This window comes from Hohaiivirga grylli (assembly GCF_039655745.1).
Lineage (GTDB): Bacteria > Pseudomonadota > Alphaproteobacteria > Rhizobiales > Beijerinckiaceae > Hohaiivirga > Hohaiivirga grylli.
Window position 1 is genome coordinate 288,358 of the sequence record NZ_JBBYXI010000002.1, and the last position, 115,343, is coordinate 403,700.

Here is a 115,343-nt window from a genome sequence, read left to right on the forward strand (position 1 = left end):
TGACCCGACAAAGGGTTATGACGCTCTGCTTGCCGCCCGCATGGAAGCTGTTTTGAAGCAGTGCCATGAAAAGGGTATAAAGATCATCACCAACATGGGAGCGGCCAATCCACAGGCCGCTGCCCAGAAGGTGATCGACATTGCCAAAGCCAAAGGCATCAAGGGCCTCAAAGTCGCATCCGTTTCCGGTGATGACGTGTTCGAGGAACTGAAGGCTGGCGATTACAAGATTATGGAAACCGGCCGTCCGGTTGCCGAAATCTCCAACTCGTTGGTCTCAGCCAACGCTTACATGGGCGTTGAGGGCATTGTTCAGGCGCTCCGCGATGGTGCAGATGTCATCATCACGGGCCGTGTCTCTGATCCATCCCTGTTCCTGGCACCTCAAATCTTCGAATTCGGCTGGTCTGAATCTGATGTCGAGAAGTACGGTCGTGGCGTTGTCACAGGCCATCTGCTCGAATGCGGTGGTCAGATCACCGGTGGTTATTTCGCTGATCCGGGTAAGAAGGATGTTCCGGATCTGGCACGTCTTGGCTTCCCGATTGCCGAGATTTCCGAAGATGGCACAACCATTATCACCAAGGTTGAAGGCTCTGGCGGTATGGTCACACCTGCCACCTGTAAGGAGCAGATGCTGTACGAAATCCATGATACGTACAACTACCTGACACCTGACGTGACGGCAGACTTCACCAAGGTCACATTCACACAGGACGGCAAAGACCGTGTTCGTGTGGAAGGAGCCACAGGCCGTGCCCGCCCGGATACTTACAAGGTGTCCGTCGGTTACATCGACAGCTATGTCGGTGAAGGCCAGATTTCCTACGCAGGTCCAGGCGCTCTTGCCCGCGCCAAGCTTGCACTGGAAATCGTCAAGGAACGCCTCAAGATCATGAACGTCAAAACCAGCGAACTGCGTTTTGACATGATCGGCGTCAATTCCATCCACGGTGACAAGCTCTCGCAGGCTCCAGAGCCTTATGAGGTTCGCATCCGCGTCACGGGTCGTACAGAAGACATGAAGGAAGCTGTGCGCATCGGTAACGAAGTTGAGACCCTCTACACCAACGGCCCGGCCGGTGGTGGCGGTGCAACCAAATCTGCCCGTCAGATCGTTGCCATGGTGTCAGCCCTGATGCCACGTTCCAAGACAGCTCCTGTCGTTGAATATCTGGAGGTTTGATCATGAAACTACACGATATTGCCCACTCCCGCACAGGGGATAAGGGAAATACCTCAAACATTTCCCTGATCGCTTTCGACGAGAAGCACTACCCGCTGCTCGTGAAATACGTCACCGCTGAAAAGGTTCGCGAGTTCTTCTCCGATATCGTCAAAGGTGAAGTCACCCGCATTGAGGTTCCAAACATCGGTGCCCTCAACTTCATCATGCAGGAAGCCCTCGGCGGTGGCGTCACCCGCTCACTGGCGCTCGATGCTCACGGCAAAAGCCTCGGTTCAGCCTTGATGAATATGGAAATTCCGGACGCGTAATAAGCGTTAGGGTACCTATGGGGTTGAAATGAAAAGGGAGGCGAAAGCCTCCCTTTTTATAGTTCACGTAGCGTTTTCTGAAACTCTTTTAAACCTTTGTATATATCGTCTAAACGAGCCTTTGTTGTTGATGGGGCATCAATTGTACTTTGTCCCGGAGATCCTTGTAAGTATGTATGTGCAAGATTATCTCGTATAAGCTTTAAGTTTTTTAATTGAACTTCTAGATGTGTCTTAACAGTAGAATTAACACGAGATTCGATATTTTCGCAATCAACAATTCCAATTAGACTAATCAACATCTTTCTAAAATGTTTCTCGTATTCGAATCCATATGTTTGTTTAACATTAGTTTCTATAAATTTTGTATTTTTGGGAAATTTTACTTTTTTTCTACCATGGGAAAGAATAATCTTATCCATGGAAACTTCTATCCAGCCACATAATTCAAGTATTGCAAGCTTAGAATAGTAAGTGGCTTTTTTAGGGTCACTTTCCCTTCTATACGCTTGGTCTAGATGATTTAGATTTTCTGAAATATATTTTTTAATAACCATTTTATTCAGAAAAAATATCGATTGAGGCGTTTAATCTGGATGCAACTTTCTCTTTTTTCGAAAGCCCTTCAGCAAGATTGGCTTGTGAAATACTTTCATGAGATCTAAGCTTTGAAAAAAGACTTTTGCAATGGGCTTCTGGTGCTTCTTCTAAGTGCTCAAGATTTGAGGCGATACCAATCATTGTTGTTTCTATAATAGTATTGGGAAACCTTGAAACAGGCCGTTCAGTTAAGATTTTTGTGGAAAGGACCGAAACAACACGATTAAATAAAGAAGTATGTCTGTCTATGCAAGATTGTTCTGCATGCCGGTAATCAGCCATATAGTTGTTTAAGAATTTTGATATCGAACCATTATATTGATCTCGTGTATAGTGAAATGCAAAAAATCTTAGAATGGCTTCTTGTTTTGCAAATCTATAATTTTCTTTTTCTTTTAGATTATTAATAAGTCGCCAATCGGGATTTAAGTCTAAATCCCTTAGCATTTGATTGAAGGTTCCTGAATAAATACAATTTCTTATTTCTTGATTATTAAGTTTTATCCCTCCTGAGTTCAAGCGGTGAAATATTGTAAAAAGATATTCATTATGACTTTTCTTTGTAAAGTCACATCTAAGTACATTTACTGGTATTGTTTGATTTTGAACTTTTTGAAAGACCTTGCGTAATTCTGTTCTAGGATTTGCATTCTTAAATGTAATAGGCTTCTGATTATGTAGTATTTCATCTACATCCATTAATTTTGAAAGTTTCCAATCTTCGCAACCTAAAAAACGAATAATAGTTGATATTCTTTGTAAGCCATCAATCACAATCCATTCGTTGTGTTTTGCATCATAAGCAAAACACATGCTTGGAATCGGTAGTTGCTTTATTAGAGAGTCAATAAAGCGGGTCTGATCATTTGAATTCCAGACAACATCCCTTTGAAAATCTGGTTTTATAACCAGATCTTTTTCTTCATACATTCTAAAAAAATCTGCACCAGATCTTAATTCATTATATGCAACAATATCACTCGGTGGGGACTCGTTAGAGTCCTCCATCTCTTGTTCTTCTTTCTCTTGTTTGGCAATTTCATCGAAAAAATCTTGGGTAGAATATTCTACTTCTGTCATTCTAACCTCTTTATAAAGCCTAATCATTATTTAAATCATAAGTTTGGTTAGGATAACTTTTTTCTACTCGAATTAATAGATTAATTTTTCAAAAATATCTGCTTTTGCTTGTGAATGAAATTATAAATGACCTGCCTTACTTAGTTTAATAAATGCATCGTTAGTGATTGCTTTATATGAAATAAACTCATCATCTTTGAGTATAGGGAGCCCAAGCTCCGCAATTAGGGTACGATCTTTTTTACCCCATAAAATAGCTATCTTTTTGGGATTTAATATATCTCTAGCACCGCCATTTTTTCTAATTCGTTTCATATAATCATTCTGTTGAGCTATATCGTGTATACATTGACGTGAAATCGGTACTCCTTGAATTTTCTCAAAGAAAGTAGCTATGCGAAGTGTTCCCTTTCCAGATGATATTATGAAATTTATTTCACTTTCAGGTATTGTTTCCCAAAAATTTTTAGAATATGGATAATCTTTTAATATCCACCAAATATTATTTTTCCCTGTTATTGAAATGCTACGTTTTGAATCTCTATTTTTGCCTACGTTTAAGTATTCAGGTCTTATGTAAATAACTCCAAAGCTACATATGGCTTTTTTTTCGTCGAATTTTGTAAGAATTGCAGGTCTATTATAGCTTTCTAATGGAATGGTCCAATTCTGACCAATAGTATTTTTAATATCAACCTCAACCCCTTCAATAGAGAGATCAAGTATGTTTCCTTTTGGTAGTTTTAGAAGGTTTCTTAGTAAAATCTCTACTTTCGTTCCTAAGTAGGTTTTTTCTGTTTTCTCAAGCTCATCAATCGTGAAACGGTTGGTTCGTGGTGCATCAATCACTTCATCTACGGCTTGTCTGAATATCGGTGGAATTTTGAGTGAAAGCTGATCAATATTACCTACTCTGCCTATAATATAATTTACGATAGGCGAGATAATTTCATAATCTGAGTGTTCGGTATCTAATGGGATCAAGCTCATAATTTAGTATATTAAGAGCTTGAAATTTATATAGTCAATTAGCTGGCTATTGAGCGAACAGAATAATTTTTTCTTGTGGTGAGTGCTAATTTTAGCTGTTTGCCAACCGCTTGCGCAACAGGTGGGGGGAATGCATTTCCTACTTGTCTATAAGCTGCAGTTTTTTTACCTGAGAACTTCCATGAATCATCAAAGCCTTGAATGCGGGCTGCCATTCGGACAGTAAGATAAGGCATTCCAATAAAGTCTTTTTCAGGAGCTTCATTTGCAATAAGCTTCCCATTAACTCCTAGTGAGGCCCAAGCTTTTTTGGCTCGAGTGGGGCCTAAGTCTGGGCCTCCATGCTTTTTGGAGCCGCCAACTAAAGTAGGCGCAATATCATTTGCTTCTTGAGCCCATTTTTTAGCTCCAATCCAGCCTTTCTCAGACATTAAATCAAGTAAAACTTCACCAACTGTAGGGGGATCAAGAGGATGTAAAGCGGGCCATTCAAAGTGTTCTTTTATATCATTTCGAAGGGCTATTATCACGACACGAGGTCTGAGTTGAGGAACGCCAAAATCGGATGCATTAAGTAGCCGCCAATGAGTTTCATAACCTAGCTTTTTCAGTTGTTTCTTAATGTGTGTTCTATAGTCCTCAAAAACAGCATCAAGAAATCCTCTAACATTTTCAATCATTATGGCTTTAGGGCGAATTTCATCAACAAGTCGAATGGCATCGGGAAATAGATTACGTTCGTCCTTTTTTCCAAGTTGTTTTCCTGCAACAGAAAAAGGAGGGCATGGCAGGCCTCCTGCAAGAAGGTCAATACCTTGATATTTTGTACCTTCAAACAATCCTAAGTCAGTTTCCTGAACATTCCAAAAGGGGCGATTAAGGCGTAATGTTTCACAGCAATGTGGGTCAATTTCTACTATGGCATTGTGAGCAAACCCAGCTTTTTCTAAGCCAAGTGCTTGTCCTCCAGCTCCAGCACATAATTCAATAGATGTCAGAGAGTTTTGCATTGCTATATCTACCATTGTTGTGTGAACATATATAGAACGTCTATCCAGTTCAAATTAAATTTTAGTCAAATCACATCAAAATAAAAGGGAGGCGAAGCCTCCCTTTCTATATGAATTAGTACAAGTGAAGAAGCGTATTTTGCCTCACCACCTAACCACAGCCCCGATGTTCCCGTTCCAAGACTGGCGGCCCTTGTTGTCCAGTGAGCGGTTGTAGGCGCCACTGGCAAAGAGGGAGAAGCGGTCTGAAATCTGGAAGGTCATGCCTGCACCGATTTCACCCCAAGTGCCGCCGAGGTTTGAGGGGACAGTGACGCCGTTCAGGCCATAGAGATTGGTGACGGTTGTTTTGCTATCACCCATAAACTCATGCCAGATATTGGTGCGGGCCCAGAGAGTGACTTTCTGGAGAGTGCTTTCATCGGTGTTCCATGTCTTGGCAAGACGGGCGCCGATGCGGCCACGCAGGCTGTCAGTGTTGCTGAAGTAAAAGCGGCCATAGGCATCCGAAGAATTGTCGAATAATATGGTCTGATAGGCAAGCTGGGCCTGAGGTTCAATGATGAGGCCATTGCCAAGGTCAAAGCTGTAACCGGCTTCCAGAGAGGCAATGAAGCCAAACCCGTCAGGCTTGAGTTTCTGGCCGTAAACTGAACTGGCATTAGCGGAATACCACGTGCCCTGAATAACGGCATCGGTGTACCAGTCCTTCCTTTAGTAAATAAAAGTAATAATTATTTATTTTATTATATATTTATAATGTAAAATAAATAAATTTATAATATTCGTATTTTCATTTAATATTTTTATTTTGTAAAATATTGAGAGTGTATTTTAAAGGCTGAAAAGATATTAAACTGGAACGTAACTGTAGGCCAAAGTGCAAACTACACATTGCGGTTTAGTCAGCTGAATATGAGAAACGCTTGTCAAGCAATTGGCTGGGGAACCTGGACTCGAACCAAGACTAACGGAGTCAGAGTCCGTCGTTCTACCATTAAACTATTCCCCACCAAGGCCTGCGCTCAAATGGTTGAAACCGCAAAATCAAGGAGCGCGCCGAAGCGATTTGGAGGGAATAGGTCAGATTTTTGTTTGGGTCAAGGTGTTTTTGACGTTTCCAATGTGTTTTTGACATTCCTCTCACAATCTTGACGTGATACTGCTGGCAAAATCGTTTTTCTGGTTTGTTTAAGAGTTAGGCGTCAATGGTTTCGGATAATGGCCTGTTGCAGATTGAGGGATTGTGCGTTCCTCTGCCTCACGGGCAGGATCGTCATCTTGCTGTTGATGATGTGTCTCTGACACTGAATGCCGGCGAGATGCTGTGTGTCGTTGGCGAATCCGGCTCTGGCAAATCCATGTTGGCCAATGCCGTGATGGGATTGTTGCCTTATTATATGCAGGCAAGTGCCGGGCGTATTCTTTTTAAAGGGCAAAACCTTCTTGAAATGTCTGAAGCCGTGCTGCGCAATAAGCGCGGACAGGCTGTCTCTATGGTTTTTCAGGAGCCGATGTCAGCGCTGAATCCACTCATGCAGGTTGGTGAACAGATTGCTGAAGTCATGGCAGTACATGGGGTGGGCACGGCTCAGAGCCGTGCGTCACGTGTAGTTGAGCTGCTGGAGTATGTGGGGCTGCCAGAACCGCATCAATTGCAGCATGCCTACCCATTTCGGCTTTCAGGTGGACAACGCCAGCGTGTGATGATCGCGATGGCACTGGCTTTGGAACCAGATATTCTCATTGCCGATGAGCCGACAACCGCGCTTGATGTGACAACGCAGGCCCAGATACTCGATCTGATTTGCCGTATTCGTGCAGAGAAGGGGATGGCGGTTTTGTTCATCACCCATGATTTTGGTGTTGTGGCCGATATTGCTGATCGGGTTATTGTCATGGAAGGCGGGCAGATTGTTGAACAGGGAGCTGCTGCTCAGATTCTTAACAGCCCGCAACATCCTTATACCAAGCAGCTCATTGCTGCTGTTCCTCGCCAGAATGCAAAGGTATCTCAGCCGAAAAATCATGAGAGTATTCTGTTGGACGTCCGGAATTTGCATAAAGTTTACCGTGAGACGGGGCTTTTAGGTACACACACGCGGGAAGTTGTTGCGGTTGATGATGTCTCTCTGACTTTACGGAAGAGTGAAACATTAGGACTGGTTGGCGAATCCGGATCCGGTAAGTCAACTCTTGGACGTTGTATTCTGAAGCTGGCTGAAATTGATTCTGGCGAAATTTTACTTAATGGGCAGGATATCGCCCCGATGACGGAAGAGGTTTTCAGGCCTCTACGTAAAAAAGTGCAGATGATTTTTCAGGATCCGTTTTCATCACTTAATCCCCGTCACACCGTTGGCCGGATTATTATGGATGGGCCTTTGGCTCATGGCGCTTCACGATCATCTGCCGAGAGCAAAGCTCGGGAGTTATTATCTCTTGTGGGTCTGGAGCCTTCATCTTTTGAACGTTACCCGCACGAGTTTTCCGGAGGGCAGAGACAACGGGTAGGGATTGCGCGTGCCTTGGCTTTGGAGCCGGAAATTCTGGTCGCGGATGAGGCAGTATCTGCTCTTGATGTTTCTGTACAGGCACAGGTACTGTCACTTTTGCAGCGCCTCCAGCGTCAGCTTGGCATTGCTGTCCTGTTTATCACTCATGATTTACGCATTGCTGCCGAAATATGTGATCGCGTTGCGGTTATGTATCGCGGAAAAATTGTAGAGCAGGGGCAAACAGCTCAGGTCTTTGGTCAGCCGCAGCATGAATATACGCAACGCTTGATTGCTGCCATTCCCGGTGCTGCTTGGGATAATCTGTGACCAGGGCAATAAAAAACAGCCGGTAAAACCGGCTGTTTCTGAAAAATCTTACAGATAAAGATTAGCGCTCTTTGCCATCATAGAGAGGGCGGCCACCTGCGCCAATAACGGGTGGCAGCGAGCTGTTGTAGAATTTATCTGTGTTGCCATAAGCAGGGGAACCAATCATGCCGTCAACGACATAACCTGGGCTCTTCTGGCCATTGTATGTGCTGCCTGGATTCAGGAAGCTCTTCTCTGTTGGGGTGCGAAGCTTTTCAACGCGCTGCTGGGCAGAAGCCGGCATAACAAGCGCCAGAGCTGTCAGGCTCAGAGAAGTAACAAGAGCAACGCGGCCCGCTTTGAAAGTACCGAACAATGTGGACATGACGCCACTCCTTAAAAACAATAAGCCAATCACTAGCATTTACAGCAGGATTACCGGATTTTCACAAAATATAAAAGTGATTCTCCGATAACGCACCCTGTTTTACAGGACAAAAGCATAATGCGGTTTCAATAAGATTAATAAAACCATACTAAATGTCATTAATACCATTAAATAATTAGCCAGATATCGCTGTGCGTAAAGATACCTGTTCAAGGCCTGTGATTTTTTTTGCCCATTTTATCCTCATTAGCGACTTGTCTTTAGAAAATTTCTAATTTATAAATTTTCTAAAGTAAGAAGTTCAGGGAAATGGTTATGGCTACCACGATCAAACTGCCTCACAGAAACATTCATTGTCTCTTTGCTGACAGTTGCAAAGAGCCGGTTTGTAAAGAAGCCGTACATTGTCAGGCTAAAGAGAATGAGCAGAAGCATCATGTCTTTGAGCCAATAGAGTTTGTACGCGTTGCTGTTTCGGTTGTTGCAGCGGCACTGGTCTGGTTTGGTGTATGGGAACCTTTCCCCCATGTCAGCATTATCGGATGCATTGGTCTGGCGTTTGGTGGCTGGCCGATCTTTAAAGAAGCCGTTGAGAATTTGCTTGAGCGGCGCATGACGATGGAATTGTCAATGACAATTGCCATTATCGCGGCCGCAGCCATTTCAGAGTTCTTTACGGCACTTGTCATCATGACCTTTGTTCTGGTTGCTGAAATGCTTGAGGAAATGACGGTTTCCCGCGGTAAAACAGCGATCAAGGATCTGATGGATGTTATTCCAAACGAAGTGACGGTTCGTCGTGGGCAAATTCTGGATACGATTTCACTGGATGATTTGCGGGCAGGGGATATCGTTGTTGTTGCACCCGGTGGGCAGATACCGGTTGATGGTATTGTACGTGATGGTCATTCTTATGTTGATCAGTCCCGTATTACAGGTGAATCCGAGCCGGATGAAAAGACAATTGGTTCTTCTGTCTTTGCCAGCTCAATTTCGAAAACCGGTGCCTTGGAAATTGAAGTTGAGAAGGTTGGTCGGGATACAAGCTTTGGCCGTATCGTTGCCGTTGTAGAGGAAGCCCAGAATTCATCAGCTCCGGTTCAGCGCCTTGCTGACCAGCTTGCGGGTTACCTTGTGTATTTTGCAATGGCGGCAGCTGTTATTACGTATCTGCTGACATGGGATATTCGCAGTACAATTTCAGTGATTATTGTGGCTGGTGCCTGTGGTGTTGCTGCGGGTACACCACTGGCTATTCTCGGTGGTATTGGCCGTTCAGCACGTCTCGGTGCCATTATTAAAGGTGGTGAACACCTTGAAATGCTTGGTAAGATTGATACCGTTGTCATGGATAAGACAGGTACGGTAACGTTTGGTGAGCCACGTATTCTTGGCTTGAGCCTTGCTGATGGTGTGAGTGAAGAACAGCTGCTGACCGTTGCTTCTGCTGCAGAGGTCTGGTCTGAACATCCGCTGGCTAAAGCCATCATTAAGCGTGCAGAAGAGCTCAATATCGTTGTTCAAAAGCCTGATGAGTTTAATTACCAGCCAGGAATGGGCGTAAGCATCACTCTGGATGGTAGCCGGATACACGTTGGTAATCGGAAACTGCTCGTTGCCCATAATATCGACGATACAGAGGCAGAAGCAGCAGAGGCTGCAAATCCGGCAGCATCCGAAATCCATGTGGCTCAGGATGATCGTTATCTTGGCTCTGTTATTGTTGCTGACGTTCTACGCCCCGAGGCTAAGCATGCCATTAAGGCACTGAATAGCATGGGTATCCAGACAATGATCCTCACTGGCGACAGCAAGCGTATCGCTGACGCTATCGCTGAAGAACTGGGTATCTCGACAGTTATCGCAGAGATGCTGCCTGAAGATAAGCTTGCAAAGATTCGTGGACTTGTTGATGACGGTAAAATAGTTGCGATGCTGGGGGATGGCGTCAATGATGCTCCGGCTTTGACAGCTGCAACTGTTGGCGTCGCCATGGGATCCGGTACGGATGTTGCCAAAGAAAGCGCAGATATTGTGTTGTTGGGTAATGATTTGGCAAAATTTGTTGAAACCGTTGAAGTTTCCCGCAAAACACGCCGTACCATCTGGCAGAATTTTGCCGGAACGATTGGTGTGGATACACTTGGTATTTTGCTCGCCGCATTCGGATTTTTAAATCCATTGCTGGCGGCGTTCATCCACGTTTCATCTGAATTGGTGTTTATTTCCAATTCGGCACGGCTTTTGCCAGCCGCCGACCGTCTGAAAAACAGACGTGATAAATAACCACGGCGGAATAAATGCCCGTGGGGGCATAGAAAAAGGGCCGGAGAAGTTCGCTTCTCCGGCCCAAATTTATTTTTATGAAGCTTCTTTGTTTAATGACGAGAGAGGCTGATCAGCGTGTTGTATTCACTAACAGCACTGCGTGCATGATTGTTGAACCATGTGATGTCATTCTTTTCGAGAGACTCACGCGCAGAACGCAGATAGGACAGAAGAGATGCCGGGCGTGACTTCATAGCACTGGCAAAGGTAGGGATATCATCTGCTCCGGCCATATAATCATCAAATTCTCTGACGCTTGCTGCATACTTCTTGATGGCTTCGCTGAAAGACGGAAGGTCAGACTTTGACGATACATTCTGAAGAGCTTCAACAGCCTTCTGAGAGGCCATCAAAATATTCTTCTTCTGCCATTTATATTTTTTGCCTTCAGTCTTCTCCAGATGATTCAGGAACTGAAGGTCAACGTTATCCTTAATTGCTGTCAGCTCTTTATCGAAGGTTTCGCGAAGCGTAACGGCCTCTGTGAAGGCTGCACTAAGGGCCGGATGCATTTCCTTGCCAAGGGCAAACTTGTCATCGGTATAGTCTTTACGATTATAGTAATCGTAGGCTTTCTTCAGGATTGGATCGAGCTTGATAACGGCTTCGGAAAGCTTGACGGCCGTTGTATCGATTGAGCCCATTTTAGGGTCTTGCTTTGAAGCCTCGATGGCTTTTGGAGCTTCTGTTTTGGCAAGGCTATCGGAAACACTATAGAGACCGTAGACAATTTTTTCTTTGCCGGTTGGGCCATCTTTGGATTTAACCCAACTCTTATAACGGCTCCAGGACTGCGAAACGCGGGAAGTCTCGTTATAGAGTTTTGTATAGGCATTAAGCTTTTCAACCCACTCACCGAGCTGTTCTTCAGTCAGATTATCCGGAACAATGGAATTCGTGGAAGCTGCCTGTGTATTTTCCTGGGAAAATACAGGTGAGGCAAAGGTTAATGGTAGAAGTGATGCGCCTACTAACCAGGCGGTAAGAGTCAGTTTTTTCATAAGCTCAGTAGTCCCCTAAATTTATTCGTAATACGATTAGGGGATAGTTTGCATAAAAAAACTGGCGCGAAAACCGCGCCAGTTAAAATTAAAGGAATGTTCTGGGGATTAGAACTTATAGGTGACACCAACACCGATCAGCCATGGATCGAGTTTGGCCTTTGTCTTAACGAACGTATCTCCAAGCCATGCCTTAGCAGTTGGACGCAGCCAAAGCTTTTTGACGTCGACGTTCAGACCCCAGTGCTTGTCGATCATGAAATCGACACCAGCCTGAAGAGCAACGCCGAACGCGTTATTGACCTTAAAGCCTGTAAAGTCCCCACGGGATTTGTTGTTATAGAAGATTGTATAGTTAACACCTGCACCGACATAAGGCTTGATATTATCGGTCAGGTTGAAGTGGTACTGCAGTGTCAGGGTTGGTGGAAGGAGCCATGTGCGACCAATACGACCGACGCCAGCCAGGCTACCTGCACCCTTAACACTGTGAGGTGTTGTGCCGAGAATCAATTCAACAGCGATGTTCTTCGTGAAGAAGTAACTGATGTCGAGTTCTGGAACGACTGTGTAAGTGGTAGAGATATTGCTGCCTGGCTCCCCAACGCCATCAAGCTTTACACGTGATTTGTCGCTCTTCTGAGGCATAACGCCGAGAGCACGAACACGGATCATCCATGGGTTCCAAAGCTCAATCGGGGCTTCGACACGCTCACGTCTTGGAAGGTCCGCTGCATTTGCTGAAATGGCAGGAACCAGAACTGTAGATGCTAAAAGGGTCGTAAGTAGTAAACGCTTCATTATCAATTTCCCCCTGAGGAATGAGCGAATGCTCGAAGAAAGAATGCAGAATCGGACAATGCCTGTTGCGAGCGTTTTATGTTTTGATCTATTTCAAATTGGAACTCGTTAAAGGGTGAATATTTTCTGATGTTGCTTTTTTGCAACCATATTCTTTGTACTTATCTTTGTTCGTAAGATTATGTTTTTAAATGGAAAAAAATATCTACCTGTAGTTTTGCCTTTTTCTATGTGCTTTCGATGATTTTTTGTTTTTTTATTACAAAAATCTCTTTTTGCTACTTTAGTATATTTAAAATACGAAGATAATTCGTTTTGGAGGCTTCCGGGTTCGAATCAAATCCCAGTTTGACCGTCGTCACTCCGCAAGGTAAACAGGGCGCTGCTTGCAAAGGTTTCTGTGACCAGATGCAGGCAGTCTTCATGATGTAATGATGTCTAAACTTTTTCAGGGTACTAGGCATTCCAGAAGTAATTTTAAGAGATAAGAGCTGATTATGGGATTTATTCCTTCCCAAAAAAACTGGAGGCTGGCCAAGTCGGACCTGGTACGAGGTTTGTGTGCTTGGGAAAGCTGGTATCTGCTTGGTATCAGCGATATTCGCCTTCGCTATAAGCGTTCAAGATTAGGTCAGCTCTGGATCACCATGAGTATGGCGATCTTTATTACCGGCATTGGCTTTGCTTTTTCCTTCCTGTTCAAGCAGGACGTAAAAAACTACATGCCGTATTTTGCCGTTAATTACGTTGTTTGGGGGCTGATCTCAGGTATTGTACTGGATAGTACGACAACTTTTACACAGTCAGCTGTCTATCTGACGCAGGAAGCTTTGCCTCGCTCTATTTTTGCGATGCGGGTTATCGTACGTAATCTGGTGCTCTTTGCTCATAATCTTATTATTATTCCAGTTATTTTTCTGATCTTTAAAGTACCTGTAACCTGGACAATTCTGTTGGCTATTCCCGGACTGATTATACTAATCGTTATCGGGTTTCTGGCGACAATATTGCTTTCAATGATTTGTACGCGTTTTCGCGACATGGCACAGATTTTACAGAACCTGATGCAGATGCTGTACTTCCTGACGCCCGTTATGTGGCGCCCCGAGCAGATGACGGATGCGTGGTACATTGTTATCTTTAACCCGTTTGCAGCCTGCCTTCGTATCGTGTCAGACCCGATCCACGGTATCGTTCCGCTGAACAGTGTCTACTACATGGTCTTTGCAACATTTGCCTTCTTATTGGTAACGACGCTGCTGATATTTGCCCATTTCCGCGCCCGCATTGTTTACTGGCTCTGACAGGGGGAGAAAGAAATGGCGTCTATTACTTTAAAGAATGCTTCTGTCGAGTTTCCGATTTTCAATGCTCGCGGTCGTTCGTTGCGCAATAACCTGATCCGGCGTGTCGGTGGAAATATTTCGCCTGATAACAGTGATGTTGTGACCGTTCAGGCCCTGCGTAATATTTCTATTACCCTTAATCCGGGTGATCGTCTCGCGCTGGTTGGACACAACGGGGCTGGGAAATCGACACTGCTTCGTGTTTTCTCTGGTGCTTATGAACCATCATCAGGTGAAGCGATCATTGATGGCAAGGTTTCATCCTTGCTTGATATCACCATGGGTATGGACCCTGAGCTGACAGGGGCTGAGAATATCATTCTGCGTGGTGTATTTACGGGCATGAAAATGTCTGAAGCCAAGGCGATTATTCCTGAAATTGCTGAGTTCTCAGAACTGGGTGATTATCTCAACCTGCCGATGCGTACCTATTCCAGTGGTATGACATTACGTATTGCTTTTGGTGTTTCAACCGTTCGCCCACCAGATATCCTGCTGCTTGATGAACTGATCAGCGTAGGTGATGCCGAGTTTGCCAAAAAGGCACGTAAACGCATTGAGGATATGATGGAGAAGGCAAGTATTCTTGTTCTGGCTTCGCATGATCCAAAAACCTTGAGACAATATTGTAACCGTGCTGTTCTGATTAGCGAAGGTACGATTGTTGCTGAAGGGGATGTTGATACTGTTCTTGAGGCTTACGGTGTCTCGCGCGGGGTGCAGGAAGAACTGAAATAGGGGGCCTGATGCGCTCGCTTATTACTGTCACAGACAGAATTTATCTGGACCCTGATGAAATTGAAGAGCAATTTATCCGCTCTTCAGGCCCGGGTGGTCAGAATGTCAATAAAGTGGCGACGGCTGTGCAGTTGCGGTTTAACATCCGCAATTCTCCCTCTCTTCCAGATCATATTAAAGAAAAAGCAGAAAAGCTTGCCGGTCAGCGTCTGACGAATGATGGTGCCATTGTCATTACGGCTGCACGCTTTCGTTTACAGGAAAGAAACCGTGAGGATGCTCTGGCGCGGCTTGTCCAGCTTCTGGCGAAAGCAGCAGAGCCTGTAAAACCCAGAAAAGCGACCAAACCAACCTATGCATCACGTGTCCGTCGCCTTGAAAGTAAAGCCAAGCGCTCTGGCGTTAAAAAACTCAGGCAGGGTAAGCCGCAGTTTGATTAGGGCCGGGGAGGGTAATTGTGCCAGTTGCCCTGATAATCCCTGATACGAATACATTCAGGGGCAGTATCGTCGATATAGTCTTTTGTGACGGGAACTTTTCCAAAGCCACCGGGGATATCAATCACATAAGTTGGCTGGCAAAGACCAGAGATATATCCGCGTAGCTGCTCAAAAATCTGCCGGCCTTCTGAAATAGATATGCGGAAGTGTGAGGTTCCGGGAGCAAGATCGGGATGGTGTAAGTAATAAGGGCGAATGCCTAGAGAGACAAAGCCCTGCATCAATTCAGACAACACTTGCGCATCATCATTGATATCCTTGAGAAGGACAGTCTGGCTTAAAAGCTGAATACCGGCCTTTTGCAGACGTTCACAGGCTTCTTTCATCGGCTGTGAGAGTTCTCGTGGATGATTGGAGTGAATGGCAATATAAACTGTTTTGCCTGATGCGGTGAGGGCTGAGACAAAGGCATCATCAATCCGCTCTGGGTTTGCGACAGGAATGCGGGAGTGAAACCGAATAACACGGATATGCTCAATCTTTGATAGGACAGTCATGATATTCCGCAGGCGTCTTTCCGAGAGAATAAGCGGATCTCCACCTGTCAGAATAACTTCCCATATCTGTTTGTTCTTTGTGATGTAGGCGATTGCATTTTCAAGTTCTGTATCTGTTAAAGAGCCATCACCTGCGGGGCCTACCATTTCGCGCCTGAAACAGAAACGACAGTAGACAGGGCAGATATGAACTGCCTTAAGAAGAACTCGGTCAGGATATCGATGAACGATACCCTTTACCGGTGTATGTGCATGATCCCCAATTGGATCTGCGAGTTCTTCATTGGTATGCGTCAGCTCGGAGATGGCAGGGACGAACTGAAGACCTATCGGGTCTTTCGGGTCATCTGGATTGATGAGAGATGCAAGAAGTGGAGAAACTGCAATTGCATAAGTTTTGGCAATTTTCTCCATATCTATGCGCTGATCTTCCGAGACCAGACCGGAAGATATCAGATGATCAACTGTTTTGAGGGTGAGAGTCATTCTGAATGTGCTTCTGCGACAGGTGTCCAGATCACCTGATCAATACGTAAGGCGCCCGTTGCAAGCATTACCAGACGGTCAAATCCTAAAGCAGCACCACTTGCTGGTGGCATGACTGCAAGGGCCTGAAGGAAGTCCTCATCAAGAGGATATGTTTCATTATAAAGGCGCTCTTTCTCTACCATCTCAATCTGGAAGCGTCGCCGCTGCTCCTGGGCATCGGTCAACTCACCAAACGCATTGGCAAGCTCAACACCACAGGCGTAGAGCTCAAAGCGCTCAGCAAAGCGTGGGTCATCTGCACAGGGCTGTGCCAGTGCCGCTTCATGTGTCGGATATTGATCAAGGATTGTTGCCCGGCCTTCGCCAAGGTTGGGTTCTATCTTCTCAACCAGTACCTTGGAGAACATATCAGACCAGGTATCATCTTCTGCAAAGCGGATATTAGCCTGTGATAGGGCTTCCCGCATTTTTTTCAGATCAGGAATACCTTCCGCTGACATTGTTTGCAGAAGATCAATGGCGGCATAGCGCATAAAGGCGTCTGCTACACTGAGGCGCTCAGGCTCAGCGAAGGGATCCATTGTTCGATTGCGGAAGGTAAATGACTTCGTCTGCGCCGTTTCAGCCGCCAGCTGGAGAAGGTGGGTGCAATCTTGCATCAACTGCTCATAGTTCTCGCCAACGCGGTACCATTCCAGCATTGTAAACTCAGGATGATGCAGGACACCGCGTTCTCTATTACGGTAAACCTTGCCAAATGAAACAATGCGTTTTTCTCCCGCTGCCAGAAGTTTCTTACAAGCGAACTCAGGTGAGGTATGCAGATACAAAGGCTGACGATCGCCATTTGAGAGGATAGCTGCTGTCTCAAAAGCATGCAGATGGGCTTCATTACCCGGAGATGTCTGGAGGGCCGCCGTTTCAACCTCCAGAAAATCATGCTCCTCAAAGAAGGTGCGGGTATTTTTCAGAATCCGGTTCCGCCCCAGCAGAAAAGGGCGGCGGTCAAGATGATTGGAGGGAGCCCACCAAGGCGATATTTTAGTCATGTTATTAACGCGTTGCGAGGCTGGCTCTGTTATCAAAATTGGCTTCAGGCATCACCTTACCATGGTTCAATAGCAAGGGGAGCGGAAAAAAATCGCTGAACCTTGGATAGTTTTTAGTCAAATTTGACAAGAAGGCTAGCGATTTCATTCAATATCGGGTAGTCGGTAACAGGATGATTTTTGATGCTGGTGATGCCGTTTCGGTTTCTGGCCAGTACAAACGATAAAATTTAAGGATAAAACCGTGAAAGTCGCAGCTAGCACCCTCAGAAAAGGCAACGTTGTTGAGATTGATGACAAGCTCTATGTCATTATCACAGCTGAAAATATTCACCCGGGTAAGGGCACACCAGTCACTCAGCTTGATATGCGCCGTATCAGTGATGGTGTTAAGGTCTCTGAACGCTACCGTACGACAGAACAGGTTGAGCGCGCATTTGTTGAAGACCGTCCATTCACATTCCTGTACTCGGATGCAGAAGGTCATCATTTCATGAATCCTGAAACCTATGATCAGGTACAGGTGTCTGAAGATGTTCTTGGTGATAGCAAGGTCTATCTGCAGGAAAGCATGTCGGTTATGCTGTCAGTTTACAATGGCGTTCCGATTGCTATTGAACTGCCACAGCGCGTTACCCTTGAGATTGTTGAGACAGAACCAACAGTTAAAGGGCAGACAGCATCTTCATCATATAAGCCTGCAGTGCTTTCAAATGGTCTGCGTACAATGGTTCCTCCGCACATCGCCACGGGTACCCGTGTTGTGATTATGACGGAAGACGGATCCTACGTCGAACGCGCAAAAGACTGATTTTCCCCTGTCACCCCGCGTATTGACCATATGCGGGGCCCCATTTGAACTGTGGGCATGATCGCATGGACGATTGTGTCTTTTGGGCTGTCTGGGTGCTCCAGACGGAATGATATAAGCGTAATGAATTCAAAAGATGCCCTTAAGAAAAGCAGACGGACTGCCGGAAATTTTTCCGACAGACGTGCTGGGCATCCGCGACTTGGACACCGTCGGATTCGTAAGAATTCTGAAAGCGGTAATGTTTACGCTGCCCTTGATCTTGGAACAAATAACTGCCGGTTACTTGTTGCACGCGCTTCCAAGAATGGCTTTCGGATTGTCAACTCTTTCTCTCGTATTGTGAGACTGGGTGAGGGAATGCGTAAAACCCATTATCTGAGCGAAGAAGCGATGGAGAGAACGCTTCAGGCATTACAGATCTGCAAGAGCAAATTGCAGAACAGTAACGTGACCAGATCGCGTCTGATTGCAACAGAGGCCTGCCGCAGTGCCAAGAATGGCCGTGAATTTGCAAAGCGGGTTGAAGAGCTGCTGGGGCTCGAGCTTGAAATTATTGATCATGAAACCGAAGCATACCTTGCCGTTGCTGGATGTGCTTCTCTGATTGATCCACGGGCTGAATCCTGCATCATTTTTGATATTGGAGGTGGGTCAACAGAGATTGCCTGGCTGGAGGGGACGCTTGGCGGGCCTCTTGCTGACCCAAAGGACAACATCAGGGTCTGGGATTCGATACCTGCCGGGGTTGTTTCTCTCGCAGAGGAATATGATGGCCATAATGTAACCCGTGCAAGCTATGAAGCTATGGTTGAGAGTATTACGGAGAAGCTTGCCGGATTTGCTGAAAAGGCAAAAGGAGCGGAGAACGCGCCATACTTTCATCTGCTAGGGACGTCGGGGACAGTGACAACACTCGGTGGTATTTATCTGGGGCTTCCCAAATATGACCGTAGGCGGGTTGATGGTCTCTGGATGACCGAGCAGGATATGACTGATATTATCAACCGTCTCATTCAGATGAGTTATGAAGAACGTGTCGCAAATCCGTGTATCGGAACAGAGAGGGCTGATCTTGTTTTGGCAGGATGTGCTATTCTGGACGCGATACGGCGTACATTCCCTTCACGATTCCTCAGGATTGCCGATAGAGGCTTACGTGAAGGTATCTTGATGACGATGATGCGTGAAGACGGTGTCTGGCATCAGGGAGCCTGATGGTGAGTAAAACAACAGGAACAGGACAAAGATCACTCAAGCAGCGCTTGAAGACAGCGAAGAAAAGAACTCTATCTTCTCAACGCTGGCTTGAGCGGCAACTGAATGATCCATTCGTCGCGAAAGCGAAGAGCGAAGGCTATCGCTCACGTGCAGCTTACAAGCTGCTTGAGATGAACGATAAGTTCAAGTTATTCAAACCCGGGCAGCGGGTGGTTGATTTGGGTGCCGCTCCCGGAGGCTGGTCTCAGATTGCAGCCCGTGAGGTTGGAAGTAAGCAGGGTAAGGGCAGGGTCGTTGGTATCGATCTTCTTGAAATTGAGCCAATGCCAGGTGTTGATTTCATTCAGCTGGACTTTCTGGATGATAAGGCCCCGGATATTCTGATTGAGATGCTGGGCGGGCCTGCTGATGTTGTGATGTCAGATATGGCTGCGAATACAACAGGTCATAAGAAGACAGATCACCTGCGTATTATTGGTCTCGCAGAAACGGCAGTGCATTTTGCCCGTCAAATTCTGGCACCCGGTGGGGCATTTGTTGCCAAGGTTTTTCAGGGCGGAACAGAAAACGACCTGCTGAACGATTTGAAGAGAGACTTCTCGGTTGTTCGCCATGTGAAGCCTGCTGCAAGCCGTGCGGATTCATCAGAACTTTATGTGTTGGCGACAGGGTTTAGGGGCCGCCCGGATAAAGATCAGGATGAGGAATAAGAAAAAGCCCCGGTTTTATTCCGGGGCTTTTTTACTGTTATGGGGCTACAAAAGTATCCGGGTCAGGGCCAAAACGTGTGCCTGCATCCATCGCATCAATCACGTCATGATCATCTGCATCCAGCTTGAAGTCGAATACATTAATGTTTTCCTGTATCCGACTCGGCGTAATAGATTTTGGAATGACGATAAGTCCCTTATCAAGATGCCAACGTAGAATGATCTGAGCGACTGACTTGTTATGCTTTTTTGCAATGGCAACGAGGGTTGAATCTTCAAGCAACCGGCCTGAGCCAAGGGGGCTCCAGCTTTCTGTCAGAATGCCGTGCTTTTCATGGAAAGCTCTCATTTCTCTTTGCTGGAGACGTGGGTGCAACTCAATTTGGTTGAGAACTGGTTTCACACCTGTTTCATCGATTAGGCGTGTCAGATGGGCCGCTGTAAAATTAGAGACACCGATAGAGCGAACGCGTCCTTCTTCCTTAAGACGGATAAAAGCTTTCCAAGTCTCAACATAGAGGTCAGTGGAGGGCACAGGCCAGTGAATGAGCAGGAGATCAAGATACTCCAGTGAAAGACGGTCCATGCTTTCATTAAAAGCTTTTAATGTCTCATCAAAGCCGTGACGGGTATTCCAGATTTTAGTGGTAATGAAGAGCTCATCACGGTTGAGGCCGCTTTTAGCGATACCCTCACCAACACCTTCTTCATTGCCATAAATTGCTGCTGTATCAATCAGACGGTAGTTTGCCTTGATTGCATCCTGAACAGCAGTGCTCGCAACTTCATTTGCGACTTGCCAGACGCCGAGTCCAAGCTGAGGAATGCTGTGACCATCATGGAATTTAAGTGCTGGAATAGGAGACATGGATTTCACCTTTATGTGGTACCGACCAGTGTCAGTGCGCTAAAAAACTGAGGCCTTATATATAGTCAAATGAACACAGGTTTCAGTATGAGCTTTCGCACAACGGGTAAAATTTTAGAAAATTCAATCACTTGCCGATGTCTTCGGAATCAATTTCTCAGCTTTCGAACAGAGACTTGTTCAAGAACACTTGATTTCTCAAAGAGATAACCCATGTCTTTGAATCATTTTCTCGTATTGTGAATGTGTCCGGACATCTCTTCACCTGCATTTGCCGGCAACCGCATAAAGATGAATCCGGAGATTGCCGAGATTGCTGCAACGAAAAGGAAAGCAATCTTGAAGTCCTCTGTCAGGAGTTCCAGATCGCCTCGGATGTGTTGAGCCATTTCAAGGCCAAAGGCCCCCATTGTCACGCCAAGACTGAGAGACAGCTGCTGCATCATTGCCGAGAAGCTGGTGGCATAGCTCATGTCACGTTTTGAAATATCGGCAAAGGCGAGGGCATTGAGACTGGTGAACTGCATTGAGCGGAAACACCCGCCAATAAACAGAACTGTCAGAATAATGGAATGAGATGTTGTTACGGTGAAAAAGCCCTGCGCTGCTAGAAAAGCGGACGCAAGAAACGCATTAATAATCAATAGCCATTTAAAGCCTGTTATGCGCAACACTTTGACGCCAATTGTTTTCGTAAACAGAGCGCCTAATGCGGCGACAAAAGTCAGCATGCCTGATTGAACCGGACTCATTCCAAAACCAATCTGCAACATGAGAGGCAGTAGGAAAGGCACAGAGCCTGTACCGATGCGGAAGAACATGCCACCAATAACGCTGGAACGGAAAGTCTGGACTTTCAGGAGGCTTATCTTCAGAACCGGGTTCAAAATATTACGTGAGTGGATAAAATAACCAATTCCACATGCAAGGCCAATGACAATACAGCTTATTGATATCTCCAGCGGCAACATATGACCGCCGGTGGTTGCAAGGCCAAACATGACAAGTGAGAGTGCAAGGCCAGATAGAATAAAGCCTTTCAGATCAAGAGGCGGTGTGTCGTCTTCCTTGAGATTATCAAAGAAGATGGTTGCCATAACCAGGCCAAGAACGGCAACAGGAATATTGATCAGGAATATCCAGCGCCAATGGAAATAGGTGGTAATGAAGCCACCCAATGGCGGCCCGATGACGGGCCCGACAAGCGCTGGAATGGTGAGCGTTGCAAGAGCTGAAACAACCTCGGCCTTGGGAACGCTGCGCAGCAGAATCAATCTGCCAACTGGCACCATCATGGCTGCTCCCATGCCCTGTACGAAGCGAGCAAATACAAACCATTCAAGAGAGTTTGCGGCAGCGCAGGCGATGGAGCCGAGAATGAAAACGCACAAGGCACTGCGGAAAACAGTTTTTGCCCCAAAGCGATCAGCAACCCATCCGCAAATCGGGATGAAGATGGCAAGACTGATCATGTAGGACATCAAGGCCAGCTTGAGTGATAAGGGCTGAATGCCAAAATCCTGAGCAATGGCTTGAAGGGATGTTGATAGGACTGTCCCATCGACGTTTTCCATGAATAACGCCGTTGCAACAGTCAGGGGAATGATACGCGCTTTACGCATCCCGGAGGCAATCTATATAATGGTAATGAGGCTTGAGAGGTGTAGATGGTGTTTTATCGCCATCGACCAGACAACAGTTTGATATCTAGCTGTTTTTTATGTCATTAGGCAAGAACATAACTGAACGTGATGTGTATTGTGTCGCATTACTGCGATTAATAGGCTGTGACCCCTTGGCTATTTAACAACATCGTGCTACGGACAATCGCCAACTCATACCGTTTCCGGATTGCTTGCCGGAAGATAAAATAATTAGTTTAGGAGTTGGCCATGGCCCGCATTTCAGTTGATAAAATTCCTGAAGGTTTAACCTTCGATGACGTCCTTTTGCGCCCGGGTTTCTCAGAAGTTTTGCCCGCTGATGTGCAGGTTGGAACAACTCTGACAAAATCCATTTCCCTTGCAATGCCTATTCTCGCTTCTGCGATGGATACTGTGACCGAAGCACAGATGGCGATTGCCATGGCTCAGAATGGTGGTTTGGGCGTCATTCACCGTAACTTTGAGCCGGAAGAACAGGCTGAGCAGGTTCGTCAGGTCAAAAAGTACGAATCCGGTATGGTCATGAACCCGATTACCATTCACCCGGATGAAACATTAGCCAGCGCCCTTGCTCTTATGAAGGCAAACAACATCTCCGGTATTCCGGTTGTTGAGCGTGGCCCAAATGACAGCAACGGCAAGCTTGTTGGCATTCTGACAAACCGTGACGTGCGTTTTGCGAAAGATCCGAAGCAGAAGGTCTCGGAGCTGATGACCAAGGATCGTCTGATCACGGTTCGTGAAGGCGTCTCTCAGGATGAAGCCAAGCGTCTGCTGCACCAGTTCCGTATTGAAAAGCTTCTGGTCGTTGATGATCACTACCGTTGCATCGGTCTTATCACTGTCAAGGATATGGAAAAGCAGGTTGCTTACCCGAATGCTTCCAAGGATGGCAAAGGCCGTCTGCTGGCAGCCGCTGCTTCCACGACAGGGCAGATGGGTATTGAGCGCGCGCAGATGCTGATTGACGCCGGTGTTGATATTCTGGTCATCGATACGGCTCACGGGCATTCCGCAGGCGTTTTGAAGTCTGTGACGGCCGTTAAGAAGCTCTCAAGCTCTGTACAGATCGTTGCCGGTAACGTTGCAACACGAGATGGCACGAAAGCCCTGATTGATGCCGGTGCCGATGCTGTTAAGGTTGGTATTGGCCCGGGTTCCATCTGTACAACACGTATTGTTGCCGGTGTTGGCGTTCCGCAGCTGACAGCTATTATGGAAGCCGTTGAGGCGGCAGATGCTGCTGGCGTTAATGTTATCGCTGATGGTGGTATCAAGTTCTCTGGCGATCTGGCAAAGGCACTTGCTGCCGGTGCATCCTGCGCGATGGTTGGCTCGCTGCTCTCCGGTACTGATGAAACACCGGGTGAAACATTCCTCTATCAGGGCCGTTCTTACAAAGCTTACCGTGGTATGGGGTCTGTTGGTGCGATGGCACGTGGCTCTGCTGACCGTTACTTCCAGGCAGAGGTTCGCGATACCCTGAAGCTGGTGCCAGAGGGAATTGAGGGGCAGGTTGCCTATAAGGGCCCTGTGGCCGGTGTTCTGCATCAGCTGGTTGGTGGTCTTCGTGCATCCATGGGTTATGTTGGTGCCAAGAACCTGATTGAATTCAAGGAAAAATCAGAGTTCGTCCGCATTACAAGTGCCGGGCTTCGTGAAAGTCACGTCCACGATGTGACGATCACCCGTGAAAGCCCGAATTACCCAACACGTATGTAAGGGTACTTGAATTAAAAATACCACCGGGGATACTCCGGTGGTATTTATCTTTTCTGAGAGGCTAATATGTCAGTTCCCGCTTTTCTTATTCCGGTTTTCATTCAGGTTGCATTGACGTTCTTTCTGGGAATCTGGCTGGGTAAGGAGCGCGGCGTTGCGATTAAAACCGGCCTCGTTGAATATGATCCGATCTATCCTGTGAGATGGCCGGAAAAGACACAGAAAGTTTCAAACTCTTTCCATAATCAGTTTGAAATTCCACCCTTATTCTATGTGGTCATGATCCTGATTATCATGACGAGCAAGATTGATTATGCCTTTGCTGTTCTGTCATGGATATTTGTGATTTCCCGTATTGTGCACGCGGGTGTCCATACAACCAATAATGAAGTTAAATATCGTGGGCCTGCCTATCTGATCGGGGTGCTAGCTCTGCTTCTGATGTGGATTCACTTAGCGATTGTGCTTTTACTCGCGTGAGAAAGTTTATTTAAATGACTCCAGCCGCTCATATTTCCGCTGCTATTGAAGTGATTGCTGACATTTCAGCAAGACGCCGCCCGGCAACGGATGCCCTGAAAGACTGGGGTTTGTCGCATCGGTTCGCTGGCTCCAAAGACCGCGCTGCGATTGCTAGCCTTGTCTATGATACCCTGAGACGCAAAGCCTCAAGCGCTTGGCTTATGGGCAATGAAGAGCCGCGATCGTTAGTGCTTGGTATGCTGAAACTTCAGAAAAATCTGGATGTTGCAGCAATTGATGACCATTTTTCTGGTGCCCGTTTCGCACCTGAGCCTTTAAGTGCTGAAGAGCGTGAAAACCTTGCAAAAGATGGCTTAAAGGGTGCGCCTTTGCATGTAGCCGGTGACTTCCCGGAATGGATAGAAGCATCGCTTGTTCGTATCTTTGGTGATGAGGTTGAAGCAGAAATGCAGGCGCTAACCCATCGTGCCCCGCTTGATCTGCGGGTGAATACACTCAAAGCCAACCGTGATGATGTGAATGCTGCTCTGGCGCATCTGGCGCTTGAGCCAACATCACATTCCCCTGTTGGTCTGCGGGCAATCCCTGCCGAGAACAGGAGAGGGCCTGCTGTCCAGTCTGAGCCGGAATACATCAAGGGTGAGATTGAGATACAGGATGAAGGCTCGCAGCTTGCGGCCTTGCTAAGTGCTGTGCACGCTGGTGAGCAGGTTGTTGATCTGTGCGCCGGTGGCGGTGGCAAGACATTGGCACTGGCTGCCCAGATGAACAATGGCGGCCAGATCTATGCGTCCGATTCCGATCAGCGTCGCTTAGCACCTATCCATGCGCGTCTTGAGCGGGCAGGGGTACGTAACGTGCAGGTCAGAACGCCGCGCGGTGGTGCTGATGCCGTAACAGACCTTGATGGCAAGATTGATTGCGTGCTTGTTGATGCCCCGTGCACCGGCACCGGCACATGGCGTCGCAACCCGGATGCCAAGTGGCGCTTACGTCCCGGTTCTTTATCGGTTCGTGTCAATGATCAGGCGGTTGTTCTTGACCGTGCAGCCCAGCTGGTCAAGCCGGAAGGTCGTATCGTTTATATTACCTGCTCAGTGCTGCCTGAAGAAAACGACGAGAGCGTTGCTGCATTTCTGGAACGTTCTCCGGAATTTAAAAGCGTCCCGGCTGGTGAGGTGCTGGAGCGAGCGCTTCTGTCACGGCTTGAGCCGGTCTTCCGCAAGACAGAACATGGCCTGCAGATGTCGCCCCTTAAAACGGGCACAGACGGCTTCTATGTGTCTGTGCTTGAGCGCCGGGCGAAGAAGTAATTTCAGCCCATATTCTCTGGTTTAACTGGGGAAGAGGGTGGATAATGCACTTAATTCAGGTGATGACCTCCTGATGCGCGTTAATGCCGGTTGCGCTGGCATTAACATTGTCTTAGAGCGTCGTTGTCTCAGCTATGCCCGCAGAAGTTAAGGAGCCATCATGACTACACAACAGCACGATAAAATTCTCATTATTGATTTTGGCTCCCAGGTTACTCAGCTGATTGCACGCCGCGTTCGTGAAGAAGGCGTTTATTCAGAGATCGTGCCGTTTCAGAGTGCCGCAAAAGCTTTTGCTGAGATGAAGCCAAAGGGTGTTATCCTTTCTGGCTCACCTGCCTCCGTCTCTGATGACAACTCACCACGTGCCCCGCAGGAAATCTTTGATTCCGGCGTTCCGATCTTCGGTATCTGCTATGGGCAGCAGGTGATGGCTGAGCAGAATGGCGGCGCAGTTGAGGGTGGTCATGCGGCTGAATTTGGGCGCGCAGAGGTTAAGGTTCTGCAAGATAGCCCATTGTTTGAAGGCGTCTGGAAGAAGGGCGAAGAATATCCGGTCTGGATGAGCCATGGTGACCGTATCACCAAGCTGCCAGACGGTTTTGAGATTTGTGCGGTTTCCGAGCATGCACCTTTTGCAGTTATCGCTAATGAACAGCGCCGTTATTACGGCACCCAGTTCCACCCGGAAGTGGTGCATACCCCACAGGGTGCAGCCCTTATCCGTAACTTTGTACGCAAGATTTCCGGCTGTCAGGGTGACTGGACAATGAAGGCCTTCCGTGAGGAAGAGATTGAACGCATCCGTGCCAAGGTCGGCAAGGGCAAGGTTATCTGCGGCCTTTCCGGTGGTGTTGATTCATCCGTTGCGGCTATCCTGATTCATGAGGCCATTGGCGACCAGCTGACCTGCGTCTTCGTTGACCACGGCCTGCTGCGTGCCGGTGAAGCTGAGCAGGTCGTGACCCTGTTCCGCGATCACTACAATATTCCGCTCGTCCATGTGCAGGCTCAGGATATGTTCCTTGATGCGCTCGCTGGCGTCTCAGACCCTGAAGTAAAGCGCAAGACCATTGGCCGCCTGTTCATTGAAGTGTTTGAGCAGGAAGCCAAGAAGATCGGTGGTGCTGAGTTCCTTGCACAGGGCACGCTCTACCCAGACGTGATTGAGAGTGTCTCCTTCACAGGTGGCCCATCTGTCACCATCAAGAGCCACCACAATGTTGGTGGTCTGCCAGAGCGCATGAATATGCAGCTGGTTGAGCCACTGCGTGAGCTCTTTAAGGATGAAGTGCGTAAGCTCGGTTATGAGCTCGGCCTGCCAGAAATTTTCGTTGGCCGCCACCCATTCCCGGGACCGGGCCTTGCCATCCGCTGCCCGGGTGAAATCACCCGCGAAAAGCTCGACATTCTGCGCAAAGCCGATGCCGTTTATCTCGATGAAATCCGCAAAGCCGGCCTCTACGACAAAATCTGGCAGGCATTCGCCGTTCTGCTCCCCGTCCGCACCGTCGGTGTCATGGGCGATGGCCGCACCTACGATTACGCCTGCGCCTTGCGCGCAGTAACCTCAACAGACGGCATGACAGCCGACTTCTACCCCTACGACATGGCCTTCCTCGGCCGCGTTGCTACCCGTATTATCAATGAAGTGCGGGGGATTAACCGGGTGACCTACGACATCACCTCCAAGCCTCCCGGGACTATTGAGTGGGAGTGATTGGGCGCCTGGTAAAACGCCAAAGAATAAAAATAAGCCCGTATCATTACGGGCTTTTAACTAGCATGTTTAAATCAGAAAGGCTCTCTGAGAGCGTGTCTTCAAAATAAGCAAGAGTATTATTCCATAACTTCAAAATTCGAACCTAGAATTTCCTCGTTAGCCGCAAAGCCGCGGCGAATTAAGTTCTCCTTAACCGCAGTTGGAGATGAAGTATAGATAACATGAGCAAGACTACTCTTAGCTCTAGTTGAGGTAACATAGAATAACCGACGGGTTCTCTCTATCCCAGTTTCTTCTCCTGCATCAGCTCTGGCGCGTGAGGCGGCACTAGGAAGTTTTGCACCAAAATACTGTTCATACGAAAACATAAACCCGCCTGCGTCATCATCATCCATTATGACCATCACCCGCTCAAATTCATTACCTTTTACTCCTTGATGGGTTCTGTAGATTGCATTCTCATTAACATAGTCATGATACCCAAAAATTTGAGAGAAGGGTGTTTCCAGCGCTAGCGCCCAAGCGTCAAACTCATCATTGCTATAATCCTCACTGTTTGGCTCATCTATGGTTTCAGCTGCAACATCGTCTAAATTTGCTCTCTGAGATACAAAAACGTCTAGTTTTCTCGGTATTTTCAATAAATTCTGATTGCTGATTAAAGATAGAACTTCACCAAAGGAAACAGTCTTTTCTGTGATCACGTTTTTTAATTTCTTAACAGCCGTGCGAGCCGGAGAAAGAGGGTCATCTAAGTTATTGCTGAATACGACCTCTTCTAACAGAGGAGATTTGTTATCGCGTAATATTGCCATAACTTTAAAATTTTCACTTTTATTTATGGCTGACACAAGCGGCGCAACGACTTGAGAGAAGAAATTTACTTCAGTGTTGGTGCCATCAAACAGTTGGTCCCTAATATTAGATGATTTTGAAAGAGCATCTAAAAGTTGGGAAAATCCTAAGCGCTTACTCACCATTCGATGTTCAAGTAAAAGAACAGCAGTGTCTTTTGAGTTTGGAATGCTCCATCCCGCATCCTGAAGAGACTGTGACATAAAATCTCTTATTTCCTTTTCAATATTTTCCTTATCTTTAGTCTCTTGTGGGAATATAAAGAACCGAATGAAGCCGTTTGCTGCACCTTCTTTAGCATATTGTTGCCTGCCATCATCTTCTCTTCTAATAGCATTTCCTAATCCTACAATTCGTCTGCCCGATCGATGGTTCATTTCTTTGTCAAGCTCAAGCCAACCTTTCGGTGTCGTTATTCCCAACTCGGGTTCACCTCCGCCGAAAATCCGTTGCATGGTGTCCCCAAAAAGACCTACAACTACTTCTGATTGATATTTATCTTGAAAATCGAAGATCGCATTAATTACCTCTTTATTTGTATCTTGGCTCTCATCCACAAATATGAATGGGTACTTGTTTAGTAAGATTTGAGCCATTAACGGTTTTGTAGATAGAAAACTTGCAAAAATCTTCAAAACCTCGGTGTGGGATAAGGCATTCTGTGTCGAATTTATACCGTTAGGATCATATACAAATGAGCGTCGCGTTGATAACCACTCAAGCTTCTCAGTGAGGCGTATGATGTTTCTCTTTCTTGTATCAGAGGCAACACCTGCACGCCCGCGCATTTCACGATCACGTAAGTCGGTTAGTACATCGGGTATCGTTTTTAAAAACCATTGTCGTATATCATCATTGAAGGCACGTATAGCGTGCCAGCAAAAGCTATGGATTGTCGAAATATGAAATATCGGATGTCTTTCGACTCTATCTTGAATTTCCTCTGCCGCATTATTTGTAAAGGTAATAACGGCGACCTGTTTTCCCAATTGAGAAAACTCAGAATGGTACTTTTCCTTTACGGAGTTAAGCGCTTCCTTAAGTGAAAAGGTTTTACCTGAGCCTGCGCCAGCAAAGGTGATGAAACTGTTGCCATTTCCCACCTGAAGAGAATCTTTAATTTTAAGGTCTATCAGGCTGTCATGATCAATCGGTTTGGTATCAGCCAGAAGATATGAGGGCATCATTTCCAATCTCCCGAATAGGTTTCAGTTGTAGTTCAAGCCACTCAAGCCCCAAGCTTATGTATTTTGGCGGAATAAATTTCTCACTAACTTCTGAAGATATGTAGAGTAGGCAATTGAATGCAAAATCACCTTTTGCAAGAGCTTGTACGTATTGGAAAAGGTCGTCCTCAATGCGTGAGCTATTGACTGCGGAATTGTAGATAGTTTTTTGTAAAGCGCTGATGCTCTTAAAGTGAGGATGGTTAATATTCGTAACTATCAGTGCATCCTCAAAAGTACGCGAAAAAACTTCAATCCCTTTGATGGCATGCGCCTTTTGAAATGCCACATAGAGTGGTGCTTTGCTATCTTTAGCTATATGCTCTTCACTCTTAAGGTTGAGTAGATCATCAATTTGATTTAACTTTGGATACCAACTATTTAATGTATAATTGCTTGTAGTTTGGTTAGAATTTTTCTTAGGAGGGCACTTTTTATTATCAGGGCCTCGCGTATCAAGGTCAGTAATAATAAGCGTAGAGATTCCTAACTTCTCAATTAGCGCCTTGTACTTATGTGTATGCGCACCATTTACTTCTAAAATTGAAAGATATCTTCTTGAAAGATTTGGGTAGTTATTTTTAATAAATTCGGGAATCAAAAGGCGCTCGGCTTGCCCTTCTACGAAGATAACACCATCTGCAAAAAAGATATCACAGTGTGTTAGTTTGAGATGCTTACTAACAAAGCTTAATTCTTCTTTTTCAGCTAAAAAAAGCTCTGACATATTTTCAACTGAGGTATGATCCATCTTTACATTAGCACCAGCGCAACGTCGCTGGAAATATCTTAAACTTTTAAAATCGATGTCGTTAATTATATGGCTAGAATGAGTGCTGACGATTAGTTGGGTTTTATAAAGCTTTTTCTTTCCAAGAAGTTCATGATTTCTAAGTGTACCATAAGCCTTCTCTATGAACACACGCTGTACTTGGGCATGAAGGTTTACTTCAGGTTCTTCTACTAGAACGAGGTGAATAGGTTCAATTTCTGCCGACAAGTCATCATCAGAAGAAATGGATTTTCCTTTCCTCATCCATTTGTCACGGAAGCCAAGCAGCCGAAATGTAAGGTAAATTAAGTTTTGATATCCTAAGCCGAGATAACTTTCCGGAAGACTTTCATCTTTATTTTTATCGAACCGATATCCTACAGAAGAGGTTTTCCTCAAAGCGTCTGTACCGCTAATTTTAGCAGTGATTTCTACTGTTGGATTTCCGCCGATTCCTGGATATCCCATATCTTCGAGTTCTTTCAGTGGTGACTCGAATTGTTGTGTAAGGCGATGCGTGAACCCTGTTTCCATTTTCTGCTGCATTTTGAGTACTTCAATGTCGTCTTCCTCTGGAAAGTCGTCAGGATTTAGAAAGCTATCGTAATAGTCACGTAGAAGCTTATTGAGGCGTTGTTTTTCTGTATAAGGACCTTTCAAAAAGTCATCGTCATCATACCCAAGGCCCCGTTGCTCAGAAATTACGTCAACTCTGATTAATTTTTTTAATATTGATGAAGAAATTGGTTGGTCAAAAAAACCATCAGGTAATTTATCTTTATCTGAATCTGAAACAATATTTCTAGATGCTATGTCTAAAGAAACAATATAATGTCGTTGCTTGAAATATTTTGTAATGTTGCGCCCTTTTTCTATAAAATCAAATAAACATTTAGGCCACAACTTGACATCTGAATGACTGGAAACAACGCTTCTTGCCTGCCTGAACTTTGCGGCTAGATCCTCGATATCTTCGGGCTCATACATGATCCGCACACCAAGTTGTCCGCCATTCCAGTCTAGATCTGGAAGAATTTCTCGGGCACGATACGCTTCAGACGCCAATGCAGCGATCCTCACCTCGAGGCTTGGTAATAGACAAGTGATTTGTTTTTTGGCTTCTTCCAATTCCTCTTCTGAAACTTTAGCGTTCTCCAAAAGAAGGCCAATCTTTGATATTTGTTGCCAGTTTTGTTTAGGAATATCTCGCATTCGAAGGTTGTCAGGCCGGACGAGAAATGTGTGTAGTGCGCTAATACAAGAAGTCTTTCCGCTATTGTTTGCGCCAACCAAGATGGTTTTTTTGTCATCTAGAACCAGATTTACATCAACTAATCTGCGATAGTTTTTGAGACCTAAAGATGAGATTTGCATTTAATTCTGATCCCGAATCTGTGCGGAATACAATTGGTACTATTTTTGGAATATTTTTCCAACATGCGTTAATTTTTAATATTTTATCTGACTGTTTTTTGGTGATATTTTAAGTTAATAAATAATGTGTCAGGAGTGAAATATTAAATTTCAGAGGCAAATATTCACTTTAGACCATAAGTCTGTTTGGCATAATTTAATCTTAGAGGCACGATACCCCTTATGTATCCTGTAATGAATAATACCAAATGGGATGAGCTTAGATTGGCAATGTACAATCTTACTGATCTTTCACCCATGTGGCGCACTTTGGATACTGAAAAAGATTACCTGTCACCGTGGGATGGTGAGTGGTTTTACCATTTTCGTAACGGAGGTTACGAGTTCATAAAGTGGGTTGAAATTGAGGTTTTGACTGCCCAACAGGAACAGGCTGTTTTAGCTCAACTGAAAAAGATACATGTTCCAGGCGAACGTACCGAAAATGGTTTTCGCGTATTTGGGTACGTTGAGACTGGAACAGAAGTGAATTACTTATAAGATACTCGGGTTAGGTAATGAGCTTTAAGCCTGATTGTATGTAGAATGAACGGAACTTACCCCTTAACCCCCAACTTCATAACATATTCCCTCACATCCTCCGGCCATCTAGCAATCTCCATCTCCAACCTTTCCCTATCACCCGCAAACAACGCACGTGTTGCTTCTTCATAGCCCGGTAAATCGCCAGCCATGGCGCTCATGAAGCGGTAGGTGGCTTCCTGGGCGGCTTTGGTGTTTTGGATGGCGGTTTTGCGTTTGGCTTCTTCGACCAGTTTTCTCAAGGTCACAGAGGCGCCGCCGGGTTGGGTGGCGAGCCACTCCCATTGTTGGGGGAGGAGGGTGATTTCTTTGGCGACGACGCCGAGCTTGGGGCGGCCGCGGCCTTTGGGGGCAACTGGTGTCGGGTCGGCCAGACGCGGTGGGCGGTTGCTGGGTGAGGCTTGCGGTGGAGCGGATAATCTTGTGATGATATCGGCCTTGGTGCCGCGCAGATCGAGATCAACAACTTTGCCGTTGGCATCATCAAACACAAGGATGGTGTCTGTCTGATCGGCCTCGAGTGCGGCTTTGACAGCCATGGCAACTTCGATCAACGGGCCTGACGAGAGGCGCTGGGTGTTTCTAAAGGCAGTGCAGGGTTTCGTAATTAATTCAGACATGGCTTTCACTTTCAAACTTATTCTGAATTAATACCCGGGTAAAAAATATAAGTCAATATTACCCGGATAAAATAATGAGGCAGATAATATGTAAAATTATTTATTTTTTAGGGGGTGAAAAATGAAAGTTACCGTATCGGTTTTGTTGTTTAGTTAGAGTAGGTCACAAAATAAAACAGGATGATTTTCTGTGCCGGTTTTGCCTTGCCAGCAGCGAACGGATTAAAAAATAAGGGAACATGATCTCTCTCAGGCTGTTGTCCTCAAGTTAAATAACAATCTTTATGTAGAGGAGAGAGGGATGCCCAAAGAGAAAACATTGAACGATCTGTTTCATGATGGCTTGAAAGATATCTACTACGCGGAGCGTAAAATTATTAAGACTCTTCCCAAGATGAAGCAAGCTGCTCAATCTAATGATCTCAAGGCGGCTTTTGAAAAACATCATGAGCAGACGGAAACCCATGTTGAGCGCCTTACGCAGATTTTTGAAATTATTGGAAAGCCGGCACGTGGCAAAACCTGTGATGCAATTGAAGGGATCATTGCTGAGGGTGAAGAGATAATTGAAGAGTTTAAGGATACTCCGGCTCTTGATGCAGGTTTGATTTCGTCTGCTCAAGCTGTTGAACACTATGAAATGGCCCGTTACGGTACGCTTAAACGATGGGCTGTAGAGCTCGGATTGAAAGATGCTGCCAAGCTGTTGGATCAGACGCTGAAGGAAGAGTATCAAACCGATAGTGATCTGACTAAGCTTGCAGATTCATCAGTCAACCGAAAAGCCCTTGCTGCTTAATTTTATATTCAGGTACCGGAGCAATCCGGTACCTTTAATTTTTGCCTTTCACGTTTCCCATAAAAACAGCAAACAATATGAAGAAGCGTGAATGATGCTGCTCGTATTTTATAATCAAGAACTCTACATCTTGAGATGTTCAAAAGAATAGTAATAACTTTTATTTGAAAATATAATTCAAATTTAAGATATAGAAATTTTATTTTTAGTATATTTTTTTCATAAATAATACACATTAAATAGAATTAATATTTTAATTTGGAACTTAATAGTTGTGTTTTCGTTAACTGTTTGTGTTTTGGAAAAATATTATGAGGATCATCCATATGAATATGAAAATATTGGCTATCGCTAGTGCTTGCATTCTTGCGCCTTCACTGGCGCTGGCACAAGACACTAGGTCTCCTGAAATGCCTGCTGTTTCTAAGCCTGATCATCAAAACCCTGATGCGCCTGTTAAGGGCGAAAACAGCTTTACTGAAAGTCAGGCTAAGGAACGCTTTGAGCAAGCGGGTTATACCAATGTTTCTGGCTTAAGGCTTAATAAAGATGGAATTTGGGAAGCCACGGCAATGGAGGGCGTTGGCCAGGTAAAGCTTAAGCTAGATTATCAGGGAAATATAACATTCTCAAAGAAATAAAAAATTTAAGCATTCATAAATTTGAAGTTTAGTGAGGAGAGTACAAATGAGAACGGTAACAGGTTTATTCGATGATTACAGTACGGCACAGGATGCCGTTAGTGATCTTGAAGACATTGGCATTCCATCCTCAGATATCAGTATAGTTTCACACCATAGTGGAGACGAAACGAATGCTGGTGAGGGTGCTGGCATTGGAGCTGGCGTAGGTGCTGCTGTTGGCGGTGCAGGTGGTCTGCTTGCGGGCCTTGGAATTATGGCTATTCCAGGTGTTGGTCCTGTTGTTGCAGCCGGCTGGCTGGCTTCCACATTAGCGGGTGCTGTTGGTGGTGCGGTTGTTGGTGGCGCCACTGGCGGATTGATCGGCGCCCTGACGGAATCTGGTGTGTCCGAGGATGATGCTAATTTTTACGCAGAGGGTGTCCGCCGCGGTGGTACTATTGTGACTGCACGCGTTGCAGATGAAAAATATGCGGAAGCCGATGCTATTCTGAAAGGCTTGGATCGTGTTGATATTGCTGCACGCCGTCAGCAGTATGTTGATGATGGCTGGCAGAAATTTGATCCAAATGCCAAGCCTTACACAGATGAAGAGATTGATCGCGAGAGAAATCGTTATCTCTAATCTGTGTTGAGATTATATAAACAGGCGGCGTCTTGATTGCGCCGCCTGTATTTTGTCAAATTAAATTCAACCTTGTGGCAATATAAACGGCCTGTACCGTATTAATTGCGGAGAGCTTGGTTTTAGCTTCATCCAGATAGAAGCGCACAGAGCGTGCACCAATGCCGAGAATATCACTGATCTCCTGCATGGATTTGCCTTCTGACAGCCAGCGCAGGCAGGTTGCCTCACGGGGTGTCAGGTTGATCTCGCGTTTTATGTCTGTTTCACCATGATTCAGTGACTTATGGATCATGGTTGCCGCGACCATTGCAAGCTGCGGGTTCATGGTGTGCGCTGTTGACAGATCTTTCAGATCAGAGGCAACAGTAATGATGGCTTTATGCCCGAAACCTGTTGGAACGGTAATTGAGAAACCGGAACGAATGCCAAATTCAGTCGCATCTCCGAAGAAGTTGGCAACATCCCTGGATGTGTTCTTCTCGTTATCTGCTGAGGCCCAGTTGTAAATATAGGAACCACGCTTGGCCTGCGTGACAACAGGATCAACCCGGAAATAGTTTTTCTCGAAATAGATGCCTTGCCATTCCTTCGGATAATTGGAAACGACAAAGTTCTCCCCATTCCTCATATCGAGGTAACAGAAGTATTTCGACCCACACTCTGAGGCAAATTTATGCAGAATGTGCCTAAGACCGGTTTCTGAAATCGGTGCGCCCACAGAGTCGATCAGATGTTCGAATGCTGTATTCATGCAGCATCATCCTGTTGCTTATCTGAGTTTTTAATAAATTAAGATAAGAAAATTTTCAACTATAATTTTGTTTAATTTTGCAACTTTCGTGTAAAAGAAAGACCGTATTCAATCAAGACTGTCCAATAAAAATCAGAAAGTGAGTTTTAAATAGTCGTCACGTAGTTGTTGTTGTTTATTTTAAAATGAAATGATCTAAACTAGAAATATATTCTATTTCTAGATTGGACAATCGTTCAATTTTGAACTGTCGTTTCTGACAGTGCCATAAAACTGAACGCCATGCTTCTCTCAAGGTGCAAACCAACCGGAGAGGTATGATGCGAGTCATAGCAATAAATAAAAAGAATTCTGATCAGTACCAAAATTATTTGGAGCAGATGTATCAGCTCAGGGCAAAAGTATTCCTGGGGCGTCTTGGATGGGAAGTTGCGGTTGAAAATGGCCGCGAGTTTGATGCTTTTGATGAGCTTGATCCCACCTATATTGTTTGTGTTCTCAATGACGGAACGGTGGCTGGATGTGCACGACTGTTACCGGCCCTCGGCCCGACAATGCTTGAGGTGACATTCCCGCAGCTGATTGGCAAGGGACTTTATCATCCGCATAAAGCAATGGTTGAGAGTTCCCGGTTTTGTGTCGATACAACACTGCCTGTTGCCTCATCCCGCCAGTGGGCTAACAAAATGACGAATATGATGTTCGCCGGTATCATTGAATGGTGCATGAAGAACAGCATCAGCGAAATCATGACCGTTACAGATCTGCGCTTTGAAAGAATATTGGGAATTAGCCGATGGCCGTTGCAGCGCATTGGTGAACCCCTTGAGATAGGCGTAACAACGGCAATTGCCGGTACGTTACCGGCTGATATGGAAAGCTTCAACAAGCTCAGACCCGAAGGATATTGGTCTGATCTGTCTGTTCCAAGCAAGATTGCAGCCTGATTTCAATACTTAGCAATGGGGAAACCCATTGCTAAGTCCCTCTACCAATGGAAACACCTTATTTCTGGTTCTGTTGCGTTGTGGCAGAAGATATAAATAATGAAAAAAATAACGAATATAGAAGCATCCAATGATAATGATGAGCACACAGCTTCTGATCTGGAAGACAAGGCAAGAGTTGCCCTACAGGAGCATCGCAGATTAGCCGCTAGCGCAGATGAGGCTTATGAGAATCTGCAGTATGCCTATCAGCAGAAGGTGCCACTAACTGACGAGATATTTTCTCAGCTGCAAATCAATTACCTCAAAGCAATGATTGAAATGCAGTTTCAGCAGGATGAGCTCAATAAAATGCTGAATAAGCTTGGTTATATTCCGAAGATCAGCACAATGGGCCATTAACGCATCAAATCAGAAAATTTTTAGTGGCAATATAGATTGCGTTTTTAATACCTCCGGCTCCAAGAGTTTCCTTGGCATTGTTCAGGTGCTGTCTGACTGCGCTTTCACCAATATTCAGGATTTGCCCTATCTCGCTGTTTGTCTTGTTGTTTGCCGCCCACCGCAGGCAGGTCAGTTGTCTTGCTGTTAAGCTGTATTTCTTACCGACTAAGGCACCTGTCATTATTAATTGCAGGTAGATATGCAGGTATGTCGCTGCTGCCGTTGCCTGATAAGGGTTTTTGACGAAGGGGAGCTTCTCGGCAGAATTGCTGGTTGCCAGAGTGAGGAGGGCCGTGCGTCCAAAACCGGCATAAACAGGAATTGATAATCCAGACTGGATGCCGAATTTCTTGGCTTCCTTTAAAAACTGTTTCTGTTTTCTTGAAAGGTTATGGCTGAGGGTCTGCTCATCCCAGACAAAGGGAGCAATATGATTTTTAGCCGTCATAATGACCGGATCAATCAGGGAGTAGCCTTCCGCAAGATAATGGGACTGCCATTCTTTGGGGTAGTTTGAAAAAATCTGGATATCACTGCCAGCCAGATCAACATAAGCAAACCACTCACAACGGTATGCATGGGCAAAGTCACGCAGAGCTACCATGATGACGCGCTTGTCGCAGCCACCGTTCAGCGCCTCCACGAGTTCGTCAAAGGCAAATGGGGTCATACTGACTCCTGTATTTCTGCTTTTTACGCGATGTATGCCTCTTTTGTGCAGATATGAAGGCTTCTACTCTTACTGATTGAGCATTTTATAAAAATGCTTGCAAATTCCTTATAAAAATTTTCTACATATTTTATGGGTATATATTTGAATTTCTTTCGTCATATCACAGCTTTATTTTTCACTTTTAGAGAATAATTTTCTTGGCTTTAAACAATGTGGGTAGGGTAAAAAATAAGAAAATTACTATTGCCTGTATAGAAGGCCCAGCCTAAGTTGTACGCTTGTCAAATGGCAGCAGGTGTGGGGTCTATGAAAAATTCAAATGACGTTTGGGATCTCGTTGAGCAAAAGCGGGATGCTTTTTTTGCTCTGAGTGATCAGGTCTGGGACACCCCTGAAACAAATTTCGAAGAATATCTTTCCGCACAAGAACACGCCAGAATTCTTGATCACGAGGGCTTTCGCACGCAAATCGGAGTTGCCGGAATGCCGACAGCTCTTGTCGGAGAAGCCGGTGAAGGTGGCCCCGTTATCGCAATTCTTGGTGAATACGATGCACTGCCAGGGCTTAGTCAGGAGGCTGGTGTTGCTGTTGAGAGACCACTTGTTGACGGTGGACACGGTCATGGCTGCGGGCATAATCTGCTTGGTACGGGCTCTTTAATGGCAGCCACTGCTGTTAAAGACTATCTTGCTGCAAATGGTATCAAGGGGCGTGTTCGTTATTACGGATGTCCGGCAGAAGAGGGCGGTTCAGCTAAAGGTTTTATGGTTCGGGCCGGCCTGTTTGACGATGTTGATGTGGCGATTTGCTGGCATCCTGCGGCCTTCGCAGGAGTGAACAAGCCTGTGTCACTTGCCTGCTGTGAAATCAGTTTCCAGTTTAATGGCCGCGCTTCACATGCCGCTGCAACACCGCATCTTGGCCGCAGTGCACTAGACGCTGTCGAGCTGATGAATATCGGTGTCAATTATATGCGCGAGCATATGCCATCATCTGCACGTATTCATTACGCCATAACAGATAGTGGCGGAAACGCTCCAAATGTTGTACAGGCCCGTGCGGTTGTGCGTCATCTGGTGCGTGCTAAAACGTTGCCTGAGCTGATGGAGCTTGTGGCCCGCGTTCGCAAAATTGCAGATGGTGCCGCGCTCATGACAGAAACAAGTGTCAGCAGTCATGTTGTCAGCGGAGATGCCAATCTGATTGGCAATACGCCACTTGAAGAATTGATGCACAAACATCTGGAAAGACTTGGACCACCCGTCTTTGATGATGCAGACAAGCGTAAGGCGGCCGAGTTTCAGAAGACATTTTCGGAAGAGGATATCCGATCATCCTTCGCGCGATTTGGTCAGCCGGTTTGCAAAGACCTTTCCCTATGCGATACAATCATTCCATTGGGTGTTGGGGATGACAATTTTGTTGGCTCAACAGATGTTGGAACGGTCAGTTGGGTCGTGCCAACGGTGCAGATGCGTGGCGCAACTTTTGCAATTGGTACGCCCGGGCATTCCTGGCAACTGGTTGCGCAGGGTAAGTTACCTGCAGCCCATAAAGGTATGGAACATGCAGCAAAGGTTATGGCAGCAACAGCTGTCGATCTGATCTGTAATCCTGAGTATATCGCGCAGGCAAAGAGTGACTTTGATAAAAGACTTGATGGGGTTCAATTCATCAATCCACTCCCGGATGATGTTCAGCCTGCCATTCCGGAAAAGTAAGATGAGTGAGAAACTTATGTTAAAGCAGAGCGCGAAGCAGGTACGGGGTTAATGTATCACTACAGCTTCCTTGAAATGATCAGCTTTTCAACCGGATACGGTAAGCCTCTGCTCATCGGTGTCGCAATGACGATTTGCCTTGCTGTTGCCGGGTTCTTCATTGGGGCTTTTATTGGTATTTTTGGCGCGTGGGCCAAGCTTTCTGGTGGCTATATTGCCCGTAGTGTTGCTGATGCCTATACGACTGTTTTGCGTGCAATCCCCGAGCTTCTTGTCATTTTCCTATTCTATTACGGCGGGACTGCCGCGATTTCTGCGCTTGGTAAGTTTTTGAATGTTGAGGGTACACTCGGCTTTCCCGGATTCCTGGCAGGCTCATTGGCAATCGGGATATGTGCCGGGGCTCAGCATACAGAAGTCTTTCGTGGCGCTTTCAATGCTGTCCATAAAGGGGAGATTGAAGCTGCCCTTGCATGTGGTATGAGCCGATTTACACGCTTTCGCCGTATCATTATGCCGTTAACATTACGACATGCTTTGCCGGGCCTCGGCAATGTCTGGCAGATCGTCTTGAAAGAATCTGCGCTTGTTTCTGCTGTAGGTATCATTGAACTGATGCGCCAGACACAGCTGGCTGCAGGTTCAACCGGCATGCCGTTCAACTTCTATATGCTGGCTGCTGCGGCTTATCTCGGTATTTCAACGATTTCCGGTTTTCTGCTTCAGTTATCTGAACGCAGATTATCTCGTGGTGTAAGGAGATAAGAAATGGATACCTCCTTCACCTATGAAACCTTTGTTCGCCTGCTTGGGGCTTTGCCGCTGACATTGCAGCTGGCTGCTATCGGTATATCGATTGGTGCGTTTTTTGCCATGATACTCGCCCTGATGCGGGTTTCTGGCTATGCCATTCTTGATTGGCCGGCACGCGCATATGTTTTTGTCTTTCGTGGGACCCCTCTGTTGGTCCAGATATTCTTGATCTATTATGGCCTTGGCCAGTTCATGCTGATTAAGAAAAGCTTCTTGTGGCCTTTCTTACGTGAGCCATATTGGTGTGCCATTCTGGCGCTGGTCATGAATACTGCCGCTTATTCCAGCGAGATATTCAGAGGCGGGCTGTTGTCTGTCCCTCATGGGCAGGTTGAGGCTGCAAGAGCTTGTGGCATGTCCCGTTTAATGATTTTCCGTCGCATTACATTACCCCTTGCCATTCGTCAGGCACTGCCAGCTTACAGCAATGAAATGATCTCAATGATCAAGGCAACATCGCTTGCTTCCACAGTGACGATTATGGAGATTACAGGCGTTGCAGGCAGTATTATCTCAGAGACCTTCCGGGCGATTGAAGTGTTTGTGATTGCAGGGGCAATCTATCTTGCAATCAATTTTGTTCTGACACGTATTCTGGGGGCCATGGAATACTGGCTGTCTCCACATCTGCGTCAGCCTCCGTCTGCTATTCTAAGCAGCAGTGCTGCCTAGAAAATCAGCATTGTTATATCAGAAATTGATGCTTCTCATTTGACGTTATCCGTCAATAGGTTATCAATTAACTGAAATAAAAATCTCAAGAGGGACAACACAATGAAAAAGCTAGCAACGGTATTTTTTGCCGCAATGGCTGCAATTGCCAGTTTTACGGCTCTTCCAGCCATGGCTGAAGGCAAAAAATGGACCAAGATTGTTATTGGTACTGAAGGGGCATTCCCTCCTTACAACCTGACACGTCCAGATGGTACGCTTGATGGGTATGAAATTGATCTGGCTAAGGATATCTGCGCACGTCTGAAGCTTGAATGCACTTTTGTTTCCCAGTCGTTTGATGGACAGATTCCAGCACTTCAGGCTGGTAAGTTTGACGTCTTCATGGTTGGTATGTCCATCACCAAGAAGCGTGAAGAAGTCATCAACTTCTCCCACTCTTACGGTGGGGTTGGGCAGGCTTTCGCTGTTGCGAAGGGAAGTGACCTGGAGAAGATGCCTTATGCAAACGAGCTGATCGTTCTTTCTGGTGATGAAGCCACATACAAAAAAGCTATTGAAGACCTGAAGCCTTTCCTGAAAGGCAAGACAATCGGTGTTCAGACAGCTTCGATCGCCTCACGCTTCCTCAGTGAGTATTTCAAGGACATTATTACACTTCGTGAATATAAGACGACAGAGCAGCATGACCTTGATCTCGCAGCCGGTCGTCTTGATGCTGTCATGGCCTCTCGCGGTTATCTGGCAGCTGTTATGAAAAAGCCTTCTAATTCAGAAATGGTTCTCGCAGGGCCACGTTTCCACGGTGGTGATATCATTGGGCCGGGCACAGGCGCAGGCTTCCGTAAAGAAGATACCGAGCTGCGGGATATGTTCAATACGGCAATTGATGCAGCCATTGCAGATGGTACAATCAAGAGATTGTCTGAAAAATGGTTTGGCTTTGATATTACGCCAAAGGCATCTAAATAAATTCAGAATAAATAGATGGGCGGTTTATCCGCCCATTTTTTATACGCCAGTGCGTAAGGAATTGATGGGGCCTTTATGATGTTCGCTAAAACACATTCTTGAAGTTGCATCAGTGCATAGTACATCTGCTTTAAAGGAATGAAGAGTGCTATCTTCTGTCCTTATCAGTGGAGAGAAACATGAAGTTGTATTTTGCCCCCCATGCCTGTTCAATGAACCCCCATATCGTTTTAGCAGAACTCGGGCTTCCATATGAGTTGATCAAGGTTGATACCAAGACAAAGAAAATGTCCAATGGCGGCGATTTTTATGATGTCAGCCCCAAAGGATATGTACCGGCTCTTGAGCTTGATAATGGTGAAATTCTGACAGAGGGGCCAGTTATCGTTCAGTACTTAGCTGATCTTAAGCCAGAAGCTGATATCGCACCTAAAAATGGTACTATGGAACGTGTTCGCATGCAGGAATGGCTCCACTATATTGGTACCGAGCTGCATGGTTCTGCCGGGCCACTTTTTAACCCAACCATGCCAGCAGAGGTTAAGGAGATTTTCAAGAAAAAGCTTATTAATCGTATTGGCTTTATTGAACCTGTTCTGGAAAAGCAGGACTATCTGGTTGGTGGTAAGTTTACACCGGCTGACGGGTATCTCTTCGTCGTTCTTGGATGGCTGAAGTACTTTGATATTGATGTCAAGCAATGGCCTGCAATTGCACGTTTTGTCGAGCGTGTTGCAAAGATTCCGGCTGTTCAGAAGGCTATTCAGGAAGAAGATAACTTCAAGTAATTCTCTACCTTGAAATGTTATGGAGAGGGGCCTTTGGGCCCCTTTTTTTATTTGCGGACAAACAGCACTTCAAATGTTGAGCTGTTAGTATGTTTGTCTCCAATTGGAGTTACTGTGAACGTTGGTTGAAGATTCTTCATAAACTGCTCTTCAACTTCAATAGATTTTTGCCGTGTCCAGCCTAATGTCTGCTCCGCAACCTGACGATGAAATGAGATCAGAAAAGCGCGAGTTTGCAATAATAAAGGCACTATTTCTGAAAGAAGGCTATATTCGCCGCCTTCTATATCCATTTTTAGGATAATATCTTCATCTGGTTCCATTAGCGCCAGAACTTCAGAAGGCGTAATAGGCTGGACCTGCCAGACAGGCTTTTCCGGTTGTGGTTGTGATGCCAGTAAAATACTGGACATTGAATCTCCCGGCTTCCTGTTCGCGCGCATAAAAACAGGTTCATTCTTCGGATAAAGAGCCTTGGCAATAACTTCAATATGATCTGCAAGCGTCGGATTTGCCAGCAGATTACTTCTGAACTGGGAAAGCGCGACAGGATCTGCCTCAAGTGCAATGACCCTTTTTGCTGTAAAGGAAGCCCACAAGGATGTCGGGCCAACCCAGGCTCCAATATCTATAAATGTTGTATCTGGTGCCAGAAGGTCATCAATGAGAGACAGAGTTTCTGGCTCCCATAGACCCTTGCAGAATTTATCCCAAAATGTTGGCTGGGCATCATCTATAAAAAGGGTGCGATTTTTGTAGTCTATTTGTCTGGCCATTCCGTACACCTGTTGTTACGGAGGCATGTTATCTGTCGGGGCAGATAATGGTGTGCGGACTGTTCCACTACGGTCTTAAACTAAAAGCGGGAGCGTATCTTCGCTCCCGCTTCGTGTGACACTGCCTTCAAGGGACAATGGCACTAAAGAGACGATATCCCAGTTATATTAAGGGGGGACTGGGTATTCCTGAAATATCGTCTCAATAACCCAAAACCGGATCAGATAGTCAGACCAAGTTTTGCAGCGACACCTGCACCATAGGCAGGGTCAGCTTTAGAGAAGTGTGCAATCTGGCGACGGATGATTTCTTCCGGGACGCCCTGCATTGCATCACGAATGTTGCTGAAAAGCTGGTCCTGCTGGTCTTTGGACATCAAACGGAACAGATTGCCTGGCTGGGTATAATCATCGTTGCCTTCGCGATGATCATAGCGGTCTGCATCGCCTGAAATTTTCAACGGAGGCTCTGCGTATGCTTTATCTTCCTTCGGGCCACCAAAGCTGTTTGGTTCATAATATGCATCAGGATTGGCACGGCCTTCCAGACGCATTGCACCATCCGCATTGTAGCTGTGAACAGGGCAACGGGGCTTGTTAACCGGAATCTGGTGATGGTTGATACCAAGACGATAACGATGGGCATCTGCATAAGAGAAGAGGCGGCCCTGAAGCATTTTATCTGGAGAGAAGCCAATGCCCGGTATAATATTTGCAGGGGTAAGCCCGGCTTGCTCAACTTCAGCAAAATAGTTTTCTGGATTACGGTTGAGCTCAAAAATGCCAACTTCAATGAGTGGATACTCAGCATGAGGCCAGACTTTTGTCAGATCAAACGGGTTGTAAGATGTCTTTTCAGCATCCATTTCGGGCATGATCTGAACGCAGAAACGCCAGCGCGGGAATTCTTTGCGCTCAATAGCTTCATAAAGATCACGCTGCGCAGATTCACGATCACTACCAATCACGTCTGCTGCTTCTGCATTGGTCCAGTTCTTAATGCCCTGCATGGACTTGAAATGGAACTTCACCCAGAAACGTTCATTGTCAGCATTGATGAATGAATATGTGTGGGAGCCAAAACCGTGAATAAATCTGAAGCTCTGAGGCAGGCCACGATCTGACATCAGGATTGTTACCTGATGCAGGCTTTCTGGAGATAGGGACCAGAAATCCCACATAGCTGTGCTGGAGCGCATGTTCGTGCGCGGATGACGCTTCTGTGTGTGAATGAAATCAGGGAACTTCAAAGGGTCACGGATAAAGAATACTGGTGTGTTATTGCCAACGATATCCCAGTTACCATCTTCCGTATAAAACCGGAGAGCAAAACCTCTGACATCACGTTCAGCATCAGCAGCACCGCGCTCACCAGCAACTGTAGAGAAGCGGATAAAGGCCTCTGTCTGCTTGCCGATATTCTCAAACAGTTTAGCGCGGCTGTATTTTGTAATGTCATTTGTAATAGTCAGTGTGCCGTATGCGCCAGAGCCTTTGGCATGGACTGTACGCTCAGGGATACGCTCCCGATTCTGATGGGCGAGCTTTTCAAGCAGAAGGAAATCCTGAAGAAGGACTGGGCCGCGAGGACCTGCTGTCTGAGTATTCTGATTGTCTGAAACTGGGGCGCCATTTTCAGTTGTGAGTGTAAAAGATGATTTTGTACTCATAATGAGCCCTCTTTCTAAGATATGTGAAAAATTTGCCTCTTTACCTGCGACAGAAGGACTTATCTGCGAGGAAAATCATTTAATCCTCTTGCTTTGTGGCAATATTTATTGATAAGAACAAATTGTATTATTTTCTCATGAGTATAAGAAAAAATTATAATGATTACGTTGCGTCATCTACGATATTTCGAGGCTTTGTCTCGCCATAATAACTTCAGCAGGGCAGCTGAGGAATGTGCAGTAACCCAGCCAGCTATGTCTATTCAAATTCAAGAATTTGAGAATATACTTGGGATTCCGCTTGTTGAGCGGAGGAGGGGGGCAGCTGAACTGACTGCTGTTGGAATAGAGGTTGCCAAAAAGGCTAAGGACATTTTGCTATCTGTCCATGATCTTCAGGATTATGTAGCTACAGCAGGTGGTTACCTACAAGGAAAGTTATCGTTGGGAATTATCCCAACTCTGGCTCCTTATCTGCTTGCCCAGCTTCTGCCAGCCATTCGCACCTCATTTCCAGAACTCGAACTGTCTATTTATGAAGCGCATACTGAGAAGCTTTACGAAGAGCTTACAACAGGGCGTTTAGATTCAATCCTGATTTCTACTCCAGTTGATCAGGAAGGGGTCCAGTCAATAGATCTTTTTGAAGATGGTTTTGTTCTGGCAATATGCAGCAATGCGGAATTGTCTAAGGAACCAATTATTTCAAGCCAGAGCCTGAGTGATATTGATGTTCTGTTACTTGATGAAGGGCATTGCCTGAGAGATCAGGCTTTGAGCTTCTGCAATACCTCTACCAAACGTATACGGGAGCAGTATGGGGCCACAAGTCTGGCAACAATCATTCAGCTTATTGTAAATTGTCAGGGAGCAACTTTCCTTCCAGAAATTGCAATTCCAGCTGAGCTGAAAGACCCTTCACGACTGATTTTGCGTCGTTTCTCGGATATTAAACCCTCTCGGAAGGTTAATCTGGCTTGGCGTACAAGTTCCCCAAGAAAAGAAGAGTTTGAAACATTGGGGCATGTGATCGCTCATGTCGGTAGTGAGGCTGTTGCTAAAGGACGCCAGATAATGGCTAGAAATGGTGGCTAATACTGTTTTTTCGCATGATTTGATGCGTAAAATATAGCTCGCTATTTTATATGTATTTTTAGCAAAACTTATAATGCACGCGTGTTTATGAAGAAATATTTTCATAAACACGCGTGCATTTTGATTTGGATCAGACTATAGCGCAGTTAACTAACCAAGCAATATGGGAATGTTGGAAGCGTTTAAGTCTTTATTTTACGGGGGCTTCGTCTGCGAATCGCAAAGTAAAATCTGGCAGGAACAAAATAACGAACAGAATGTTCCCTTATCTGGTTAGCAAAATTACAGTCTTAAACTGACTATTAGTGACGATAAGAGGTTCAATATGTTGAATAAGTTATCTGCCGAGTTCTTCGGGACTTTCTGGCTTGTTTTTGGTGGTTGTGGCAGTGCTGTTCTTGCAGCTGCATTTCCTGAATTAGGAATTGGTTTTCACGGTGTTGCACTGGCATTCGGTCTGACAGTTCTGACAATGGCTTATGCTGTTGGTGGTATTTCCGGCGGTCACTTTAACCCAGCTGTTTCTTTAGGTCTGGCTGTTGCTGGCCGTTTTGATATCAAGCATCTCGTCCCTTACTGGGTTGCTCAGGTTCTCGGTGCAATTGCTGCAGCTGCCGTTCTGTTCCTTATTGCTTCCGGTAAAGCTGATTTCACAGTTGGTGGTTTTGCAACCAATGGTTTTGGTGAATTGTCTCCGGGTAAATACAGCCTTCAAGCTGTTGTTATCGCAGAAGTTGTTCTGACAGCTTTCTTCGTGATTATTATTCTGGGTGCCACATCCAAACTGGTTCCGGCTGGCTTTGCTCCAATTGCAATTGGTCTTGGCCTGACACTGATCCACCTCGTTTCTATTCCGGTTTCCAATACATCAGTTAACCCAGCCCGTTCGCTTGGTGTTGCTATTTTTGCTGAGACCGCAGCTTTGCAGCAGCTCTGGGTGTTCTGGGCAGCTCCATTGGCAGGCGCTATTGTTGGCGCTGTCATCTGGAAAGTTCTGCTCGGTAAGGAATAAGTCGAGACCCGATATTATTAAAAGAAAACGCCCCGAAAGGGGCGTTTTTTATTAGAAGCTTGGAGGAGGTGGGATGTCGAGACCATCCAATCCACCATCACCACCGGGGCCTTCCATATCAGGCAGGACCATATTATCCAGCTGCTGCTGGATAGCAGCCGGAGCCAATGTCGTATTCGAATCCTTGTAATGGGTGACCATTCCAGGGAAGAAGAACAGAATACCAATCATCAGAATCTGAATGCAGAGAAATGGGATAGCACCCCAGTAAATCTGCCCTGTTGTTACCGGCTGGATTGTCGTGCCTGTAACCCTATCCTGATAGGCCGTCGTGGGTGCGACGGATCTTAAGAAGAACAGAGAGAAGCCAAATGGGGGATGCAGGAAGCTTGTCTGCATATTAACGGCAAGCATGACGCCAAACCAGACCAGATCAATGCCCAGAGCATTCGCTGTTGGAACCAGCAGCGGAATAACAATGAATGCCAGCTCGAAGTAATCGAGGAAGAAGGCAAGGACGAAGACAAACACCATCACGAAGAGAATGAAACCTGTCTCTCCACCCGGAAGGGAAGTTAGCAGGTTTTCAACCCACGTGCGGCCCTCAACGGCAAAGAATGTTAAAGAGAAGACGCGTGCACCCAGAAGAATGAACATAGCAAAGGTTGCAAGCTTGGCGGTTGATTCCGTTGCCTGACGAAGCATCTGCCAGTTGAAACGGGCAGGATTTTTGTCAGACCAGCGCTTGAAAGCGGCCATCAGCAGAGCGCCGATCGCTCCCATAGCACCACCTTCTGTTGGTGTTGCGATCTGAAGGATGATTGTGCCCAATACAAGAAAGATCAGGAACAATGGCGGAACCATCACGAAGGTGACCTGTTCTGCGATACGGGAAATCAGACGAAACTTGAAGAAGCGCTCTAAAATACCGGCAATCAATGCGTAGATTAAGCTGACCAGAAGAATCTCGATTGTTGCAACCTTGGCGAAAGAGCTACCATCCTGCATGGTATAGAATGCCCAGCCAAAGACCAGTGTCAGCGCAAGTGTAACAAGAACATACCTGCTGCCAAGGAAGCGATTAATGATTGAACAGGTGAACGCAACAATCGCGGCAATCAGAATGGAGATAATGACAACGTCAATTGGTGATGAAATGCCGGCATTGACGACGATACGATCTGCATAATAGCCAGAGAACAGGACAAGAATACCAAGCTGCCAAAGGCCGCGTGCACCTGATGGCTCACGGTGACCGATCGCATCAACCGGCAGGCCGGGAGCGCTCTTCGGGAAGATAATCGAACTGATAAAAATCCAGAGGGCATATAAACCGGCAAGTGTCAGCCCCGGAATGAATGCACCTTTGTACATGTCACCTACTGAGCGTCCGAGCTGGTCACCAAGAATAATCAGAACGAGAGAAGGTGGAATAATCTGAGCCAATGTACCTGCAGCAGCAATAACACCGCTGGCAAGTCTGCGATCATAACCATAACGCAGCATGATCGGCAGGGAGATCAGGCCCATCGAGATAACGGATGCTGCGACAACACCCGTTGTTGCTGCGAGGAGGGCACCAACAAAAATGACCGCATAGGCAAGACCACCACGGATGGTTCCGAAAACCTGACCGATGGTATCAAGCAGATCTTCGGCCATGCCTGAACGTTCGAGTACGAGGCCCATAAAGGTAAAGAAGGGGATGGCAAGCATCACCTCATTTTTCATGACCTCGAACATTCGGTCTGGCAAGGCTTGTAAAAGCGGCCATTGAACGTTCACAGAGCCCGGTACGAGGTCTGTGAGGAAAAGGGCAATAAAGAAGAAGATCAGACCATTGGCAGCCAGCGAAAACGCAACAGGGTACCCCAACAGCAGAAACACGATAAGCGACGCAAACATTAACGGCGCAAGATTGTGGGCTATAAGCTCAAGCATGGAATAAACTCTGCTACTTAATCAGCTGCGGGCCGAACCGTCATCGGACGATCCTGCTTTGGAGCTGTTACCAGGGGAAACGGCTGTATCTTCTGAAGCAAGCTCAGCCTTAATACGGTCAGCTTCTTCTTTTGCACTGTCGAGGTGGCCGGCGTGATTATCGGGCATCAGGCCGCGCATAATGGCTATGCGTTTGATGACTTCGCTGATCCACTGAAGACCAAGCACATAGAAGCCTGCCATGATAAGTGCCTTCGCAGGCCAGACAATCAGGCCGCCAACACTTGAGGAAACCTCACCTGAACGATAGGTCGAAAATACGAAATCTGGCGTCAGATACATCATGACAGCCAGAAATGGCAGCATAAAGAAGAAATGACAGAATAGCTCAACCCAGTTCCTTGCCTTTGGAGAAAGGCGGGAAGAAATTACGTCGATGCGGACATGACCGTTATTTTTCCACGTCCATGCAGCGCATAGCATGAAGGTCGCCCCAAACAGGTACCATTGCAGTTCCAGAAGACCATTGGATGAAAGATCTGGAAAAATATAGCGCAGCAAGGCATTTCCGGCAGACACAAGCGTTGCCAGAAACACGGTCCATGCAAAAATACGGCCAATCCACTCGGTAATAAAATCGATACCGCGCGATAATTTAATCAGGCTGGACACCGGATTCCTCATACTTCTTTATATTCGCCCCAAAGACCAGTATGCTCTCTGAAACCCGATGTTACGGGTGTCGTGGAACTTCTATTGCAGTTGTCGCTAACTTGGCGACCCCGACAATGGTCATGAATTTCACGTCAAAATTCAGTAAACGACCCGTATGGGCTCGCTTTGGACACTAGGCTGTGCTAGGCGAACATTTCTGTAATTTTAAAATACCTATTTGGTATTGGCTTTTCATCTAGACGATCTGGATGAAAGGCGCAATAAAATATCGAATTATAGTGTATAAACATGCTGGATATAATGGAACGAGCCATATGAGTGATGAATTCTTTCGTGAGGTTGACGAGGAATACCGTCGTGACCGTATTTCTGAAATATGGAAAAAACACAGCAATCTGATTATCAGTGTTGTTGCGCTCGTGATCATCGGTGTTGGTGGTTATCGTTATTGGGAAAATGCACAGCTTAATAAAGCTCAGGATGCCAGCATGCGTTTTATGCAGGCAACCAGCCTTATCCAGCAGGGCAAGAATTCCGATGCTGAACAGATTCTCGGTAGCCTGAGTAAAGATGCTCCTGAAAGCTATGTATTGCTTTCCCGCTTTACGGCTGCTGGTGATCTGGTTGCGAAGGATACGGATGGCGCCATTCGTGAGTACAATGCGCTTGCCGCAGACAGCAAGATCAGCACTGACTGGCGTGATTATGCCAAGCTGCGTAGTGCCATGTTGCGGATGAATGCCGCTGACCCGTCTTCTGCACAGAGCGACCTTGAGCTTCTTTCCAATAACAGTGCCTGGCGTCACACGGCAAAAGAAATGCTGGTTTTGCTCTTTATCGAGAAGGGTGATCAGGCAGCTGCCCGACGTTGGCTCGATGCTATTGAACAAGATGCTGAGACACCTCCTTCTTTACGGACCCGTTTGCCGCTTTATACCGGTATTCTGGACGGTGGGGTTGTTCAAACTGTAAAGTAAGCATTTATGGGACGATACATCGTCCCATAAATTTATGATTTTGATGCCTGCTCTTAATTCGATGCAGGAAAATATGTGAGACTACAGGGACCATGACCCTAACCGTTGCCATTATTGGACGTCCAAACGTCGGAAAATCAACCATGTTCAATCGACTGGTTGGTAAAAAACTTGCGCTTGTTGACGACAGGCCGGGGGTAACCCGGGATCGCCGGGAAGGGGATGCCCGTCTTGCAGAGCTTTCATTCAAAATTATTGATACGGCTGGTTTGGAAGAAGCAGACGACGCCTCACTGCTTGGGCGCATGCGGGCGCAGACTGAAGCTGCCATTGATGAAGCTGATCTTCTGTTCTTTGTCGTTGATGCCCGTGTTGGTATTTTACCGGCTGACCGTCCATTTGCAGAACTTGTCCGACGATCTGGCAAGCCCGTCATTCTGATTGCCAATAAGGCAGAAGGCGGCAAGGGGATGGAAGGCGCTTATGAAGCCTACTCCCTTGGACTTGGGGATCCAATCGCTCTTTCTGCGGAACATGGTGAGGGGCTGGGCGATCTTTATGATGCGCTTGTTCCATATAAGGAGCAGATGGATTGGGATGACGATGATGAAATGGATGACGAAGCACGGGCTAAAAAGCCTTTGCAGGTTGCCATTGTCGGTCGTCCGAATGCCGGTAAATCAACCCTGATCAATCGGATGCTCGGGGAAGAGCGTTTGCTGACAGGGCCGGAGGCCGGTATTACGCGCGATTCCATCTCTCTTGACTGGTCGTGGCGTGGACGACAGTTCCGTCTCTTTGATACGGCAGGTTTGCGGAAAAGGGCGCGTGTTGAGGATAAGCTTGAGAAACTGTCTGTTGCCGATGGTTTGCGTGCTGTCCGTTTTGCAGAAGTGGTTGTGGTGTTGCTTGATGCAACCATTCCATTTGAAAAGCAGGATTTAACCATTGTTGACCTGATTGAAACGGAAGGCCGCGCATTGGTCATCGGCCTCAATAAATGGGATCTCGTGGCGGACCAGAGTGGTTTGCTTACAGAGCTGAAGGAAAAGGCTACTCGTCTTCTACCTCAGGTCAGGGGCGCACCGATCATTCCTTTGTCCGGCCTTGCAGGTGAGGGGATTGATGCCCTGATGAAGGCCGTGCTTCAAGTTTATGAAGTATGGAATACGCGTATTTCAACTGCACGTCTCAATGAATGGCTTTCTGAGGCATTGGAGGTTAATCCACCACCTGCTGTTTCAGGGCGTCGTATCAAGATACGCTATATGACACAGGTTAAGGCCAGACCCCCGCATTTTGCTATTTTCGGAAACCAGCTTGATGCGCTGCCAAAATCATACAGCCGTTATCTGGTCAACAATATCCGTGAAGTCTTTAAGTTGCCGGGCGTGCCGATCAGGCTGTCTCTGCGGACGGGTAAGAACCCATTCGATAAAAAACGTCGTTAAGTTTTTATAGCCAGAAAATTTGTTAAGCAGCCTAAGGAGATAACTTATCTCCTCTTTAGGTTTGTCTAAAGGCTTATTTTTTTTCCTGACTGCTACATATACTATCCAAGAGTATAGATAGAAACATACCGCTTTAACGCATTGCAACATCCATCTGCTCAATGGACATGCCGGGGGCATGAGCCAGTGAACTGATTAAAATCAGCTCACCTTCCTCTTTTACGTACGGCAGGTGACATAGTGCTAAGAAACCAACTGAATAACATACTTCGACGGGATCATAAATCCATTCCCTGGAATGATATGGCCCCGATTAGGGCAGAACTATTTAGTATCGAACGTCTTGAACAGCATGCTGAAAGTTTGGCTCATGCCCAGACAGTGACCCAGTCACCGAAGTCTGTCATGTCGCTTCAGTCCAGACTTGATGAAAATGCAAAAGCTCTGCTGAAGGCTTACAGGGCCAGTGCGAATGCTGTTGAAGCCGAGGATGAAATTGTTCCGGCCGCCGAATGGCTGCTGGATAATTATCATGTGATTGAAGAACAAATATGGGAAATCCGCTCAGATCTGCCACAAAGTTATTATAAGCAGTTGCCTAAACTTGATAGTGGCCCGTTCAGTGGCTATCCACGTGTTTTTGGCATTGCCTGGGCATTTGTTGCTCATACGGATAGTCATTTTACACCTGAAGCCCTGCGTAGTTTCTTACGGTCTTATCAGCGTGTTCAGCCCCTGACGATTGGTGAGTTGTGGGCTGTAGCCATCACATTACGCATTGTTCTTATCGAAAATCTGAGGCGTTTATCCAAACAGATCATTGATGCCCATCTTTTACGTGAGGAAGCCAATGAGTTAGCCGACCGTATGCTGGGTGTGAATGGTCATGCGCAGGAAACAATGGCGGATGTTCTTGCGCCTTATGACCGGAAATCCCTGCCAGTTATTCTTGCTGCCCAGCTTTCTCGCCGTTTCAGAGATCCTGATCCAAAGATTGCCCCCATTCAGGAGTGGCTGGAACGCAGATTGGAGCAGGATAATCTGACCATTGATGAGGCCGTCCATCTTGCCCAGCAAAGACAGGGCGCTTCAAATGTGACCGTTCAGAATGTCGTCACAAGTATGCGTCTGATCTCCAATACTGACTGGTCCGAGCTTTTTGAAAGTGTCAGTCTTGTTGATGAATGTCTTCGCCATGCCTGTTCATTCCGTAAAATGGATTTCTCGACACGTAATCTATACCGTAGTGCGATTGAGGTTCTGGCACGTGGTTCCAAACTGAAAGAGCTGGAAATTGCCGAACGGGCCTTGGCGTGTGCTGAGGAAGCCCGGGAAAAGGGAGAAGAAAAAAGAAAACAGGATCCGGGTTACTATCTTGTCTCTAAAGGGCGTTATGAATTTGAGCGTCTGATTAACTTCAAACCTCCGTTTGGAAAATGGTTTTACCGGTCTGCGATTGCACGAGGAGTTAGAAGTTATGTGACCAGCGTACATGTTGTGATGCTGGTCATTCTTGCTGGCATTTTAGCGCTTGTCTGGCGTTCTGATCTTAACTTAATTTATCTCCCCTTATTACTTGTTATTGGCTTGATACCTGTCAGTGAAGCAGCTGTTTTCATAGTCAATCAGCTAGCCATCAGACTGTATAAACCCCGAAAGCTTCCGGCATTCAACTTGGGAGACTTTATACCAGAACATCTCCGGACAATGGTTGTTGTGCCGACGCTTCTCCTTAACAAGGCAGATGTTCTTGAGCAGGTTGAACAGCTGGAGGTCCACCATCTGGCAAGTCCTGATGGACATGTGACATACGCTTTGCTGTCTGACTGGCAGGATTCTGATCAGGAAATAACGGATCAGGATAAGGAGCTTCTGGAAACTGCTCAAAAGGCTGTTGAAGCTCTTAATGAGAAATATGGTCCCAGTGCATCCGGACGACGTTTTCTTATACTCCATCGTCGCCGACTGTTCAATGAAAGTGAAAATACATGGATGGGCTGGGAGCGGAAGCGGGGCAAACTTAGTGAATTGAACCGATTGTTACGCGGAGATACTGAGACGACATTCCTGCCGGATGCGGATGTAAACCGGGTGCCAGAGAATGTCCGGTTTGTTATTACGCTTGATGCAGACACACGTCTTCCATTGGGAACTGTCAGTAAGCTTATTGGCAAGATGGCCCATCCTCTGAATCAGCCCAAGTTTGATAAGAATTTACAGCGAATAACCGAAGGCTATGCGATTATGCAGCCGCGTGTTACGCCTTCACTTCCGACACAAAGTGAAAGTACGCTATTTCAGCAGGTGTTTTCCAGCCCTGGTGGGCTTGACCCTTATTCAAGTGCGGTTTCCGATGTTTATCAGGATATGTTCGGGGAAGGCACATATACAGGAAAAGGTATATATGATGTTGATGCCTTTGAGGCATCTCTTGAAGGACGTATTCCTGAAAATACACTGCTTAGCCATGATCTTTTTGAGAGCATCTTTGCTCGTGCTGCTTATGTTTCTGACATAGAATTTATTGAAGACTTTCCATCTCGATATGATGTTGCCAATAAACGCGCCCATCGTTGGGCACGCGGTGACTGGCAGTTGCTACCCTGGGCTTTACGGCTGACTAAGAGGGGCTTTGGTGGTGTTGCCCGGCTCGGCCGGTGGAAAATGATGGATAATCTGCGTCGAGCAATGCTCGCGCCAATGACGTTTATTGCTTTTATTGCCAGCTGGTTTTTGCCACCCAATGCAGCCTTCTACTGGCTCTTGTCACTTGTGTTGATGATGGCTGTTCCAAGTCTTGTTCCTGTCTTCATATCTGCAACCTCGCGGCTAAGAGGAATTACACGGCGAAGCCGATTTACCGTTATTGCCAATGATCTGAAAATAGCCGGACTCCTTGTTCTTCTGAATATAACATTCCTTGCTGATCAGGCATGGCTGATGGGGGATGCGTTTTTCAGAACGATCTACCGTTTGTTTATCAGCCGTAAGAATATGCTTGAATGGGTAACGTCAGCTCAGGCCGGGAGTCGTCCCCGACTGACATTATTTGGCTTCTATCGTTCTATGTCAGGCGGAGTTGTTCTTGTTGTTCTAGCGCTGCTTTTGGCTGTTGCTTTTGGACAAGCTGCCTGGCTAGAAATCTTGCCACTGGCTATTTTATGGCTTGCCGCTCCTGCTATTGCTTCATTGATCAGTAAACGTCCCAAGGCCCGTAACCGTGTGGAAATTACTCAGGAAGACAAGAATGAGCTCAGAATAATCGCAAGAAAAACATGGCGGTATTTTGAGACCTTTGTAACAGCCGACGATAATATGCTGCCACCGGATAATTTTCAGGAAGATCCTGAACCAATTTTGGCACGGCGGACATCTCCAACAAATATTAGTCTCTATTTTCTCTCTGCTGTTTCAGCCCGTGATTTTGGCTGGACAAGTACCCTGCGGGCTGTCGAGCGTTTTGAGTCTACATTTGAAACCCTGAAAAAGCTCGAGAAATTCAAAGGACACTTTTATAATTGGTATGACACATCTAACCTGGATGTCCTTCAGCCCCCTTATGTTTCATCGGTTGATAGCGGTAATTTTGGTGGACATTTGATTGCTCTTGCTCAGGCGTGTGAAGAATGGGCTGAAATGCCGATCAAAAGAGAAGTTGTTATGACAGGTATCTCAGACAATCTGTCTCTTTTGAAAGATGCTCTTGAAGCTATTGGTTCTGAAATTGGAGACAAATCTAATAAAGTCGATGAGTATCTCAGACAGATAGAAGAGCGCTTGTCCTTTATACTGAATGAGGAAGACAAACCTCTCGAAGATACGCTGTTCTCCCTGGAAATACTTTGTGCTGAGCTAGTCCTGCATATTGAAACGGTAATATCAAAAATCCGTTCGTTGAGTGCTGCGGACGTTCTTTTTTGGGCAAAGGCAGTTCTTACTTCGGTTGAGGAGCATCATAAGGATATTCTTTATCTGCGCGATGCGCCGCAAAGTGTACGCCGACGTCTTAGGAAGATAGCTACCCGAGCCCGTAAACTTGCTCTTGATATGGATTTCAGTTTTCTGGTCGATAAAAAGCGCAAGCTGCTCTCAATAGGTTACTCTGTTCCACAGAATAGCCTTGATAACAATTGTTATGACCTTCTGGCGTCTGAAGCACGCCTTGCCAGTTTCTTCGCTATTGCAAAGGGTGATGTCCCGGCGCGTCACTGGTTCCGTCTAGGCAGAACCGGGGCTCCTGTCGGTAAGGGGGCGGCCCTTATATCTTGGTCCGGCTCAATGTTTGAATATTTGATGCCGGCTTTGGTTATGCGGGAACCGATTGGTTCTCTGCTGGATCGGACAAACAATCTGGTTGTTGATTGTCAGGAGGCCTATGGCACAAAGATAGGAACACCGTGGGGCATATCGGAATCTGCCTATAATGCGCGTGATATCGAGTTTACCTATCAGTATTCAAACTTTGGCATTCCTGATCTTGGGCTTAAACGCGGGCTGTCTGATAATCATGTCATAGCCCCTTATGCTACGGGGCTCGCATCAATGTATGATCCCCACAAGGTCATTGAGAATTACAGACGTCTTAAGGATATAGGGGCGTGTGGCCGATACGGCTATTATGATGCAGTGGATTTCACGAAGGCCCGTCTTCTTGAAGGCATTGAGTTTGAGATTGTATATAATTATATGGCTCACCATCAGGGAATGACGATTGTTGCAATTGCCAATACCCTGATGAACAAGTGCATGCAGGAGCGTTTCCATGCTGAGCCAATTATCCATGCCAGTGAATTGCTTCTTCAGGAACGTACGCCGCGTCATGTTACAGCGCCGCCACAACGCGCCGAAGAGTACAATGTTGCAGCAGCCAAGTTAAAAGTGGGAGCTGCAACCGTTCGTCGTCTGACAGCCGTACGCGGGACGTCGCCAGCAACCCATCTCATGTCCAATGGCAGCTATTCCGTTATGCTGACATCTGCCGGCTCTGGCGTCAGCAAGTGGAATGGCATGACAGTAACCCGCTGGCGTGAAGATGCATCACGGGATGACTGGGGTTCATATATCTTCCTGAAAGATATTGAGACGAAAGAGGTATGGTCAGCGGGGCAGCAGCCGACGGGGACAATTCCAGACCAGTATGAAGTTCTGTTTAGTGAAGACAGAGCGGAGTTTAGCCGCAGGGATGGTAATCTCACAACTGCAATGGATGTTCTCGTATCTGCTGAAAGTCCATCAGAAGTCCGGCGTATTACTCTGTCTAATTCAGGTTCTGAGACACGGATGATCGAACTGACATCTTACATGGAGCTTGTGCTAGCCAGCTCAGATTCAGACATTGCACATCCGGCTTTCTCTAAGATGTTTGTACAAACCGAGTATCTGCAAGAATATGGTGCTTTGATCGCAACAAGGCGCCCACGAGCTGCAAACGATCCGGAATTATGGGCCGCACATGTGGCTTTTATCAGCGGTGATCACTTGAGAGAGCCAACTGAGTATGAGACCGATCGTGCCAGGTTCCTCGGTCGTGGAAGGACAATTCGCTCTCCGGAAGCAATATGGGAGGAGGGGAAACTCTCCAATTCTACCGGAACGGTTCTTGATCCTGTCTTTTCATTGCGTCATCGGGTTGAGGTCGAACCAGGAAGAACCACACGTATTTCGTTCTGGACATTTGTTGCATCCTCCCGTGATGAGCTGATTAATCTTATTGATACTCATCGGAGCCCCGGTTCGTATGAGCGCGCCATGACGTTGGCATGGACACAGGCCCAGCTACAACTGCGCCACTTGGATATTGGTGCCCGCGAAGCTGCAGATTTCCAGAGACTGGCCGGGCATGTCATCTTTGCTGATCCGCGGCTAAGGCCATCTTCGGATATCATCAAGTTGGGCCTTGGCCCGCAAAACGGATTGTGGTCGCAGGGGATATCTGGAGATCTGCCAATTGTTGCGATACGGATTGATGATCTTGAGGATATGGAAGTTGTCCGACAGTTAATTCGTGCGCATGAGTATTGGAATCTCAAAGGGTTATCTGTCGATCTTGTGATTATAAATGAGCGCTCAGCATCGTATTTGCAGGACCTGCAGAACGCAATTGAAGCTGTGGCTCGGGCAAGTCGACCGCGTTTGATTATCAATGGACGTGCGATTGGAGGTTCCATATATACGCTGCGCTCTGATCTGATGAGTGTTGAGACACGCAATCTGGTGAATTCTGTTGCACGTATTGTTCTGACAGCAAGGCGCGGCTTACTGGCAGACCAGTTTGCCCGTCTGGATACGGCGCCTCCTGTCAAACTGCTGCCTCCTTACAGATACAATTCTTCTGCAGAGCGAATTGAGTTGTCTGAGGAACTGGAGTTTTTCAATGGCTTTGGTGGTTTTGCTGATAATGGCCGAGAGTATGTCATTACGTTTGAAAGTAAAAAGCAAACACCAACGCCATGGATTAATGTTATTGCCAACGATGGTTTTGGTTTTCACGTCTCTGCAGAGGGGGCCGGTTATACCTGGGCGGTCAACAGCCGAGATTATCAACTGACACCGTGGTCAAATGATCCTGTATCGAACGCTGCCGGTGAATGTCTTTATATCCGGGATGAAAAAACAGGTGATATCTTCTGCCCAACGGCAGCCCCACTCCGTGACAGGGGAAACTATATTGCCCGGCACGGTAGGGGCTACAGCCGTTTTGAACATCGTGCCTTTGGTATTCATATGGATACCTTGCAGTTTGTTCCCGTGACGGACCATGTGAAGATTACCCGGTTGAAGTTAAAAAACCTTTCAGGTCAGCCGCGTGAACTATCTATAACGGCTTATCTTGAATGGGTTCTGGGTTCCTCCCGTGGAGCTGTTGCGCCTTACATTGTCACGGAAATAGAGCCTGAAACACAAGCATTTTTAGCTCGTAATCCATGGAGTATCCCATTCGGAACGCGTGTTTCATTCTTTGATATGCTTGGACAGCAGACAGCCTGGACTGGTGATCGTCGTGAGTTTCTGGGTCGTAATGGTAGGTTGGCCTATCCGGCTGTATTACAGGAGAAAGAGCCCCTCTCAGGCAATACTGGCGCTGGTTATGATCCGTGTGCTGCCATCCAGCAGAAGATTGAACTTGCACCCGAAGAAACTAAGGAAATTATTGTTCTATTAGGAGATGCTGAATCAGTTGATGAAGCTAAGGCGCTTGTCGAAAAGTACCGGTCTATCAATTTCGACAGCCTGCTAAATGAAGTTAAAGAGTACTGGGATAAAATTCTGACAGCAATTCAGATACGAACGCCAGACCGAGCTATGGACATCATGATCAACCACTGGCTCCTGTATCAGACCCAGGCATGCCGGATTACGGCCCGCTCTGCATTCTATCAGGCGAGTGGTGCATATGGTTTTCGTGATCAGTTGCAAGATGGTATGGCAATGACATTTACCCTGCCAGAACAGACTAGACAGCATCTTATTCGTGCGGCAGGAAGGCAGTTTCCGGAAGGTGATGTTCAGCACTGGTGGTTGCCACATTCCGGGCAGGGTGTCCGAACACGGATCTCTGATGACAGGGTCTGGCTGTCTTATGGTGTTGCAACCTACATTCGAGCAACAGGTGACGAAAGCATTCTCGATGAACAAATTCCATTCATTGAAGGGCAGCAGCTTGGTGAGGGGGAGCATGATGCCTTTTTCTTCCCACTGCAGTCAGAGGAAGTTGCCAGCCTGTTTGAGCACTGTGCACGTGGTCTTGATCAATGTGTCAAACTGACCGGTTCGCATGGTTTGCCACTTATCGGTACAGGTGACTGGAATGATGGTATGAACCGTGTTGGTGAACTTGGTAAGGGTGAAAGTATCTGGCTTGGTTGGCTTTTTGTAAAAACGGTTGAGCTGATCGCACCATTTGCGGAGAAACGTGATCCGGATAGGCTGAATACATGGCGTGTTCATTCTGCAATGGTTGCTGCTGCCATTGAACAATATGGCTGGGATGGTGAATGGTATCGCCGCGGATACTTTGATGATGGCACACCATTTGGATCTTCTGGCAGTGATGAATGCCAGATAGATGCTATTGCCCAGACTTGGGCTGTTCTGTCTGGAGGTGCAAAGCCGGAAAGGGCCCATAAGGCGATGCGGGCGATGGAGCGATATCTTGTCCGCTATGAAGATGGCATCTCGTTATTGTTTACGCCGCCCTTTGATAAGACCTCTCGTGATCCGGGTTACATAAAAGGATACCCGCCAGGTTTGCGTGAGAATGGAGGTCAATATAGTCACGCAGCAATGTGGGGGATTATTGCCTTTGCCGAAATGGGTAAGGGAGACACGGCTGGGCGGCTGTTCTCACTGCTGAACCCCATCAATCATGCCAAGAATGATGAAGAAGTTGCCCGCTATAAAGTTGAACCTTACGTCGTTGCTGCTGACGTTTATTCTGAAGCGCCGCATATCGGCCGGGGTGGCTGGACGTGGTACACAGGCTCTGCAGGCTGGATGTACAGAGCCGGAGTTGAGAGCATCATTGGTCTCAAACAGCAGGACGGTCATTTGACAATTGAGCCGTGTATTCCAACCTACTGGCCATCATTCAGTTGTCGGGTTCATATTGCTGACACCACCTATGAGATTGAAGTCAGCAATGACGCCAGTGTCAATAAGGGAATCAGTAAGGCACTTCTGAATGGCAAGGTACAGAAGATCGAGAAAAGTGGCCGTCTCATACTCCTGCTTGACGGGAAGGCCCACAAGCTTGAAATCTCACTTGGAAAGAAGGGCTCCGGCTCGCGAAAGAGTGAATAAAAACGGGCAGGATTTAATCCTGCCCAAACTGTTCCACTCTTGGGTAGCCAATCATGCAGGCATTTGAGGTGTTAAAATCCGGCCGTCTTGCGGAAAGTCGAGTATCTTGCCTGTTTCATTCCATTCGTTCGAAGCCAGAGTAATGAAATGCGGTGCAAGATCTTCCGGCGTTCTTAAGGTGGATTGATCTTCGCCAGGCATCGCTTTTTTGCGCATCGAGGTTGCAAGCGGGCCGGGATTGACCAGCATGACCCGTACAGGTGTCTTTACGGTCTCAGCCGCATAGGTACGAACCAGTGCTTCCAAGGCTGCCTTTGAAACGGAATAAGGACCCCAGTAGGCTTTGCACTTGTGAGCGGCGCCAGATGTCAGGAATATTGCCCGACCGGCCTCTGAGGCCCGTAGAAGTTGATCAAGAGAGCGGATGAGACGCCAGTTTGCCGTCACATTCAGTTTCATGACGGAATCCCATACGGTTTGATCAATGTGGGTGATTGGGGAGAGTTCACCAAGCATCCCGGCATTGCCAACCAGAATATCAAGTTTGCCCCAACGCTGGTAGATTGCAGCACCAAGACGGTCAATGGCTTCAAAATCTGTCAGGTCAACGGGCACGAGTGTTGCTGTGCTGCCAGCAGCCTGAATGGCATCATCCAGTTCTTCCAGAGCGCCCTGTGTTCTGGCTAAGGCAATAATATGAGCGCCAGCTTCAGCTAAAGCGAGGGCTGCTGCTCTGCCAATTCCGCGTGAAGCACCCGTTACAACGGCAACTTTGCCAGCCAGTATTTTTGACACATCAAACTCCGTTCATACCAGATCGATAAACCAGTCCATGCAGGCTAAAATGAAAGCCGGGTTATTTTATAACAACTCCGGCTTTATATGATCAATTCGCTTCTGTCAGCAAGGACTTGTGGGGAGGTGTTAATGAGCTGACATCGGTCAATGGTGTTGGGTAATCGCCTGTAAAGCAGTGATCGGTCAGCTGTGGCTGCTTTGGATCACGTCCTTCATAACCCATGGATTTATAAATACCGTCGACGCTCAGGAAGGCGAGGGAGTCGGCACCGATAAACTCACACATTTCCTGCAGGTTATGGGTTGCCGCCAACAGGTTATCTTTATTGGGCGTGTCGATGCCATAATAATCAGGGTGCGTAATCGGTGGGCTGGCGATACGGAAGTGAACTTCCTTGGCTCCTGCCTCACGCATCATGCGAACAATTTTGATTGATGTTGTGCCACGAACGAGGCTGTCATCAATCAGCACAATGCGCTTGCCCTCAATAACACTGCGGTTTGCCGAATGCTTCATACGCACACCAAGTTCACGTACGGATTGGGTCGGTTGAATAAAGGTTCTGCCAACATAATGGTTACGGATAATTCCAAGCTCATAAGGTTTGCCAATCTGCTGAGCATAACCAAGAGCGGCCGGAACACCTGAATCCGGTACAGGAACAATGACATCTACATCAGCCGGTGCTTCTTTTGCCAGCTGCTGCCCCATGGCTTTGCGTGTTTGATAGACATCACGGCCATTCACGATTGAATCTGGGCGGGCAAAGTAGATGTATTCAAAAACGCACGGTCGTGCAGGCTGCCGTGGGAATGGGAAGAAGGATTCAATGCCATCAGAAGAGATGACAACCACTTCCCCATTTTCGATATCACGAATGAAGCGTGCGCCAATGATATCAAGGGCACACGTTTCCGAGGCCAGAATATAGCGACCGTCAAGCTCACCAAGCACCAGTGGGCGAATGCCAAGAGGGTCACGTGCACCAATCAGCTTTTTATTGGACAGGGCTACAAAAGAGTAGGCACCTTCAAGCTGCTTAAGTGCTGTGATAAAACGATCAAGGAGTTTACCGCGGCTTCTGGCAACCAGATGAACGATAACTTCAGAGTCCATTGTAGACTGGAAGATCGCACCATCACTGATCAGCTGACGTCGGAGAGAGAGGCCATTGGTGATGTTGCCATTATGGGCGGCAGCGAAGCCACCTCCCTCAAGTTCAGCAAAGAGAGGCTGCACGTTGCGCAGAATTGTCTCGCCAGTGGTTGAATACCGGACATGACCGATGGCAGAGTCACCGACAAGACGTTCAATAACCGAACGTCGGGAAAAGTTGTCCCCGACAAGGCCTAATTTGCGCTCTGAGTGGAAGACCTTACCATCAAAGGAGACGATACCGGCAGCTTCCTGCCCGCGATGCTGTAGGGCATGGAGGCCAAGAGCCGTAATTGCAGCAGCATCCGGGTGATTGAAAATACCAAAAACCCCACATTCTTCACGCAAGGTATCTCCGTCGAGATCAAGATCGAAATCACTGCTTTCACAGGCTCCGGAGCGCTGATACATTTTAAACCCTCTTGGATTCTGGTGCTATCGATGACCGTTGTGGCTTAATGCCAAAAAGCGCCAAGACAAAGGCGCCTATAGTTCAATATGTTTTACTCTTACAAAAGATATGGGGACTGCGCATTTGTAGAGCAATCCCCATAAAATCTTACTGCTGACCTGCTGAGCCATCTGGTTGTGATGAGGGCTCAACGTTCTCCTGCTGTGTCTGGGCAGGCTCTGGAGGTGGTTCACTTCCACTGTCTGCCGGTTTCTTGAAGAACTTGTCGGCCAAACCTTCTGTGTTGGCTTTGAACATGTTTGAGATGGTTGCGCTGGTGCTATCCAGTAATGGACGTGTTTTGGCGCTTTCTGCCCAATCAGGGACCTTACCCTGCAACAGCAGGCTAAATAGCAGCCATGCAATAACGCAAATCAGAAAGCCACGAACGATCCCGAAAACCAAACCCAGCGTCCGATCAACCGCACCAATACGGGAATCAAGGACAAGATCAGAAATCTGTACAGTAATCAGAGACATGAGCAGTAATGTAACTATGAAGATGCCTGCAATCGTGATGGCCAAGGCGATTGTGTCATGAGAGACGTATTGCTTGGTAAAAGGCAGAATAGCTGGAAAAAGGAACCATGCGGCTGCAGCTGCGATAACCCATGCAGCAATTCCAAGAACTTCCCGAGAAAAACCACGGACAGCAGCAAGAACTGCAGAAATAAGTGTAACGCCGATAACGACGATATCCAGAACAGAAATTGGCATTGATCTGTTAAATCCAAGCGGGCGGCAGAGCCGCAACATGTAAATTAAGTTAAACGCACATATAGCGTCAGTTTTTTACTTAGTCACCCTTCGAGATCAGAAAGATGGGGTTTTCCCCGTACCCTTGAGGCTGCAATAGACGCAACAAGATCGGTAATGTGGCCTATCGCATTCGGAGTAAGAGCAAATTTTTCATTCCGTTCCTGTCTTGGGACTGGCGTAACAGCAGTGCGGAAGCCAAGTTTAGCAGCTTCTTTGAGACGGTTCTGCATGTGTGAAACTGGTCTGATTGCGCCTGAGAGGCCAAGCTCTCCAAAATAAACCGTGTCTGAGGGAAGGGCAGCGCCTGATAATGATGAAACCAGGGCCGCAGCCGCAGCAAGATCTGCAGCTGGCTCATTAATGCGTAAACCACCGGCAACATTGAGATAGACGTCGTGCATGCCAAGTTTCAGGCCACCGTGGGCTTCCAGAACGGCAAGGATCATGGCGAGACGGTTATTATCCCAGCCGATGACAGATCTTCGTGGGGTGCCAAGAGAACTGGGAGCAACGAGGGCCTGAATTTCAGTCAGGACAGGGCGTGTCCCTTCCATCCCAGCAAAAACAGCAGTTCCGGGAACCGCATGATCGCGTCCGGCAAGAAAAAGCTCGGAGGGATTTTCAATTTCCCGTAAGCCCTGATCACTCATTTCGAAGACACCGATTTCATCGGTCGGGCCAAAGCGGTTTTTAACGGCTCGCAGAATACGGAAATGATGGCTGTTATCTCCATCAAATGAGACAACCGCATCCACCATGTGTTCAACAACGCGCGGGCCCGCAATCTGGCCATCTTTTGTTACGTGACCAACGAGAATAACCGCTGTTCCCTTAGTCTTTGCAAAGCGGATCAGTGCCTGTGCGCTACCACGAACCTGCGTGACGGTTCCGGGTGCAGATTCAACGGTCTCGGTCCACATGGTCTGGATTGAATCGATGATTGCCAGTGTTGGCGGAACTCCGTTGGACATTGTCGCGATGATATCTTCGACATTTGTTTCTGCAGCAAGTTCCACAGGAGCGCTTGCTAAACCGAGACGTTCTGCACGCAGGCGCACCTGTGCGATGGCCTCTTCACCAGAGATATAGGCCACACGATGCCCTTTCTGGGCGAGGCTGGCTGCAGCCTGCATCAGAAGTGTGGATTTTCCAATGCCCGGATCACCGCCAATAAGAATAATGGAGCCATGGACAAAACCACCACCCGTGACCCGATCAAGTTCAGCAATGCCGGAGGGAATGCGCGGCGCTTCTTTAATCTCGCCAGAAAGGCTTTCAAAGGGGAAAACCCTGCCTTTTGCTCTTGAGGGACGTGTAGATGCCGGGCCTGCCAGGGGAGAACTTGAGGTTTCCTCAACGATCGTATTCCAGCCACCGCAGGCTTCACATTTGCCTTTCCAGCGGTTGTAAACGGCACCGCATTCCTGACAGATGAATTGAGAACTACGCTTAGCCATCAATATCTCCACCGATGTATTGCCGGAAATAGCGCTTGCCAAGGTGGGTCAGGACTTCATAGCCATTAGTACCAGCGCTTAAGCCCACATCATCAACACTGATACCATCACCAATCAGAGTAACCAAATCACCTACCTTGACGGAGGCTGGATCAATCTTCGTAATGTTAATAATGATCAGGTCCATGGAGACCGTGCCGATAAAGGGACAACGCTCACCAGAAACGACCGCAATACCTGCAGGTTTATTGGCAAGATGCTTATCTTTCGTGCCGCTGGTTGAACGCGGATAGCCATCAGCGTACCCAATGGAAATTGTCGCCAAACGCATCTCACCGTCAGTAATCCAGCGGCTGTTATAGCCGATGCTAGTACCCGCAGGAACGGTTCTGATCTGAACAATGCGCCCTTTAAGCGTTACAACTTCCTGCATGGGGTTAGGCTTGCCGGGGGTTGGATTGCCGCCGTATAAGGCATAGCCGGGGCGTAGCAGGTCATAAGTCGGCGCATTGGCCAGAAGAATTCCTGATGAATTGGACAATGAGGCCGGAATACCGGGAAACAGCTGACGGCAATTTTCAAAGCAATCAATCTGTCTCTGATTGAGCTGGTTATCGGGTTCTTCTGAAGAGACAAAGTGGCTCATCAGTAGTGATAACTCAAAACTCTCCAGAAGAGGGCTTTGCGCCACGGTGCTGATATCATCCGGTGTAATGCCAAGACGCGACATACCTGTGTCGATATGGAGAGCTGCCGGAAGCTTTTTACCTGTGTGTTTGCAAAATAATGACCAACGTTCGAGTTCTTCTATTGAACCCAGAACCGGTCGGATATTATAGGCCGCATAGGTTGTTTCAGTGTCTGCAAAGAGGCCATTGAGAACATAGATTGTTGCGTCTGGTGTTATGTTCCGGACACGTTTGGCTTCTGATAAAAGAGCTACAAAAAAGGTTTTGCAACCGGCTTTCAACAGAGCAGGAACGGCGTGTTCTATGCCAATACCATAAGCATTTGCTTTAACAACAGCCGCGCATTCTGCTGTTGCAGCCTGGCTTTTAAGAAACAGCCAGTTAGCGACAAGTGCATTAAGGTTGATCGTCAAAATCCCACCCGCTTCCGCAGCGGGGATGGTGCTGTCGGAATGGGGCGTTTCCCTGTTCATACCTGTACTCAATCTCCGATTCTTTCCGGCATTCTATCTTCTTCAGCCAGATCAGCAAAGCGAGTGACTTCAGCCTGGAAGGCGAGCTGTACAGTACCTGTTGGACCGTGACGCTGTTTGCCGATGATAACTTCAGCTTTACCGTGAGCCTCGTCCATATCGGCCTGCCACTTGAAGTGGTCTTCCGTGCCTTCTTTAGGCATCTTCATCTTGAGATAGTATTCTTCACGATACACGAACATGACAACGTCAGCGTCCTGTTCGATCGAGCCGGATTCACGAAGGTCAGACAGTTGAGGGCGTTTATCGTCACGGGTTTCAACCTGACGGGAAAGCTGTGACAGGGCAACGACTGGCACATTCAGCTCTTTGGCAAGGGCTTTCAGGCCAGTGGTGATCTCGGTCAATTCCTGAACGCGGTTCTCACCCTTCTTGCTGCTGCCACTGAGGAGTTGCAGATAGTCAACGATGAGAACATCAAGGCCGCGTTGTCTTTTGAGGCGGCGGGCACGGGCTGTCAGCTGAGCAATCGAAATACCACCTGTCTGGTCGATGTAGAAGGGGATTGTCTGCATCTGACGGGCTGCGTCAGTGAGGCGGAAAAACTCATCGTCCGTAATATCACCACGACGGATCTTATAGGATGAAATCCCGGCCTGTTCAGCGATAATACGGGTTGCCAATTGCTCGGATGACATTTCGAGTGAGAAGAAGCCGACAATGCCGCCATTAACAGTTTTGATTGAACCATCAGGCTGTTTCTCGCCCTTGTAAGCCTTGGCAATGTTAAAGGCGATATTGGTTGCGAGCGATGTTTTACCCATCGCTGGACGTCCGGCAAGAATGACAAGGTCAGATGGCTGCAGACCACCAAGGGTCTTGTCCATATCTTTAAGTCCGGTTGAGATACCTGACAGTTTGCCTTCACGCTTGAAAGCAGCGTCTGCCATATCAATAGCGCCAGTCAGGGCATCGGAGAACTTCTGGAAACCACCATCATAACGGCCTTTTTCAGCCAGCTCGTAGAGACGGCGTTCTGCATCTTCGATCTGTTCACGTGGGGCCATATCAACGGGCGCATCAAAAGCAACGTTGACGAGGTCCTCACCGATATTGATCAGATGGCGGCGAATTGCGAGATCATAGATGGTACGGCCATATTCTTCCGCATTGATGATTGTCGTTGCTTCGGCTGCTAGGCGGGCAAGATATTGAGAAACAGTCAGGCCACCAAGGTCTGCATCACCCAAAAATGTTTTGAGTGTAATAGGGGTTGCGAGTTTGCCCTGCTTGATGAGAAGCGATGTTACCTCAAAGATACGCTGGTGCGTACCATCAATAAAATGCTCAGGCAGAAGAAAGTCGGAAACACGATAATAAGCCTCGTTGTTGACGAGGATTGCACCCAGTAAAGCCTGCTCAGCCTCAATGTTGCCCGGAGCTTCACGGAAGTTTGTCTCGGCAACAGAAAGATGCGTAATCAGGGCGTTTGCGGTAGCCATTGTTGTTTCCGGTTAGTCTGCGAGTAAAACGTGTTACCAGAGTCATAAACATAAAATGAATTGACGCTACGGGCAGAACCGCTCCTGCGGCATCCTTTGCGTCACTACTCTCATAATCCACCTTTCTCCACACTATGGTAAAAAAAAGGCAGAGGTGATTGACACGAATCGCTAAAAAAATTGTACCGCAAGGTCAAAATAAAGAAAAGGCTGGAAGAGCAAGCCCTTCCAGCCTTTTTGTGATTCTGGAAATGAGAATCAGATTTCTTCGTCGTCGCCAGCTGCTTCAGCAAGAGCTGCACCAACTTCAAGGCCGAGATCGTCAAGATTGTTCTCTTCACGGGTGAAGACCGACTCACCACGTGCCTGACGCTCTGCTTCTTCAGGGCTGCGGGCAACGTTGATCAGGACCTTGACTTCTACTTCCGGATGTAGGTTGACCGGAACTTCCTGAACACCAAGTGTCTTGATTGGGTGATTCAGGACAATCTGCTGACGGGCAACAGAGAAGCCACCTTCTGTCATGGCTTCTGCGAGGTCACGTGTTGCGACAGAACCGTAGAGAACGCCTGTTTCACCAGCCTGACGGATGAGAACAAAGCTCTGGCCGTTCAGCTTCTCAGCAACAGCTTCAGCTTCCTGACGACGCTCAAGGTTACGAGCTTCGAGCTGAGCGCGCTGTGTTTCAAAGTGCTCTTTGTTGGCCTTTGTGGCGCGAAGAGCCTTGCCCTGTGGCAGAAGGAAGTTACGAGCAAAGCCGTCACGGACTTTTACTGTTTCGCCCATCTGGCCAAGTCTTGCGATACGTTCAAGCAGAATGACTTCCATTTTAGTCTCCTTTGGAATTCTGAATTGATTACTGTGGAGCAGCCGGGTTGGCTGGTCCGAATTTGCTACGGATATTGAACAGGATATCTACGACTCCAAGCCCAACAAGCGCGTAAATCAGAACGGTTGTCTGAAGTGCGGTTGTCAGGCCTATTGTGAGGTAGACAGCTGTTAAAATGAGGCCTCTGCCAGGTTTTTGTGGCGTGGCAAAGTGGATAAACATCAGGCCTTGAATAAACAGGGCCAGATAAACAGCAGAGCGAATACCAAGGCCAATTAAGCCAAACAGTCCATCCATAAATGCAAGCGCAATACCAATGAATGCAATCCCCATGATTGCAGGTGGAATGCGCGTTGCCGGAACGAAGACGCGAGGGCGCGGCATGCGTTTTGTTCGCGATGCAATTCTGTTCGCTAACCAGAGGTTCAGGAAAAGCGTCAGGAAAATAACGGATGTCTGTAATGACGGCAGGCCGCTATGTAACATCATGAAGAACTTGTCATGGTCATAATTGTCCTGAAAGCTTTCTTTCAGGGCGGGTTCTGCGGCATCAAGCATAGCATTGATATAGGCTGTATAGTTCTCGTAGTTCAGGTTGCTGCCTACAAGAAGGATGGCTGCAACCAGTGCGCTTGCGATGAGAACCAGACAGAACAGGATGTTACCGAATGGGTACCACTCCATTCCCCGATTGGTCTGCCTGCCTAGCAGAAGAAGATAGGCAAGACCCCATGAAGGCAGGCCAATGCCAACCAGCATAACCATACCCATGCTGAAGTTCTGGGTTGGCAGCATAAGAGCCAGAGCACCGACAAGAGATGCGATCAGCCCAGTCTGGTGGCGCCACGCCAAAGAGACAAAGAATATTGGGAAAGGAGTAAAATAAACCAGAACAGATACAGGCATGACATCTGGGACCAGCAGCGGGCTGGCGAGCAGGGCGGTTACAAGACCAGCCAATATGCCTATTAGAAAATTCGTGTTCATGGTTTTTCGCTGTCCCGCTGCTCTTGGCAGGGTTAGGGGAGGGCCCCAACTAATCCGGCGGAATTACACCGCCGGATAAGATCACATATCGCTAAGAAATTAGCTGATTACGTATGGCAGTAGGCCAAGGAAACGAGCGCGCTTGATTGCCTGAGCAAGTTCGCGCTGCTTCTTGTTGGAAACAGCTGTAATACGGGAAGGAACAATCTTGCCACGTTCAGAAATGTAACGGGACAGGAGCTTTGTGTCCTTGTAATCAATCTTCGGAGCGCCTTCACCCGAGAATGGGCATGTCTTACGACGGCGGAAGAAAGGACGGCGACCAGCGCCACCAGCACCATTAGCCATGATTATTCCTCTTCGCTTGCGTTGACGTCGTTGTCGAGGCCATCTTCGTCATCACGACGGCGACCCTTACGATCATCACGATCGCGCTTCTGCATCATCACGGAAGGCTCTGTTTCGAGTTCTTCAACGCGGATTGTCATGAAGCGGAGAATGTCTTCGTTAATGCGCATCTGGCGTTCCATTTCAGCAACAGCAGCAGCTGGAGCTTCAATGTTGAACAGCGTGAAGTGAGCCTTACGGTTCTTCTTGATGCGATAAGCGAGGGACTTCAGTCCCCAGTTTTCGGTCTTTTCGATTTTGCCGCCATTGGACTCGAGAACACCCTTGTAGGTTTCGACCATAGCGTCGACCTGCTGAGGTGTTACGTCCTGACGAGCAAGAAAAATGTGCTCATAGAGAGGCATGTTGGGCCTTTCGGATCAGTGTAAACAATAGCTATTTTCTGTTGAAAATGAGCCGGTTTGTACGTTTCTTCGGCGCCAAGCCCTTCGAGCCTCAAGGCCCGAGAGGAATGTCGAAGGCGGAGACACTGGACGACGGATTTTCATTAATCCTACGCGCATAGCACGCCGTCCGTTCAGCCCCCAGCCGAGGCAAACGTGGAGTTCATATAACGATAATGTGCAGGATATGCAAGCGCTTCATGCAGAAAACACAGGGTGCTTTCTAACACTGTCAAATCGCTCTATAGATGTACCAGACTATGCCGAGGATTTACAGGAAGAGTTGCTATGATTTTAGGTTTAGGCTCAGATCTGTGTGATATCAGGCGGATAGAGGCCGTTCTGGAACGGCATGGAGAGCGTTTTACCCGTCGTATCTTTACACAGAGTGAGCAGGATAAAAGTGATCGTCGGGCTGCACGGGCCCCATCATACGCACGACGCTTTGCTGCAAAAGAAGCCTGTTCCAAGGCTTTGGGAACAGGGCTTTCACATGGTGTGTTCTGGCGCGATATGGAAGTTGTCAATCTGCCAACCGGACGGCCAACCATGCGGCTTTCAGGTGGGGCTTATAAGCGCCTTCTTGAGATGACCCCGGATGGCTATGAAGCCATTGTTCACGTCACACTGACGGATGATCCACCACTGGCTCAGGCTTTTGTGATTATTGAAGCCCGTCGGATTGGTGAAACAGTTCCACCTCTTGTTTGAGTATTATTTGCCAGTTTTGCCCTATAATATGGCTGATAACGCATTGATGCGTTGCAGCCGTTCCTATCATAAGGTAATGGCAATTCTTCCCTTCAAAGGGTTATGGGATTCGTAAATTCCTTTTTACGTTCCGTGATAAGCTTAATTTTATACAGGTGTCGATTATATGCAGATGATGCGCAATGTCTGGGATACGGTAAAGATTATCGTACAGGCTCTTCTGATTGCTCTGATACTCAGAACATGTCTGTTCCAGTCTTATAATATTCCGTCCGGTTCTATGGTGCCGACGCTTCTTGTGAATGATTTCCTGTTTGTCTCGAAATATTCATACGGATATTCCAAGTATTCTCTGCCATTCAATCTGCCACTGTTTTCTGGCCGTATTCTTGGGTCAGAACCAAAACGCGGTGATGTTATTGTCTTCAAGCTGCCGAAAGATGACAGTCAGGATTATATCAAGCGTCTGGTCGGAATGCCGGGCGACAAGATCCAGATGAAGGAAGGCCGCCTGTATATCAACGATACTGTTGTGCCACGCGAGCGTATCGAGGATTTCTTTTATAAGGGCCGGCGTATCCCGCAGTATATTGAAACTCTGCCAAATGGCGTGAAGCATCACATTATTGAATATAATGATGATAATGGGCCGCTTGATAATACCGAGCTTTATACGGTGCCGGAAGGTCATTACTTCATGATGGGTGACAACCGGGATGACTCTCTGGATTCCCGTGTTTCCACAGAGGTTGGGTATGTTCCTTACATCAATCTTGTTGGCCGCGCGGAAGTTATATTCCTATCAGTTGATGAAACGGCTTCTGCCTGGCAGTTCTGGCAATGGCCATGGACAATCCGCGGTGAGCGGATGTTCCAGCCGATCCGTTGATTTGAAAAGGCTTTTTAGCATTGGCTAAATCACCACGCCTCACCGAGCTTGAAAAACGCCTCGGTTATAAGTTCTCCGACAAGGCTCTGCTAGAGCGGGCCTTAACGCATGTCTCGGCAGCAGGTGCGCATACCGGGGCCAACTACCAGCGTCTTGAGTTTCTCGGCGATCGCGTTCTCGGACTGGTTGTTGCTGAAGTTCTGTGCCGGACATTTCAGGAAGCAACAGAGGGTGAGTTATCGCGCCGTCTTGCTGAACTGGTTCGGAAGGAAAGCTGCGCTGAAGTTGCCATCGCATGGGAAGTCGGGCCACATTTGCGCCTCGGTGCCAGTGAGATGCAGTCTGGCGGGCGCAAGAATACGGCAATTCTCGCCGATATCTGCGAGTCTATTCTGGGTGCTATCTTCATTGATGGCGGCTATAATGCTGCCAAGGCTGTTATTGAAGAGGCATTTCGCGAGCGGGTTACGGCACCGCGACGGCCGTTGCATGACGCCAAAACAGCTTTGCAGGAATGGGCTCAGGGGTTAGGCTTGCCAACACCGGTTTATGATCTTGTTGAGCGAACAGGGCCGGATCATGCGCCTCAGTTCCGTATTGCAGCTCGTGTTAGTGGACGGGCAGATTCCATAGGGCACGGTCCATCAAAACGGGTTGCGGAACAGAATGCGGCGCAAGGGCTTCTTATTCGAGAAGGCGTCTGGAAGGAAAATGGTGATGACAAAAACTGACGATACAAATACACGCGCTGGTTTTGTCGCTTTGATTGGTGCGCCAAATGCCGGTAAATCAACACTTCTGAATGCGCTCGTCGGGTCTAAGGTTTCGATTGTTTCGCATAAAGTGCAAACAACACGTACGATGGTTCGTGGTATTGTTATCGAAGACAACAGCCAGATCATCTTCGTTGATACACCGGGTATCTTTAAGCCAAAGCGCCGCCTTGATCGTGCGATGGTAACGTCTGCCTGGGGTGGAGCAGGTGATGCAGACGCGGTGGCTCTGCTGCTCGATTCGCGCAAAGGTCTGGACGAAGAGGCCGAAGCTATTCTGGTTAAACTGAATGAAATCAAGCGCCCGAAAATTCTGGTTCTGAACAAGATTGATCTGATTGAGCGTTCCCGTCTTCTGGAACTGACAGCTAAGGTCAATGCGCTGGTTGCTTTTGATCATACGTTTATGGTGTCCGCTCTTAAAGGGCAGGGTGTTCAGGATTTCTGTAAGCAGTTGGCAAGTATGATGCCGGAAGGGCCATGGCTGTACCCTGAAGATCAGATTTCTGATGCACCCCTGCGTATGCTGGCCGCTGAAATTACACGTGAGAAGCTCTATGAGCGGCTTCATCAGGAGTTGCCTTATCAGTCAACCGTTGAAACAGATCAGTGGCAGCAGCGGCCTGATGGTTCTGTGCGTATTGAGCAGACGATCTTTGTTGAGCGCGATAGTCAGCGCAAGATCATTCTTGGCAAGGGTGGGCAGACAATCAAGGCGATTGGTCAGGCATCGCGCCGTGAAATCAGCGAAATTGCTGAGGCGCCGGTTCACCTGTTCCTGTTCGTTAAGGTTCGTGAAAACTGGGGCGATGATCCGCAGCGTTATCGAGAAATGGGACTGGAATTTCCTAGAGGATAAACAAAAGGCAGCTCTGTAGCTGCCTTTTTCATTTTCTTAAAGTGAAGTGTAATAAACGGGTACCCATTGAAAGTATTTGCCGCCACCTTCTTTGGTGTGACCAAGCCCTGGGAAAGAGATGTGAGCGCCAGCAATCATATAACGCTCTTTCGCAGCCAGAGACATAAGGCGCAACCGTGAGGCGAATGCCTGTTTATTGTCCGTATCGAAGCCAACTGTAATTTCAGGTGCAGAAAACTGTATGGCACTGCCATGGGTTATATCACCCCAGAATAGGATCCCCTGTTCCTGTCGCTTGAGCAGGAATGCTGTGTGGCCGGGTGTATGCCCCGGACACAGGATTGCTGTGAAACCAGATACAGGCTCTGCCTTATCTTCAAAGGTTTTAAGTTTGCCTGCATCTTTATAGATGTTGAGCGTTTTTGCCCGCGTATCAAACGTGGCTCTTGCTGCTTCAGGGGCTGCATCACGATTTTTCTTGGAGGTCCAGTAATCATACTCAAGACGGGAAATATGAACGATCGCATTCGGAAATGCGATTTTCCCCTCCAGAAGAAGGCCGCCTATGTGATCCCCATGAGCGTGTGTAATCAAAATATCATCAATATCTTCAGGCTGATAACCAGCGGCTTTAAGGTTGTCCAGAACATGCCCGATATTCGTTTTATCTGGAATAATGCCATTGCCGGTATCAATCAGAACCAGTTTTTCACCTGTGTTCACGAGAAAGGCATTGATTGACAATTCAACGGGCGGTTTCAGAAAAGCGTTGTCCATGACACGCTTGACCAGATCTTCTGTCGCGTTGTTGTAAAGTTTAAACGGGTCAAATTTATTGGTGCCATCCAGAAGGGTGGTGACTTCATAGTCTCCAACCATAATGCGATAGTAGCCGGGAGCCTGTTTTTTCACGGGAGGTGCCTTTGCAAATGCTGGAGCACATCGCATTGCCGGCATAAGCAAGCCGCCCATAAATGCCAAGAGCGGGACTTTTAAAAATAACCTGCGAGATGTCATGATTTGGCTCCTGCTAAACTGCAACAACATTAATTCTCTTAAAACTAACGTCTGTTTTCAAGTTCACCAGAGCCAGATAATGTTTATTAGCCTATAGACTAACCTCATTCGGGCAGTTCTGTCCGGAAGTGACCATATGGATGTTGTCTATGGTGGTTTCAGCAATATTGGTGAGAGCCTCTTCCGTCAAAAAGGCCTGATGGCCCGTAAAGATAACATTATGACAGGATGAAAGGCGCTGGAAGACGTCGTCATGGATCATGTCGTTCGACTTATCTTCAAAGAACAGATCCCGTTCGTTTTCGTAAACGTCAAGACCCAGAGCGCCGATGCGCCCGCGCTGTAAGGCATCCATTGCTGCAAATGAGTCAAGAAGAGAACCACGGCTTGTGTTGATGATCATGACGCCATCCTTCATCTTGTCGAAGGATTTCTTGCTCAGGAGGTGATAGTTCTCGGGTGTTGCAGGACAATGCAGAGTGATGACATCTGAGCGGGCGTAAAGCTCATCAAGAGGAACATAAGAAACGCCAAGCTCGACAACGGCATGGCTTGGGTATGGATCATAGGCCAGAATATCCATTCCAAAGCCTTTGAGAATGCGGATGGTTGCAATCCCGATCTTGCCCGTACCGACGACACCAACCGTACGTTTGAACATGTTGAAACCCGTGAGACCTTCAAGAGAGAAGTTGGCTTCACGCGTGCGCTGGTAGGCCTTATGAATCTTACGGTTAAGACATAGCATCAAACCAACGGCATGTTCGGCTACTGCCTCTGGGGAATAGGCCGGGACGCGTACAACTGTAATACCAAGATCTTTTGCAGCCTGTAAATCAACGTTGTTAAAACCGGCATTTCGCAGCGCCACAACTTTGACACCACTTTTGGCAAGTCCTTCAAGGGAGGCTCTGTTAGCTTCATCATTGACAAAAATACAGGCAGCCTGAAAACCATCGGCAAGTTTGGCTGTCTTGGATGTTAATGGAAAATCGAAAAACTCAAGGTTTAGCTTGTGACTATCCCGGTTTGCCTTTTCGAGATAGGCCCTGTCATAGCTCTTGGTATTGAAAACTGCGACTTTCACATTACTCATGCAGTAGCTTCCTTATGTTATAATGTATGACGGTCTGCGATTACCATTCTTATGGGGTAAAAATGTGTTCTCCGGGGCAATAATCCATAAAATAAAATACTTTTTTCTTGTTGCTCCTCCAAGACTCTGAAAAATAATAATATAAAGAAATTAGAAAACATGGCTGCCGGACTGGAAGCCAGAAAGTGGATGTAAGTTTCTTGCAATGGAATGATGAAGGTCTGATCTTGGGAAGCCGTCGGCACGGCGAGACAGCGGTGATCCTTGAGGTCATGACGCGTGATCATGGCCGCCATTTTGGACTGGTTCATGGTGGGGCTTCAAAAAGCAAGTCAGCCATGTTGCAGGCAGGGAACATCATTGATCTGACATGGCGTGCCCGTCTTGATGACCACCTTGGAACAATGCAGGTTGAAGCAAAGGAAATGCGCACATCTCGCTTTCTGATGTCGGCATGTGCGCTGCATGGCTTTCTAACGCTGGCCGCCTTCCTGCGGGTGCTGCCTGAGCGTGATCCGCATTCCGGGGTGTATGAGGCGGTTAATACGCTGATTGACCAGCTGGATAACCCGGAAGTGGCAGCTATTCTTTTTGTTCATTTTGAACGGGCATTTCTGGCTGAACTCGGTTTCGGGCTGGATCTGTCATGTTGTGCCGCAACTGGTACACATAACCAGCTGATTTATGTCTCTCCAAGAACAGGGCGTGCCGTCAGCCGGATACCGGGAGAGCCCTATAAAGAACGAATGCTGCAATTGCCGTCCTTCTTGCTCTCGGACGGAAGAGGTATTAAACCGATGGAAGAGGACATTCTTGCCGGTTTTAATTTGACCGGGCACTTCCTTAAAAACTGGATTTTTGAACCAAGGGCGCAGGATATCCCTCCTGAGCGCCAAAAGTTCATAAGCTTGGTGTTGAAGGATTTGTAATTTGTTCGTTTTTGGTTTGTTCTCATTCGCAAAAGTAGCTAAGACATAACTGCGCAAATGAATTAAGGGTATTTGGTTTCATGGGAAAAGAGATTGATCCGTCCAAGGATGGCGGTATCGAAGTTATAAATCTCAAAGAGGCGCTCGAAGAGCGTTATCTGGCCTATGCCCTGTCGACCATCATGCACAGGGCACTGCCTGATGCACGAGACGGTTTGAAGCCGGTTCATCGTCGTGTTCTGCATGCGATGCGCCTCTTACGTCTTGACCCGGTAAATGCCCCAAAGAAATGTGCCCGTATCGTCGGTGACGTTATGGGTCAGTATCACCCACATGGTGATCAGGCGATTTATGATGCCCTTGTTCGCCTTGCTCAGGATTTTGCCCAGCGTTATCCGCTGGTTGATGGGCAGGGTAACTTCGGTAACATCGACGGTGATAGCGCCGCCGCGATGCGTTATACCGAAGCGAAGCTGACACCGATTGCCCAGCTCATTCTTGAAGGGCTGGATGAGGATGCGGTTGATTTTCGTGAAACATATGATCAGGCAAATGAAGAGCCTGTGGTGTTACCTGCTGCCTTCCCGAACCTTCTGGCAAATGGTTCTCAAGGTATCGCGGTTGGTATGGCAACCTCCATTCCGCCACATAATGCCAGTGAACTCTGCGATGCTGCCCTATATCTGATCAAGCATCCGGAAACATCGCCAGAACAGCTTATGACATTCATTCCCGGTCCGGATTTTCCGACGGGTGGTATTATTACCGATAATGCCAAGACAATTGCCGAAACCTATACGACAGGTCGTGGTTCCTTCCGGGTCCGTGCCCGCTGGGAAAAAGAAGAGACCGGCCGCGGGATGTGGCATGTCATTGTCACAGAGATACCTTACCTGGTTTCCAAATCCCGTCTGATCGAGAAAATTGCGGAGCTTCTGCAAGAGCGCAAGCTGCCACTACTGGCTGATATTCGCGATGAATCGACCGAAGATATCCGTATCGTTCTGGAGCCACGCTCACGTACGGTTGACCCGGTTCTGCTGATGGAAAGCCTGTTCCGTTTGACGGAACTCGAGAACCGCGTTTCCATGAATATGAACGTCCTATCACAGGGGCGTGTTCCAAAGGTTCTTAATCTCGCAGAAGCCCTGCGTGAATGGCTTGACCATCGTCGTGATGTTCTGGTTCGCCGTTCGCGTTTCCGTTTGGCTGCTATTGATAAGCGCTTGGAAATTCTTGGTGGTCTGCTGATCGTTTATCTGGATCTGGATAAGGTCATCAAGATTATTCGTGAAGAAGACGAGCCTCGTCAGGAGCTGATGAAGGTCTTCAAGCTGTCGGAAATTCAGGCCAATGCTATTCTCGACACGCGCCTGCGCTCTCTTCGCCGTCTTGAAGAGATGGAGCTGAAGCGTGAGCAGGAAAAGCTGACAGAAGAAAAGAACGAAATCGAACAGCTTCTTGTCTCTGAAGATAAGCAATGGACGACGGTCGCCTGGCAGATCCGTGAAGCCCGTAAGTTGTTTGGCGCAGAGACAGCTGTTGGCAAGCGTCGTACAACATTTGCTGATGCGCCGGATACATCTGATATCGACTTCAATGAAGTCATGATTGAACGTGAGCCTATTACTGTCATCGTATCGGAAAAGGGCTGGATTCGCGCGCTTAAAGGCCATGTTGCCGATCTATCAAACGTCCAGTTCAAGGGCGACGATAACCTGAAACTCTCATTCCATACCGAAACAACGGCCAAGATACTTGTCATGGCTGATAATGGGCGGTTCTTCACGCTTGAAGCATCCAAGCTGCCGGGTGGCCGTGGTTTTGGTGATCCAATCCGCCTGATGGTTGAGATGGATGAAAGTGCGGATTTTGTGACGGCATTCCCGTATAAGGCGGGTAGCAAACTGCTTCTGGCGCGCAGCGATGGCCGCGGCTTTGTGGCACCTGCTGATGATATTGTTGCCAATACCCGTAAGGGCAAGCAGGTTATTAATCTGGATGATCCGGCGAAAGCCATGTTGTGCTGTGAGGTACAGGGTGACCACGTGGCTGTTATCGGTGAAAACCGTAAGCTGCTGTTGTTCCCGATTACAGAAATGGCTGAAATGGCCCGTGGTAAGGGTATTCGCATTCAGCGTTATAAGGATGGTGGTATTTCCGATATCAAGACCTTTACGCTGAGCGAAGGTCTGACATGGAAAGATACATCAGACCGGACATGGACTGTGGCTCAGGATGAGTTGCTGCCATGGCTTGCCCACAGAGCAGAATCCGGACGTCTGCCACCGAAGGGCTTCCCTAAATCTAACAAATTTCAGTAAGTTCAGAGTGTAACACGTTCCCAGCCGTTTTGCGTGAGTAACTCTTGCGGCTGGTAGCGGCGTTTATAATCCATCTTCCGGGAGCCCTCGACCCAATAACCAAGGTAGAGATAGGGGAGGCCGGATTTCTGGCTGCGTTCAATATGATCAAGAATAATATGGGTGCCGAGACTTCTTGAGTTGGCATCCGGGTCAAAGAATGAATAGACCATTGAAAAGCCGTCACTGAGCTTATCTGTCAAAGCGACAGCAACAAGTTCTCCAGAGCTGCGGCCTGTAAAAGCACTGTCTGCATCCTTGATGCGGTATTCGATGAGGAATGTTTCAATTGTGCTTTCCTCAATCATGGAGCGGTAATCCAGAACAGACATCTCAACCATGCCACCATCACGATGGCGTGCTTCCAGATAACGCTTGAAGAGTGCGTATTGCTCGGATGTGTATTTGTTTGGAACAACCATCCCAATCAAATCCTGATTATGGCTTCTGACCCGCTTCATGTTGCTGGATGGCTTGAACTGATCGACCACAATACGTGTCGAGGTACATGCGCTGCATGTCTCACACGCAGGGCGATAGGCAATCAGCTGGGAACGACGAAACCCGCTGTGGGCGAGCAGGTCGTTTAATTCAGTAGCCTGTTCTCCAACAATATCGGTAAATATCTTTCTTTCCAGCTGGCCGGGTAGATAGGGGCACTTGGTTGCTGGTGTCAGATAAAACCTCTGGGTTTGATGGGAATGGTGGGTCACGCCTTGCCTCTGGATTAATTTATTATCGGGTCGCAACAACACCGACTACAAGGTCATGTCCTAAGCGACCATCTGCCCTGAATATGCCGATGAGAATATCAAGAGCCAGCAGAATACCACTCATTGCAGCCGCGTAAAACAGCAATGCATGAACAGCTGCATTCAATGGCGGGACTGTTCCGCCCGTTTGCGCATCAATCAGTCTGATACCAACAGATCGCATGCCTATGGTTGCCTGCTTTTCTGATGAGACTGTTAATGTGCTGTAGAGAATGCCGATAAACGCACCCGGCAGGGCAAGGGCAAACCAGGCAAGCCCGAAGGTGAGAATGCCGAGTAAGCCGACCACAAGATAAAAAGCACACGTCAAAACAAAGATAACGATGAGATCGATGATATACGCCATCAACCTGTTACCCAGTACTCCTTGAGCAATGGGAGGTGTATATTTACTCACGGGTGATCTTTCATTCATTCCATGTCTGCTTCATTTTTTGCATCAACTGATATGAAGTGTGTTGTGGGGGCGTGATTTTCAAGGAACTGAGTGATTAAAGATTGGCTGAGGTCTTTCATTCTTTCAGAAAAAATGGATTTCTCATCTTAATACCGTCGATCAGCTGGATGATTTCAGGATCATTCCCATTATATGCCAGAAAATGGCTGCGCAGATCATAATCCATAAATACTGAGTATTCGAGATAAGCGCGATGGGACTTCTGATCAGAAATTCTGGCTGTCAGACTCTCTATCTCTGCCTGCTCTTTTTTGTTTCTCAGCGTCTTATGGCTTAATGTTTTGAGCATATCTGAATTGTCAGCAATACTGCGTTCAGTTTCTAAAAACTGGCTTATAAAATTATCAAAGGCCAACCTGGAAGCCAGCTCTTTATCTTGAGAATGTTGGTCTAAACCACGCTGAGCCATGTTTGTTCCAGTTTATGAGACAGTCTTTCTTTTCTCAGATGTCATTAATAGGCAAAGAATAAGAACTGCATAAGCTGCCATATCTACCCAGACTGCCAGAAAGAAAGGTGACAAGGCAAATTCAAGGGAGATGAGGGCAATTGCGCCCAGTACGAGATTAATGGCTCGCAGTTCTGAAGGAATTTTGCCGACGATCATAGCCAGAAGCAGGGCTTTCGTTCCTAAGAGCAGTGGATTGAAGGCTATTCCGAACTGTACATATGAAAAAGCGCTGAGAGAGCCCGCTGCTGTCAGGACAATCAAGAACAATATGAAAGCTCTGGCTTTGTTATCATGCAGTGAACGGATCAGTGTTTTAACCTGATCAAGCTTTTTCAGGGTAAAAGCCGTCATTGCGAGCATTGCAATGATCATCGCGAGGCCAAATGCGGGAACAGAAATACTATACCCCCCGATTGTCATGAGGGGCATAGGTGAAAAAAGCCTTGCAGGTAACCAGCTTGGACCCATTGTGCCGGTGCTGGGGAAGCCGAAAAGGGCCATCATGATGAAGGTCAGAAGCAGAAGCCATGGCATGCTGACCGATACAAAAGTGCTTTCTGTCGATTTCAGGCTGCGTGCATAAAGGATAATTGCGCAACCGCCATTGATAATACCAGCTGTCAGGGCAAGGCTCAGGGCAATAGGAGATTGGTTTCCTGTTGTCAGTAAGGCGCCCAGAGTTGCTGCAATGGCTCCGGATATTCCATAAAAAGCATGGGGCGTCACGACGGTGAAGAGACTGGCCACAAGAAGGAATAACCCTGCCAGACCTGCCAGAAAGGCAGCCTTTGTAGCAACACTCAAAATCCACTCAAGAATGTGCGCCATAAAGCTTTTGAAGCCAAACTGTGTCGTTTCCTGATCTGCTGTCACAGCTCGTGAGGCTGTATCACTCTTATCAAGATAAAACCTTTTCAGCATAAACAGATTTGTTTCAGAAACAGGGCCATACTCTGTTTCAACAGAAGACAAGTCACTTTTGAAGAATGGTGATTTTTCAGCGCTGAAACGGCAGGTTACGTATCTGCTGAATGTATGTTTTGCCTGCGGATAGATGGCATCATAATCAATGCGGATAATGCGGGAGAAAGAAGTGGTCGTAACACGCTGGACGTGGATTTGGGCCTCTCCGTCATTGATTGCAACGATTGAACGCTCGCAGATGCGTAAGTCATCTGCCCGCTCGGTTGCTGACCAGCCAAAGAGCACGGCCAGGGCTGTAATAAAGAAGCTGAGCCAAAATATACGGCGGTTACTTTTCAATCTTCTGCTGCCCGTTGATGTTTATGAGGGGCTAGAGGCGCCCCTCTTTTAGCATTCTTGCAATACGGGGGGCATAGTAAGTCAGGATACCATCTGCACCCGCACGCTTGAAAGCTATGAGACTTTCAACCATTGCCTTCTCTCCATCTATCCAGCCATTCCGGGCGGCCGCTTCAATCATCGCGTATTCCCCCGAGACCTGATAGGCAAAGGTTGGCATACCAAATGTGTCTTTGATACGCCGGATAATGTCAAGGTAGGGCAGGCCGGGTTTAATCATCACCATATCCGCACCTTCATCGATATCCATTGCCGTCTCGCGTATGGCTTCATCAGAATTTGCCGGATCCATCTGGTAGGTTTTCTTGTCACCTGTCAGGACTGTCTGTGTGCCGATGGCATCCCTGAACGGGCCATAGAAAGCTGATGCATATTTTGCTGCGTAGGACATGATCTGGACATTTTCAAAACCCTGAGCATCAAGACCTTGGCGGATTGCACCGACGCGGCCATCCATCATGTCAGACGGGGCGATAATATCTGCCCCAGCTTCTGCCTGAAGTAAGGCCTGTTGAACCAGAAGTGCAACCGTTTCATCATTCAGGACTATCTCACCATCAAGCAAACCATCATGTCCATGGCTGGTATAGGGGTCGAGGGCAACATCACAGATGATACCAATATCGGGAACAGCCTTTTTGATTGCAGAGATCGTCCGGCAGATCAGATTGTTCGGCTTCAGGGCTTCTGAGCCCGTTGTATCCCGCAAACTGGGGGACACGTATGGGAAAAGTGCAATTGCCGGAATAGAGAGTTGAGCTGCTTTCTCGGCCTCAATCACAGCCTGATCTATGCTGTAGCGTTCGACCGCAGGCATTGATGCAACCGGTTGTCTGACGTTCTCACCTTCAATGATAAATAATGGCCAGATTAAATCTGCTGCATTCAGCCTGTGCTCTCTGACAAGATTTCTTGACCATTCTTGTTTTCTGTTGCGTCTAAGGCGATGGGAAAGGTGAAGGGATGTCTGTTCGTATGATTTAAGCATTGTTGTTGGTCTTCGTGTTTTATACGGTAACAACAAATATAGAGGCTTATTTGAAAATGACAGTTCGGCTAAGGTTGAAGTGAACCATAGACAGGATGATAGCATCGATATCATTGCGAACTGCGGAAAGAATGTCTAAACCGATGTATCTGATCAGTTACGGCAGGAGATTGGTACAATGAGCATGGCTCCAGAAGTTATCTGCGAAAAGAAGGGATCTGTTGGTGTTATCACCCTGAACAGACCTCGGGCATTGAATGCTTTATCGCGCGATATGGTTCAGGGCATGTCTGTTGCTCTTGCTGAATGGAAAGACGATCCGGCTATCAAGGCTGTTATTGTCAAAGGTGCGGGTGAGAAAGCATTCTGTGCTGGTGGCGATGTGCGCACACTGCGTGAATACTGCCTTGCAGGAATGCGTGAGGAAGCTCTCGATTTCTGGTATGAAGAATACATTCTCAATACGCAGATACACCGCTTTCCCAAACCATATATTTCGCTGATTGGCGGTATTGTGATGGGTGGCGGTGTTGGCGTCTCCATCCACGGCTCTTATCGTGTTGCAGGCGACAATTACCTGTTTGCAATGCCGGAAGTTGGGATTGGATTCTTCCCGGATGTGGGGGCGGCCTATCCATTGTCCCGCGTGAAATCCCAGTTTGGAACCTATCTTGCCATTACGGGTGACCGCGTGAAGCGAGATGATGCGATTTATCTGGGGCTGGCAACGCATGCTGTTGCAACAAGTGATTTCGATAATATTGAGCAGAAGCTTGCTGATGGCGAGGATGTCGACACTGTCCTGGCAGAATATGCCGTTAAGGTTCAGCCATCTCATCTCGCTGAACAGGAAACATTTATCTCAGAAACTTTCTCAGCAGAAACCGTTATTGAGATCATTAATCGTGTTCGTAATGCTGCGGAGCACTCTGAGTTTGCGCAGCACCTGCTCAAGTGTTTTGAGGGCAAGTCTCCAACCAGTATGTGTGTTTCTCTCGAACAGATGCGCCGTGCTGCAAAGCTTGATTTTGATGGTGTCATGGAAATGGACTATCGCCTTTCTTGTCGCTTATGTGAATTAGGGCAGGACTTTTTTGAAGGCGTTCGTGCCGTACTGGTTGATAAAGATAACTGGCCACGCTGGAGCCCGGCAAAACTGGAAGACGTAAAGCCAGAGGTTGTTTCGGCATATTTTGAGCCGCTTGCATCAAAAGAATTCAAGGCGCCCTAATGTTTGGTTTCCTGCAAAAACAGAAAGAAAAGATTGGCAGTGCAAGTGATGCTCTGCGCACGGCTGCGGAAAGTTCTTCGTTTATCCGCTGGCATACAGTGCTCACAATATTTGCTCGTATTGTCGCTCTTCTGTGGCTTATGAAGGGACTTGCAGGGTGGAGCGCCATGATTGGTGTGCTGGGCGATGGCGGTGATTTTGTCAGTCGCAGTATTCAGTTCCAGTCAACTGTCATTTACTTCTCAACGATTGATGTGATTGCAGCTGTTGGTTTGTGGATGATCTCGGCCTGGGGCGGAGTTGTCTGGCTGATCGCGGTGATGAGCTATATCGTTATTGCCACGCTGTTTCCCGGTATGCTGGCGATGGGGCCATGGATTGCATGGACGCTCGGCTTTCTTGTGCTGGCCTATCTGTCTTTGATGTGGCTTGGGGCGCGGGAAGATAACCGCTAAGCTGGTATCTCTTCCTTGTATAACAGTTGAGCTTTCATGATCTGCCATAAATTTGCCTATTCATTCTCGTTTTGAATACTTTTCCTTAAGGGATATCTGGCATTTTACTCGGCATGATCGGGTCCAGAATTGTTAAGGGCCCTTAGTAACAGGTTTCAAAAGACTGAAAGCTTGATGATGTTTTCTCGGATTTCTCTTCTTTCCGGCGCGATTTTTATGGCTTGTGCCGCAACAACCGGTGTCTCTGCGCAGCAGATAGCTGCTGATGATCAGGTTGAATGGCAGCAGAATTATGATTCTGCCGTGCGTATGCGCGTACCACGCTCTGTAACACCAATTCTTTCCCAGCAGGCACTGAATGCTACTGAAGAAATGATTTCACGTTACCGGGATCTCGTGGCCCGTGGTGGTTGGCAGCAGATGCGCATTGCAACAAATCTGCGCGTTGGCTCGCGCAGTCAGGATGTTTCGGCTCTGCGCCAGCGTCTGATTGCCAGTGGAGACCTTGATCCATCCGTTGGTAATTCACCGGTTTACGACTCCTACGTTGAAGCAGGTGTTCGCCGTTTTCAGGCACGTCATGGTTTGAATACGACGGGGCAGATGAACGCTGCTACTTTGCAGGCTATGAACGTACCTGCTGATATCCGCCTGAAGCAGCTGGAAATCAACGTTGTCCGTCTGCGTTCCTATTCGGGTGATCTGGGCAATCGTTATGTTATCGTCAATATTCCGGCAGCTGTTGTTGAAACGGTTGAGGGTGGAGCTGTTCAGAGTCGCCATGCGGCCGGTGTCGGTAAGGCCGACCGTCAGTCTCCGATCATGAATGCCAAAATTACCCAGATCAACTTTAACCCGTTCTGGACTGTCCCTGCCTCTATCATTCGGAAGGATTTGATTCCGAAGATGCAGAAAGATCCAAGCTATCTGACAGATAACAAGATCCGCATCTATAATAAGTCCGGGCAGGAACTGCAGCCGCAGCAGGTAAACTGGCACTCAAACGAGGCCACAAACTATATGTTCCGTCAGGATCCGGGTGGGGATATCAACTCCATGGGGTTCGTCCGTATCAATATTCCAAACCCTTATGGCGTTTATATGCACGATACACCTGCTAAAGGTGTGTTCGGTGATGACTACCGCTTCGTCTCTTCTGGCTGTGTTCGTCTTCAGAACGTTCGTGACTACATTCAGTGGCTGTTGAAAGAAACACCCGGCTGGGGCCGTCCTGAGATTGAACAGACCTTTGCATCTGGTGCCCGTAAGGATGCAACCCTGCGCTCACCGGTCAATGTTTACTGGACCTATATTACAGCCTGGGCAACGCCAGATGGCTTGGTACAGTTCCGTGGTGATATTTATAGTCGTGACGGTCTTGGCAAGCTTGTGCCAGTCGCCAGCGATGAACCGGTTCCGCCACAGGAAGAGAACTTCTACAATTAAGCAGTGCCCTGCAGTTATAAAAACAAGGTCGCCATTGGCGGCCTTTTTTATTTCAGGAGTTTCTTTGCCCTTGGAATATGTTGGGCGGCTTCTGATAACATGCTAATGCTGATGAACCGCATTGTGGGGTAATAGGTTTATGGTACGGCTTTCTCTTGCGAAAGGGGCGGCGGTTGGTTATCTGATGTTAGGATTTATAAAGAACGGGAATGTCTTCCTGCTCCATAGACGTTGATAGAGGGATCATTATGGCTGGCGAAGGTAACAATCATCTGTCGAATAGCTTCTTTTCTGCAAGCCTTGCAGATCAGGACCCTGAAATTGCAAAAGCCATTAATCAGGAACTCGGTCGCCAGCGTGATGAAATCGAACTGATTGCTTCAGAAAATATTGTTTCCCGCGCTGTTCTTGAAGCTCAGGGCTCTATCATGACCAACAAATACGCGGAGGGCTATCCGGGCCGTCGCTATTATGGTGGTTGCCAGTTTGTCGATATTGCTGAAAACCTCGCTATTCAACGCGCTTGTCAGATATTTGGTGCCCAGTTTGCCAATGTTCAGCCAAACTCCGGTAGTCAGGCCAATCAGGCTGTGTTCATGGCTCTGATGAAGCCGGGTGATACATTCATGGGCCTCGATCTGGCCTGTGGTGGCCACCTGACACATGGTTCTGCCGTTAACATGTCCGGTAAGTGGTTCAATGTCGTGTCTTATAAGGTGCGTCCTGAAGACCAGATTATCGATATGGATGAGGTTGCAAAGCTTGCACATGAGCATAAGCCAAAGGTCATTGTTGCCGGTGGCTCTGCCTATTCACGTTTCTGGGATTTCGCACGTTTCCGCGAAATTGCCGATGAAGTCGGTGCTCACTTCATGGTCGATATTGCGCATTTTGCCGGGCTGGTTGCCGGTGGTGTTCACCCATCACCATTCCCGCATGCTCACGTTGTAACGACCACAACGCACAAGACGCTTCGCGGCCCACGCGGCGGCATGATCCTCACGAATGATGAGGAGCTTGCCAAGAAGATCAACTCTGCCATCTTCCCGGGCCTGCAGGGCGGCCCGCTTATGCATGTGATTGCCGCTAAAGCTGTCGCTTTTGGCGAAGCGCTGCGTCCTGAGTTCAAGGCTTATGCGCAGGCTGTTGTTGATAATGCCAAGGCTCTGTCTGAAAGCCTTGCCCATGGCGGTCTTGATCTTGTTGCAGGCGGTACAGACAACCATCTGATGCTTGTGGATCTCCGCAAGAAGAAGATTACCGGTAAGGCTGCTGAAGCTGCCCTTGGTCGTGCGCATATTACCTGTAACAAAAATGGTATTCCGTTTGATCCTGAAAAGCCATTCGTTACATCCGGTATTCGTGTTGGCTCACCTGCTGTCACGACACGTGGTTTCGGTGTTGCTGAAATGCGTGAAGTTGGGCGTATGATTGTTGAGGTTCTCGATGGTCTGCGTGACAACGGTGAAGAACAGAATACCAATGTTGAAGCAAGCATTCGGGTCCAGGTTCAGGCTCTGACCCAGCGCTTCCCGATTTATGGCTGAGGTTTGATATGCGCTGTCCGTTCTGCGGTGGGCTAGATACGCAGGTTAAAGACTCACGACCGACGGATGATTCCGCATCCATTCGTCGGCGTCGTGTCTGCCCTGATTGTGGTGGCCGGTTCACGACTTTTGAGCGCGTGCAACTGCGTGAGCTTATTGTCGTCAAACGTTCCGGACGGCGTGAATTGTTTGAGCGTGAAAAGCTGGAAAAATCAATTGAGGTTGCTCTTCGCAAACGCTCAGTCGATATGGAACGCGTTGAGCGCATGATCAATGGTATTGTTCGCCAGCTCGAAAGCCAGAGTGAGGGCGAGGTTTCCAGCGAGCAGGTTGGTGAACTGATTATGGAAGGGCTGAAAGGCCTTGATGATGTCGCCTACGTTCGCTTTGCTTCTGTTTATAAGAACTTTGAAGAGGCCAGCGATTTTCGCAATTTCCTTGGAGAGCTTGGAAAAACAGTAGCGAAAGAGGGCGTTGGCGGGGATGGTAGTATCCGGAAAAAATAATGGCCCGATATTCTGCTTCTCATATCTCTGGAAATATAACTGAAGCAGATTATGGCTTCATGGCAGCCGCTATTGCCATGGGATACAGAAATCTAGGATTAGCAAGGCCAAATCCCTCTGTTGGGGCTGTCATTGTTACTCAGACAGCTGAGGGACCGGTGATTGTCTCACAAGGTGTAACAGCCGCTGGTGGCCGCCCTCATGCCGAGCGGCAGGCACTGGATATTGCGGGTGAACGTGCCCGAGGAGCAACCCTTTATGTAACGCTGGAGCCTTGCTCCCATATTGGGCGTGACACGCCCTGTGCAGATGCGATTGTGGCATCGGGCATCAAGCGTGTAGTTGCTGGTATCCTTGACCCTGATACACGCGTTGCCGGCCATGGCTTTGAACGTCTGCGTCAGGCGGGTATTGAAGTTGTAACAGGTGTACTTGCTGATGAGGCCGCCAAACTGCATCGTGGACACCTGACCCGCGTATTAAAACACCGCCCGGCCATCACGTTAAAGCTTGCGCGTACGCAGGATGGTTTTGCAGGCAGCGGAACAGCTGAACGCCTGATGATCACAGGTGAGCTGGCAAATTCATATACACATATGATGCGCGCCCACAGTGATGGCATTCTGGTCGGGGTTAATACGGTCAATGCTGATGATCCGCGTCTTGATGTACGCCTCAATGGTATGGCAAATCGCTCTCCCATACGTGTTGTCCTTGATGGCCAATTAAGAATTAATCCTGACAGTTATCTTGTTAAAACGGCATCACATCTGCCAACCTGGATTGTTTCAGCGGAAGGGCCGGGAACTTCAAAACATGATGTTTTGTGCCGCTGTGGATGTGAAGTTATTACGGTTGGGACAGGTCAGGATGGTCATCTCGATCTGAATGAGGCGATGTCTCACCTGGCAGATTATGGCTTATCGACAATACTTTGTGAAGGTGGGCCAACGATTGCTTCTGCTTTAGCTGAGAATGATCTGTTAGATGAAATTGTTCTGGTGACAGGCAGCACTGTCTTCGGTCATGAAGGCTTGTTAGCATTCCAGCCATCACTTGATGCTGCTTTAGCTTCAAACTTCAATTTAAAGAACACAATACCGGCTGGACTTGATGTCTTTGCCTTTTACGAGAAAGCTTACTGATATGTTTACTGGGCTTGTTTCAGATGTTGGAACTGTCGTTTCTGTGACAGAAAGCGATAAACTGCGCCGTATTCGTATTGAAAGCGCCTATGACCCTTCAACAATCCTGATGGGGGCATCCATTGCCTGTAGCGGCCCATGTCTGACAGTTGTTGCTTTTGGTGAGCAGGAAGGCGGTTGCTGGTTTGAAGTTGATGCTGCAGCTGAGACTTTGGCCAAGACAACAGTCAATGAATGGGCAGTTGGGCGCCATCTTAATCTTGAGCGCTCACTGAAGATTGGTGATGAGCTTGGTGGTCATATTGTGACTGGCCATGTTGACGGTGTCGGCCAGATTGTCTCACGCCGTATGGTGACAGATGCTGATAACCCTTGGGGTGAAACAGCTGAATTCACTATTGCCGTGCCAAAAGAGCTTGCTCGCTTTATCGCGACAAAGGGCTCAGTTTGTCTTGATGGTACATCGCTGACAGTCAATAGCGTTGATGGCAATAAGCTTACAGTTCTACTCATCCCTCATACCCTGACAGTAACAACATGGGGTGAGCGTAAGGAGGGCGATTCAATCAATGTGGAAGTTGATCTGATGGCCCGTTATGCAGCCCGACTGACTGAGAAGATATAAGAAAAGAATAGAAACTACATTTTAGCAGACGGTTTGGGGAAGAATGTCTGAGATAGACTCGCCATTGGCGCAAGAAGGAAAGCCTTTGCCTTTTGGCGGTTTTCTTATTTTTGTATGTATTTGGTTTGCTCTGAATATCTTTGGTTTTGTAATCAATGCATATTACATTTTTGAATATTTGAGCCTTGGATATCTGAATATATTCTTTGATTCTGACTACCGGGGCATAGAGAATTTGTTTCATGCATTTGATTTTATCAATAGCATAATTGATACCTTTTTCTTGTGTTGTTTTTTATATGTTTTGAGGTTTTTTCTTCAAAAGAAACGTGTCTTCGTTTATTATTATAAAAATTATATAATTTGCTATTGTATTTATATTTTCTTGTCCCTGATTGTTTATATGTATCTTTCTTATCTTTTTCCTGATCTGGCACGCGAACAGCTTGATGGAAACTGGAGCTTGGTTACTTGGCAAATTACAAGCTCAATTATAATTTCTCTCGCGATGCTGGCTGATATTTTAATCTGCATCTACATCACTCGCTCAAAGCGTTGTAAGGCTACTTTTATTCGTCGGTAAATTTACCTCGAATATGGTCACTAAAGCTTGCAAAGCTAATGAATTAAAAGAAAAGGCTCAGACCTGATAACAGGTTCTGAGCCTCATTTATCATCTCTTCAATTATGAACCTGTATTGAGCACAGGCTGGGCGCCTCGGTCGGAGACAATAGCGACCATCAGGTTGTTGACCAGCTGGAGGCGGTGCTCGTCTCCCAGTTTCAGAACGCCATCTTTTTCAAGCTTCTCGATTGCCAGGCATGTCATACCGACAGCGCCTTCAACGATGGTCTGGCGTGCAGACAGGATGGCTTTTGCCTGCTGGCGTTGCAGCATTGCGCTGGCAATTTCAGTGGCATAGGCGAGGTGGGTCAGACGGGATTCCATAACCTCGACACCGGCAACGGCCAAACGAGCTTGCAGTTCTTCCGTCAATTCACGGGATACATCTTCAGCATTACCACGCAGGGTTTTGTCTGTGTCCGAGAATGAATCATACGGATATTGTGTTGCGACATGGCGGATTGCTGCTTCACTTTGAACAGCAACGAAGTCTTCGTAATATTCGACGTCGAAAGCAGCTTTGGCTGTATCAATCACACGGAAAACAACAACGGCTGCGATTTCAATCGGGTTGCCATCAATATCATTGACCTTGAGTGTCGAGCTGTTGAAGTTGCGAACACGCAGCGAAATGACACTTTTCTGAGTGAAGGGCACTGTCAGAAACAGGCCGCTTTTGCGGATGGTGCCAAGATAACGACCAAAGAAAATAATAACCTTACCCTGATTTGGCTGCACAACCGTCAGTGAGGTCAGTAACAGCAGGGCAAGAGCTATAAAGACAGGCCAGCGCAGAAGCGAGAGCCAGTCCATGCTTTTGCTGCTAAAAGTGTTCAGCAGATTAGGTGTCGAGGCTGCAAGGTAAATTTGATAGAAGCAGTACCCCAGAGCAATGATGATCAGTATGATGCCCAGATAACCGTTTATGGCGAGTGCCCGTTTTTCTTTCACGTTTTTCTCCCGTGATTACGAATAAAATATCACGTGGCTAAATACGTCCGATATTATGTTTACGCAAGTTTGCAGCCTTTCTTATAAGGTTCTTTCCAGCCATTCCACGTGTTCTTCATCCTATGGAAATGAATGTTGACGCAAGATGCTGTACTTCGATTTTATAGGGCTGCCCCCTTCCGCTTCACGCCAAATCAGGTTAGATCAAAAGCGTAGAATTTAATGACGGCTGGTTTTGCCGTTGGAGAGTGTAAATGGCATCGATGAATCATGCTCCAGTACCGGTCAGGATTGTACCTGGAGCGCGTGTTCTTGTTGTAGAAGCGCGGTATTATGAAGACCTGTCCAACGCATTACTGGATGGAGCTTCCAAGGCGCTACAGCATGCGCAGGTCGAATATAATGTTCTGACCGTTTCCGGAGCGCTGGAAATCCCGTCAATGATCGCGATTGCCCTTGATGCAGCTGAGAAGGCTGGGAAGCCCTATGATGCCGCTGTTGCTCTTGGCACGGTTATCCGTGGGGAAACAACCCATTATGATCTGGTCTCGGAAGAAAGCTGCCGTGGCATCATGAATCTGACGGTTGATCGCAAGTTCCCGATTGGTAACGGTATTATTACGGTTGAGAACGACGAGCAGGCGTGGGATCGTGCCTCTCCTGAGCGTCAGGACAAGGGCGGCGGTGCTGCCCGCGCTGCTTTACTTGTTCTGGCTATTAAACGTGATCTGGAGAAGGCAGGCGTATGAGTAAGACATCTGAACGTTCCGCTGCCCGCCTTGCCGCTGTGCAGGCACTTTACCAGATGGATGTGTCTGGTAAGGGCGTCATTGATGCTTTTGCTGAATTTGAGACTTTCTGGATTGGTAAGGAAGTGGAGGGGATCACGCTTCCGCAGGCTGAGAGTGAGTTTTTCCGCTCTATCATTTCTGGTGTTGTCAAAGAGCAGCGCACAATCGATTTGAAGGTTGATGCTGTCTTGGAGGCAAGCTGGCCGCTGAAACGCATTGAGCTTGTTCTGCGCGCAATCTTGCGCGCTGGTGCATGGGAAATGATGTTCCGTAAGGATGTCCCGGCTCTTGTCGTCATCAGTGAGTATGTGGATGTTGCCCATGCCTTCTATGAAGATGATGAGCCCGGGCTGGTGAATGCAGTTCTGGATTCCATCGGTTCAGAAGTTCGTACGGCTGAAATGGAAAAGGCAAGAGAGCGTCGCGCTACAAAGAAGTAATTATATATCAGAGCGTTACACCGATTTCCGGAATCTTCTGTTTTACTTGAAGAACCGGATTAGAAAACCGGAGAGGGGCTATGAGCGGAAATTTATCGGAACATGGATTGATCAATGCCCTGTTTGCGCCGCTTGCTGCTCCCGGTGGGTTGGGGCTTCTTGATGATGCGGCCCTTCTGAAACCATCACCCGGTTATGAAATAGTCATGACGGTTGATGCCATTGTTTCCGGTGTCCATTTTCTGCATGACGATAACCCCGGTGATGTTGCCTGCAAGGCTTTAGGCGTTAATCTCTCTGATCTTGCCGCCAAGGGGGCGGAGCCATTAGGTTTTCTGCTGTCGCTTGGGGTAAATGATGCCTGGTCTCAGGATTGGATTGCGACCTTTGCCCGTGGGTTAGGGGCTGTCTCAACCCAATGGCGCTGCCCGCTATATGGTGGTGATACCGTTCGTGCTGTTGGAGCGCCATTCATTTCAATTACAGCACTTGGTGAGGTTCCTGAAGGCAAGATGGTACGCCGGAATGGGGCCAATGTCGGTGACTATATCTGCGTTTCAGGCACAATTGGTGATGCTGCTCTTGGCCTGTTTCTCGCGAGAGGTGATGAGCCTGCGTGGGCAACCTCATTGAGTAATGCTGACTGGCAGCTTCTTATTATGCGCTATCACAGGCCCCAGCCGCGTATTGCTCTGGCACCCTTCGTTCGTAACTATGCAACGGCTGCTATGGATCTCTCAGATGGCCTGATTGGCGATATGGAGAAACTGCTGAAAGCCAGCGGTGTTTCGGCTGAAGTGACGCTGGAGAATGTGCCCTTGTCACAAGCCGCTCGCAATGCACTTTCTAATGATGCCACCTGCCTTGACACTATCATGTGTGGTGGTGACGATTATGAAATTCTCTGCACCGTTTCACCGGCCTCATACACAAAGGTTGTCACGACAGCGGCAGCGGCTGGTGTCGAATTTCACCGTATTGGTACTGTGACCGAAGGGCAGGAAACACCAAGCTATTCCTACAACGGTAAACCTGTTCAATTTGCCAAACCAAGTTTCAGCCATTTTTGATATTGCATACTAAATGGGCTGTTTATCTATATGCTATGGAAAAATAACATCGATGTCGGTAGGGCGAGATGAAACACTTTATACTCTCATTCTTAGTTCTTTTACTCTCGTCTCCCGTAAACGCTGATACGCTTTCTGAACAGGAAAAAACTGAAATATACAAAGGCGTTAGGAATTCTATTGAAGCGGTAGTTAATCTTGATAGTAAGAAAGCAATCAAGATAATGAGCCCACGTGAATTAGAAATAGTTCACCGTGGCGATACAAGCCGCCTTGAGGCGGGTTGGGCTTTTGCAAAAAGCCTTCATAAGAATATGGGCTCTCGTTATGAGATTGCACGTATAGGTGAAATCTCAAAGTTATATCTGATTGATGGAGTTTCTATTCGTACTATCCCGTATCAAACTTTACGAATAGATAAATACGGTGATGTGTTTATGACAGTTGGTTATGTTGCTGCTTATAAAGAAAAGGAAGGTAAGTGGGAGTTCATAAAAGATGCCTACGATTCCGTTCCCTTTAATCAAACATTCCAGAAATTATTGCCAGAGCTGCCTGATGGCGCAAAACCATATTTTGGTGATGTTGGAAAATGGTATGCATCAATTATTCCACTATTGCGTCACTTTATCTATCCTCGGAATATTGTTTTTGAAACAAAACCATAAAACCATATATAATATTTAATGGAGAAATATATACTAATATGCTCCAGTTGTTATAATCAAACCAGTACTAATTCAGGCTATTTCAGAACTTAGCTATTGGGTATTTTCCCCCTGAAATAGGGGATTAGAATGAAAACACTTATTGCTTCTGTTTGCTTGGTCTCATTCGTATTGGCAGGATGTAGACCTATCATTGATGTTAGTGGGAGTAACCGTAATCTTGCTAAGATGGATAGGGGGCTTCTTGATGAAAGTCTGGCCGAAGGGCAGGCGTGCTTTCATAAGGGTTATACCCGCTACGTTGATATATTGGGCTGCTATAACAAAGCAGAGAGCAAGACAGTGGTGCTCTACCGCAATGGGGATCTGGATATTCTGCATAATAAGCTCAAGTGGCGTATGGAGATTGCACAGGCACGTGATAGCGGGCGCATTACCACTCAGCAGGCTATGCAACAACTCAACAAGCTGCACCTTGATGCGGATGCCGAGTTGAAGCGTCGGGAAAGCTTATCTCAAGGCCCCAAGCCTGCTGTTAATAAGAAAGTCAGCCAGCCTCGTACGCAACCCCATAAGACTGATTATTCCGGAAACCTGAATTTCCCGGATTAAGGGAAAAGGGGATGATAGGGTTTCTCATAGTACGTTTATGAATTTCATTCATAATTGTTATAGCGTCTCCTCCTGTTAAATCCTCACGTAAGTTTCTTTATAACTCAGGCAACGAAGGCTAAATGTTATGAAGAAGTCATTTAATCTTGGAGCGTTGGCTATTTCTGTGTGCATTGAAATTGTTGCAATGGGCACACTCTCGCGTGATGTTTCTGCGACTTCAGGAGAGGCCAGCAGGACGAAACAGGGGGAATACGTGCGCGTACGTATGATCATTGGCAAGAATGAACTGGTTGCCGCTTTGGAAGATAATGCTTCCACACGGGACTTTATTTCCCTTTTGCCGCTTGAGCTAAAGCTCGAAGATTATGCTTCGAAAGAAAAAATTGCTTATCTACCCCGTAAAATCACCACTGCAGGTGCCCCATCCGGTATGACGCCCGTTGCTGGTGACATTACTTATTTTGCCCCATGGGGCAATCTTGCCATGTTCTATCATGGTGACGGCTATGCCAATGGCTTGGTGAAACTGGGTAGAATAGAAGGTGATATCCAAATACTGCAGCGTGCCCCAACGGGGATAATCCGGCTTGAAAAACTTGGGCAGTAATCTCTCGTTATTAAGCGCTTCCTAATTGATTTGGGTCGTTTTCTTGAAAAAAAACGACTGAAAGTGGGCAATTTGAGTTTAAAAAACTCATCTTTTCTTCAGTTTGAACAGTAAAAAACCCTCTAAAAACATGATGTTAATAGAGGGTCGGTTCTAGCAGGACTCAGTTTGCGGGCCAAGCACAACGAACGCGGCAAACGGTACTCAGATATCTACGTTCTAGCAGGACTCAGTTTGCGGGCCAAGCACAACAAACGAACGGCGTTAACGAATATAACCCTGAGTTCTAGCAGGACTCAGTTTGCGGGCCAAGCACAACAGAGACATGCGCACGAGGAGACGGAAATGGTTCTAGCAGGACTCAGTTTGTGGGCCAAGCATATCAACCTATCCTTCAGATTTTCTGAAATCGTTAATTTTTTTTATTGAACTCATTGTTTTTGTTTTGTTTTTTATTTTATAAATTTACGATATAAGAAAGTAATTTACATTATGGAAATATTTGCTATTGTCCCAATGTTCACGAGAATAGAAAGGAGGTTGGGATGGAAACTAATTTTACAATAATTGATATTTTACCACTTCTTTTATGCTGCTTGGCAGTCCGGCATTTTGTCATTAAATGTCGTATTAAAATATAGTCTTTCGCTAATACGCAATGCATTGCGTTACGGTATAAGAGTTGTGTTAGGCCCGTTCGTTCCTAGCTAGAATAGCCCCTCATGCCTTAGATGGGGGGCTTTAATCTCAGAAAAGTAAAAAGGCGGACCGGAGCCCGCCTTTATTCGATGGTATGAACCTTGTTAATGTAGGGCCCACATCCTGTTCCTGCTAGAATAAAAATATTCTATAGTATAGATTGCTCTTTTGCAAGCATTTGCGCCATGGTTATGACTATCAATTTGGGGGAGTTCAAATGGGGCTTCGGTTTTCTTTTGATATGGGAACGAACTCAATTGGTTGGGCAGTCTGGCGAACGGGGCTCGATGAGCTTGGCGTTTTTGGTAAGGATGCCCCAAAGGAACTTCTGCAAAGCGGTGTGCGAATTTTCAAGGATGGGCGCAACCCAAAAGATGGCTCTTCGCTTGCTGAAATGAGACGTATTCCCCGTCAGGCGCGTCGCCGGCGAGATCGATTTGTCCAACGTCGAGACAACCTCCTCAAGGCACTGATTGCTGAGGGCTTTATGCCTGAGCAGGAGCTTGAACGAAAACAGCTTGCAAGCCTTGATCCTTATCTGCTTAGGGCAAAAGGTCTGAATGAGCCTTTAACGGCTTCTGAAATGGGCCGCATTCTCTTTCACATTAATCAAAGGCGTGGTTTTAAATCCAACCGCAAGGCTGACCGCAAGAATTCTGAAAATGGTGTGATTGCTGAAGGTGCAAAGCGTTTAACACAGGCTTTGATTGAACAGGGAAGCCGTACATATGGTGAGTTTCTCTGGACACGGCAGCGCGGACAAGGGGGAGACTCATCACGCCCACGGGATCCAGAGCGTTTGCCAACCCGTATTCGCATGGATGGTCAGGGAGCTTCCGCTCTGTATGAGTTTTATCCCACACGTGAAATGATGCTGCATGAATTTCATACATTGTGGGGTATTCAGCAAAGCTATAATCCTGCCGTTTTTAAAAGTGATTTGAGAGAAAAAATTGAAAAAATTATTTTTTACCAAAGGCCATTAAAGCCACCGAAAATAGGTCGATGTACGTTTGTCTCTGAAGACTTCCGTACGCCAAAAGCACTTCCGTCTGTTCAGGAACGTGAAATGCTGGAACGCTTAAATCATATCAGGTTACTCGATGCTGCCGGTTATGAGCGTCCCCTCACATTGCAGGAGCGGGATGTTTTAGCCAGTGCCTTGCGTAATACGGATAAAATGACCTTTAAGGGATTACGCAAGGGGCTGAAACTTGGTGGTGATATTCGGATAAATTTTGAAGAGACGGGTGAAAAGCATCTTTCAGGCTGTGTGACAAACAAGATTTTGTCTAAGCCAGACCATTTCGGCCCCCGTTGGAATACATTGCCATTGGAAGATAAAGATGCTTTCATCACTAAGCTGTTACAGGCAGATGATGATGATGCCCTGATCATCCAGCTGATGAAAGAATATGGCCTTGATCATGAGCATGCAGAGGCCTGTGCGACAATCCCTCTGCCAGAAGGTTATTCGCGGCTTGGTTCAACCGCTAATACGGCAATTCTGGATGCTTTGACACATGAGGTCGATGAACGGGGTTTTGTTATCTCTTATGCGGAAGCGGTCAAACGTGCTGGCTGGCATCACTCCGATGAAAGAACAGGCGAGATATGGCAACGCTTACCCTATTATGGGCAAGTACTACAACGTCATATCATCCCGGGTTCCATGGATCCTATAGACAAGAAAAAGGATAAAGCTGCTTATTGGGGCCGTATTTCAAATCCAACCGTCCATATCGGGCTAAACCAGTTGAGGCGGCTTGTTAATGCACTCATTATTAAATTCGGCCATCCGGATCAGGTTGTGATCGAACTGGCACGTGAGTTTAAGTTAAGCCAGCGGCAAAAAGAAGAGCTGCAAAAGACAAACAGGCGTAACCGCGATGCCAATGAGGCACGTCGGAAGCGTATGGAAGGCTTTGCCGAATTTACTGGGGCAAATATGTCCCGTATGAAGTTGTTCGAAGCACAGATGGTGGATGGAGTGGTGCAATGCCCGTTCTCGGGACGGGTAATACCCTTAAGCAAACTCTATACGTCGGAAATTGAAATAGAACATATTCTGCCTTGGTCGCGTACATTGGATGATGGCAACGCCAACAAGGTATTATGCTATCGCGATATGAACCGTATTAAACGCGGTAAGTCTCCTTTTGAGGCTTTTGGTAACGAACCGCAATGGCCTGATATTCTTGCAAGAGCGGCGGCCTTGCCAAAGGAGAAACGCTGGCGGTTCTACCCTGATGCAATGGATGTTTTTACCAAGAAGGGTGATTTTCTGGATCGTCAGCTTAATGAGACGCAATATCTTTCCCGTCTTGCCAAAACTTACCTTGGATGCATTTGTGACCCAACACAGGTTTACGTTACGCCCGGGCGTCTGATCGGTCTACTGCGTGGCAAATGGGGGCTGAATGGACTTCTCGGTAATGATAACCAGAAGAACCGAACTGATCATCGACACCATGCCATTGATGCCATTGTTATCGGTGCCATGACACGGGGTATTTTGCAGACAGTAGCAAGGGAAGCGGGTAAAGCGGAGCAGCAGGAACATGGTAATATTATCGGCCGAATACCCGAGCCTTTTGATAATTTCCGGCATCATATTCGTGAATCAGTTGAGAGCATAACGGTTTCTCATAAGTCAGAGCAGGGAAAATCCGGTGCTTTGCATGAAGATACTGCTTACGGTTTCATACATAGCCCGGCTGAAGCCGCTGAGATTGGGAATCTTGTCCGTCGTAAACCGCTCGTTGATTTAACGGCTGGTGAAGTTGACCGTATCCGTGACCCTAAACACCGATTGGCTCTGCAGGAGAGGCTGGCTGGTCTGCGGGATGCAAAGGGGAAAGTGCGGGATTCGAAAGAATTGATGGATATACTTAAGGCATATGCTGCGGAAAATGGTATTCGCCGTATCCGAATTGGAAAAGAAGATAAGAGCGCATATCCAATAAAAGATAAAAAGTCTCACGAGGTTTATAAGGCCGTTATCCCTGGTGAAAACCATCATATCGACGTTGTTCAGATGCGCGATGGAAAATGGGAGTGCTTTGCTGCCAGTATCTTTGAGGTTAATCAAAAGGATTGGCGTCCATTGTGGGAGCGTGAAAAGCTGGGTGGAAAGCTGGTCATGCGTCTCCATAAGGGAGACATGGTGCAGATTCAGGATGCCGATGGTAGTTTATGTATTAAAACTGTTATTCGGCTTCAACCAAGCTCAAATACCATCAGGCTGGTCCCTCATAATGAAGGTGGGGTTTTTGAGCAACGTCACAATGATGATGCCGATTCTTTCCGTTGGGATTTTGCAAGTATTTCAAGGCTTAAGGAACGGCAGTGTCATAAAATTAAAGTTGATGTTTTGGGAGATTACAACCTTCCATAAACAGATATCATGATCGGGGCTTAAAGCATGGAGGAGTATTTCTATGCTGGGACAGATCGTAGAGGTTACAGGTGAGGGGCGACATCTTTCGTTAGAGCGTGGCTTTTTAAAAATATCTATGGGATCAGATGTCTTAGGTAAGGTTCCACTCGATGATATAGAGGCTGTTATTGTTGCGCATCCGGCTGCAAGCCTGACGACGCAGGTGCTTGCAGCATTAGCGCAACGTAGCGTCCCAGTTGTCATAAGTAACGAAGCTTTTCGACCGTGTTCTTGTTTATTGCCAATTGATGGACATTTTGCCCAGGGTAAAAGAATAGAGGCACAGGCTGAGGTTTCACTACCTGTGCGGAAAAGATTATGGGCTGATATCATCAAAGCTAAAATCAAAGCTCAAGCCGCTGCCTTGGAACATACCGGCAAAGATGCAAGCCTGTTTTACACTATGAGCAATGCCGTGCGCTCAGGTGATGTTGATAATCTGGAGGCACAGGCTGCTCGTCGCTATTTTCCTGAAATGTTCGGGAAAAACTTTTACCGTTATCGTGACGGAGGCGGAGTTAACGCTGCCCTCAATTATGGTTATACTGTTTTACGTGCTGCAACTGCCCGTGCAATTGTTGCAAATGGCTTACATCCCTCTCTTTCGCTTAAACATCAGTCTGCTGGTGAAGCATTGAGACTGGCGGATGACCTTATGGAGCCATTTCGGCCTGCTGTAGATATTATTGCTTATCAAATGTCTCAGGTTGAGGATTTCAGTGAGCTTGATGTCAATATGAAGCGCCAGCTCTCAGCTGTACTTCACGCAGACTATGAGACTGAAGACGCGCTTTCGCCTCTCTCAAATGTATTGAACCGGATGTGCTCTTCTCTGGCTCAGGTATTTACCGGAGAACGCGCTAAAATATGGCTTCCTGTTTCCTCTATTCCAGTTTCAGAAAAAGATGAGGCATTTATGGATTAGCCGTATGTCGAAATTTATCGCATTATCGGGGTATAGAATTTTGTGGGTTATGGCGCTTTTTGATTTACCTGTTTTGACAAAAGCGGAGCGAAAACGCGCTACAAAATTTCGAGCCTACTTACTGGATGAAGGTTTCTCGATGATGCAGTTTTCCTGCTACCTGCGTTTTACTGCTGGCAAGGAGCAGGCCGAGGCTCTTACGCGCCGTATCGGCAGAGCCGTTCCGAAAGCCGGAAAAGTGGATGTAATCTGGTTTACCGATAAACAATACGAAGGTATTCAAAGCTACCGAGGCCAAACAGATACCGAGCGCCCTTCAAAGCCAGATCAGCTACTTCTATTTTGAAAAAAATGACTGAAAGTAAGCTATTTTTACTTAGAAAAGTTCATTTTTTCTTGAGTTTAAACAGTAAAAAACCCTCTAAAAACATAACGTTAATAGAGGGTCGGTTCTAGCAGGACTCAGTTTGCGGGCCAAGCACAACTCAAAAGCATGGCTTATCTTTTCTTGGGCGGTTCTAGCAGGACTCAGTTTGCGGGCCAAGCACAACATCAGAGAAAGAGCTAAAATCAGGCTACCTGTTCTAGCAGGACTCAGTTTGCGGGCCAAGCACAACCCTCAATATTGGCAACCATTCCAACGTTATGTTCTAGCAGGACTCAGTTTGCGGGCCAAGCACAACTATGGAAATAGGAAGAAGCACTGATAGCATGTTCTAGCAGGACTCAGTTTGCGGGCCAAGCACAACATGGCAGTCACTATCTCCATGTAGATCTTTGTTCTAGCAGGACTCAGTTTGCGGGCCAAGCACAACCGCCAAGAATTATAAGAACATGCCCCGGAAGTTCTAGCAGGACTGAGTTTGCGGGCCAAGCACAACAGGTCGATGAAGTGCATAAAAGAATCGAAGATTCTAGCAGGACTCAGTTTGCTATCAAATATATTTTATTGAGCGCTAAATATGAAAAAGCCCCGGATGTTCCCAGGGCTTTTATTCTTGTAACTCTGATCAGAAGTCACGCTTTACGCGGAAGGGCCTTGCCATTGGTCTTCGGATGAGATGGTCTTGGCGTAGCCATTGTTATACGAGAGCACGCGGCCTTTGGGGTCTGTGCGGGTATAGACAACTTCAATACCAATATCGAAGTCTTTAATGGGCGACCAGATCAGGTTGGAACCAACGCGCCATTCTGCCGTATCAACGAAGCCGACGTTGTAATTTCCAAGGACAGCATCATTAAAGACGCTTGAGCCGTTGCGGTCGTAGTCGATTTTCATATATGAGGCATAAACATTCTGACGGATGGATGGTGTCCAGTAGTGGAGCAGATCAATCATGGCAGACCAGCCTTTGGTCTTTTTGATGCTGCCATTAGCGCCCATCACGGCATCAGCTATCGGGATGTTCACATTCTCATGGAATGCATAGTTGCTGGCACCGATATAGCTGAGGGCACCTTCTGTATAGGCAACTTCAGCCCATAACTCGTCACCTGCTGCAATGAAGGGCAGGTTCAGCTTGACTGCACCTTTAACCGCATAGCCGTATTTCGTGTCACGCGTATTGGTGACGGGGTCATCAACCCGTCCAGCATAACGGGAATATGATGGACGAACCTGATGTAATGCGGCTGCCAACTGAGCTCCACCCCAGCTCTGGTTGACCATGAGAGACCCAACAAAATCAGGTGCACTTTGGCCTGCTGAATCGTACCCGACATTGGTGTAGGTGTATTTATAATCACCGTCGTAAGCGACACCTGTAAATTTCTTATACATGCGGCGCTCTTCACCATCTTCGATCGCAGCGGTCAAAGACCAGCCGTTTCCAAAGTTAAACGTATAGCCAAGGGCTTGTGTTTTAGCATCAGAGCTTCGGATTGGTGTGTAATTGTAGTTGTTCGCGTAGAAGTCAAAGAAAGATTGAATCCGCCCCGCTGTCAGACCCGCAAACTGGATATAGGCGTATTCCAGACTGGCACCCTTACCAGTGCCAGTGCCCATTGTGTGGGTGCCAGAGTTCAGCCATGCAGCATCACCGTGAATGAGCTGATAACGCAGATAAGCGCGGGCCATTCCGTAAGGTGTATTGGTGCGGACATCTAGGTTAAAACGTGTCAGGGCGCCAAAGCCCATGGAGTCAGAGTTTCTTTTGTAGGACTGCTGAACAACAGTTTCAGCGTTCACACGTCCACTGATCTGGACACAGGTGTCCGACCCCGGGATATAAAAAAAGCCCTGACCATGGTTAGAGCAAACCCGTACATATTCACCAGGTGCTGATTTAACCGCTGGCAGATCAGCCGCATAAGCTGAAAAACCTGCAAGAGCAGTTGCGGAACTTAAGCTAAGTAATAGACCGTGTTTAAACATTCTACCCCCTCCTAGACTTAGAGAATTTTCTTCTGGCAAATGGGGGGAGGTAAAACAATCTTAGATATAATTAGAAAAACATTTTACAAATTTTAGTTGTATTTCAGTGACATGAGACAATTTGTCATTTCTGTCTCCGCAAAGTGGTTTGAAATATAAGGAATAGTAAAATTTTTTATATTTTATTTTTTGAGTTCTTGATTTAGCGCAAGAAAATAAAACGACATCTTATTGCTGAATTTTAAGCATTGAGGAGGACGTTTGAGGTGGAGTAAGCCATAAAAAAGAATAATACATGGTCCTATGACTGTTCCTGCCTAAAGCGTGACCTATCTTACTCTTAACCCCGCATTTTCAGTGACATATCGGGGAGAGAGGAACGTCATATGAGTGCAACACTTATTAATCTTGTTATTCAGCTTCTTTCAGGTGCAGCCGGTGGTAATGCGCTTGGTAATATTCTGAAGCAGTTTAACCTTGGCCCGCTTGGCAATACAATTGCAGGTGCGCTTGGTGGTGCTGGCCTTGGCCAGATGCTGCCGTCAATTCTGGGTAGCCTTGCCTCTAGTGGTGTTGATGTTGGTTCTGTTGCAGCCAATTCAGGTATTGATCTGGGCTCTCTGGTTAGCTCGGTTGTTGGAGGTGGCGCTGGTGGTGCTGTGCTGACGCTTATTGCAGGTGCAATTGCCAAGGCCCTGAAGCAGCAATAATCTCTGAGACTATTATAAAGACCCGCCTTTGGCGGGTCTTATTTATTTAAGTTTTTATTTGAAGAAAAAGTCATTTGAATATTTGGCTGAGTCTTTTTTATGGAGGCTCTCATGCCCGGTACAATTCTTGTATGGGTTGGTGTTGCCGTTATTATCGGTGTCATTTATGCCTTAATCAAACAATTCGAAACGCGGCTAGTGCTTATTGTTGCTGGTCTGGTGATGTGTACCGTTGCCGGGGATCCATTTCTCGCGTTAACAGAGTTTTCCAAAAATATGGTGCTCGTCACACTCGTGCAAACCATCCTTGCTGTCATGGGGTTTGCCTGTGTCATGAAGGTGACCAAGTGTGATGCGCATCTGATCAATCTGCTGGTTGGGTTATTGTCGAGTGTTCGGTTCATTCTTGTGCCCGCTGCAATGATTGTCACAGCTTTCATCAATGTCTCGTTGCCCAGCGCGGCGGGGTGTGCTGCTGCTGTTGGTGCTATTCTCATCCCCTTGATGATCTCGCTTGGCGTAAGACCAGCAATGGCGGCCGCTTCCGTGATGGGGGGAACATTTGGCAGCATGTTGTCGCCCGGGTTGTCTCATAATGCCTATATTGCTGAGAAACTGATGAGCACAGATGTTATCCATGTCATTGCTGTTCATTATTGGGCTGATATCGTATGCATTCTGGTTGGTGCAGTTGTTCTTGGTAGTGTTGCCGTTTTCCTGAAAGAGAACAAGGGTTATGTACCAGATGCAGACCATACGGTTTTAAAGCTAGAGCGGCCAAATATTATCTATGCAATGGTGCCATTGGTACCCGTGTTTCTGCTGATTTCCAGCGCATATCTGGGTGCCCCCGATGCGCCTGAATGGGCGAAGAGTACTCTTAGTAATATGCCATGGCTGAATAAACTCCCTGTGCCCATTGCTATGTTTATCGGTGCTATTCTTGGGGTGGCTGTGACACGTTCCAATCCATCTCAATGTGTCAAAGAGTTCTTTGACGGAATGGGAAATGCGTATGCTTCCATTTTGGGGATTATCATAGCAGCCGGTGTCTTTGTTGCCGGGATGAATGCTGTCGGGCTTGTGGATGCCTTCATTGAAATTCTTAAGAATGCCGGGAGTGCTGCACGCTGGGCGGCTGCTTTCGGGCCATTTCTTCTGGCTGTCATTACCGGTTCGGGGGATGCAGCGGCTCTGGCTTTTAATGCCGCTGTTTCGCCCCATGCCGAAAAATTTGGAATGACAGTTCCACATCTTGCAAGCCTTGCAACACTTGCAGGTACGTTAGGGCGGACAATGTCACCTCTTGCTGGTGCTGCAATTGTCTGTGCCGGGATTGCTGGTGTTAATCCGCTGGAAATTGCCAAGCGACAGGCCCCGGGAATGATTATCTGCCTGTTTGTTGCAATTTTGATGTTGCAGTAACATGCCTGAATAAGTGTGAGGTTGTCATGACGGACGTTATCGCAGAAAAGGTTGCAAGGCTTCTTCCCGCAATGATTGTGCAAAGACGTGATCTGCATAAGCATCCTGAGCCTGGCTGGACGGAATTCCGAACCTCGGCAATTATCAGTAAACGTCTGTCAGAACTCGGCTACAAACTCACGCGTGGCAAAGATGCAGTTGTCAAAGACAGCATGATGGGTGCCCCGTCCGACGCAGCCCTGAAACAAGAGCAGGAGCGCGCAATCCGGCAAGGTGCTGATCCCGAGTTAGTCCGTGATATGGAAGGCGGTCTCACAGGTCTATGGGCTGATATGGAATTCAAGGGAGGCAAGGGGCCAAAGTTTGCTCTGCGCTTTGATATGGATTCTAATGACGTCATAGAGACAGAGGATCCAGAGCACCGCCCGAATAAGGAGGGTTTTGCATCTGTTAATCATGGGGCCATGCACGCCTGCGGACATGATGGACATGTTTCCATCGGGCTGGCCGTTGCCGAGCTTCTGGCTGATATGAAAGATGAACTGAAGGGTTCTGTGCGTCTGATCTTTCAACCAGCTGAAGAGGGTGTGCGTGGGGCTGGGCCGATGGTTGATGCCGGCTGTGTCAAAAACGTTGATATTATCGTCGGCACCCATATCAGTTTTCAGGCCGATAAAACCGGTATGATTATCTGTGGGACACGTGGCTTCCTTGCGACGACAAAATGGGATGTCGATTTTACAGGTAAATCAGCCCATGCCGGTGCGGCGCCTCATGAGGGGAAGAATGCACTTCTTGCAGCCTGTGCCGCCACCACAAACATGCATGCTATTGCCCGCCATGGTGATGGCATAACCCGCATTACTGTCGGAAGGCTTGAGGGCGGGCAGGGCAGAAATATTATTCCGGCCCATGCTCATCTCGCTATGGAGACCCGTGGCTTGACCAGTGAGCTCGATGATTACATGACAGGTGAATGCCGCCGGATTATTGAAGCCGCTGCGCTGATGTGGGATTGCTCTTACAATATCAAAGTGATGGGCGGCACCAAGAGTGGTGAGCCAACGCCGGATATGGTTGAGCAGGCCATGAAGGTTGCCACTTCAATGCCTGCTTTTACTGAGGTAGTTGGAATAAAAGATTTCGGAGCCAGTGAAGATTATTCACATATGATGTCTGCCGTGCAGGCTAATGGTGGCAAAGGAATTTATGTACAGGTTGGATCAACCCGAACAGCAGGCCATCACAATGATCACTTCGACTTTGAAGAGAATGATATGGTTGTGGCAGCAGAATTCCTCGTCAAACTTGTGAGGTCGTACCTTGGATAATCAGAGATCAGGCAAAATCTGTGCCGAGATCTCCCATTCCAGGGACAAGATGCTCACGCAAGACATTATTTCCCTGTTTCAGGGCAATCCGTTGCCTTGGATAAACAAGTAAAGCCTGCTCGTAAGCGGCTAAAGCCACATTGTAGTTTGTAATGGCTGCTATGACTTCAAGCGCCTCTGTGCCGTCACGTGTGCGCAGAGAGATGATGAAGGTGGTATCTGTTTGATTGAGCTGCTTATTCATGGTCATGATCTGGAGCAGTCCTTTCAATTCTCAAGGCCTAAAGATAAGCCTTTCTGAGCCTTCGTGTCATGAGGGTTGCGATAAAAGCCGCGATTGCCCCGATGAAACCCGATAGTAATACATACGCGGGAACGGTCGATACCATCATGTAACAGGCTACTGTATAGAGTGAGCAACTCAACAGGGCCAATAATAGATAAAACTGCCATTCTTCACGAAACTGTTTCCAGAGCGGGTAGGATATAAGCCCGGTGATAATGGCAGGGAGTAGGCCTAAAATATAGCTACTAAATAGTACACGTACACTCAGATTGAAGGCCTGCAGCAGAGCCTCGGCTGGGCTCATATAAAAACTGGAGACAATGAGTGCCAACACAAACAGAAGAAAGTTGGCAATGGCCGGGATGATGATTGCGTAGGAAATACAATGCTCAATCAGCCATTGAAGGCGTGAAGGCTTCCGTGGTTGAGGCGGGGGGCTTGCAGGAACTTCTGTCATAACCACCTCCGGCCAATGATCGGGGTAAGCTTCAGGCTGACGAGTGATGCAATGGCTGATATGAAACCAAGAATAAGTGCGATTGCGACAGATTCCTCGTTGATGCTGGCAAACTGAAATAGGAACCATATCATGGCAATGATCCACGCTACGATGGCGACAAGAGCTGTGTAACGGGCGCTTTTAAAGTCATACTTCAGAAGTCTGACCGCGCACAGGCCAATGAGCCCCGCTGGTATGGAGGTATTGCTATAGGCAACTTTAAGCAAAGCGAGGGGCCACTCTCTCCAATAGGCGATTGTGGCCTCAAGGTATTGCCCTGCAGTTTCCTGATTGCCTGTCTTGAACACAATATAGAACAGGCTGATTGCTCCAAAAACCAGAATGCTGGCGATCAGAGGGAACAGAAGAGCAAAGATAACAGCATAGACAAAATAGGTGCCTGTCGTGCTGTCTTGGTTTGACTGTGTTGCGGGAAGCTGTTCGTTCGCCATACTTGATTAGGCCTGCCTGTTATATCATCTGAATGTCCTATCTATCCAAAAGGGTGCCGGTGATCAATTGGCATGTTTGGAGTAGTTGGGAAATAAAGTTGAGATTGCTCAACTGATTAATCAGACATTTCTACTTTATCTTACGAGAATGGAGGATAAAAAGCGTGCCGTTTCCAGTGGTAAAGTCTGATTATCATCCATCTTGTGACTGCCTGGATCTCATGCGATTTTGTTTTGGTCGCTAAGAGGTTTAACGGGCAGAGACATTACCGTCGAACGTAGTCATTCCTGATATTTTGTGCAGGATTTAAGCAGGCATACAAAAACCGCCGCTGAAGTTGCGGCGGTTTGATATTCATCTCAAACAGGTTCGTCCTTCTTTGGGACTGCCCGTTTCTTTACCTCGTCATCCATCAGCTCATACCACATGGCATTGAGCACAGCGAAAGCAGCTGCGAGCGGTAGGCCGAGAATCCATGCGAAATACCACATTTCGTTTTCCTTTCCGCTTAGTAGCTATGATCACCAGGATCAATCATCTTCTGGTCCACTTTGCCCCACAGCACATGATAAACGTAGCTGGTGTAGGCGAGGATAATGGGCAGGAAGATGACGGTCACAACAAGCATGATGAACAGCGTCATATGGCTTGAGGATGTATCCCAGACTGTCAGGCTCGAGTGTGGATCAATCGAAGAAGGCAGAATAAACGGGAACATTGACAGGCCAACTGTTGATATAATGCCGAAGATCGACAGACTGCTGCAAAGAAGTGCCGAAACTTCTCCTCTGGTTTTAAGCAAAATGGCAGCGCCAAGAGCTCCAATAAAACCAAGGGCAGGGCCAATCCATATCCATGGACGGATATCATAGCTTGAAAGCCATGCGCCATGCTCAGCCATGGCTGTTTTCAGCAGTGGGTTGGACGGTCCAAGAGGTTCAACAGTACTGGTAATACGGTAGCCCATAGGTTCCAGTAACCAGCCAGCCAAGGCAAAAAGAACGATTGTCAGCAAAGCGGCAACAGCACCGTAGTTTCTGGCGCGTTGGGCAATATTGCCATCCGTTTTGAGAGCCAGCCATGTCGCACCGTGTGTCACCAACATTGTAACGGATACCAGACCGCAAAGGATGGCATAAGGATTCAGGAGGCCAAAGAATGTGCCTTCATAGTAAACCCTGAGGTCTGGATCAAAGCGGAAGGGGACACCCTGCAGCACATTGCCAATGGCAACACCAAAGATCAGGGCGGGAACAAAGCCACCGATAAACAGGGCCCAATCCCAGGCTGAACGCCAGCGGGTATCTTCAAGTTTACTACGATATTTAAAGCCAACAGGTCGCAGGATAAGCGCGAACAGGATGGCAAACATCGCCAGATAGAAGCCGGAGAAGGATACTGCGTAAAGCGGTGGCCAGGCCGCAAAAATGGCACCACCGGCAAGGATCAACCAGACCTGGTTACCTTCCCAGACTGGCCCGACGGTATTGATGACAATACGGCGTTCCATATCATTGCGGGCAACAAATGGCATCATGGTACCGACCCCAAGGTCGAAGCCATCGGTTAAGGCAAAGCCAATCAGGATAACGCCGAGTAAAGCCCACCAGATCAGGCGCAGGATGTCATAGGAAATCAGTTCATGTAAAATCATAGCATCACTCCGTTGGCATGGTTGCGGCCAGAAGTGGCACAGAAGATTGCTTGTCTAGCTGAGGCCCATGGCGAATAGCCCTGAGCATAAGGCCCATCTCAACAATAAAGAGAATTGTGTAGATGATGATAAAGCCAATAAGGGTCAGGAGCACGGTTGATGCGCCAAGAGTCGAGACAGCGGCGGCTGTTGGTAGAACACCTTCAATAATCCACGGCTGCCGTCCAAGTTCAGCAACGATCCAGCCCAGTTCCGCTGCCAGCCAGGGAAGGGGAATGGAGATAACCGCAAGCTTGAGTAACCATTGATGCTTATCAAGCTGCCGCCTTGCGGATAGCCAGAAGAAGACACCCATCATAAGGATAAAATAGAAGCCAAGACCGACCATGACCCGGAAGGACCAGAACAATGGCAGAACGGGTGGAACCGTATCCCAAGCCGCCTTATCAATCTGCTCTGGTGTTGCCTGACGTGGATCATCAACATAACGCTTGAGCAGAAGGGCATAGCCGAGCTTCTGACCATTTTCCTCAAAAGCTTCTTTGAGGAATGGATCAATAGTGCTGCTTTTGGCTTCACGGATTTTCTGCAACGCATCAAAGGCTTTTATTCCGCTCTGAATATTTCCCTTGGCGTTTTCAACCAGCTCTTTGATGCCTGGTATCTCTTCCGTCAGGGAGCGTGTCGCAATCAGCCCCATCGCCATCGGAATTTTGACAGCATAATGGGTTTCACGATCTTCCAGACTTGGGAAACCGATCAGGTTGAAAGAAGCGGGTGCGGGTTCTGTCTCCCACATACCTTCCATTGCTGCTAGTTTCATCTTCTGGCTTTCATTGGCGAGATAGCCGCTTTCATCACCCAGAACGACAACGGATAGTGAGGCGGCCAAACCAAAGGCTGCCGCAACTGTCATAGAGCGTTTGGCAAGCTCTGCATGCCGGCCTTTAAGAAGGTACCATGCAGATACACCCAGAACGAAGAATGAGGCGGTTACATAACCCGCAGATACGGTATGAACAAACTTTGCCTGTGCAACCGGATTGGTGAGCACCGCTCCGAAGTCCGAAACTTCCATGCGCATGGTGAGCGGGTTGAAGGCTGAACCAACCGGATTCTGCATCCAGCCATTGGCAATCAATATCCAGAGTGCTGAGAAGTTCGAGCCAATTGCCACGGCCCATGCTGTTATCAGATGGGCGACTTTGGACATTCGGTCCCAGCCGAAGAAGAATAGCCCGACAAAGGTCGCCTCAAGAAAGAAGGCCATCAGTCCTTCAATAGCCAGTGGAGCACCAAAGATGTCACCGACGTAATGGCTGTAATAGCTCCAGTTCATGCCGAACTGGAATTCCATGACGATGCCGGTTGAGACACCCAAAACAAAGTTGATGCCGAAGAGGGTTCCCCAAAACTTTGTCATCTGTCGCCAGATGGTGCGGCCGGTCATAACATAGACCGTCTCCATAATAGCAACCAGAACAGATAGACCAAGAGTGAGGGGAACGAATAAGAAGTGGTAGAGTGCCGTTATAGCAAATTGCCATCGAGAGAGAGCAACGATATCGAATTCCATGTCGGTCTCCAGATATTGCCCCCCAGCATATTTTGGTGATTATAGACAGATATTTACGGAAAGAGTACAGAATATTTTCCTTAGGAGGAGAATAAAATGATCACATCTTCTTGATCAGCTTATTTTCAGGCTAGAAAACATCTTTTTGAAGTCAGCATTATCTTTTGTGAGATCAGAAATAATCTGACCGTCTTTCATTACAATAATTCGGTCTGCCAGTGCTGCTTCACGTTGAATATGGGTCGCAATCAGCAGTGTTTTATCAGATACTAGGGTTTTGATTTGATTCAGAACATCTTGAGCTGTTTTGTGATCAAGGCTTTCTGTTGGTTCATCAAAAATCCAGAATGGGGTATTCCTGAGCATCATTCTGGCAATTACGAGCCGTCTTCCCTGTCCACCAGACAGACCAAGTCCGCCTTCACCGAGCATTGTATCAAGCTGGTGGGGTAATTTTCTGATGTCTTTTGCCAAGCCTGCTGCCTCAAGGGCATCCCAGAGCAAATCATCAGAGGCTTTCGGATTCGCAAGTTTCAGGTTCTCGCGTATGGTATCGCGAAAGAGTTCTGTCTTTTGGGGCAGACGTGTGCGTGCAATGGCTTCAACGGTACCGGATGAGGGTGAAATTTCACCAGTAATCAGATTAATCAGCGTAGATTTTCCAGAGCCGCTGCTACCGACAAGCGCAACACGTTCACCACGATTTATCCTGAGGGAGAGCCCTTTAAAAACAGGTTCGGCTGCAATTTCATAGCCTGCTGTTACATTCTGTAGGCATAGGGCTGTTTCGCCATCAGGCGCGTTAACTGGCTGACTGACGGCTGAAGAGGAGAGACGTGGGGCAATGCGGCTGGCAGCCAGCATGGTGCGGCCAAGCTCAAGGGCTCCACGGCGTAACCCTGAAAAGGGCTCCATTGCAGATAAGGTCATTAAAACAGCAAGAGTTGCAACCGGGACCGAGATAGCCTGTGCGTCTACCAGGGCGGCCACTGTCAATAAGGTTGCGCTTAAGGCAATGGCCGTTGCAATTGTGAAGACAGCAGTCGTGGCTGTTTCAATCCGATTAAAACGATCATCTGCCGCAGCCAGATAAGCGTCAGCCTTTACAATAGCTGAGCACTGCATTTTCAGTTTGTCCGCAATGGCCAGTTCCGTTTGCCCTGATACGAGATCAATCGTTCTTGCCCGCAAGGCTTCCATTCCATAACTGCGGCGACGGGCCGTTCTGCTTGCTGAGGAGGAGGCGAGAGTGGGGGCCCCAAAGCCAATTAATAAAAACCAAAGTGCTAATGCCAGAGCTAAAAGAGGCGATACAAACAAAGCTATGACAAGGGCGCAAAGAAGTGTCGCAGCCAAAGCGGCTCCGATTGGTACGAGTATGCGCAGATAAACAGAATCCAGAGCGTCAGTATCGACAGTCAGTCGGAACAGTAGGGTTGCAGGGCGCTTCAGAAGTATCCGGGCAGCCCCCGGTTCAGCCCACCCTCTGAATAGTTTTTCGCGTAAATCAGCCAGAGTACTGAGTGTTGCATCATGCGTTGTCAGGCGCTCACCGTAACGTGCTGCAGTTTTGACGATTGCAAGCAGGCGGATCACACTTGAGGGCACGAATGAGTTGAACGATACGGCTGTTGCAACAGTCAGTCCCGCAATGGCCGTTGCTGAAATAAACCAGCCGGAAATACCAAGCAATGCAAGGCCTGAGAGAGCTGTCAGGGCGGCAAGCAGCATTCCGATGCTGAGCATATTACGATGCCTTGCAAAGAAGAGCCTGAGGATGATGAGAAGGTTCTGCCATTGTTTTTTAGAGTGGTGGCGTTTCATGGTTTTGCCTCCAGCCTGATGACACGATCCATTTTTGAGGCCAGCTGCTCATCATGTGTTGCCACAATAAGTGTTCTGTTTTCTGCCAGTTTCAGAAGGTTTTTTGTAACTTCCTCAGCTGTTGCAGTATCCAGATGTGCTGTAGGTTCATCCGCAAGGACAAGATGGGTATCACCATCTGCCATTGCACGGGCTAATGCCAGCCGGAGGGCTTCTCCACCTGACAAACCGGCACCGCCTTCACCAATTGCGCCATTATGATTAGCAACCACAAAACTTAGGGCGGCCTGTTCGATTGCCAGATCAATATCAGTATTGCTGATTTCTTTACGACCAAGACGAATGTTAGATTTCAATGTTCCAGAGAAAAGGTGAGGCTTCTGGCCAACCCACGCCATACTTTGTCTGAAGGCATTTGCCGTCTCATCAGAGAGCTCTGTACCATTGACAGAAACCTTACCTGAATCAACAGAAACAAGTCCGGCTAAAATCGCAAGCAATGTCGACTTTCCCGAACCACTTGGCCCAAGAAGCGCCAGTTTCTCACCCGGGCGGACTGTCAGGGAATAATTCTCAAAAACCGGGATATTTGTTCGTTGATGCTGGAAATGAATGTTTTGAATCAAAACTTCAGGAGGTGATGATAATTTATTGTTTTTGCTTTGCTTATCACTATGCAGAATTTTCAGATTATGCATTGCCAATCTATCAAGAGCTGCAATCCCGGCCTTGCCGCTGGCGCGGTCATGCCATGCTGCCGACAGCTCTTGAAGCGGTTCAAAAAAGGCTGGTGCAAGTAAAAGAATAAAGAGGCCTTGTCCCAAAGTCAGCTTGGTCCCCCATGCGCCATACGTAATATCACCAAGCAGCTGGAAGCCGACGTATACGGCAACCATGGCAACCCCAAGTGCCGAGAAAAATTCCAGCGTTGCGGAAGACAGAAAAGCGATGCGCAGAACAATCATGGTTTTCTGTTTGAGTGTTTCTGCAGCCGTTCGAAACCGTATGGCTGTTGCATCAACGGCATCAAGGGAGCGGATTGAATTGAGCCCCCGGAGCCGGTCTAACAGAAACGCATTCATGGAACCGACTTCTATCATCTGCTCTTCACTGGCCTTTTTCGCTCTGAAACCAATCAGAGCCATGAAGACAGGGATCAATGGGGCACAGAAGATCAAGATCAGCGCCGCGAGCCATGAATGCCAGCTGACACAAAGCAATATGGCAGAGGGAATAATGACAAGCTTGTATTTTACGGGCGAGAAGCGTTGCAGAAACGGCAGAATAGCCTCTGTCTGCTCTGCAATAATACTTGCTGCTGTACCCGAAGGTGGTTTTTGGGTGTCGAGAGGAGACCGGTGCGCCAAGACTTCGGCAGTCGCAGCCCGAAGACGTGAAATGGCATGTCGGGCAGTTTTGAAGATGATGCGAGAGCCAATCATATCAATGAAGGCACGAAGGATGCCTAATGCCAGAACGGAAAGAGCAGGTAAGACGACTTCATTAAAATGACCATCTGATGCCAGCCGATGAATAGCGTAGGCAATAAGACCAGCCTGTAACAGCCAAATCAGTGAGGCAGTTGATTGCAACA

Annotated in this window: 104 protein-coding genes, 1 tRNA gene and 1 CRISPR repeat array (2 of these 106 only partly in view); of the genes, 56 read left to right on the plus strand and 49 right to left on the minus strand. The window is 47.4% G+C overall.

Features of this window, described 5'->3' with window-relative positions; genetic code table 11:
• Both WJT86_RS05680 and WJT86_RS05685 read left to right on the plus strand, forming a co-directional pair.
• Nucleotides 1-1,186, plus strand: partial view of an acyclic terpene utilization AtuA family protein gene (locus WJT86_RS05680; protein WP_346336558.1) — the 3' portion only. The gene continues 152 nt to the left of window position 1, outside the view; the window shows 1,186 of its 1,338 coding nt (coding positions 153-1,338); the start codon falls outside the window, past its left edge; its stop codon occupies nt 1,184-1,186.
• A gap of 2 nt (nt 1,187-1,188) precedes the next feature.
• Nucleotides 1,189-1,497 (plus strand): AtuA-related protein, encoded by a 309-nt coding sequence (locus tag WJT86_RS05685; protein ID WP_346336559.1) that lies wholly within the window; start codon nt 1,189-1,191, stop codon nt 1,495-1,497.
• 56 nt (nt 1,498-1,553) lie between these two features.
• On the opposite strand, the gene WJT86_RS05690 is transcribed toward WJT86_RS05685, so the two are convergent.
• The 6 genes from WJT86_RS05690 to WJT86_RS05715 all read right to left on the minus strand — a co-directional run bounded on the left by WJT86_RS05690 (nt 1,554) and on the right by WJT86_RS05715 (nt 6,189).
• Nucleotides 1,554-2,054, minus strand: a complete 501-nt coding sequence (locus tag WJT86_RS05690) for a hypothetical protein (RefSeq protein ID WP_346336560.1) — start codon at nt 2,052-2,054, stop codon at nt 1,554-1,556.
• Between the two features lies 1 nt (nt 2,055).
• Nucleotides 2,056-3,177: a DUF262 domain-containing protein gene (locus tag WJT86_RS05695; RefSeq protein WP_346336561.1), complete on the minus strand. Its 1,122-nt coding sequence runs from the start codon at nt 3,175-3,177 to the stop codon at nt 2,056-2,058.
• Nucleotides 3,178-3,297: 120 nt separating this feature from the next.
• Nucleotides 3,298-4,167: a NaeI family type II restriction endonuclease gene (locus tag WJT86_RS05700; RefSeq protein WP_346336562.1), complete on the minus strand. Its 870-nt coding sequence runs from the start codon at nt 4,165-4,167 to the stop codon at nt 3,298-3,300.
• 38 nt (nt 4,168-4,205) lie between these two features.
• Complete coding sequence (locus tag WJT86_RS05705; protein WP_346336563.1) at nt 4,206-5,177, minus strand: DNA cytosine methyltransferase; 972 nt, start codon at nt 5,175-5,177, stop codon at nt 4,206-4,208.
• Nucleotides 5,178-5,321: 144 nt separating this feature from the next.
• Complete coding sequence (locus tag WJT86_RS05710; protein WP_346337052.1) at nt 5,322-5,864, minus strand: autotransporter domain-containing protein; 543 nt, start codon at nt 5,862-5,864, stop codon at nt 5,322-5,324.
• A 251-nt stretch (nt 5,865-6,115) separates the two neighbouring features.
• Nucleotides 6,116-6,189 (minus strand) — tRNA-Gln (locus tag WJT86_RS05715).
• A gap of 196 nt (nt 6,190-6,385) precedes the next feature.
• Here WJT86_RS05715 and WJT86_RS05720 point away from each other — a divergent pair.
• On the plus strand, nt 6,386-8,002 hold the full coding sequence (locus tag WJT86_RS05720; protein WP_346336564.1) for an ABC transporter ATP-binding protein: 1,617 nt from the start codon (nt 6,386-6,388) through the stop codon (nt 8,000-8,002).
• Between the two features lie 61 nt (nt 8,003-8,063).
• Here the strand turns inward: WJT86_RS05720 and WJT86_RS05725 are convergent, their stop codons facing one another.
• Nucleotides 8,064-8,369, minus strand: a complete 306-nt coding sequence (locus WJT86_RS05725) for a hypothetical protein (protein WP_346336565.1) — start codon at nt 8,367-8,369, stop codon at nt 8,064-8,066.
• A gap of 318 nt (nt 8,370-8,687) precedes the next feature.
• On the opposite strand from WJT86_RS05725, the gene WJT86_RS05730 reads away from it, so the two are divergent.
• Entirely contained in the window at nt 8,688-10,658 is a 1,971-nt protein-coding gene (locus tag WJT86_RS05730; RefSeq protein WP_346336566.1) for a heavy metal translocating P-type ATPase, read from the plus strand.
• A gap of 92 nt (nt 10,659-10,750) precedes the next feature.
• Here the strand turns inward: WJT86_RS05730 and WJT86_RS05735 are convergent, their stop codons facing one another.
• Complete coding sequence (locus WJT86_RS05735; RefSeq protein ID WP_346336567.1) at nt 10,751-11,701, minus strand: DUF3829 domain-containing protein; 951 nt, start codon at nt 11,699-11,701, stop codon at nt 10,751-10,753.
• A 108-nt stretch (nt 11,702-11,809) separates the two neighbouring features.
• Complete coding sequence (locus WJT86_RS05740) at nt 11,810-12,502, minus strand: OmpW/AlkL family protein (protein ID WP_346336568.1); 693 nt, start codon at nt 12,500-12,502, stop codon at nt 11,810-11,812.
• Nucleotides 12,503-13,059: 557 nt separating this feature from the next.
• Here WJT86_RS05740 and WJT86_RS05745 point away from each other — a divergent pair.
• From WJT86_RS05745 to arfB, 3 genes are read left to right on the plus strand one after another with little or no spacing between them, the layout of a single operon-like run.
• Entirely contained in the window at nt 13,060-13,806 is a 747-nt protein-coding gene (locus WJT86_RS05745; protein WP_346336569.1) for an ABC transporter permease, read from the plus strand.
• Nucleotides 13,807-13,821: 15 nt separating this feature from the next.
• Complete coding sequence (locus WJT86_RS05750) at nt 13,822-14,586, plus strand: ABC transporter ATP-binding protein (RefSeq protein WP_346336570.1); 765 nt, start codon at nt 13,822-13,824, stop codon at nt 14,584-14,586.
• A gap of 8 nt (nt 14,587-14,594) precedes the next feature.
• Nucleotides 14,595-15,026 (plus strand): alternative ribosome rescue aminoacyl-tRNA hydrolase ArfB, encoded by a 432-nt coding sequence (arfB, locus tag WJT86_RS05755; RefSeq protein WP_346336571.1) that lies wholly within the window; start codon nt 14,595-14,597, stop codon nt 15,024-15,026.
• Here the strand turns inward: arfB and WJT86_RS05760 are convergent.
• Together WJT86_RS05760 and epmA are read right to left on the minus strand one after the other, a co-directional pair.
• A complete protein-coding gene (locus WJT86_RS05760) occupies nt 15,023-16,069 on the minus strand; it encodes a lysine-2,3-aminomutase-like protein (RefSeq protein WP_346336572.1) in 1,047 nt (348 codons plus the stop codon). The two genes, arfB and WJT86_RS05760, sit on opposite strands and share 4 nt — an antisense overlap.
• Nucleotides 16,066-17,121, minus strand: a complete 1,056-nt coding sequence (gene epmA, locus WJT86_RS05765) for an EF-P lysine aminoacylase EpmA (protein ID WP_346336573.1) — start codon at nt 17,119-17,121, stop codon at nt 16,066-16,068. Before epmA ends, WJT86_RS05760 begins: the two co-directional genes overlap by 4 nt.
• Nucleotides 17,122-17,365: 244 nt before the next feature.
• Between epmA and efp the strand changes: the two genes are divergently transcribed.
• The 3 genes from efp to WJT86_RS05780 all read left to right on the plus strand — a co-directional run bounded on the left by efp (nt 17,366) and on the right by WJT86_RS05780 (nt 19,863).
• Nucleotides 17,366-17,932 carry an elongation factor P gene (efp, locus tag WJT86_RS05770; protein WP_346336574.1) on the plus strand — a complete coding sequence of 189 codons (567 nt, stop codon included), beginning with the start codon at nt 17,366-17,368 and terminating at the stop codon, nt 17,930-17,932.
• A 123-nt stretch (nt 17,933-18,055) separates the two neighbouring features.
• On the plus strand, nt 18,056-19,150 hold the full coding sequence (locus WJT86_RS05775) for a Ppx/GppA phosphatase family protein (protein ID WP_346336575.1): 1,095 nt from the start codon (nt 18,056-18,058) through the stop codon (nt 19,148-19,150).
• A gap of 2 nt (nt 19,151-19,152) precedes the next feature.
• Nucleotides 19,153-19,863 carry an RlmE family RNA methyltransferase gene (locus tag WJT86_RS05780; protein ID WP_346336576.1) on the plus strand — a complete coding sequence of 237 codons (711 nt, stop codon included), beginning with the start codon at nt 19,153-19,155 and terminating at the stop codon, nt 19,861-19,863.
• 37 nt (nt 19,864-19,900) lie between these two features.
• On the opposite strand, the gene WJT86_RS05785 is transcribed toward WJT86_RS05780, so the two are convergent.
• Both WJT86_RS05785 and WJT86_RS05790 read right to left on the minus strand, forming a co-directional pair.
• On the minus strand, nt 19,901-20,731 hold the full coding sequence (locus WJT86_RS05785; RefSeq protein WP_346336577.1) for an aldo/keto reductase: 831 nt from the start codon (nt 20,729-20,731) through the stop codon (nt 19,901-19,903).
• Between the two features lie 224 nt (nt 20,732-20,955).
• A complete protein-coding gene (locus WJT86_RS05790) occupies nt 20,956-22,353 on the minus strand; it encodes an MFS transporter (protein ID WP_346336578.1) in 1,398 nt (465 codons plus the stop codon).
• A 270-nt stretch (nt 22,354-22,623) separates the two neighbouring features.
• Between WJT86_RS05790 and guaB the strand changes: the two genes are divergently transcribed.
• The 4 genes from guaB (at nt 22,624) to guaA (ending at nt 27,633) form a co-directional block, all read left to right on the plus strand.
• Nucleotides 22,624-24,117, plus strand: a complete 1,494-nt coding sequence (guaB, locus tag WJT86_RS05795; RefSeq protein WP_346336579.1) for an IMP dehydrogenase — start codon at nt 22,624-22,626, stop codon at nt 24,115-24,117.
• A gap of 66 nt (nt 24,118-24,183) precedes the next feature.
• A complete protein-coding gene (locus tag WJT86_RS05800; protein ID WP_346336580.1) occupies nt 24,184-24,597 on the plus strand; it encodes an MAPEG family protein in 414 nt (137 codons plus the stop codon).
• Between the two features lie 14 nt (nt 24,598-24,611).
• Nucleotides 24,612-25,913 carry an RsmB/NOP family class I SAM-dependent RNA methyltransferase gene (locus WJT86_RS05805; protein WP_346336581.1) on the plus strand — a complete coding sequence of 434 codons (1,302 nt, stop codon included), beginning with the start codon at nt 24,612-24,614 and terminating at the stop codon, nt 25,911-25,913.
• Between the two features lie 160 nt (nt 25,914-26,073).
• Nucleotides 26,074-27,633 carry a glutamine-hydrolyzing GMP synthase gene (gene guaA / locus WJT86_RS05810; protein ID WP_346336582.1) on the plus strand — a complete coding sequence of 520 codons (1,560 nt, stop codon included), beginning with the start codon at nt 26,074-26,076 and terminating at the stop codon, nt 27,631-27,633.
• Between the two features lie 119 nt (nt 27,634-27,752).
• On the opposite strand, the gene WJT86_RS05815 is transcribed toward guaA, so the two are convergent.
• Nucleotides 27,753-29,678, minus strand: a complete 1,926-nt coding sequence (locus WJT86_RS05815; RefSeq protein ID WP_346336583.1) for a UvrD-helicase domain-containing protein — start codon at nt 29,676-29,678, stop codon at nt 27,753-27,755.
• The gene (locus WJT86_RS05820) at nt 29,653-31,863 is read right to left on the minus strand and encodes an ATP-dependent nuclease (protein ID WP_346336584.1); all 2,211 of its coding nucleotides are present in this window, start codon (nt 31,861-31,863) and stop codon (nt 29,653-29,655) included. The genes WJT86_RS05815 and WJT86_RS05820 overlap by 26 nt, the downstream gene beginning before the upstream one ends.
• Nucleotides 31,864-32,097: 234 nt before the next feature.
• Between WJT86_RS05820 and WJT86_RS05825 the strand changes: the two genes are divergently transcribed.
• Nucleotides 32,098-32,403 carry a DUF6678 family protein gene (locus tag WJT86_RS05825; protein WP_346336585.1) on the plus strand — a complete coding sequence of 102 codons (306 nt, stop codon included), beginning with the start codon at nt 32,098-32,100 and terminating at the stop codon, nt 32,401-32,403.
• 56 nt (nt 32,404-32,459) lie between these two features.
• Here WJT86_RS05825 and WJT86_RS05830 read toward each other — a convergent pair whose 3' ends face one another.
• Entirely contained in the window at nt 32,460-33,065 is a 606-nt protein-coding gene (locus tag WJT86_RS05830; RefSeq protein WP_346336586.1) for a DUF2239 family protein, read from the minus strand.
• A 301-nt stretch (nt 33,066-33,366) separates the two neighbouring features.
• Here WJT86_RS05830 and WJT86_RS05835 point away from each other — a divergent pair, with 301 nt between their 5' ends.
• The 3 genes from WJT86_RS05835 to WJT86_RS05845 all read left to right on the plus strand — a co-directional run bounded on the left by WJT86_RS05835 (nt 33,367) and on the right by WJT86_RS05845 (nt 35,130).
• Nucleotides 33,367-33,864 carry a YciE/YciF ferroxidase family protein gene (locus WJT86_RS05835; protein WP_346336587.1) on the plus strand — a complete coding sequence of 166 codons (498 nt, stop codon included), beginning with the start codon at nt 33,367-33,369 and terminating at the stop codon, nt 33,862-33,864.
• A 326-nt stretch (nt 33,865-34,190) separates the two neighbouring features.
• Nucleotides 34,191-34,505, plus strand: coding sequence for a PepSY domain-containing protein (locus WJT86_RS05840; protein WP_346336588.1), 315 nt, complete (start codon nt 34,191-34,193; stop codon nt 34,503-34,505).
• Nucleotides 34,506-34,551: 46 nt separating this feature from the next.
• Nucleotides 34,552-35,130: a general stress protein gene (locus WJT86_RS05845; protein WP_346336589.1), complete on the plus strand. Its 579-nt coding sequence runs from the start codon at nt 34,552-34,554 to the stop codon at nt 35,128-35,130.
• Nucleotides 35,131-35,185: 55 nt separating this feature from the next.
• On the opposite strand, the gene WJT86_RS05850 is transcribed toward WJT86_RS05845, so the two are convergent.
• The gene (locus tag WJT86_RS05850) at nt 35,186-35,884 is read right to left on the minus strand and encodes an autoinducer binding domain-containing protein (RefSeq protein ID WP_346336590.1); all 699 of its coding nucleotides are present in this window, start codon (nt 35,882-35,884) and stop codon (nt 35,186-35,188) included.
• Nucleotides 35,885-36,204: 320 nt separating this feature from the next.
• On the opposite strand from WJT86_RS05850, the gene traI reads away from it, so the two are divergent.
• Together traI and WJT86_RS05860 are read left to right on the plus strand one after the other, a co-directional pair.
• On the plus strand, nt 36,205-36,831 hold the full coding sequence (traI, locus tag WJT86_RS05855; protein ID WP_346337053.1) for an acyl-homoserine-lactone synthase: 627 nt from the start codon (nt 36,205-36,207) through the stop codon (nt 36,829-36,831).
• Between the two features lie 99 nt (nt 36,832-36,930).
• Complete coding sequence (locus WJT86_RS05860) at nt 36,931-37,233, plus strand: transcriptional repressor TraM (RefSeq protein ID WP_346336591.1); 303 nt, start codon at nt 36,931-36,933, stop codon at nt 37,231-37,233.
• Between the two features lie 4 nt (nt 37,234-37,237).
• Here the strand turns inward: WJT86_RS05860 and WJT86_RS05865 are convergent, their stop codons facing one another.
• Nucleotides 37,238-37,945 carry a LuxR family transcriptional regulator gene (locus WJT86_RS05865; RefSeq protein WP_346336592.1) on the minus strand — a complete coding sequence of 236 codons (708 nt, stop codon included), beginning with the start codon at nt 37,943-37,945 and terminating at the stop codon, nt 37,238-37,240.
• 309 nt (nt 37,946-38,254) lie between these two features.
• Here WJT86_RS05865 and WJT86_RS05870 point away from each other — a divergent pair, with 309 nt between their 5' ends.
• The 5 genes from WJT86_RS05870 (at nt 38,255) to gstA (ending at nt 42,915) form a co-directional block, all read left to right on the plus strand.
• Nucleotides 38,255-39,670: a M20 family metallopeptidase gene (locus WJT86_RS05870; protein WP_346336593.1), complete on the plus strand. Its 1,416-nt coding sequence runs from the start codon at nt 38,255-38,257 to the stop codon at nt 39,668-39,670.
• A 51-nt stretch (nt 39,671-39,721) separates the two neighbouring features.
• Nucleotides 39,722-40,435, plus strand: a complete 714-nt coding sequence (locus WJT86_RS05875) for an ABC transporter permease (RefSeq protein ID WP_346336594.1) — start codon at nt 39,722-39,724, stop codon at nt 40,433-40,435.
• A gap of 3 nt (nt 40,436-40,438) precedes the next feature.
• Entirely contained in the window at nt 40,439-41,155 is a 717-nt protein-coding gene (locus WJT86_RS05880; RefSeq protein WP_346336595.1) for an ABC transporter permease, read from the plus strand.
• Nucleotides 41,156-41,257: 102 nt separating this feature from the next.
• Nucleotides 41,258-42,127 carry a transporter substrate-binding domain-containing protein gene (locus tag WJT86_RS05885; protein WP_346336596.1) on the plus strand — a complete coding sequence of 290 codons (870 nt, stop codon included), beginning with the start codon at nt 41,258-41,260 and terminating at the stop codon, nt 42,125-42,127.
• A gap of 179 nt (nt 42,128-42,306) precedes the next feature.
• A complete protein-coding gene (gstA, locus tag WJT86_RS05890; RefSeq protein WP_346336597.1) occupies nt 42,307-42,915 on the plus strand; it encodes a glutathione transferase GstA in 609 nt (202 codons plus the stop codon).
• A 47-nt stretch (nt 42,916-42,962) separates the two neighbouring features.
• Here gstA and WJT86_RS05895 read toward each other — a convergent pair whose 3' ends face one another.
• The gene (locus WJT86_RS05895) at nt 42,963-43,691 is read right to left on the minus strand and encodes an FkbM family methyltransferase (protein WP_346336598.1); all 729 of its coding nucleotides are present in this window, start codon (nt 43,689-43,691) and stop codon (nt 42,963-42,965) included.
• Nucleotides 43,692-43,912: 221 nt separating this feature from the next.
• Nucleotides 43,913-45,361, minus strand: coding sequence for a catalase (locus WJT86_RS05900; protein ID WP_346336599.1), 1,449 nt, complete (start codon nt 45,359-45,361; stop codon nt 43,913-43,915).
• Between the two features lie 159 nt (nt 45,362-45,520).
• Between WJT86_RS05900 and WJT86_RS05905 the strand changes: the two genes are divergently transcribed.
• Both WJT86_RS05905 and aqpZ read left to right on the plus strand, forming a co-directional pair.
• Nucleotides 45,521-46,456, plus strand: coding sequence for a hydrogen peroxide-inducible genes activator (locus WJT86_RS05905; RefSeq protein ID WP_346336600.1), 936 nt, complete (start codon nt 45,521-45,523; stop codon nt 46,454-46,456).
• A gap of 325 nt (nt 46,457-46,781) precedes the next feature.
• Nucleotides 46,782-47,468 (plus strand): aquaporin Z, encoded by a 687-nt coding sequence (aqpZ, locus tag WJT86_RS05910; RefSeq protein WP_346336601.1) that lies wholly within the window; start codon nt 46,782-46,784, stop codon nt 47,466-47,468.
• Nucleotides 47,469-47,519: 51 nt separating this feature from the next.
• Here the strand turns inward: aqpZ and WJT86_RS05915 are convergent, their stop codons facing one another.
• Both WJT86_RS05915 and WJT86_RS05920 read right to left on the minus strand, forming a co-directional pair.
• Complete coding sequence (locus WJT86_RS05915) at nt 47,520-49,409, minus strand: TRAP transporter large permease (protein ID WP_346336602.1); 1,890 nt, start codon at nt 49,407-49,409, stop codon at nt 47,520-47,522.
• A gap of 21 nt (nt 49,410-49,430) precedes the next feature.
• Nucleotides 49,431-50,081, minus strand: a complete 651-nt coding sequence (locus WJT86_RS05920; protein WP_346336603.1) for a TRAP transporter small permease subunit — start codon at nt 50,079-50,081, stop codon at nt 49,431-49,433.
• Between the two features lie 317 nt (nt 50,082-50,398).
• On the opposite strand from WJT86_RS05920, the gene WJT86_RS05925 reads away from it, so the two are divergent.
• The 3 genes from WJT86_RS05925 (at nt 50,399) to WJT86_RS05935 (ending at nt 61,311) form a co-directional block, all read left to right on the plus strand.
• The gene (locus tag WJT86_RS05925; RefSeq protein WP_346336604.1) at nt 50,399-51,061 is read left to right on the plus strand and encodes a tetratricopeptide repeat protein; all 663 of its coding nucleotides are present in this window, start codon (nt 50,399-50,401) and stop codon (nt 51,059-51,061) included.
• Between the two features lie 92 nt (nt 51,062-51,153).
• Entirely contained in the window at nt 51,154-52,512 is a 1,359-nt protein-coding gene (der, locus tag WJT86_RS05930) for a ribosome biogenesis GTPase Der (protein ID WP_346336605.1), read from the plus strand.
• 303 nt (nt 52,513-52,815) lie between these two features.
• Nucleotides 52,816-61,311, plus strand: a complete 8,496-nt coding sequence (locus WJT86_RS05935; protein ID WP_346336606.1) for a GH36-type glycosyl hydrolase domain-containing protein — start codon at nt 52,816-52,818, stop codon at nt 61,309-61,311.
• A gap of 51 nt (nt 61,312-61,362) precedes the next feature.
• On the opposite strand, the gene WJT86_RS05940 is transcribed toward WJT86_RS05935, so the two are convergent.
• The 10 genes from WJT86_RS05940 to rpsF form a co-directional block, all read right to left on the minus strand.
• Nucleotides 61,363-62,106 carry an SDR family NAD(P)-dependent oxidoreductase gene (locus WJT86_RS05940; RefSeq protein ID WP_346336607.1) on the minus strand — a complete coding sequence of 248 codons (744 nt, stop codon included), beginning with the start codon at nt 62,104-62,106 and terminating at the stop codon, nt 61,363-61,365.
• A 91-nt stretch (nt 62,107-62,197) separates the two neighbouring features.
• Nucleotides 62,198-63,676, minus strand: a complete 1,479-nt coding sequence (purF, locus tag WJT86_RS05945; RefSeq protein ID WP_346336608.1) for an amidophosphoribosyltransferase — start codon at nt 63,674-63,676, stop codon at nt 62,198-62,200.
• Between the two features lie 148 nt (nt 63,677-63,824).
• The gene (locus WJT86_RS05950) at nt 63,825-64,433 is read right to left on the minus strand and encodes a CvpA family protein (protein WP_346336609.1); all 609 of its coding nucleotides are present in this window, start codon (nt 64,431-64,433) and stop codon (nt 63,825-63,827) included.
• A gap of 83 nt (nt 64,434-64,516) precedes the next feature.
• On the minus strand, nt 64,517-65,932 hold the full coding sequence (radA, locus tag WJT86_RS05955; RefSeq protein ID WP_346336610.1) for a DNA repair protein RadA: 1,416 nt from the start codon (nt 65,930-65,932) through the stop codon (nt 64,517-64,519).
• A complete protein-coding gene (gene alr, locus WJT86_RS05960) occupies nt 65,925-67,106 on the minus strand; it encodes an alanine racemase (protein ID WP_346336611.1) in 1,182 nt (393 codons plus the stop codon). The genes radA and alr overlap by 8 nt, the downstream gene beginning before the upstream one ends.
• Nucleotides 67,103-68,596 (minus strand): replicative DNA helicase, encoded by a 1,494-nt coding sequence (locus tag WJT86_RS05965; RefSeq protein ID WP_346336612.1) that lies wholly within the window; start codon nt 68,594-68,596, stop codon nt 67,103-67,105. The genes alr and WJT86_RS05965 overlap by 4 nt, the downstream gene beginning before the upstream one ends.
• A 258-nt stretch (nt 68,597-68,854) precedes the next feature.
• Nucleotides 68,855-69,424, minus strand: coding sequence for a 50S ribosomal protein L9 (rplI, locus tag WJT86_RS05970; RefSeq protein WP_346336613.1), 570 nt, complete (start codon nt 69,422-69,424; stop codon nt 68,855-68,857).
• 28 nt (nt 69,425-69,452) lie between these two features.
• Nucleotides 69,453-70,412, minus strand: a complete 960-nt coding sequence (locus WJT86_RS05975) for a YybS family protein (protein ID WP_346336614.1) — start codon at nt 70,410-70,412, stop codon at nt 69,453-69,455.
• A gap of 99 nt (nt 70,413-70,511) precedes the next feature.
• Nucleotides 70,512-70,760: a 30S ribosomal protein S18 gene (rpsR, locus tag WJT86_RS05980; RefSeq protein ID WP_346336615.1), complete on the minus strand. Its 249-nt coding sequence runs from the start codon at nt 70,758-70,760 to the stop codon at nt 70,512-70,514.
• A gap of 2 nt (nt 70,761-70,762) precedes the next feature.
• The gene (gene rpsF, locus WJT86_RS05985; RefSeq protein ID WP_346336616.1) at nt 70,763-71,164 is read right to left on the minus strand and encodes a 30S ribosomal protein S6; all 402 of its coding nucleotides are present in this window, start codon (nt 71,162-71,164) and stop codon (nt 70,763-70,765) included.
• 327 nt (nt 71,165-71,491) lie between these two features.
• On the opposite strand from rpsF, the gene acpS reads away from it, so the two are divergent.
• The 4 genes from acpS (at nt 71,492) to era (ending at nt 74,435) form a co-directional block, all read left to right on the plus strand.
• Entirely contained in the window at nt 71,492-71,914 is a 423-nt protein-coding gene (gene acpS / locus WJT86_RS05990) for a holo-ACP synthase (RefSeq protein ID WP_346336617.1), read from the plus strand.
• 166 nt (nt 71,915-72,080) lie between these two features.
• Nucleotides 72,081-72,803, plus strand: a complete 723-nt coding sequence (lepB, locus tag WJT86_RS05995) for a signal peptidase I (protein WP_346336618.1) — start codon at nt 72,081-72,083, stop codon at nt 72,801-72,803.
• A 20-nt stretch (nt 72,804-72,823) separates the two neighbouring features.
• Nucleotides 72,824-73,534, plus strand: a complete 711-nt coding sequence (gene rnc, locus WJT86_RS06000; protein WP_346336619.1) for a ribonuclease III — start codon at nt 72,824-72,826, stop codon at nt 73,532-73,534.
• Nucleotides 73,521-74,435 carry a GTPase Era gene (era, locus tag WJT86_RS06005; protein WP_346336620.1) on the plus strand — a complete coding sequence of 305 codons (915 nt, stop codon included), beginning with the start codon at nt 73,521-73,523 and terminating at the stop codon, nt 74,433-74,435. Before rnc ends, era begins: the two co-directional genes overlap by 14 nt.
• 36 nt (nt 74,436-74,471) lie before the next feature.
• Here the strand turns inward: era and WJT86_RS06010 are convergent, their stop codons facing one another.
• Both WJT86_RS06010 and WJT86_RS06015 read right to left on the minus strand, forming a co-directional pair.
• On the minus strand, nt 74,472-75,452 hold the full coding sequence (locus WJT86_RS06010; RefSeq protein ID WP_346336621.1) for an MBL fold metallo-hydrolase: 981 nt from the start codon (nt 75,450-75,452) through the stop codon (nt 74,472-74,474).
• A gap of 91 nt (nt 75,453-75,543) precedes the next feature.
• A complete protein-coding gene (locus WJT86_RS06015) occupies nt 75,544-76,548 on the minus strand; it encodes a 2-hydroxyacid dehydrogenase (RefSeq protein WP_346336622.1) in 1,005 nt (334 codons plus the stop codon).
• 200 nt (nt 76,549-76,748) lie between these two features.
• On the opposite strand from WJT86_RS06015, the gene recO reads away from it, so the two are divergent.
• Complete coding sequence (gene recO / locus WJT86_RS06020) at nt 76,749-77,477, plus strand: DNA repair protein RecO (protein ID WP_346337054.1); 729 nt, start codon at nt 76,749-76,751, stop codon at nt 77,475-77,477.
• A gap of 80 nt (nt 77,478-77,557) precedes the next feature.
• Nucleotides 77,558-79,801, plus strand: a complete 2,244-nt coding sequence (gene parC / locus WJT86_RS06025; protein ID WP_346336623.1) for a DNA topoisomerase IV subunit A — start codon at nt 77,558-77,560, stop codon at nt 79,799-79,801.
• 2 nt (nt 79,802-79,803) lie between these two features.
• Here the strand turns inward: parC and WJT86_RS06030 are convergent, their stop codons facing one another.
• The 5 genes from WJT86_RS06030 to hemB all read right to left on the minus strand — a co-directional run bounded on the left by WJT86_RS06030 (nt 79,804) and on the right by hemB (nt 83,832).
• Nucleotides 79,804-80,553, minus strand: coding sequence for an arginyltransferase (locus WJT86_RS06030; protein WP_346336624.1), 750 nt, complete (start codon nt 80,551-80,553; stop codon nt 79,804-79,806).
• A gap of 22 nt (nt 80,554-80,575) precedes the next feature.
• The gene (locus tag WJT86_RS06035; RefSeq protein ID WP_346336625.1) at nt 80,576-81,010 is read right to left on the minus strand and encodes an RDD family protein; all 435 of its coding nucleotides are present in this window, start codon (nt 81,008-81,010) and stop codon (nt 80,576-80,578) included.
• A gap of 115 nt (nt 81,011-81,125) precedes the next feature.
• On the minus strand, nt 81,126-81,479 hold the full coding sequence (locus WJT86_RS06040) for a hypothetical protein (protein WP_346336626.1): 354 nt from the start codon (nt 81,477-81,479) through the stop codon (nt 81,126-81,128).
• Nucleotides 81,480-81,491: 12 nt separating this feature from the next.
• Nucleotides 81,492-82,784: a hypothetical protein gene (locus tag WJT86_RS06045; RefSeq protein WP_346336627.1), complete on the minus strand. Its 1,293-nt coding sequence runs from the start codon at nt 82,782-82,784 to the stop codon at nt 81,492-81,494.
• A gap of 31 nt (nt 82,785-82,815) precedes the next feature.
• Nucleotides 82,816-83,832: a porphobilinogen synthase gene (gene hemB, locus WJT86_RS06050; protein WP_346336628.1), complete on the minus strand. Its 1,017-nt coding sequence runs from the start codon at nt 83,830-83,832 to the stop codon at nt 82,816-82,818.
• A gap of 178 nt (nt 83,833-84,010) precedes the next feature.
• On the opposite strand from hemB, the gene WJT86_RS06055 reads away from it, so the two are divergent.
• From WJT86_RS06055 to WJT86_RS06090, 8 genes are all read left to right on the plus strand, one after another.
• Nucleotides 84,011-85,063: an enoyl-CoA hydratase/isomerase family protein gene (locus WJT86_RS06055; protein WP_346336629.1), complete on the plus strand. Its 1,053-nt coding sequence runs from the start codon at nt 84,011-84,013 to the stop codon at nt 85,061-85,063.
• A complete protein-coding gene (locus WJT86_RS06060) occupies nt 85,063-85,518 on the plus strand; it encodes a DUF6163 family protein (RefSeq protein ID WP_346336630.1) in 456 nt (151 codons plus the stop codon). The genes WJT86_RS06055 and WJT86_RS06060 overlap by 1 nt, the downstream gene beginning before the upstream one ends.
• A 177-nt stretch (nt 85,519-85,695) precedes the next feature.
• Nucleotides 85,696-86,964: a L,D-transpeptidase family protein gene (locus WJT86_RS06065; protein ID WP_407066928.1), complete on the plus strand. Its 1,269-nt coding sequence runs from the start codon at nt 85,696-85,698 to the stop codon at nt 86,962-86,964.
• 248 nt (nt 86,965-87,212) lie between these two features.
• A complete protein-coding gene (gene glyA, locus WJT86_RS06070) occupies nt 87,213-88,511 on the plus strand; it encodes a serine hydroxymethyltransferase (RefSeq protein ID WP_346337056.1) in 1,299 nt (432 codons plus the stop codon).
• 8 nt (nt 88,512-88,519) lie between these two features.
• Complete coding sequence (gene nrdR, locus WJT86_RS06075) at nt 88,520-89,017, plus strand: transcriptional regulator NrdR (protein WP_346336631.1); 498 nt, start codon at nt 88,520-88,522, stop codon at nt 89,015-89,017.
• Nucleotides 89,017-90,162 (plus strand): bifunctional diaminohydroxyphosphoribosylaminopyrimidine deaminase/5-amino-6-(5-phosphoribosylamino)uracil reductase RibD, encoded by a 1,146-nt coding sequence (gene ribD, locus WJT86_RS06080; RefSeq protein WP_346336632.1) that lies wholly within the window; start codon nt 89,017-89,019, stop codon nt 90,160-90,162. The genes nrdR and ribD overlap by 1 nt, the downstream gene beginning before the upstream one ends.
• Before the next feature lies 1 nt (nt 90,163).
• Complete coding sequence (locus tag WJT86_RS06085) at nt 90,164-90,787, plus strand: riboflavin synthase (RefSeq protein WP_346336633.1); 624 nt, start codon at nt 90,164-90,166, stop codon at nt 90,785-90,787.
• Nucleotides 90,788-90,830: 43 nt separating this feature from the next.
• Nucleotides 90,831-91,370, plus strand: coding sequence for a DUF2569 family protein (locus tag WJT86_RS06090; protein ID WP_346336634.1), 540 nt, complete (start codon nt 90,831-90,833; stop codon nt 91,368-91,370).
• A gap of 102 nt (nt 91,371-91,472) precedes the next feature.
• On the opposite strand, the gene WJT86_RS06095 is transcribed toward WJT86_RS06090, so the two are convergent.
• The gene (locus WJT86_RS06095) at nt 91,473-92,363 is read right to left on the minus strand and encodes an SPFH domain-containing protein (protein ID WP_346336635.1); all 891 of its coding nucleotides are present in this window, start codon (nt 92,361-92,363) and stop codon (nt 91,473-91,475) included.
• Between the two features lie 254 nt (nt 92,364-92,617).
• Between WJT86_RS06095 and ribH the strand changes: the two genes are divergently transcribed.
• The 9 genes from ribH to cas2 all read left to right on the plus strand — a co-directional run bounded on the left by ribH (nt 92,618) and on the right by cas2 (nt 101,963).
• A complete protein-coding gene (ribH, locus tag WJT86_RS06100; protein WP_346336636.1) occupies nt 92,618-93,112 on the plus strand; it encodes a 6,7-dimethyl-8-ribityllumazine synthase in 495 nt (164 codons plus the stop codon).
• Nucleotides 93,109-93,594 carry a transcription antitermination factor NusB gene (gene nusB / locus WJT86_RS06105; RefSeq protein WP_346336637.1) on the plus strand — a complete coding sequence of 162 codons (486 nt, stop codon included), beginning with the start codon at nt 93,109-93,111 and terminating at the stop codon, nt 93,592-93,594. The genes ribH and nusB overlap by 4 nt, the downstream gene beginning before the upstream one ends.
• Before the next feature lie 80 nt (nt 93,595-93,674).
• On the plus strand, nt 93,675-94,664 hold the full coding sequence (gene thiL / locus WJT86_RS06110) for a thiamine-phosphate kinase (RefSeq protein WP_346336638.1): 990 nt from the start codon (nt 93,675-93,677) through the stop codon (nt 94,662-94,664).
• A gap of 68 nt (nt 94,665-94,732) precedes the next feature.
• Nucleotides 94,733-95,332 (plus strand): hypothetical protein, encoded by a 600-nt coding sequence (locus WJT86_RS06115; protein ID WP_346336639.1) that lies wholly within the window; start codon nt 94,733-94,735, stop codon nt 95,330-95,332.
• Between the two features lie 129 nt (nt 95,333-95,461).
• Complete coding sequence (locus tag WJT86_RS06120; protein ID WP_346336640.1) at nt 95,462-95,944, plus strand: hypothetical protein; 483 nt, start codon at nt 95,462-95,464, stop codon at nt 95,942-95,944.
• A 127-nt stretch (nt 95,945-96,071) separates the two neighbouring features.
• Complete coding sequence (locus WJT86_RS06125; RefSeq protein WP_346336641.1) at nt 96,072-96,554, plus strand: cyclophilin-like fold protein; 483 nt, start codon at nt 96,072-96,074, stop codon at nt 96,552-96,554.
• A 916-nt stretch (nt 96,555-97,470) separates the two neighbouring features.
• Nucleotides 97,471-100,650 (plus strand): type II CRISPR RNA-guided endonuclease Cas9, encoded by a 3,180-nt coding sequence (gene cas9 / locus WJT86_RS06130; protein ID WP_346336642.1) that lies wholly within the window; start codon nt 97,471-97,473, stop codon nt 100,648-100,650.
• 43 nt (nt 100,651-100,693) lie between these two features.
• On the plus strand, nt 100,694-101,617 hold the full coding sequence (gene cas1, locus WJT86_RS06135) for a type II CRISPR-associated endonuclease Cas1 (protein WP_346336643.1): 924 nt from the start codon (nt 100,694-100,696) through the stop codon (nt 101,615-101,617).
• Nucleotides 101,618-101,621: 4 nt separating this feature from the next.
• Nucleotides 101,622-101,963 (plus strand): CRISPR-associated endonuclease Cas2, encoded by a 342-nt coding sequence (gene cas2, locus WJT86_RS06140; protein ID WP_346336644.1) that lies wholly within the window; start codon nt 101,622-101,624, stop codon nt 101,961-101,963.
• Between the two features lie 103 nt (nt 101,964-102,066).
• A CRISPR array of direct repeats spans nt 102,067-102,498; the repeat unit is 36 nt; unit sequence GTTCTAGCAGGACTCAGTTTGCGGGCCAAGCACAAC.
• Between the two features lie 143 nt (nt 102,499-102,641).
• Here cas2 and WJT86_RS06145 read toward each other — a convergent pair.
• The gene (locus WJT86_RS06145; RefSeq protein ID WP_346336645.1) at nt 102,642-103,991 is read right to left on the minus strand and encodes a porin; all 1,350 of its coding nucleotides are present in this window, start codon (nt 103,989-103,991) and stop codon (nt 102,642-102,644) included.
• A 386-nt stretch (nt 103,992-104,377) separates the two neighbouring features.
• On the opposite strand from WJT86_RS06145, the gene WJT86_RS06150 reads away from it, so the two are divergent.
• The 3 genes from WJT86_RS06150 to WJT86_RS06160 all read left to right on the plus strand — a co-directional run bounded on the left by WJT86_RS06150 (nt 104,378) and on the right by WJT86_RS06160 (nt 107,457).
• Complete coding sequence (locus WJT86_RS06150; RefSeq protein WP_346336646.1) at nt 104,378-104,701, plus strand: hypothetical protein; 324 nt, start codon at nt 104,378-104,380, stop codon at nt 104,699-104,701.
• Between the two features lie 111 nt (nt 104,702-104,812).
• Entirely contained in the window at nt 104,813-106,126 is a 1,314-nt protein-coding gene (dcuC, locus tag WJT86_RS06155; protein ID WP_346336647.1) for a C4-dicarboxylate transporter DcuC, read from the plus strand.
• 26 nt (nt 106,127-106,152) lie between these two features.
• Complete coding sequence (locus tag WJT86_RS06160; RefSeq protein WP_346336648.1) at nt 106,153-107,457, plus strand: amidohydrolase; 1,305 nt, start codon at nt 106,153-106,155, stop codon at nt 107,455-107,457.
• Between the two features lie 7 nt (nt 107,458-107,464).
• Here WJT86_RS06160 and WJT86_RS06165 read toward each other — a convergent pair whose 3' ends face one another.
• The 8 genes from WJT86_RS06165 to cydD form a co-directional block, all read right to left on the minus strand.
• Nucleotides 107,465-107,707, minus strand: coding sequence for a hypothetical protein (locus WJT86_RS06165; RefSeq protein WP_346336649.1), 243 nt, complete (start codon nt 107,705-107,707; stop codon nt 107,465-107,467).
• Nucleotides 107,708-107,738: 31 nt separating this feature from the next.
• A complete protein-coding gene (locus tag WJT86_RS06170) occupies nt 107,739-108,200 on the minus strand; it encodes a hypothetical protein (protein ID WP_346336650.1) in 462 nt (153 codons plus the stop codon).
• Complete coding sequence (locus tag WJT86_RS06175) at nt 108,197-108,694, minus strand: hypothetical protein (RefSeq protein WP_346336651.1); 498 nt, start codon at nt 108,692-108,694, stop codon at nt 108,197-108,199. Before WJT86_RS06175 ends, WJT86_RS06170 begins: the two co-directional genes overlap by 4 nt.
• Before the next feature lie 360 nt (nt 108,695-109,054).
• Nucleotides 109,055-109,186: a cytochrome bd-I oxidase subunit CydX gene (cydX, locus tag WJT86_RS06180; protein ID WP_346336652.1), complete on the minus strand. Its 132-nt coding sequence runs from the start codon at nt 109,184-109,186 to the stop codon at nt 109,055-109,057.
• Between the two features lie 17 nt (nt 109,187-109,203).
• A complete protein-coding gene (cydB, locus tag WJT86_RS06185; RefSeq protein WP_346336653.1) occupies nt 109,204-110,349 on the minus strand; it encodes a cytochrome d ubiquinol oxidase subunit II in 1,146 nt (381 codons plus the stop codon).
• A 4-nt stretch (nt 110,350-110,353) separates the two neighbouring features.
• Nucleotides 110,354-111,925 carry a cytochrome ubiquinol oxidase subunit I gene (locus WJT86_RS06190; RefSeq protein ID WP_346336654.1) on the minus strand — a complete coding sequence of 524 codons (1,572 nt, stop codon included), beginning with the start codon at nt 111,923-111,925 and terminating at the stop codon, nt 110,354-110,356.
• Between the two features lie 114 nt (nt 111,926-112,039).
• Nucleotides 112,040-113,749 carry a thiol reductant ABC exporter subunit CydC gene (cydC, locus tag WJT86_RS06195; RefSeq protein WP_346336655.1) on the minus strand — a complete coding sequence of 570 codons (1,710 nt, stop codon included), beginning with the start codon at nt 113,747-113,749 and terminating at the stop codon, nt 112,040-112,042.
• Nucleotides 113,746-115,343: the 3' portion of a thiol reductant ABC exporter subunit CydD gene (cydD, locus tag WJT86_RS06200; RefSeq protein ID WP_346336656.1), read on the minus strand. The gene runs 142 nt beyond the window's last position; the window shows 1,598 of its 1,740 coding nt (coding positions 143-1,740); its start codon lies beyond the right edge, outside the window — the gene reads right to left on this strand; its stop codon occupies nt 113,746-113,748. Before cydD ends, cydC begins: the two co-directional genes overlap by 4 nt.

What these genes read in the sequence shown, in the direction of transcription:
- WJT86_RS05685 (WP_346336559.1), top strand. Translation starts at nt 1,189, where the DNA reads ATGAAACTACACGATATTGCCCACTCCCGCACAGGGGATAAGGGAAAT.
- WJT86_RS05690 (WP_346336560.1), bottom strand. Translation starts at nt 2,054, where the DNA reads ATGGTTATTAAAAAATATATTTCAGAAAATCTAAATCATCTAGACCAA.
- WJT86_RS05695 (WP_346336561.1), bottom strand. Translation starts at nt 3,177, where the DNA reads ATGACAGAAGTAGAATATTCTACCCAAGATTTTTTCGATGAAATTGCC.
- WJT86_RS05700 (WP_346336562.1), bottom strand. Translation starts at nt 4,167, where the DNA reads ATGAGCTTGATCCCATTAGATACCGAACACTCAGATTATGAAATTATC.
- WJT86_RS05705 (WP_346336563.1), bottom strand. Translation starts at nt 5,177, where the DNA reads ATGCAAAACTCTCTGACATCTATTGAATTATGTGCTGGAGCTGGAGGA.
- WJT86_RS05720 (WP_346336564.1), top strand. Translation starts at nt 6,386, where the DNA reads ATGGTTTCGGATAATGGCCTGTTGCAGATTGAGGGATTGTGCGTTCCT.
- WJT86_RS05725 (WP_346336565.1), bottom strand. Translation starts at nt 8,369, where the DNA reads ATGTCCACATTGTTCGGTACTTTCAAAGCGGGCCGCGTTGCTCTTGTT.
- WJT86_RS05730 (WP_346336566.1), top strand. Translation starts at nt 8,688, where the DNA reads ATGGCTACCACGATCAAACTGCCTCACAGAAACATTCATTGTCTCTTT.
- WJT86_RS05735 (WP_346336567.1), bottom strand. Translation starts at nt 11,701, where the DNA reads ATGAAAAAACTGACTCTTACCGCCTGGTTAGTAGGCGCATCACTTCTA.
- WJT86_RS05740 (WP_346336568.1), bottom strand. Translation starts at nt 12,502, where the DNA reads ATGAAGCGTTTACTACTTACGACCCTTTTAGCATCTACAGTTCTGGTT.
- WJT86_RS05750 (WP_346336570.1), top strand. Translation starts at nt 13,822, where the DNA reads ATGGCGTCTATTACTTTAAAGAATGCTTCTGTCGAGTTTCCGATTTTC.
- arfB (WP_346336571.1), top strand. Translation starts at nt 14,595, where the DNA reads ATGCGCTCGCTTATTACTGTCACAGACAGAATTTATCTGGACCCTGAT.
- WJT86_RS05760 (WP_346336572.1), bottom strand. Translation starts at nt 16,069, where the DNA reads ATGACTCTCACCCTCAAAACAGTTGATCATCTGATATCTTCCGGTCTG.
- epmA (WP_346336573.1), bottom strand. Translation starts at nt 17,121, where the DNA reads ATGACTAAAATATCGCCTTGGTGGGCTCCCTCCAATCATCTTGACCGC.
- WJT86_RS05775 (WP_346336575.1), top strand. Translation starts at nt 18,056, where the DNA reads ATGAATTCAAAAGATGCCCTTAAGAAAAGCAGACGGACTGCCGGAAAT.
- WJT86_RS05785 (WP_346336577.1), bottom strand. Translation starts at nt 20,731, where the DNA reads ATGTCTCCTATTCCAGCACTTAAATTCCATGATGGTCACAGCATTCCT.
- WJT86_RS05790 (WP_346336578.1), bottom strand. Translation starts at nt 22,353, where the DNA reads ATGCGTAAAGCGCGTATCATTCCCCTGACTGTTGCAACGGCGTTATTC.
- guaB (WP_346336579.1), top strand. Translation starts at nt 22,624, where the DNA reads ATGGCCCGCATTTCAGTTGATAAAATTCCTGAAGGTTTAACCTTCGAT.
- WJT86_RS05800 (WP_346336580.1), top strand. Translation starts at nt 24,184, where the DNA reads ATGTCAGTTCCCGCTTTTCTTATTCCGGTTTTCATTCAGGTTGCATTG.
- WJT86_RS05805 (WP_346336581.1), top strand. Translation starts at nt 24,612, where the DNA reads ATGACTCCAGCCGCTCATATTTCCGCTGCTATTGAAGTGATTGCTGAC.
- guaA (WP_346336582.1), top strand. Translation starts at nt 26,074, where the DNA reads ATGACTACACAACAGCACGATAAAATTCTCATTATTGATTTTGGCTCC.
- WJT86_RS05815 (WP_346336583.1), bottom strand. Translation starts at nt 29,678, where the DNA reads ATGATGCCCTCATATCTTCTGGCTGATACCAAACCGATTGATCATGAC.
- WJT86_RS05820 (WP_346336584.1), bottom strand. Translation starts at nt 31,863, where the DNA reads ATGCAAATCTCATCTTTAGGTCTCAAAAACTATCGCAGATTAGTTGAT.
- WJT86_RS05825 (WP_346336585.1), top strand. Translation starts at nt 32,098, where the DNA reads ATGAATAATACCAAATGGGATGAGCTTAGATTGGCAATGTACAATCTT.
- WJT86_RS05830 (WP_346336586.1), bottom strand. Translation starts at nt 33,065, where the DNA reads ATGTCTGAATTAATTACGAAACCCTGCACTGCCTTTAGAAACACCCAG.
- WJT86_RS05835 (WP_346336587.1), top strand. Translation starts at nt 33,367, where the DNA reads ATGCCCAAAGAGAAAACATTGAACGATCTGTTTCATGATGGCTTGAAA.
- WJT86_RS05840 (WP_346336588.1), top strand. Translation starts at nt 34,191, where the DNA reads ATGAATATGAAAATATTGGCTATCGCTAGTGCTTGCATTCTTGCGCCT.
- WJT86_RS05845 (WP_346336589.1), top strand. Translation starts at nt 34,552, where the DNA reads ATGAGAACGGTAACAGGTTTATTCGATGATTACAGTACGGCACAGGAT.
- WJT86_RS05850 (WP_346336590.1), bottom strand. Translation starts at nt 35,884, where the DNA reads ATGAATACAGCATTCGAACATCTGATCGACTCTGTGGGCGCACCGATT.
- traI (WP_346337053.1), top strand. Translation starts at nt 36,205, where the DNA reads ATGCGAGTCATAGCAATAAATAAAAAGAATTCTGATCAGTACCAAAAT.
- WJT86_RS05860 (WP_346336591.1), top strand. Translation starts at nt 36,931, where the DNA reads ATGAAAAAAATAACGAATATAGAAGCATCCAATGATAATGATGAGCAC.
- WJT86_RS05865 (WP_346336592.1), bottom strand. Translation starts at nt 37,945, where the DNA reads ATGACCCCATTTGCCTTTGACGAACTCGTGGAGGCGCTGAACGGTGGC.
- WJT86_RS05870 (WP_346336593.1), top strand. Translation starts at nt 38,255, where the DNA reads ATGAAAAATTCAAATGACGTTTGGGATCTCGTTGAGCAAAAGCGGGAT.
- WJT86_RS05875 (WP_346336594.1), top strand. Translation starts at nt 39,722, where the DNA reads ATGTATCACTACAGCTTCCTTGAAATGATCAGCTTTTCAACCGGATAC.
- WJT86_RS05880 (WP_346336595.1), top strand. Translation starts at nt 40,439, where the DNA reads ATGGATACCTCCTTCACCTATGAAACCTTTGTTCGCCTGCTTGGGGCT.
- WJT86_RS05885 (WP_346336596.1), top strand. Translation starts at nt 41,258, where the DNA reads ATGAAAAAGCTAGCAACGGTATTTTTTGCCGCAATGGCTGCAATTGCC.
- gstA (WP_346336597.1), top strand. Translation starts at nt 42,307, where the DNA reads ATGAAGTTGTATTTTGCCCCCCATGCCTGTTCAATGAACCCCCATATC.
- WJT86_RS05895 (WP_346336598.1), bottom strand. Translation starts at nt 43,691, where the DNA reads ATGGCCAGACAAATAGACTACAAAAATCGCACCCTTTTTATAGATGAT.
- WJT86_RS05900 (WP_346336599.1), bottom strand. Translation starts at nt 45,361, where the DNA reads ATGAGTACAAAATCATCTTTTACACTCACAACTGAAAATGGCGCCCCA.
- WJT86_RS05905 (WP_346336600.1), top strand. Translation starts at nt 45,521, where the DNA reads ATGATTACGTTGCGTCATCTACGATATTTCGAGGCTTTGTCTCGCCAT.
- aqpZ (WP_346336601.1), top strand. Translation starts at nt 46,782, where the DNA reads ATGTTGAATAAGTTATCTGCCGAGTTCTTCGGGACTTTCTGGCTTGTT.
- WJT86_RS05915 (WP_346336602.1), bottom strand. Translation starts at nt 49,409, where the DNA reads ATGCTTGAGCTTATAGCCCACAATCTTGCGCCGTTAATGTTTGCGTCG.
- WJT86_RS05925 (WP_346336604.1), top strand. Translation starts at nt 50,399, where the DNA reads ATGAGTGATGAATTCTTTCGTGAGGTTGACGAGGAATACCGTCGTGAC.
- der (WP_346336605.1), top strand. Translation starts at nt 51,154, where the DNA reads ATGACCCTAACCGTTGCCATTATTGGACGTCCAAACGTCGGAAAATCA.
- WJT86_RS05935 (WP_346336606.1), top strand. Translation starts at nt 52,816, where the DNA reads ATGGCCCCGATTAGGGCAGAACTATTTAGTATCGAACGTCTTGAACAG.
- purF (WP_346336608.1), bottom strand. Translation starts at nt 63,676, where the DNA reads ATGTATCAGCGCTCCGGAGCCTGTGAAAGCAGTGATTTCGATCTTGAT.
- WJT86_RS05950 (WP_346336609.1), bottom strand. Translation starts at nt 64,433, where the DNA reads ATGCCAATTTCTGTTCTGGATATCGTCGTTATCGGCGTTACACTTATT.
- radA (WP_346336610.1), bottom strand. Translation starts at nt 65,932, where the DNA reads ATGGCTAAGCGTAGTTCTCAATTCATCTGTCAGGAATGCGGTGCCGTT.
- WJT86_RS05965 (WP_346336612.1), bottom strand. Translation starts at nt 68,596, where the DNA reads ATGGCTACCGCAAACGCCCTGATTACGCATCTTTCTGTTGCCGAGACA.
- rplI (WP_346336613.1), bottom strand. Translation starts at nt 69,424, where the DNA reads ATGGAAGTCATTCTGCTTGAACGTATCGCAAGACTTGGCCAGATGGGC.
- WJT86_RS05975 (WP_346336614.1), bottom strand. Translation starts at nt 70,412, where the DNA reads ATGAACACGAATTTTCTAATAGGCATATTGGCTGGTCTTGTAACCGCC.
- rpsR (WP_346336615.1), bottom strand. Translation starts at nt 70,760, where the DNA reads ATGGCTAATGGTGCTGGTGGCGCTGGTCGCCGTCCTTTCTTCCGCCGT.
- rpsF (WP_346336616.1), bottom strand. Translation starts at nt 71,164, where the DNA reads ATGCCTCTCTATGAGCACATTTTTCTTGCTCGTCAGGACGTAACACCT.
- acpS (WP_346336617.1), top strand. Translation starts at nt 71,492, where the DNA reads ATGATTTTAGGTTTAGGCTCAGATCTGTGTGATATCAGGCGGATAGAG.
- lepB (WP_346336618.1), top strand. Translation starts at nt 72,081, where the DNA reads ATGCAGATGATGCGCAATGTCTGGGATACGGTAAAGATTATCGTACAG.
- era (WP_346336620.1), top strand. Translation starts at nt 73,521, where the DNA reads ATGACAAAAACTGACGATACAAATACACGCGCTGGTTTTGTCGCTTTG.
- WJT86_RS06010 (WP_346336621.1), bottom strand. Translation starts at nt 75,452, where the DNA reads ATGACATCTCGCAGGTTATTTTTAAAAGTCCCGCTCTTGGCATTTATG.
- WJT86_RS06015 (WP_346336622.1), bottom strand. Translation starts at nt 76,548, where the DNA reads ATGAGTAATGTGAAAGTCGCAGTTTTCAATACCAAGAGCTATGACAGG.
- parC (WP_346336623.1), top strand. Translation starts at nt 77,558, where the DNA reads ATGGGAAAAGAGATTGATCCGTCCAAGGATGGCGGTATCGAAGTTATA.
- WJT86_RS06040 (WP_346336626.1), bottom strand. Translation starts at nt 81,479, where the DNA reads ATGGCTCAGCGTGGTTTAGACCAACATTCTCAAGATAAAGAGCTGGCT.
- hemB (WP_346336628.1), bottom strand. Translation starts at nt 83,832, where the DNA reads ATGCTTAAATCATACGAACAGACATCCCTTCACCTTTCCCATCGCCTT.
- WJT86_RS06055 (WP_346336629.1), top strand. Translation starts at nt 84,011, where the DNA reads ATGAGCATGGCTCCAGAAGTTATCTGCGAAAAGAAGGGATCTGTTGGT.
- WJT86_RS06060 (WP_346336630.1), top strand. Translation starts at nt 85,063, where the DNA reads ATGTTTGGTTTCCTGCAAAAACAGAAAGAAAAGATTGGCAGTGCAAGT.
- WJT86_RS06065 (WP_407066928.1), top strand. Translation starts at nt 85,696, where the DNA reads ATGTTTTCTCGGATTTCTCTTCTTTCCGGCGCGATTTTTATGGCTTGT.
- glyA (WP_346337056.1), top strand. Translation starts at nt 87,213, where the DNA reads ATGGCTGGCGAAGGTAACAATCATCTGTCGAATAGCTTCTTTTCTGCA.
- nrdR (WP_346336631.1), top strand. Translation starts at nt 88,520, where the DNA reads ATGCGCTGTCCGTTCTGCGGTGGGCTAGATACGCAGGTTAAAGACTCA.
- ribD (WP_346336632.1), top strand. Translation starts at nt 89,017, where the DNA reads ATGGCCCGATATTCTGCTTCTCATATCTCTGGAAATATAACTGAAGCA.
- WJT86_RS06085 (WP_346336633.1), top strand. Translation starts at nt 90,164, where the DNA reads ATGTTTACTGGGCTTGTTTCAGATGTTGGAACTGTCGTTTCTGTGACA.
- WJT86_RS06090 (WP_346336634.1), top strand. Translation starts at nt 90,831, where the DNA reads ATGTCTGAGATAGACTCGCCATTGGCGCAAGAAGGAAAGCCTTTGCCT.
- ribH (WP_346336636.1), top strand. Translation starts at nt 92,618, where the DNA reads ATGGCATCGATGAATCATGCTCCAGTACCGGTCAGGATTGTACCTGGA.
- nusB (WP_346336637.1), top strand. Translation starts at nt 93,109, where the DNA reads ATGAGTAAGACATCTGAACGTTCCGCTGCCCGCCTTGCCGCTGTGCAG.
- thiL (WP_346336638.1), top strand. Translation starts at nt 93,675, where the DNA reads ATGAGCGGAAATTTATCGGAACATGGATTGATCAATGCCCTGTTTGCG.
- WJT86_RS06115 (WP_346336639.1), top strand. Translation starts at nt 94,733, where the DNA reads ATGAAACACTTTATACTCTCATTCTTAGTTCTTTTACTCTCGTCTCCC.
- WJT86_RS06120 (WP_346336640.1), top strand. Translation starts at nt 95,462, where the DNA reads ATGAAAACACTTATTGCTTCTGTTTGCTTGGTCTCATTCGTATTGGCA.
- WJT86_RS06125 (WP_346336641.1), top strand. Translation starts at nt 96,072, where the DNA reads ATGAAGAAGTCATTTAATCTTGGAGCGTTGGCTATTTCTGTGTGCATT.
- cas9 (WP_346336642.1), top strand. Translation starts at nt 97,471, where the DNA reads ATGGGGCTTCGGTTTTCTTTTGATATGGGAACGAACTCAATTGGTTGG.
- cas1 (WP_346336643.1), top strand. Translation starts at nt 100,694, where the DNA reads ATGCTGGGACAGATCGTAGAGGTTACAGGTGAGGGGCGACATCTTTCG.
- cas2 (WP_346336644.1), top strand. Translation starts at nt 101,622, where the DNA reads ATGTCGAAATTTATCGCATTATCGGGGTATAGAATTTTGTGGGTTATG.
- WJT86_RS06145 (WP_346336645.1), bottom strand. Translation starts at nt 103,991, where the DNA reads ATGTTTAAACACGGTCTATTACTTAGCTTAAGTTCCGCAACTGCTCTT.
- WJT86_RS06150 (WP_346336646.1), top strand. Translation starts at nt 104,378, where the DNA reads ATGAGTGCAACACTTATTAATCTTGTTATTCAGCTTCTTTCAGGTGCA.
- dcuC (WP_346336647.1), top strand. Translation starts at nt 104,813, where the DNA reads ATGCCCGGTACAATTCTTGTATGGGTTGGTGTTGCCGTTATTATCGGT.
- WJT86_RS06160 (WP_346336648.1), top strand. Translation starts at nt 106,153, where the DNA reads ATGACGGACGTTATCGCAGAAAAGGTTGCAAGGCTTCTTCCCGCAATG.
- WJT86_RS06165 (WP_346336649.1), bottom strand. Translation starts at nt 107,707, where the DNA reads ATGACCATGAATAAGCAGCTCAATCAAACAGATACCACCTTCATCATC.
- WJT86_RS06170 (WP_346336650.1), bottom strand. Translation starts at nt 108,200, where the DNA reads ATGACAGAAGTTCCTGCAAGCCCCCCGCCTCAACCACGGAAGCCTTCA.
- WJT86_RS06175 (WP_346336651.1), bottom strand. Translation starts at nt 108,694, where the DNA reads ATGGCGAACGAACAGCTTCCCGCAACACAGTCAAACCAAGACAGCACG.
- cydX (WP_346336652.1), bottom strand. Translation starts at nt 109,186, where the DNA reads ATGTGGTATTTCGCATGGATTCTCGGCCTACCGCTCGCAGCTGCTTTC.
- cydB (WP_346336653.1), bottom strand. Translation starts at nt 110,349, where the DNA reads ATGATTTTACATGAACTGATTTCCTATGACATCCTGCGCCTGATCTGG.
- WJT86_RS06190 (WP_346336654.1), bottom strand. Translation starts at nt 111,925, where the DNA reads ATGGAATTCGATATCGTTGCTCTCTCTCGATGGCAATTTGCTATAACG.
- cydC (WP_346336655.1), bottom strand. Translation starts at nt 113,749, where the DNA reads ATGAAACGCCACCACTCTAAAAAACAATGGCAGAACCTTCTCATCATC.